At 69.2% G+C, this 115,343-nt stretch carries 99 protein-coding genes, 2 tRNA genes, 11 pseudogenes and 1 riboswitch (2 of these 113 only partly in view); of the genes and pseudogenes, 46 read left to right on the top strand and 66 right to left on the bottom strand.

Annotated features, from left to right (window positions below; all coding sequences use genetic code 11):
• On the top strand, positions 1-630 hold the final stretch of the coding sequence (locus tag AAFF41_RS41610) for an MMPL family transporter (RefSeq protein ID WP_319749204.1). 1,746 nt of this gene lie to the left of the window's left edge; the window shows 630 of its 2,376 coding nt (coding positions 1,747-2,376); the start codon falls outside the window, past its left edge; the stop codon is at positions 628-630.
• 69 nt (positions 631-699) lie between these two features.
• On the opposite strand, the gene AAFF41_RS41605 is transcribed toward AAFF41_RS41610, so the two are convergent.
• Positions 700-2,655 carry an ABC transporter ATP-binding protein gene (locus tag AAFF41_RS41605; protein ID WP_319749248.1) on the bottom strand — a complete coding sequence of 652 codons (1,956 nt, stop codon included), beginning with the start codon at positions 2,653-2,655 and terminating at the stop codon, positions 700-702.
• Between the two features lie 219 nt (positions 2,656-2,874).
• Here AAFF41_RS41605 and AAFF41_RS41600 point away from each other — a divergent pair, with 219 nt between their 5' ends.
• The 6 genes from AAFF41_RS41600 to AAFF41_RS41575 all read left to right on the top strand — a co-directional run bounded on the left by AAFF41_RS41600 (position 2,875) and on the right by AAFF41_RS41575 (position 11,122).
• Positions 2,875-3,858 (top strand): lysylphosphatidylglycerol synthase transmembrane domain-containing protein, encoded by a 984-nt coding sequence (locus AAFF41_RS41600; RefSeq protein ID WP_415925895.1) that lies wholly within the window; start codon positions 2,875-2,877, stop codon positions 3,856-3,858.
• Positions 3,859-3,952: 94 nt separating this feature from the next.
• Entirely contained in the window at positions 3,953-4,717 is a 765-nt protein-coding gene (locus AAFF41_RS41595; protein ID WP_343325675.1) for a crotonase/enoyl-CoA hydratase family protein, read from the top strand.
• Positions 4,718-5,035: 318 nt separating this feature from the next.
• Positions 5,036-6,121, top strand: a complete 1,086-nt coding sequence (locus AAFF41_RS41590; RefSeq protein ID WP_319749207.1) for a mechanosensitive ion channel family protein — start codon at positions 5,036-5,038, stop codon at positions 6,119-6,121.
• A gap of 434 nt (positions 6,122-6,555) precedes the next feature.
• The gene (locus AAFF41_RS41585) at positions 6,556-8,775 is read left to right on the top strand and encodes an NADP-dependent isocitrate dehydrogenase (protein WP_054232635.1); all 2,220 of its coding nucleotides are present in this window, start codon (positions 6,556-6,558) and stop codon (positions 8,773-8,775) included.
• A gap of 187 nt (positions 8,776-8,962) precedes the next feature.
• Positions 8,963-10,024 (top strand): right-handed parallel beta-helix repeat-containing protein, encoded by a 1,062-nt coding sequence (locus AAFF41_RS41580; RefSeq protein ID WP_319749208.1) that lies wholly within the window; start codon positions 8,963-8,965, stop codon positions 10,022-10,024.
• Between the two features lie 42 nt (positions 10,025-10,066).
• A complete protein-coding gene (locus AAFF41_RS41575) occupies positions 10,067-11,122 on the top strand; it encodes a methyltransferase (protein ID WP_319749209.1) in 1,056 nt (351 codons plus the stop codon).
• Positions 11,123-11,216: 94 nt separating this feature from the next.
• On the opposite strand, the gene AAFF41_RS41570 is transcribed toward AAFF41_RS41575, so the two are convergent.
• The 7 genes from AAFF41_RS41570 to AAFF41_RS41540 all read right to left on the bottom strand — a co-directional run bounded on the left by AAFF41_RS41570 (position 11,217) and on the right by AAFF41_RS41540 (position 16,533).
• Positions 11,217-11,549 carry a TcmI family type II polyketide cyclase gene (locus AAFF41_RS41570; RefSeq protein ID WP_054232638.1) on the bottom strand — a complete coding sequence of 111 codons (333 nt, stop codon included), beginning with the start codon at positions 11,547-11,549 and terminating at the stop codon, positions 11,217-11,219.
• Positions 11,550-11,575: 26 nt separating this feature from the next.
• The gene (locus tag AAFF41_RS41565) at positions 11,576-12,052 is read right to left on the bottom strand and encodes an SRPBCC family protein (RefSeq protein ID WP_054232639.1); all 477 of its coding nucleotides are present in this window, start codon (positions 12,050-12,052) and stop codon (positions 11,576-11,578) included.
• A 2-nt stretch (positions 12,053-12,054) separates the two neighbouring features.
• On the bottom strand, positions 12,055-12,315 hold the full coding sequence (locus AAFF41_RS41560) for a phosphopantetheine-binding protein (RefSeq protein ID WP_054232640.1): 261 nt from the start codon (positions 12,313-12,315) through the stop codon (positions 12,055-12,057).
• Positions 12,316-12,341: 26 nt separating this feature from the next.
• Positions 12,342-13,598 (bottom strand): ketosynthase chain-length factor, encoded by a 1,257-nt coding sequence (locus AAFF41_RS41555; protein WP_319749210.1) that lies wholly within the window; start codon positions 13,596-13,598, stop codon positions 12,342-12,344.
• Positions 13,595-14,863 (bottom strand): beta-ketoacyl-[acyl-carrier-protein] synthase family protein, encoded by a 1,269-nt coding sequence (locus AAFF41_RS41550; protein WP_319749211.1) that lies wholly within the window; start codon positions 14,861-14,863, stop codon positions 13,595-13,597. Before AAFF41_RS41550 ends, AAFF41_RS41555 begins: the two co-directional genes overlap by 4 nt.
• Entirely contained in the window at positions 14,860-15,342 is a 483-nt protein-coding gene (locus tag AAFF41_RS41545; RefSeq protein WP_075030275.1) for a cupin domain-containing protein, read from the bottom strand. The genes AAFF41_RS41550 and AAFF41_RS41545 overlap by 4 nt, the downstream gene beginning before the upstream one ends.
• Before the next feature lie 69 nt (positions 15,343-15,411).
• Positions 15,412-16,533 (bottom strand): SchA/CurD-like domain-containing protein, encoded by a 1,122-nt coding sequence (locus AAFF41_RS41540; RefSeq protein WP_319749212.1) that lies wholly within the window; start codon positions 16,531-16,533, stop codon positions 15,412-15,414.
• 254 nt (positions 16,534-16,787) lie between these two features.
• Between AAFF41_RS41540 and AAFF41_RS41535 the strand changes: the two genes are divergently transcribed.
• On the top strand, positions 16,788-18,437 hold the full coding sequence (locus tag AAFF41_RS41535; RefSeq protein ID WP_319749213.1) for an FAD-dependent oxidoreductase: 1,650 nt from the start codon (positions 16,788-16,790) through the stop codon (positions 18,435-18,437).
• Between the two features lie 78 nt (positions 18,438-18,515).
• On the opposite strand, the gene AAFF41_RS41530 is transcribed toward AAFF41_RS41535, so the two are convergent.
• Positions 18,516-19,016, bottom strand: coding sequence for an SRPBCC family protein (locus tag AAFF41_RS41530; RefSeq protein WP_343325674.1), 501 nt, complete (start codon positions 19,014-19,016; stop codon positions 18,516-18,518).
• A 340-nt stretch (positions 19,017-19,356) separates the two neighbouring features.
• Between AAFF41_RS41530 and AAFF41_RS41525 the strand changes: the two genes are divergently transcribed.
• Together AAFF41_RS41525 and AAFF41_RS41520 are read left to right on the top strand one after the other, a co-directional pair.
• On the top strand, positions 19,357-19,830 hold the full coding sequence (locus tag AAFF41_RS41525) for a carboxymuconolactone decarboxylase family protein (protein WP_343325673.1): 474 nt from the start codon (positions 19,357-19,359) through the stop codon (positions 19,828-19,830).
• Positions 19,831-20,225: 395 nt separating this feature from the next.
• Positions 20,226-20,935 (top strand): annotated as a pseudogene (locus tag AAFF41_RS41520) (PIG-L deacetylase family protein).
• 109 nt (positions 20,936-21,044) lie between these two features.
• On the opposite strand, the gene AAFF41_RS41515 reads toward AAFF41_RS41520, so the two are convergent.
• Positions 21,045-21,668 carry a DUF5134 domain-containing protein gene (locus tag AAFF41_RS41515; protein WP_425526204.1) on the bottom strand — a complete coding sequence of 208 codons (624 nt, stop codon included), beginning with the start codon at positions 21,666-21,668 and terminating at the stop codon, positions 21,045-21,047.
• 69 nt (positions 21,669-21,737) lie between these two features.
• Here AAFF41_RS41515 and AAFF41_RS41505 point away from each other — a divergent pair, with 69 nt between their 5' ends.
• The 4 genes from AAFF41_RS41505 to AAFF41_RS41490 all read left to right on the top strand — a co-directional run bounded on the left by AAFF41_RS41505 (position 21,738) and on the right by AAFF41_RS41490 (position 26,495).
• Positions 21,738-22,634 carry an RNA polymerase sigma-70 factor gene (locus AAFF41_RS41505; RefSeq protein ID WP_319749249.1) on the top strand — a complete coding sequence of 299 codons (897 nt, stop codon included), beginning with the start codon at positions 21,738-21,740 and terminating at the stop codon, positions 22,632-22,634.
• A 625-nt stretch (positions 22,635-23,259) separates the two neighbouring features.
• On the top strand, positions 23,260-24,960 hold the full coding sequence (locus AAFF41_RS41500) for an FAD-binding protein (protein WP_343326438.1): 1,701 nt from the start codon (positions 23,260-23,262) through the stop codon (positions 24,958-24,960).
• A 144-nt stretch (positions 24,961-25,104) separates the two neighbouring features.
• Positions 25,105-25,848 (top strand): SDR family oxidoreductase, encoded by a 744-nt coding sequence (locus tag AAFF41_RS41495; protein WP_319749217.1) that lies wholly within the window; start codon positions 25,105-25,107, stop codon positions 25,846-25,848.
• Positions 25,849-26,063: 215 nt separating this feature from the next.
• A complete protein-coding gene (locus tag AAFF41_RS41490; protein WP_343325672.1) occupies positions 26,064-26,495 on the top strand; it encodes a hypothetical protein in 432 nt (143 codons plus the stop codon).
• Positions 26,496-26,577: 82 nt separating this feature from the next.
• Here the strand turns inward: AAFF41_RS41490 and AAFF41_RS41485 are convergent, their stop codons facing one another.
• The 9 genes and pseudogenes from AAFF41_RS41485 to AAFF41_RS41445 form a co-directional block, all read right to left on the bottom strand.
• The gene (locus AAFF41_RS41485) at positions 26,578-26,922 is read right to left on the bottom strand and encodes a hypothetical protein (RefSeq protein ID WP_319749220.1); all 345 of its coding nucleotides are present in this window, start codon (positions 26,920-26,922) and stop codon (positions 26,578-26,580) included.
• A 179-nt stretch (positions 26,923-27,101) separates the two neighbouring features.
• Entirely contained in the window at positions 27,102-28,457 is a 1,356-nt protein-coding gene (locus AAFF41_RS41480; protein WP_319749221.1) for an NAD(P)/FAD-dependent oxidoreductase, read from the bottom strand.
• A gap of 171 nt (positions 28,458-28,628) precedes the next feature.
• Positions 28,629-28,702, bottom strand: a tRNA-Pro gene (locus AAFF41_RS41475).
• 135 nt (positions 28,703-28,837) lie between these two features.
• Positions 28,838-30,298: a hypothetical protein gene (locus AAFF41_RS41470; protein WP_343326437.1), complete on the bottom strand. Its 1,461-nt coding sequence runs from the start codon at positions 30,296-30,298 to the stop codon at positions 28,838-28,840.
• 195 nt (positions 30,299-30,493) lie between these two features.
• Complete coding sequence (locus AAFF41_RS41465; protein WP_343325671.1) at positions 30,494-31,261, bottom strand: NPP1 family protein; 768 nt, start codon at positions 31,259-31,261, stop codon at positions 30,494-30,496.
• 419 nt (positions 31,262-31,680) lie between these two features.
• Positions 31,681-31,977 carry a hypothetical protein gene (locus AAFF41_RS41460; RefSeq protein ID WP_343325670.1) on the bottom strand — a complete coding sequence of 99 codons (297 nt, stop codon included), beginning with the start codon at positions 31,975-31,977 and terminating at the stop codon, positions 31,681-31,683.
• 141 nt (positions 31,978-32,118) lie between these two features.
• Positions 32,119-32,342, bottom strand: a pseudogene (locus AAFF41_RS41455) (hypothetical protein).
• Between the two features lie 197 nt (positions 32,343-32,539).
• On the bottom strand, positions 32,540-32,872 hold the full coding sequence (locus tag AAFF41_RS41450; RefSeq protein ID WP_415925896.1) for an SCO0607 family lipoprotein: 333 nt from the start codon (positions 32,870-32,872) through the stop codon (positions 32,540-32,542).
• Between the two features lie 252 nt (positions 32,873-33,124).
• Positions 33,125-33,832, bottom strand: a complete 708-nt coding sequence (locus tag AAFF41_RS41445) for a TetR/AcrR family transcriptional regulator (RefSeq protein ID WP_343325669.1) — start codon at positions 33,830-33,832, stop codon at positions 33,125-33,127.
• An 88-nt stretch (positions 33,833-33,920) separates the two neighbouring features.
• Between AAFF41_RS41445 and AAFF41_RS41440 the strand changes: the two genes are divergently transcribed.
• Entirely contained in the window at positions 33,921-34,784 is an 864-nt protein-coding gene (locus AAFF41_RS41440) for an NAD(P)H-binding protein (RefSeq protein ID WP_343325668.1), read from the top strand.
• Positions 34,785-34,794: 10 nt separating this feature from the next.
• Here AAFF41_RS41440 and thiD read toward each other — a convergent pair whose 3' ends face one another.
• From thiD to AAFF41_RS41390, 10 genes and pseudogenes are all read right to left on the bottom strand, one after another.
• A complete protein-coding gene (gene thiD / locus AAFF41_RS41435) occupies positions 34,795-35,601 on the bottom strand; it encodes a bifunctional hydroxymethylpyrimidine kinase/phosphomethylpyrimidine kinase (RefSeq protein ID WP_319749227.1) in 807 nt (268 codons plus the stop codon).
• A gap of 40 nt (positions 35,602-35,641) precedes the next feature.
• Complete coding sequence (locus AAFF41_RS41430) at positions 35,642-37,045, bottom strand: purine-cytosine permease family protein (protein ID WP_415925897.1); 1,404 nt, start codon at positions 37,043-37,045, stop codon at positions 35,642-35,644.
• A riboswitch (TPP riboswitch) is annotated at positions 37,035-37,129 on the bottom strand. Its footprint overlaps the gene before it by 11 nt.
• 74 nt (positions 37,130-37,203) lie before the next feature.
• On the bottom strand, positions 37,204-38,295 hold the full coding sequence (locus tag AAFF41_RS41425) for a maleylacetate reductase (protein WP_343325667.1): 1,092 nt from the start codon (positions 38,293-38,295) through the stop codon (positions 37,204-37,206).
• A gap of 5 nt (positions 38,296-38,300) precedes the next feature.
• Complete coding sequence (locus tag AAFF41_RS41420) at positions 38,301-39,212, bottom strand: dioxygenase family protein (RefSeq protein ID WP_343325666.1); 912 nt, start codon at positions 39,210-39,212, stop codon at positions 38,301-38,303.
• Between the two features lie 16 nt (positions 39,213-39,228).
• Complete coding sequence (locus AAFF41_RS41415; RefSeq protein ID WP_343325665.1) at positions 39,229-40,461, bottom strand: type III PLP-dependent enzyme domain-containing protein; 1,233 nt, start codon at positions 40,459-40,461, stop codon at positions 39,229-39,231.
• Between the two features lie 394 nt (positions 40,462-40,855).
• The gene (locus AAFF41_RS41410; RefSeq protein WP_225900601.1) at positions 40,856-41,203 is read right to left on the bottom strand and encodes an SH3 domain-containing protein; all 348 of its coding nucleotides are present in this window, start codon (positions 41,201-41,203) and stop codon (positions 40,856-40,858) included.
• Positions 41,204-41,543: 340 nt separating this feature from the next.
• Positions 41,544-43,291, bottom strand: a pseudogene (locus tag AAFF41_RS41405) (glycoside hydrolase family 99 protein).
• Positions 43,292-43,356: 65 nt separating this feature from the next.
• Positions 43,357-46,917 carry a choice-of-anchor D domain-containing protein gene (locus AAFF41_RS41400; RefSeq protein WP_343325664.1) on the bottom strand — a complete coding sequence of 1,187 codons (3,561 nt, stop codon included), beginning with the start codon at positions 46,915-46,917 and terminating at the stop codon, positions 43,357-43,359.
• A gap of 284 nt (positions 46,918-47,201) precedes the next feature.
• Positions 47,202-47,534 carry a discoidin domain-containing protein gene (locus tag AAFF41_RS41395; RefSeq protein WP_319749231.1) on the bottom strand — a complete coding sequence of 111 codons (333 nt, stop codon included), beginning with the start codon at positions 47,532-47,534 and terminating at the stop codon, positions 47,202-47,204.
• An 803-nt stretch (positions 47,535-48,337) separates the two neighbouring features.
• A tRNA-Pro gene (locus AAFF41_RS41390) sits at positions 48,338-48,411 on the bottom strand.
• A 100-nt stretch (positions 48,412-48,511) separates the two neighbouring features.
• On the opposite strand from AAFF41_RS41390, the gene AAFF41_RS41385 reads away from it, so the two are divergent.
• Together AAFF41_RS41385 and cobF are read left to right on the top strand one after the other, a co-directional pair.
• The gene (locus AAFF41_RS41385) at positions 48,512-49,039 is read left to right on the top strand and encodes a DUF309 domain-containing protein (protein WP_319749232.1); all 528 of its coding nucleotides are present in this window, start codon (positions 48,512-48,514) and stop codon (positions 49,037-49,039) included.
• A 136-nt stretch (positions 49,040-49,175) separates the two neighbouring features.
• Complete coding sequence (gene cobF, locus AAFF41_RS41380) at positions 49,176-49,946, top strand: precorrin-6A synthase (deacetylating) (protein ID WP_319749233.1); 771 nt, start codon at positions 49,176-49,178, stop codon at positions 49,944-49,946.
• 9 nt (positions 49,947-49,955) lie between these two features.
• On the opposite strand, the gene AAFF41_RS41375 is transcribed toward cobF, so the two are convergent.
• Together AAFF41_RS41375 and AAFF41_RS41370 are read right to left on the bottom strand one after the other, a co-directional pair.
• On the bottom strand, positions 49,956-50,702 hold the full coding sequence (locus AAFF41_RS41375; RefSeq protein ID WP_343325663.1) for a cobalt-precorrin-6A reductase: 747 nt from the start codon (positions 50,700-50,702) through the stop codon (positions 49,956-49,958).
• Positions 50,703-50,723: 21 nt separating this feature from the next.
• Entirely contained in the window at positions 50,724-51,497 is a 774-nt protein-coding gene (locus AAFF41_RS41370) for a sulfite exporter TauE/SafE family protein (RefSeq protein WP_319749235.1), read from the bottom strand.
• Between the two features lie 173 nt (positions 51,498-51,670).
• Between AAFF41_RS41370 and AAFF41_RS41365 the strand changes: the two are divergent.
• From AAFF41_RS41365 to AAFF41_RS41350, 4 genes and pseudogenes are all read left to right on the top strand, one after another.
• Positions 51,671-52,477 (top strand): annotated as a pseudogene (locus tag AAFF41_RS41365) (SAM-dependent methyltransferase); the annotation flags it as partial.
• A 130-nt stretch (positions 52,478-52,607) separates the two neighbouring features.
• The gene (locus tag AAFF41_RS41360) at positions 52,608-53,792 is read left to right on the top strand and encodes an IS4 family transposase (RefSeq protein ID WP_343325662.1); all 1,185 of its coding nucleotides are present in this window, start codon (positions 52,608-52,610) and stop codon (positions 53,790-53,792) included.
• A gap of 389 nt (positions 53,793-54,181) precedes the next feature.
• The gene (locus AAFF41_RS41355) at positions 54,182-55,384 is read left to right on the top strand and encodes an IS110 family RNA-guided transposase (protein WP_343325661.1); all 1,203 of its coding nucleotides are present in this window, start codon (positions 54,182-54,184) and stop codon (positions 55,382-55,384) included.
• 258 nt (positions 55,385-55,642) lie between these two features.
• Entirely contained in the window at positions 55,643-56,125 is a 483-nt protein-coding gene (locus AAFF41_RS41350) for a DUF6328 family protein (RefSeq protein WP_319754585.1), read from the top strand.
• 131 nt (positions 56,126-56,256) lie between these two features.
• Here AAFF41_RS41350 and AAFF41_RS41345 read toward each other — a convergent pair whose 3' ends face one another.
• A complete protein-coding gene (locus tag AAFF41_RS41345; RefSeq protein ID WP_343325660.1) occupies positions 56,257-56,592 on the bottom strand; it encodes a hypothetical protein in 336 nt (111 codons plus the stop codon).
• Between the two features lie 567 nt (positions 56,593-57,159).
• Positions 57,160-57,363, bottom strand: a complete 204-nt coding sequence (locus tag AAFF41_RS41340) for a cold-shock protein (RefSeq protein WP_097282876.1) — start codon at positions 57,361-57,363, stop codon at positions 57,160-57,162.
• 482 nt (positions 57,364-57,845) lie between these two features.
• Here AAFF41_RS41340 and AAFF41_RS41335 point away from each other — a divergent pair, with 482 nt between their 5' ends.
• The 3 genes from AAFF41_RS41335 (at position 57,846) to AAFF41_RS41325 (ending at position 61,069) form a co-directional block, all read left to right on the top strand.
• On the top strand, positions 57,846-58,391 hold the full coding sequence (locus AAFF41_RS41335) for a hypothetical protein (protein ID WP_319754587.1): 546 nt from the start codon (positions 57,846-57,848) through the stop codon (positions 58,389-58,391).
• Positions 58,392-58,736: 345 nt separating this feature from the next.
• Positions 58,737-59,846 carry an ImmA/IrrE family metallo-endopeptidase gene (locus AAFF41_RS41330; RefSeq protein ID WP_319754588.1) on the top strand — a complete coding sequence of 370 codons (1,110 nt, stop codon included), beginning with the start codon at positions 58,737-58,739 and terminating at the stop codon, positions 59,844-59,846.
• Between the two features lie 89 nt (positions 59,847-59,935).
• Entirely contained in the window at positions 59,936-61,069 is a 1,134-nt protein-coding gene (locus AAFF41_RS41325) for a hypothetical protein (protein WP_343325659.1), read from the top strand.
• Here the strand turns inward: AAFF41_RS41325 and AAFF41_RS41320 are convergent, their stop codons facing one another.
• From AAFF41_RS41320 to AAFF41_RS41310, 3 genes are all read right to left on the bottom strand, one after another.
• Positions 61,070-61,699, bottom strand: a complete 630-nt coding sequence (locus AAFF41_RS41320; protein WP_319754590.1) for a hypothetical protein — start codon at positions 61,697-61,699, stop codon at positions 61,070-61,072.
• Positions 61,700-62,083: 384 nt separating this feature from the next.
• Entirely contained in the window at positions 62,084-62,986 is a 903-nt protein-coding gene (locus AAFF41_RS41315; RefSeq protein ID WP_319754591.1) for a hypothetical protein, read from the bottom strand.
• 400 nt (positions 62,987-63,386) lie between these two features.
• Entirely contained in the window at positions 63,387-64,688 is a 1,302-nt protein-coding gene (locus tag AAFF41_RS41310; protein ID WP_343325658.1) for a hypothetical protein, read from the bottom strand.
• On the opposite strand from AAFF41_RS41310, the gene AAFF41_RS41305 reads away from it, so the two are divergent.
• On the top strand, positions 64,675-64,953 hold the full coding sequence (locus tag AAFF41_RS41305; protein WP_343325657.1) for a hypothetical protein: 279 nt from the start codon (positions 64,675-64,677) through the stop codon (positions 64,951-64,953). The genes AAFF41_RS41310 and AAFF41_RS41305 overlap by 14 nt on opposite strands.
• A 34-nt stretch (positions 64,954-64,987) precedes the next feature.
• Positions 64,988-65,707 carry an IS6 family transposase gene (locus tag AAFF41_RS41300; protein ID WP_343325650.1) on the top strand — a complete coding sequence of 240 codons (720 nt, stop codon included), beginning with the start codon at positions 64,988-64,990 and terminating at the stop codon, positions 65,705-65,707.
• Positions 65,708-65,931: 224 nt separating this feature from the next.
• Here AAFF41_RS41300 and AAFF41_RS51860 read toward each other — a convergent pair whose 3' ends face one another.
• Together AAFF41_RS51860 and AAFF41_RS41290 are read right to left on the bottom strand one after the other, a co-directional pair.
• Positions 65,932-66,300, bottom strand: coding sequence for a CPCC family cysteine-rich protein (locus AAFF41_RS51860; protein ID WP_425526264.1), 369 nt, complete (start codon positions 66,298-66,300; stop codon positions 65,932-65,934).
• 5 nt (positions 66,301-66,305) lie between these two features.
• Positions 66,306-71,089: pseudogene (locus AAFF41_RS41290) on the bottom strand (RICIN domain-containing protein).
• 1,049 nt (positions 71,090-72,138) lie between these two features.
• On the opposite strand from AAFF41_RS41290, the gene AAFF41_RS41285 reads away from it, so the two are divergent.
• From AAFF41_RS41285 to AAFF41_RS41280, 3 genes are read left to right on the top strand one after another with little or no spacing between them, the layout of a single operon-like run.
• Positions 72,139-72,420, top strand: coding sequence for a transposase (locus tag AAFF41_RS41285; protein WP_319754663.1), 282 nt, complete (start codon positions 72,139-72,141; stop codon positions 72,418-72,420).
• Positions 72,417-72,974 carry a transposase gene (locus AAFF41_RS51855; RefSeq protein WP_351523771.1) on the top strand — a complete coding sequence of 186 codons (558 nt, stop codon included), beginning with the start codon at positions 72,417-72,419 and terminating at the stop codon, positions 72,972-72,974. The genes AAFF41_RS41285 and AAFF41_RS51855 overlap by 4 nt, the downstream gene beginning before the upstream one ends.
• Before the next feature lie 2 nt (positions 72,975-72,976).
• A complete protein-coding gene (locus AAFF41_RS41280; protein ID WP_351523769.1) occupies positions 72,977-73,504 on the top strand; it encodes a hypothetical protein in 528 nt (175 codons plus the stop codon).
• A 124-nt stretch (positions 73,505-73,628) separates the two neighbouring features.
• On the opposite strand, the gene AAFF41_RS41275 is transcribed toward AAFF41_RS41280, so the two are convergent.
• The 6 genes and pseudogenes from AAFF41_RS41275 to AAFF41_RS41250 form a co-directional block, all read right to left on the bottom strand.
• Positions 73,629-74,219 carry a protein kinase family protein gene (locus AAFF41_RS41275; RefSeq protein ID WP_343325653.1) on the bottom strand — a complete coding sequence of 197 codons (591 nt, stop codon included), beginning with the start codon at positions 74,217-74,219 and terminating at the stop codon, positions 73,629-73,631.
• A 79-nt stretch (positions 74,220-74,298) separates the two neighbouring features.
• Positions 74,299-74,439 (bottom strand): hypothetical protein, encoded by a 141-nt coding sequence (locus tag AAFF41_RS41270; protein WP_319754666.1) that lies wholly within the window; start codon positions 74,437-74,439, stop codon positions 74,299-74,301.
• Between the two features lie 253 nt (positions 74,440-74,692).
• Positions 74,693-75,586: a methyltransferase domain-containing protein gene (locus AAFF41_RS41265; protein WP_343325652.1), complete on the bottom strand. Its 894-nt coding sequence runs from the start codon at positions 75,584-75,586 to the stop codon at positions 74,693-74,695.
• Positions 75,583-75,810 (bottom strand): hypothetical protein, encoded by a 228-nt coding sequence (locus tag AAFF41_RS41260; RefSeq protein ID WP_343325651.1) that lies wholly within the window; start codon positions 75,808-75,810, stop codon positions 75,583-75,585. Before AAFF41_RS41260 ends, AAFF41_RS41265 begins: the two co-directional genes overlap by 4 nt.
• Positions 75,807-75,944: pseudogene (locus AAFF41_RS41255) on the bottom strand (ATP-grasp ribosomal peptide maturase); the annotation flags it as partial. The gene AAFF41_RS41260 and the pseudogene AAFF41_RS41255, both read right to left, overlap by 4 nt.
• 79 nt (positions 75,945-76,023) lie before the next feature.
• On the bottom strand, positions 76,024-76,743 hold the full coding sequence (locus tag AAFF41_RS41250) for an IS6 family transposase (RefSeq protein WP_343325650.1): 720 nt from the start codon (positions 76,741-76,743) through the stop codon (positions 76,024-76,026).
• A 56-nt stretch (positions 76,744-76,799) separates the two neighbouring features.
• Here AAFF41_RS41250 and istB point away from each other — a divergent pair, with 56 nt between their 5' ends.
• A complete protein-coding gene (gene istB, locus AAFF41_RS41245; protein ID WP_425526203.1) occupies positions 76,800-77,558 on the top strand; it encodes an IS21-like element helper ATPase IstB in 759 nt (252 codons plus the stop codon).
• A gap of 24 nt (positions 77,559-77,582) precedes the next feature.
• Here the strand turns inward: istB and AAFF41_RS41240 are convergent, their stop codons facing one another.
• From AAFF41_RS41240 to AAFF41_RS41220, 5 genes and pseudogenes are all read right to left on the bottom strand, one after another.
• The gene (locus AAFF41_RS41240) at positions 77,583-78,125 is read right to left on the bottom strand and encodes a hypothetical protein (RefSeq protein WP_319754817.1); all 543 of its coding nucleotides are present in this window, start codon (positions 78,123-78,125) and stop codon (positions 77,583-77,585) included.
• A 213-nt stretch (positions 78,126-78,338) separates the two neighbouring features.
• Positions 78,339-78,766 (bottom strand): annotated as a pseudogene (locus AAFF41_RS41235) (aldo/keto reductase); the annotation flags it as partial.
• 202 nt (positions 78,767-78,968) lie between these two features.
• Positions 78,969-79,733, bottom strand: coding sequence for an SDR family NAD(P)-dependent oxidoreductase (locus AAFF41_RS41230; protein WP_319754818.1), 765 nt, complete (start codon positions 79,731-79,733; stop codon positions 78,969-78,971).
• 246 nt (positions 79,734-79,979) lie between these two features.
• A complete protein-coding gene (locus AAFF41_RS41225; RefSeq protein WP_343325649.1) occupies positions 79,980-80,390 on the bottom strand; it encodes a VOC family protein in 411 nt (136 codons plus the stop codon).
• 24 nt (positions 80,391-80,414) lie between these two features.
• Positions 80,415-81,176 carry an SDR family oxidoreductase gene (locus tag AAFF41_RS41220; RefSeq protein WP_319754822.1) on the bottom strand — a complete coding sequence of 254 codons (762 nt, stop codon included), beginning with the start codon at positions 81,174-81,176 and terminating at the stop codon, positions 80,415-80,417.
• A gap of 214 nt (positions 81,177-81,390) precedes the next feature.
• Here AAFF41_RS41220 and AAFF41_RS41215 point away from each other — a divergent pair, with 214 nt between their 5' ends.
• The gene (locus AAFF41_RS41215; protein ID WP_319754820.1) at positions 81,391-82,275 is read left to right on the top strand and encodes a helix-turn-helix transcriptional regulator; all 885 of its coding nucleotides are present in this window, start codon (positions 81,391-81,393) and stop codon (positions 82,273-82,275) included.
• A 99-nt stretch (positions 82,276-82,374) separates the two neighbouring features.
• Here AAFF41_RS41215 and AAFF41_RS41210 read toward each other — a convergent pair whose 3' ends face one another.
• The gene (locus AAFF41_RS41210) at positions 82,375-83,085 is read right to left on the bottom strand and encodes an IS6 family transposase (protein WP_343325648.1); all 711 of its coding nucleotides are present in this window, start codon (positions 83,083-83,085) and stop codon (positions 82,375-82,377) included.
• Positions 83,086-83,380: 295 nt separating this feature from the next.
• Here AAFF41_RS41210 and AAFF41_RS41205 point away from each other — a divergent pair, with 295 nt between their 5' ends.
• The gene (locus AAFF41_RS41205) at positions 83,381-83,929 is read left to right on the top strand and encodes a hypothetical protein (RefSeq protein WP_343325647.1); all 549 of its coding nucleotides are present in this window, start codon (positions 83,381-83,383) and stop codon (positions 83,927-83,929) included.
• 326 nt (positions 83,930-84,255) lie between these two features.
• Here the strand turns inward: AAFF41_RS41205 and AAFF41_RS41200 are convergent, their stop codons facing one another.
• Together AAFF41_RS41200 and AAFF41_RS41195 are read right to left on the bottom strand one after the other, a co-directional pair.
• The gene (locus AAFF41_RS41200; RefSeq protein ID WP_343325646.1) at positions 84,256-84,678 is read right to left on the bottom strand and encodes a DUF6193 family natural product biosynthesis protein; all 423 of its coding nucleotides are present in this window, start codon (positions 84,676-84,678) and stop codon (positions 84,256-84,258) included.
• Between the two features lie 242 nt (positions 84,679-84,920).
• The gene (locus AAFF41_RS41195) at positions 84,921-85,454 is read right to left on the bottom strand and encodes a hypothetical protein (protein WP_343325645.1); all 534 of its coding nucleotides are present in this window, start codon (positions 85,452-85,454) and stop codon (positions 84,921-84,923) included.
• A 339-nt stretch (positions 85,455-85,793) separates the two neighbouring features.
• Between AAFF41_RS41195 and AAFF41_RS41190 the strand changes: the two genes are divergently transcribed.
• Both AAFF41_RS41190 and AAFF41_RS41185 read left to right on the top strand, forming a co-directional pair.
• Positions 85,794-86,093: a DUF6959 family protein gene (locus tag AAFF41_RS41190; protein WP_319754026.1), complete on the top strand. Its 300-nt coding sequence runs from the start codon at positions 85,794-85,796 to the stop codon at positions 86,091-86,093.
• A gap of 452 nt (positions 86,094-86,545) precedes the next feature.
• Positions 86,546-86,944, top strand: coding sequence for a DUF6234 family protein (locus AAFF41_RS41185; protein ID WP_267061833.1), 399 nt, complete (start codon positions 86,546-86,548; stop codon positions 86,942-86,944).
• Positions 86,945-87,433: 489 nt separating this feature from the next.
• On the opposite strand, the gene AAFF41_RS41180 is transcribed toward AAFF41_RS41185, so the two are convergent.
• The 10 genes from AAFF41_RS41180 to AAFF41_RS41135 form a co-directional block, all read right to left on the bottom strand.
• On the bottom strand, positions 87,434-88,090 hold the full coding sequence (locus tag AAFF41_RS41180) for a class I SAM-dependent methyltransferase (RefSeq protein WP_343325644.1): 657 nt from the start codon (positions 88,088-88,090) through the stop codon (positions 87,434-87,436).
• Positions 88,091-88,251: 161 nt separating this feature from the next.
• The gene (locus tag AAFF41_RS41175; protein WP_343325643.1) at positions 88,252-91,824 is read right to left on the bottom strand and encodes a glycoside hydrolase family 32 protein; all 3,573 of its coding nucleotides are present in this window, start codon (positions 91,822-91,824) and stop codon (positions 88,252-88,254) included.
• 84 nt (positions 91,825-91,908) lie between these two features.
• Entirely contained in the window at positions 91,909-93,441 is a 1,533-nt protein-coding gene (locus AAFF41_RS41170; protein WP_343325642.1) for a glycoside hydrolase family 32 protein, read from the bottom strand.
• The gene (locus tag AAFF41_RS41165) at positions 93,438-94,472 is read right to left on the bottom strand and encodes an ATP-binding cassette domain-containing protein (protein ID WP_343325641.1); all 1,035 of its coding nucleotides are present in this window, start codon (positions 94,470-94,472) and stop codon (positions 93,438-93,440) included. Before AAFF41_RS41165 ends, AAFF41_RS41170 begins: the two co-directional genes overlap by 4 nt.
• On the bottom strand, positions 94,469-95,422 hold the full coding sequence (locus tag AAFF41_RS41160; RefSeq protein WP_343325640.1) for an ABC transporter ATP-binding protein: 954 nt from the start codon (positions 95,420-95,422) through the stop codon (positions 94,469-94,471). Before AAFF41_RS41160 ends, AAFF41_RS41165 begins: the two co-directional genes overlap by 4 nt.
• A 3-nt stretch (positions 95,423-95,425) precedes the next feature.
• Positions 95,426-96,346: an ABC transporter permease gene (locus tag AAFF41_RS41155; protein WP_343325639.1), complete on the bottom strand. Its 921-nt coding sequence runs from the start codon at positions 96,344-96,346 to the stop codon at positions 95,426-95,428.
• Positions 96,347-96,360: 14 nt separating this feature from the next.
• Entirely contained in the window at positions 96,361-97,338 is a 978-nt protein-coding gene (locus tag AAFF41_RS41150; protein WP_093595270.1) for an ABC transporter permease, read from the bottom strand.
• Positions 97,339-97,420: 82 nt separating this feature from the next.
• Complete coding sequence (locus AAFF41_RS41145) at positions 97,421-99,100, bottom strand: ABC transporter substrate-binding protein (protein ID WP_319754033.1); 1,680 nt, start codon at positions 99,098-99,100, stop codon at positions 97,421-97,423.
• A gap of 74 nt (positions 99,101-99,174) precedes the next feature.
• Complete coding sequence (locus AAFF41_RS41140; protein WP_343325638.1) at positions 99,175-100,197, bottom strand: LacI family DNA-binding transcriptional regulator; 1,023 nt, start codon at positions 100,195-100,197, stop codon at positions 99,175-99,177.
• Positions 100,198-100,456: 259 nt separating this feature from the next.
• Entirely contained in the window at positions 100,457-101,455 is a 999-nt protein-coding gene (locus tag AAFF41_RS41135; RefSeq protein WP_327137098.1) for an aldo/keto reductase family protein, read from the bottom strand.
• 346 nt (positions 101,456-101,801) lie between these two features.
• Here AAFF41_RS41135 and AAFF41_RS41130 point away from each other — a divergent pair, with 346 nt between their 5' ends.
• The 6 genes and pseudogenes from AAFF41_RS41130 (at position 101,802) to AAFF41_RS41105 (ending at position 106,629) form a co-directional block, all read left to right on the top strand.
• Positions 101,802-102,791, top strand: a complete 990-nt coding sequence (locus AAFF41_RS41130) for a carbohydrate kinase family protein (RefSeq protein ID WP_343325637.1) — start codon at positions 101,802-101,804, stop codon at positions 102,789-102,791.
• A 291-nt stretch (positions 102,792-103,082) separates the two neighbouring features.
• Positions 103,083-103,307, top strand: coding sequence for a hypothetical protein (locus tag AAFF41_RS41125; protein WP_218137252.1), 225 nt, complete (start codon positions 103,083-103,085; stop codon positions 103,305-103,307).
• Between the two features lie 38 nt (positions 103,308-103,345).
• Positions 103,346-104,176, top strand: a pseudogene (locus AAFF41_RS41120) (carbohydrate ABC transporter permease); the annotation flags it as partial.
• A gap of 127 nt (positions 104,177-104,303) precedes the next feature.
• Positions 104,304-105,782, top strand: coding sequence for a glycoside hydrolase family 32 protein (locus AAFF41_RS41115; RefSeq protein ID WP_319754036.1), 1,479 nt, complete (start codon positions 104,304-104,306; stop codon positions 105,780-105,782).
• A 20-nt stretch (positions 105,783-105,802) separates the two neighbouring features.
• A pseudogene (locus AAFF41_RS41110) lies at positions 105,803-105,967 on the top strand (site-specific integrase); the annotation flags it as partial.
• A 212-nt stretch (positions 105,968-106,179) separates the two neighbouring features.
• A complete protein-coding gene (locus tag AAFF41_RS41105) occupies positions 106,180-106,629 on the top strand; it encodes a hypothetical protein (protein ID WP_319754037.1) in 450 nt (149 codons plus the stop codon).
• Between the two features lie 352 nt (positions 106,630-106,981).
• On the opposite strand, the pseudogene AAFF41_RS41100 reads toward AAFF41_RS41105, so the two are convergent.
• Positions 106,982-107,710 (bottom strand): annotated as a pseudogene (locus tag AAFF41_RS41100) (ISKra4 family transposase); the annotation flags it as partial.
• A 71-nt stretch (positions 107,711-107,781) separates the two neighbouring features.
• The gene (locus AAFF41_RS41095; RefSeq protein WP_319754038.1) at positions 107,782-108,321 is read right to left on the bottom strand and encodes a hypothetical protein; all 540 of its coding nucleotides are present in this window, start codon (positions 108,319-108,321) and stop codon (positions 107,782-107,784) included.
• Between the two features lie 86 nt (positions 108,322-108,407).
• On the opposite strand from AAFF41_RS41095, the gene AAFF41_RS41090 reads away from it, so the two are divergent.
• Both AAFF41_RS41090 and AAFF41_RS41085 read left to right on the top strand, forming a co-directional pair.
• Positions 108,408-109,115, top strand: a complete 708-nt coding sequence (locus AAFF41_RS41090) for an SMI1/KNR4 family protein (protein WP_343325636.1) — start codon at positions 108,408-108,410, stop codon at positions 109,113-109,115.
• Between the two features lie 97 nt (positions 109,116-109,212).
• Positions 109,213-109,503, top strand: a complete 291-nt coding sequence (locus AAFF41_RS41085; protein ID WP_319754040.1) for a hypothetical protein — start codon at positions 109,213-109,215, stop codon at positions 109,501-109,503.
• Positions 109,504-109,550: 47 nt separating this feature from the next.
• Here the strand turns inward: AAFF41_RS41085 and AAFF41_RS41080 are convergent.
• Positions 109,551-109,688, bottom strand: a pseudogene (locus AAFF41_RS41080) (MFS transporter); the annotation flags it as partial.
• A gap of 80 nt (positions 109,689-109,768) precedes the next feature.
• Between AAFF41_RS41080 and AAFF41_RS41075 the strand changes: the two are divergent.
• On the top strand, positions 109,769-110,746 hold the full coding sequence (locus AAFF41_RS41075; RefSeq protein WP_343325635.1) for an ArsR/SmtB family transcription factor: 978 nt from the start codon (positions 109,769-109,771) through the stop codon (positions 110,744-110,746).
• Positions 110,747-110,755: 9 nt separating this feature from the next.
• On the opposite strand, the gene AAFF41_RS41070 is transcribed toward AAFF41_RS41075, so the two are convergent.
• Positions 110,756-111,567, bottom strand: a protein-coding gene (locus tag AAFF41_RS41070) for an IS5 family transposase (RefSeq protein WP_343325634.1) whose coding sequence is annotated in 2 segments (ribosomal slippage) — positions 110,756-110,964 and positions 110,964-111,567 — 813 coding nt in all. Because the reading frame shifts where the segments join, the coding sequence is not laid out codon by codon here.
• A gap of 433 nt (positions 111,568-112,000) precedes the next feature.
• On the opposite strand from AAFF41_RS41070, the gene AAFF41_RS41065 reads away from it, so the two are divergent.
• From AAFF41_RS41065 to AAFF41_RS41055, 3 genes are all read left to right on the top strand, one after another.
• Entirely contained in the window at positions 112,001-113,737 is a 1,737-nt protein-coding gene (locus AAFF41_RS41065) for an immunity 49 family protein (RefSeq protein ID WP_343326435.1), read from the top strand.
• A 267-nt stretch (positions 113,738-114,004) separates the two neighbouring features.
• On the top strand, positions 114,005-114,232 hold the full coding sequence (locus AAFF41_RS41060) for a hypothetical protein (protein ID WP_319752122.1): 228 nt from the start codon (positions 114,005-114,007) through the stop codon (positions 114,230-114,232).
• Between the two features lie 105 nt (positions 114,233-114,337).
• Positions 114,338-115,343, top strand: partial view of an IS4 family transposase gene (locus AAFF41_RS41055; protein ID WP_343326434.1) — the 5' portion only. Its footprint extends 107 nt past the window's final position; only the first 1,006 of its 1,113 coding nucleotides appear in the window; it begins with the start codon at positions 114,338-114,340; its stop codon lies off the right edge, out of view.

Raw genomic sequence — 115,343 nt, 5'->3', positions numbered from 1 at the left:
TTCGCCGCCGTCGTGATCGGGCTTTCGCTGCTCCTGCTGCTCCTGGTCTTCCGCTCGCTGGTGGTGCCTCTCAAGGCTGCGGCGGGCTTTCTTCTCTCGATCGCGGCGACCCTCGGCGCCGTGGTCGGCGTCTTCCAACTGGGCCACCTCGGCAGCCTGATCGGTGTGGACACCACCGGACCGGTCAGCAGCTTCCTGCCGATCATCCTGCTGGCCGTGCTGTTCGGCCTCGCGATGGACTACGAGGTCTTCCTCGTCTCGAGGATGCGGGAGTCCTACCTCCACACCGGGAATCCGCTGGGCGCCGTGCACAGCGGCGCGCGGCACAGCGGGCGGGTCGTGACGGCCGCGGCCCTCATCATGACCTCGGTCTTCGCCGCCTTCCTCACCTCCGACAGCACGATGCTCAAACAGATCGCCTTCGCACTCGCCGCCGGTGTCCTGCTCGACGCGTTCGTCATCCGGATGACCTTCGTCCCGGCCGTCCTGGCACTGACCCGGCACGCCGCCTGGTGGCTGCCGACGTGGCTGGAGCGGCGCCTGCCCGACCTCGACATCGAGGGCGACCGGCTCAGCCCCGCCCACGTCGTACCAGAGTCCGTGGCCCTCACCCCGTCGACGGCCGACTGACGGCACCTCGCTGCCGCCCCGCTCCCCCGGATCGGGTGATCCGGCGGGGCGGGGCGTCGGCCGGCGGTCCTACGGGATCGCCTCCGCCGCGACGGCGACCTCCGCCACGCCGTCCCGGTCCGTGCCGACTTCCCGGTCCTTGCCGACTTCCCGGTCCTTGCCGACTTCCCGATCCTTCTTGAACTGGGTCCGGTACAGCTCCGCGTACCGGCCCTCCGCCGTGAGCAACTCCTCGTGCGTGCCCCGCTCCACGATCCGCCCGGCCTCCACGACGAGGATCACGTCCGCGGTCCGCACGGTGGACAGCCGGTGTGCGATCACCACGGCCGTGCGTCCTTCCAGCGCCTCGGTGAGCGCCTCCTGGACCGCCGCCTCCGAGGTGTTGTCCAGATGGGCGGTGGCCTCGTCGAGGATGACGACACGCTGGCGGGCGAGCAGCAGCCGGGCGATGGTCATGCGCTGGCGCTCGCCGCCGGAGAGACGGTAACCGCGCTCGCCGACCACGGTGTCGAGGCCGTCGGGCAGCGAGCGTACGAGGTCTTCGAGGCGGGACCTGCGCAGTACGTCCCACAGGTCGTCCTCCGTCGCGGAGGGGCGGGCCAGGAGCAGGTTGTCGCGTACCGAGTCGTGGAAGAGGTGACCGTCCTGGGTGACCATGCCGAGAGTCTCGCGCATCGACTCGGCGCTCAGGTCGCGGACGTCGACGCCGCCGATGCGGACGGAGCCCTCGTCGGTGTCGTACAGGCGCGGCAGCAGTTGCGCGATGGTGGACTTGCCGGCGCCGGAGGAGCCGACGAGGGCGACGGTCTGGCCGGGCTCGGCGCGGAAGGACACACCGTGCAGGACCTCGGCGCCACCCCGGGTGTCGAGGGCGGCGACCTCCTCGAGGGAGGCTAGGGAGACCTTGTCGGCGGAGGGGTAGGCGAAGCGGACGTCCTGGAACTCCACGGCCGCCGGACCTTCCGGGACCGTACGGGCGTCCGGTTTCTCCTCGATGAGCGGCTTAAGGTCGAGCACCTCGAAGACGCGCTCGAAGCTCACCAGGGCGCTCATGACCTCGACGCGCGCCCCGGCGAGCGAGGTGAGCGGCGCGTACAGGCGGGTCAGCAGCAACGCCAGTGAGACGACGGCGCCCGGCTCCAGGCTGCCGCGCAGGGCGAACCAGCCGCCGAGCCCGTACACGAGCGCCAGGGCCAGGGCGGAGACCAGCGTGAGGGCCGTGATGAACGCCGACTGCGCCATCGCCGTACGCACCCCGATGTCCCGCACCCGCCGGGCCCGCGCCGCGAACTCCGCGGACTCGTCCTCGGGCCGCCCGAAGAGCTTGATGAGCGTGGCGCCGGGCGCGGAGAACCGCTCGGTCATCCGGGTGCCCATCGACGCGTTCAGGTTCGCCGCCTCCCGTTGCAGGCGTGCCATCCGGCTGCCCGTCCGCCGTGCGGGCACCACGAACAGCGGCAGCAGCACCAGCGCGAGCAGGGTGATCTGCCAGGACAGGGTGAGCATGACGGCGAGGGTGAGCAGCAGCGTGACGAGATTGCTGACGACTCCGGACAGCGTGTTGCTGAAGGCGCGCTGGGCGCCGATCACGTCGTTGTTGAGTCGACTGACCAGCGCGCCCGTACGGGTACGTGTGAAGAACGCGACCGGCATGCGCTGCACATGATCGAACACAGCCGTGCGCAGATCGAGGATGAGCCCCTCACCGAGCGTCGCCGACAGCCAGCGGCCGAGGAGCCCGAGCGCCGCCTCGGCGAGCGCGATGAGTGCGATGAGCACGGCAAGGCGGATGACGGTGCTTTCCTCACCGCCGGACACGATGGCGTCCACGACGCGCCCCGCGAGCACCGGCGTCGCGACGGCCAGCAGCGCGGTCAGCACGCTGAGGACCACGAACTGACCGATGCGGCGGCGATGCGGACGGGCGAAGGCGGCGATGCGACGCAGGGTCGCGCGGGCGAAGGGACGACGCTCCTGCTGCGCGTTCATGACGCTGTACAGCTGGGTCCAGGCTGTGCTCTCCATGCTCATGGGAGTGACCGTAGGACCTCAAGCAACCTTGAGGTCAATGATTCCCGGACGAAGTCCAGTGAAGAACACAGGAAGTCCAGTGAAGAAGACAGTAAGGAATCCATGACGGCATCCACGACGGCGACGACCCCTCCCGCACCTTGCCCGGCACGTCAGCCGCCGGACGCGCGCCCGCAACCCCCCGTTGGCGCGGCGTGGAGAACCTCTCCCGATGTGACAGCGGTTCGACTTCCCCAGAAGCTTCCCCAGGGGTTCTCCCAAGGATCCCGACGCTTCCCGCTCAGGTCGGTCCTGTGCGTGATCCCGCTCGCCCTCGTCCTGGTGGTCGCGGTGCGGCATCGGTCCGTCCTCATGGAGGGCTTCGGCCATCTGCGCTCGGCCGAGTGGCCGTGGCTGCTGGCGGCCGCCGTCGCGACCTGCCTGACCTGGGTCGCCGCGGCCTCCGCCCGGCAGGGCGCGGTCATGCAGCGGCTGCCCGCGCGTCGGCTGCTCGCCACCCAGTTCGCCGCGGGCGCGGCCAACCACCTGCTGCCGACCGGTCTCGGCGCCGGCGCGGTCAATCTGCGCTTCATGACCGTGTGCGGCGTGCCGCTCGCCCGCTCCTCCGCCGCGCTCGCGCTCTACATGCTCGCGGAGTCGATCGCCCGGCTGACCCTCCTGGTGGGCCTGCTCATCGCGTTCCCGGGAGCCCTGCACATCGGGTCCCTCCTCCCCTCCGGCGCGATCGGCCCCTTGCTGCTCGCCGCGGGAGTGGTCCTCCTGGCCGCGGTGGCCACGCTTCTTCTCGTACGACGGCTGCGCGGGGCCGTGTGGTCGTTCCTGCGCACCGCGCTCGGCGAGGCCCGCTCCGTGCACACCCGTCCGGCCCGCGCGCTCGCCCTGTGGGGCGGATCGCTCGCCTTCCCGCTGCTGCAGGCCGCCGGGCTGGCCGCGGTCGGTCAGGCGATGAACCTGGCGGTGCCGCCCCTGCACATGGCTCTCGCGTATCTGGCCGCGACGGCGGCCGTCGCGATGGTGCCCACGCCAGGCGGCATCGGTTCGGTGGAGGCGGCGCTGATCGTCGCACTGGTGGCGGCGGGCGGCCCGGTGGCCGTGGCGACGGCGGTCGTGCTGGCGTACCGGATCATCACGGTGTGGGTGCCGCTGCTGCCCGGGGCGCTGACGCTGGGGGCGCTGGTCCGTCTGAAGGTGATCTGAGCGGCACGGCTCTGCGCCACCGGAAGCTCCGGAGTAACCTCCCCGTACGCCGCTCAGGAGAAGGCGTACTTGGCCGGGAGAAGGGGACAGCACGATGTCGGTCCGGATCGAACGCCAGGGGTACGTCACCACGGTCATCCTCTCCCGCCCCGCCGCCCGCAACGCCGTGGACGGGCCGACCGCCGCCGAACTCGCCGACGCCTTTCGGGAGTTCGAGGCGGACGAGACGGCCCGGGTGGCGGTGCTCTGGGGCGAGGGCGGCACGTTCTGCGCCGGCGCGGACCTCAAGGCGATCGGCACCGAGTACGGCAACAGGGTCGCGGAGGACGGTGACGGGCCGATGGGTCCCACCCGGCTGCGGCTGTCCAAGCCGGTCATCGCGGCGGTCGCCGGGCATGCCGTGGCGGGCGGCCTGGAACTGGCACTCTGGTGCGATCTGCGGGTCGCCGAGCAGGACGCCGTCTTCGGCGTCTTCTGCCGCCGTTGGGGCGTCCCGCTCATCGACGGCGGCACCGTACGGCTCCCCCGCCTCATCGGCGCAAGCCGTGCGATGGACATGATCCTCACCGGCCGCGCGGTCCCGGCCGCCGAGGCGTACGAGATGGGCCTCGCCAACCGGCTCGTCCCGACCGGCCGCGCCCGGGCCGAGGCCGAGGAACTCGCCGCGGCCATCGCCGACTTCCCCCAGTCCTGCCTGCGCAGCGACCGCGCGTCGGTCCTCGACCAGGAGGGCCTGGTCGAGGAGGCGGCCATGCGCGTCGAACTCCGTTACGGCATGGACGTGTTGGCCGAGGGCATGGAGGGCGCCGCCCGCTTCGCGTCGGGAGCCGGGCGGCACGGCTCGTTCACGGCGCGGTAGCGGGCCGGGGCCGGTGCCGTGTCGCGCTCCTCGGCCCGGTCGGGTCGGTCTCGACCGGATCGGCCCCGGCCGAGACCCTGGTGACGGACCGACAGGAGTGGTCGGCAGGGACATCGGCAGGCGTGGTCGGCAGGTGTGCCGGAAGCATGTGGGCCCGGTAACGGACGTACCCGTGAGTACGGCAGGATGAGAGGTCGCCCCGGACGGCGAACACGCGTCCGGGCGTGATCGTGCATTCCCGGATTCGAGCAGGTGGCAAGTGACGACACAGCACATCCGGCCCACGGGCCTTCCCCTCCGTCGCACGGGAGGCGGCCGGTGAAACACTCCCTCACACTGGACGACCTGTTGATGGCCGGGATACCCGTGGTGGCGGGACTGCTGGCCGCGTTCCTGCTGCGCATACTGCTGCGCTGGCTCGGCAAGCACGCCTCGCGCACCCGGTGGAGCGGTGACGACTTCATCGTCGACGCGCTGCGTACGCTCGTCCCCTGGGGAGCGATCGCCGCGGGTGTCTCGGCGGCGGGCGCGGTGCTTCCGCTGACGGCTCCGGTCGGACGCAACGTCAACAAGGTCCTGACCGTCGTCCTCATCTTCGTCGCGACCCTGACCGCGGCCCGGGTCATCACCGGTCTCGTCAGGTCGCTGGCCCAGTCCCGCTCGGGTGTCGCGGGTTCGGCCACCATCTTCGTCAACATCACCCGGGTCGTGGTGCTGGCGATGGGCTTCCTCGTCATGCTGCAGACGCTGGGCATCTCCATAGCCCCGCTGCTCACGGCCCTGGGTGTGGGCGGTCTCGCGGTGGCGCTCGCCCTGCAGGACACCCTCGCCAACCTCTTCGCGGGCGTCCACATCCTCGCCTCGAAGACGGTCCAGCCCGGCGACTACATACGGCTCAGCAGCGGCGAGGAGGGCTACGTCGTCGACATCAACTGGCGCAACACGACGGTCCGTCAGCTCTCCAACAACCTGGTCATCATCCCCAACGCCCAGCTCGCGGGCACCAACATGACCAACTTCAACCGCCCCGAGCAGCAGATGACCCTCATCGTCCAGGTCGGCGTCGGCTACGACAGCGACCTGGAGCATGTCGAACGCGTGACCACCGAGGTCGTCACCGAGACGATGACCGAGATCACCGGCGCCGTCCCGGACCACGAGCCCGCCGTCCGCTTCCACACCTTCGGCGACTCCCGCATCAGCTTCAGCGTCATCCTCGGCGTCGGGGAGTTCAGCGACCAGTACCGGATCAAGCACGAGTTCATCAAGCGCCTGCACAAGCGGTACCGGCAGGAGGGCATCCGGATTCCGGCGCCCGCGCGGACGGTGGCGCTGCAGCCGGGCGGGGCGGAGCTGCTCGAGGCGGGCATACCGCACCAGCGCGAGGCCACGTCGGGGAGGTAGAGCCCGGGAGGCCGGGCCGGTCGCGCCCCCGACGCCTCGGAGGCGATGGCGATGCGGTCCTCGGTGCTCGCGAAGGAGCCCCGGTGACACTCGGCGGAGCACTCGACACGGACGGTCACCCCGGCGTGTTCCGGCGGTGGGCGCGCCGGGGCGACCCGTGACTTTTCGCCCATGTGCGGATCGCGGTGGCGCCGACCGGCGGGGCCGTGGGGGCCGTCACTCTCGTGCGATATCTCATGGTTCGCTGGCGTTCGGAAGGACGAGCCGGTACACGTGGGCGTTCGTCCCGCAGGAGCGTGAGGGCGTCGAGGGCGGGTGCCTGCGGCGCGCCACCTCCCGTTCACGGCGATGGCGGGCGGACCCCTGTCGAGTCGGGGTCGCTCACGAGATATCTTGATGTCGAGCAATGTTGCAGACGTGGAGCGGAGCACCCGGTGACTGACTCGACCATCATTTACACGCACACTGACGAGGCCCCGGCCCTGGCGACGTATTCGTTCCTGCCGGTGGTCCAGGCGTACGCCTCGCAGGCGGGTGTCACTGTGGAGACCCGTGACATCTCGCTGGCCGGGCGCATCCTCGCGCTCTTCCCCGAGTTCCTCGAGGAGGGGCAGCGCGTTCCCGACGCCCTCGCCGAGCTCGGTGACCTGGCCAAGACGCCCGAGGCCAACATCATCAAGCTGCCGAACGTCTCGGCCTCGATCCCGCAGCTGAAGGCCGCGGTCGCCGAGCTCCAGGAGCAGGGCTACGCGCTCCCGGCCTACCCGGACGACCCGAAGTCGGACGAGGAGCGCGACATCCGCGCCCGTTACGACAAGGTCAAGGGCTCCGCCGTGAACCCGGTCCTGCGCGAGGGCAATTCCGACCGCCGCGCCCCCGCGTCGGTCAAGAACTACGCCAAGACCCACCCGCACCGCATGGGCGCCTGGACCCCCGAGTCCAAGACCAACGTCGCCACCATGGGCGCCGACGACTTCCGCTCCACCGAGAAGTCCACGGTGATCTCCGAGGCGGGCTCGCTCCGCATCGAGCTGGCGGGCGACGACGGCTCCACCACCGTGCTGCGCGAGTCGGTACCCGTCCTCGCGGGCGAGGTCGTCGACGCGTCCGTCATGCACGTCGCGCCGCTGCGCGAGTTCCTCACGGCGCAGATCGCCCGTGCCAAGGCCGAGGACGTGCTGTTCTCCGTGCACCTCAAGGCCACGATGATGAAGGTCTCCGACCCGATCGTCTTCGGCCACGTCGTACGCGCCTTCTTCCCCAAGACGTTCGCGAAGTACGGCGAGACCTTCGCCGCTGCCGGTCTGACCCCGAACGACGGTCTGGGCGGCATCTTCAAGGGCCTGGAGGCGCTGCCCGAGGGCGCCGAGATCAAGGCGTCCTTCGACGCCGAGCTCGCCGAGGGCCCGGCCCTCGCGATGGTCGACTCGGACAAGGGCATCACCAACCTGCACGTCCCCTCCGACGTGATCGTCGACGCCTCCATGCCGGCGATGATCCGCACCTCCGGCCACATGTGGGGCCCGGACGGCCAGGAGGCCGACACCCTCGCCGTCCTCCCGGACAGCAGCTACTCCGGCGTCTACCAGGTCGTCATCGACGACTGCCGCGCCCACGGCGCCTTCGACCCGTCCACCATGGGCTCGGTGCCGAACGTCGGTCTGATGGCCCAGAAGGCCGAGGAGTACGGCAGCCACGACAAGACCTTCGAGATCCCCACCACCGGCACGGTCCGCCTCGTCGACCAGGCCGGCAACGTGGTCCTGGAGCAGGCCGTCGGCGCGGGCGACATCTTCCGCGCCTGCCAGACCAAGGACGACCCGATCAAGGACTGGGTGAAGCTGGCCGTCACCCGCGCCCGCGCCACCGGCGACCCGGCGGTGTTCTGGCTGGACGAGACCCGCGCCCACGACACGCAGCTGATCGAGAAGGTCAACGCGTACCTGCCGGAGCACGACACCGAGGGCCTGGAGATCAAGATTCTGTCCCCGGTCGAGGCGACGAAGTTCTCCCTGGAGCGCATCCGCAAGGGCCTGAACACCATCTCGGTCACCGGCAACGTCCTGCGTGACTACCTGACCGACCTGTTCCCGATCCTGGAGCTGGGCACCAGCGCCAAGATGCTCTCCGTCGTTCCGCTGATGGCGGGGGGCGGCCTCTTCGAGACGGGTGCCGGCGGCTCCGCCCCGAAGCACGTCCAGCAGCTGGTCAAGGAGAACTACCTGCGCTGGGACAGCCTGGGCGAGTTCTTCGCCCTCGCGGCCAGCTTCGAGCACCTCGCGCAGAGCACGGGCAACGCGCGCGCCCAGGTGCTCGCCGACACCCTCGACCGTGCGACGGCGACCTTCCTCAACGAGGACAAGTCGCCGACCCGTCGCGTCGGCGGCATCGACAACCGCGGCAGCCACTTCTACCTGGGCCTGTACTGGGCGCAGGAGTTGGCCAAGCAGACCGACGACGCGGACCTCGCCAAGGCGTTCGCCCCGCTCGCCGAGACGCTGACCGCGCAGGAGCGGACGATCGTCGACGAGCTGCTCGCGGTCCAGGGCAAGCCCGCCGACATCGGCGGCTACTACCAGCCCGACCCGGCCAAGGCCGCGACCGTCATGCGCCCCTCGGCCACCTGGAACGCGACGCTCGCGACCCTCGCCTGACACACCGTCGGCGCCCACGCGTCACCACCGCACCGCCCCGGCCGGGTTCTCCGGCCGGGGCGGTCGCGTGTCCGCCGACGCCGCTGCCTCCGACGGCCCACCCTTACGCGCGCAGGCAGGTGACATCGGCGGTCCACCTGGGTGATCAGCGGTGGCGGGCCGGAACTCCCGCTCTTAGCTTCGGCCTATGACGAAACGACAGATGGCCTACCTCGCCTGCACCGCAGCCGTCACGGCGTCGGTGCTGGGTGCCGCCCCGTCGACCGAGCACCCGACGGTGCACTGGGTCAAACCCGGCGGGTCGATCCAGAAGGCCGTGAATTCCGCACACCCGGGGGACACCGTCGTCCTCTCCCCCGGCACCTACCACGAGAGTGTCCGCGTCACGGTGTCGAACCTGACGCTGCGCGGCTACGGTGCGCGCTCCACCGTCATCGTGCCGGGCAAGGCATCCGGCAGCTGCGCCAAGGCCGGCGACGGGATCTGTGTCACCGGAACGGACAAAAAGCGCGTCAATGGCGTCACCATCAGCTCACTGACCCTCAGAGGCTTCGCCAAGCACGGCCTGTGGGCGTCGGGCACCGACCGGCTGACGGTCCAGGGAGTGGTCGCCGAGAAGAACGGCCAGTGGGGCATCGCCCAGGAGCGCTCCGTGCGCGGGGTGTTCCGCTACAACCTCGCCCGGAACAACGGCGACGCCGGACTGTTCCTGTCCAACACGGTCAGCACCGAGGAGGGCGCCCGGGACACCCTGGGGACGGTCGTCAGTCACAACCTTCTGACCGGCAACCGGATCGGCGTCACGGTCCGGCGGCTGCGGAACCTGACCGTCGATCACAACGAGGCGACCGGCAACTGCGCCGCGGTGTTCGTCGTGGGCGACGAGAACAAGCCGCACGTCGGGGCGCTGAGCGTGGTCCGCAACTACGTCCACGCCAACAACAAGTACTGCCCCAAGACCCCCCGTCTGCCCTTCCTGCAGGGCTCCGGGATCGTCCTCACCGGCGCCGAGAGGACACTGGTGGCGGAGAACAGGGTCGAGGACAACGTGGGCACCTCCCCGCTGTCCGGCGGCATCGTGCTGTACAAGAGCTTCGTAGGCGCCATCAACGAACACAACGAGATCCGCAACAACCTGGCGCAGCGCAACGGCAAGGCCGACCTCGCCAACCGCGACCGCGCCAAGGGCAAGCGCAACACCTTCCACGACAACACCTGCGCGCACTCCGAGCCCGCCGGACTGTGCTGACCCCTCCCCCCACCAGCACGACCCCAGAAGCGAGGCACCACGATGACCACTGTTGATCCGGCTCCCCCGAGCACGGTCGACCCGGCTCCCCCACCACCGTCCATGCGGCTGCGGGAGCTCGCCTTCGGAGCGGCGTGCGCCGCCGCCGTACGGGCGGCCGCCCGCCTCGGCGTGGCGGACGCCCTGGGCGACACGCCCATGCGCGTGGAGGACCTGGCGGCGACGGTGAGGGCCCAGCCGAAGACCCTGCGGCGGCTGCTGCGCGCGCTGTCCTGCCAGGGGGTCTTCACCGAACTCCCGGACGGCACCTTCGCGCACACGGAGATGTCCCGGCTGCTGCGCGAGGACGACCCGCACAGCCTCCGCTACATCGCGCTGTGGTGCACCGAGCCGTGGACGTGGAACGTCTGGCCGAAGCTCGACGAGGCGGTGCGCTCCGGCCGGAACGTCTTCGAGGATGTGTACGAGCGGGAGTTCTTCGACTACCTCAACGAAGAGGCCCCGGAGTCGGCGTACGTGTTCAACCGGGCCATGACGACGTCCAGCGAGCAGTCGGCGCGGGACGTGGCGAACCTTCTCGATCTGCGAGGCGTGTCCTCGGTCGCGGACATCGGCGGCGGTCAGGGCCAGGTCCTGGTCAGCCTGCTGGAGAAGCACCCCGGGATGCACGGCACGCTGCTCGACCTGCCGGGAGTGGTGGAGAACGCCGATCCCCGACTGCGCGGCGGCGGTTCGCTGGCCGAGCGGGTGCGCGTCGTGGCCGGTGACTGCCGGGAGGACATCCCCGTCCAGGCGGACCTCTACATCATCAAGAACATCCTGGAGTGGGACGACGACAGCACCCGCAGGGCGCTGGCCAACATCCGCAAGGCGGCGCGGCCCGGTGCCCGCGTCGTCGTCATCGAGAACCTCGTGGACGACACCCCGTCGATGCGGTTCACCACGGCCATGGACCTGCTGCTGCTCCTCAATGTCGGTGGTGCGAAGCACACCCGGCAGAGCATGGTCGACCGGCTGACGGACGCGGGGCTCGTCATCAACGAGTTCCGTCCGGTCAACGCGTATCTGCACGCCTTCGAGTGCACGATCCCCAGCTGATCCGGCCTTCCCGACGCACCGGGAAAAACCCGAGGCCGCCGGCTCCGCGTCCATCGCGGGGTCGGCGGCCTCGGGTTGTGTCCGGGCGTTCGCCTCAGGAGACGGCGTCCCGCTCCCAGCGGTAGAAGCACTGGGCCATGGCGTCCTTGGGGCTGCGCCACGTCTGCGGGTCGTACGCGCTGACGTACGCCGACAGCTGCTCGCTGACGCTCCGGAACTCGGGGTGCCCGACCACCTTCGCGATGGCGGGCGCCGGGTCCTTGTCGGCTTCGATGAGGTGCATGTACACATCACCGAACTGGAAGAGGCTGCGCCGCTTGACGCCGATCAGGTGCGGGAGTTCACCGCGGTCGGAGGCGGCGAACACATCGGCGATCGCCGGGGCCGAGTCGGGCGCCATGCGCGCGACGATGAGGGCGTGGTGCATCGGTTGTCCTTCCTGAGCTCCGGCTGTCAGCCGGGCATCGGCGCGTTCTGACGGTCGCGGGCGACCTTCTCGATCCGGTCCCGGATGAGCTCCATCTGGACGCGGGAGTTGCGGTTGATGTTGTCCGTCATCCAGGCGTCGTCGACCGGGGCCTCGGGCTTCATCGCGAAGTCCTGCACCCAGTGCATGTGGGTGCCCTCGGGGGTCTCCTCGTACTCCCACCGGATGTTCATGTGGTCGAAGGGGCCCGTCTCGACGCGGCGGGCGCGGACCGTCCGCCTGGCGCGGTCCACGGTCCGCTCCGAGACCCAGCTCCAGACCTTGCCGTTCTCGTCCGGGTGCATGGTCAGGCGGAACTTCGTCGTGTCGCCGTCGCGGGAGAGCACTTCCAGGGACGCGTACTCGCTGAAGAGCTGCGGCCAGTTCTCGATGTCGTTGGTGATGTCCCAGACGAGGTCGAGAGGGGCGTCGATGGTGATGCTGTTCTCGGTGTGTCCTGCCACTTTCAGGCTCCAGCCTTGAGGGTGTTGTTGACGAGGTCGAGGAACTCACGGGGGGTCTTGCAGCGCTCGGCGTCGGGGGGCAGCGGCTGGCTGTACCGGTTCTCCAGCTCACCGACGATGCCGAGCAGGCCGAGGGAGTCGAGGCCGAGGGTGCCGAACGGGGAGTCGGACGACTTCTCGAGGTCCTCGGGGTCGACGGAGACACCGGCCGCCTTCTTCATCAGCGAGGCCAGTTCGATGAGGGTCACTTCGGTGGTGATCATGAGTCTGTTCTCCTTCCCGCCCGGTCCTATCGGGCGGAGTCGCCGCCACGGCGCACTACCAGCGCCGCGTTGGAGCCCATCAGTCCCCTGCTGAGGACCAGGGCCGTGTGCAGCTCGGTGGGACGAGCGCTCGACATCACCAGGTCGAGGTCGTGGCAGATGTCGAACACGTTGGGGGTGGGGGGTACCTGGCCGTTCTCCATGGCGAGCACCGCGGCCGCGGTGTCCAGCACGGGTGCCCCGCAGTAGGCCCGCCCGATGCCCGTCTTGGGCGCCGTGACGGGGACCCGGGTGCCGTGCTTACCGAGGGCGTCGGCAATGGCCAGGGCTTCGGCGCGGTCCGCCTCCGGAACGCCCAGGGCGTCGGCGAACACGACGTCGATCTCCTCCGGAGCGCAGCCGGCCTCGTCGAGGGCGCCACGGATCGCGTGGGCGAGACCCTCTCTGGACCGCTCCCAACGGGAGGCTCCGGTGAACGTGGCCCCATGGCCGGCCACGATGGCCCGGACGGCCGCCCCGCGCTCACGGGCGCGGGTCTCGTCCTCCACGACGAGCATGGCTCCCCCCTCCGCGGGAGCGAAGCCGCGCGCTCCCGCGGTGAAGGGCCGATAGGCCTGACCGGGATCCTCGGCGGTGCTGATCTCGGGGTATCCGAGCTGGCACACCATCGAGTACGGGGCGAGGGGGGCCTCCGCGGATCCGACGACCACCGCGCCGGTGCCGCGCCGTACACCCCGGGCGGCGAGCGCGATGGAGTCCAGGCCACCCGCCTCGTCGCTCGCGACCACTCCACACGGTCCCTTGAAGCCGCCCCGGATGGAGATCTGGCCGGTGCTGGCGGCGTAGAACCAGGCGATGGACTGGTACGGGCCCACGTACCGGGATCCCTGGCCCCACAGCTTCTGGAGCTCGCGCTGTCCGAACTCGCCGCCACCTGATCCGGCGGCGGTGATCACGCCGATGTCGTACGGGTCCGCGGGGTCACCCTGACCAAGGCCGGCGTCGTCGAGGGCGAGCACGGTCGCCGCCATCGCGAAGTGGCTGAAACGGTCCGTCTGGACGAGGAACCGCTCCTCGATGAGGGCCGCGGCGTCGAAGGCCCGGACCTCGCCCGCGATACGGAGCGGCAGGTGCTCGCATCCCTCGCGGGTGATCCGGTCCAGGACGACGAGGCCTTCTCTGACGGACTTCCAGTACGCGTCGGCGCGCAGTCCGTTGGGCGCGATCACACCGATGCCGGTGATGGCCGCGCGCCGGGGGCGCTGAGTGCGCAGAGTGGTCATCGGTTCCTCCCACCCGGCCCGGTCAGGAGCACCGCGGACTGGAATCCGCCGAATCCGCTGCCCACGGAGAGCACGTTGCTCAGCTTCCGCGGGCGTGCGGTGCGCGGCACGTAGTCCAGGTCGCACTCGGGGTCGGGAGTTTCGTAGTTCGCCGTGGGCGGCACCACTTGGTGCTTCAGGGCGAGGACGCAGGCGACGACCTCTATCGCGCCGATCGCGCCCAGCGAGTGCCCCACCATGGACTTGATGGAGCTCATGGGCGTCTTGTAGGCGTGCTCGCCCAGGGACCGCTTGACCGCGGCGGTCTCGTGCCGGTCGTTCTGTCGGGTGCCCGAGCCGTGCGCGTTGACGTAGTCGATCAGGGTGGGGTCGAGGCGGGCCTGGTCGAGCGTGGTGTCGATCGCCCGGGCCATCTCCAGCCCCTCGCTGGTCAGACCGGTCATGTGGTAGGCGTTGCCGTAGGTGGCGTAGCCGCTTATCTCGCAGTAGATGTGCGCGCCGCGGGCTCGGGCGTGCTCGTACTCCTCCAGGACCAGTACCGCGCCGCCCTCACCCATGACGAAGCCGTTGCGGTGGGCGTCGAAGGGCCGGGAGGCGTGCTCGGGGTCGTCGTTGTCGGGTGAGGTGGCCTTGATGGCGTCGAAGCACGCCATGGTGATCGGGGATATCGGAGAGTCCGACGCTCCGGCTATGCAGACGTCCGCCCGGCCCTCCTCGATGGTGTGGAAGGCGTAGCCGACCGCGTCGAGTCCGGAGGTGCAGCCGGTGGAGACGGTCTGCACCGGTCCCTGGGCACCGAACTCCTCGGCGACGACCGAGGCCAGCGTGCTGGGCGAGAACGCCAGGTGCAGCTGCGGGTCGGCCGCGCGGTGGTCCACGTCCCACCGCCGGCCCCGTTCGCTGACCTGGACGTAGTCGTGTTCCAGGCGGGTGGTGCCGCCGACGGCGCTGCCCAGGGAGACCGCGACCCGCCAGGGGTCCTCCTTGCCGGTGTCGAGTCCGGAGTCGCGGACGGCTTCCCCGGCCGCGACCACGGCGAACTGGATGTACCGGTCGGCGTGTTCACTCAGCTCCGGGTCGAGGCCGTGCGCGAGCGGGTCGAAGTCGCATTCGGCGGCTATGCGGGACCGCAGGCCCGCCGGGTCGAACAGCGAGATGCCGCGGGTCGCGGTGCGGCCGTTGGACAGGAGGTCCCAGAACGCCGTCGCCCCGGTGCCGCCCGGAGCGACCACACCGACACCGGTGACGGCCACCCGCCGGGTCACTTTATGGCCCCACTTCGCTCGGACGGCTGTCCGTGGTCCGGCGCGGACAGGTCCGCCCCGGCGGTGGCGAACTCGGGGCCGGGCGCGGTGTCGTCGGTCACCTCCGTGTCGACGTGGCCGAGGCTCGGACGCGGAGCGAGCGGGCCCAGGTGGAAGACCATGCGGGCTTCCGTGTCGCCGACGTTGCGGAAGCGGTGCCGCATGTTGATCGGGATCAGCAGACCCTGATCGGGCCGCAGGGCGAAGGTGTCGCCGTCCAGGTCCACTTCGAGGGCGCCGTTGACGACGTACACGAACTCCTCGGAGTACGGGTGGTAGTGCTCACCGATACGCTCGCCGGGCTGGATGAGGGCCAGGCCCATGAAGCCGCTGGTGGACCCCGCCGTGGCGGGCGTGAGCATGGCCCGGATGTCGCCTCCGCGCCTGCGGTTGGGTTCCGTCTCGCTCAGGTCCACGATGCGTGGATGCTTCTTGAACATGCTTGATACCTCCGGGTGGGGCAGTGACGTCCGGGGAGGGAGGGCCGCGGACGGAGCCGCGGCCCTCTGTCAGGAATCCGCCGAGCGGTCGGTGACGGGCATCATGTCGACGTGCGACAGGAGGCGGTTGATGTTGCGTTCCGTCTCCAGGGAGCCCTCGACGCCGATCGCGGCACCGTCGAGGAGACGCTCCAGCTCCGCGGCCTTCTTCGCGCCCTTGACACCGAGCGCGGCGACGGGGTCCGCGTCCAGCTCGCCCGTCACGTCGATGAGACGCACCACGATGTCGTCGCGCTGGAAGACCGTGCTCCGGTACACCGGGCTCTTCGGGTCCTCCGCCGCGGCTTCGTCCTGGTGGGCGAGCAACCTGGCCAGCTCCATCCCGCAGCCTGGCTTGGCCGGGTAGTAGAGCGCGTGACGGCGCACGTCCTCGGGCGCCTTGCGGCCGGCCGTCACGTGGTGCACGGACGGCAGCGCGGCCCGGGTGAAGAAGACCCGCGCCGAGTCGGGGTCCCTCAGATCCCGGTCCTGCTCCAGGTACGGGTTGATGGCCTCCTCGACCGCCCGTACCTCGGGCTGACGGGCGACGTGACGCAGTGCCGCCATGAGGTCGCCCTCCACCTCCACCGCACGCACGACACGGTTGCCGTGCATGAAGAGGGAGGTGCGCCGCAGCCGTGTGGTGTCGTCGACCTGGGCCTGGGGCGACTCGTACCCGGCGAGGATCTCCGCGACCTTCGACTCGGTACCCGGCTTGACGGTGAAGGTGAGGGCATGGCGTGCCACACCTTCGCCCACCCGGGCCTCGACCTGCATACCCGCCTTGGCCGACTTCTGGCCGTGCGGCTGGGCGGGGCTGGTCTCCCGAAGGATGCTGTAGCGCATCGAGCGGGTGTCCCGGACGCAGTTGTGCATCGGCCGGACCGTCTCGACGTGCTCCTCGCTGTTCACCCAGGCGAGGAAGGGCGGGGCGCTCTCCCATTCGCTGGTGATGAGCCACTGCGAGGGGTTCTCGATCGACTGGCAGAGCTGGTCGCTGAGATGTCCGGGAACGGACGCGACCTGATTGCGCATGTGCTCGTACGCATCGAGGAACTGCTCCTGGGCTCCTTCGTACAGGTCGAGCAGCAGGATCACCCGAAGCCTGGAGCCGTCGAACGCCGATTGCGATATACGTCCCGAAGTAGTCATCCGGCACACCTCTTCTCTTCTTCACGGAAGGTCAGGAACGACCGCCGTGTCCCAAAGACCGGGGTCGCCATGTGCCGATCGTTGACGCGGCCCCCGAGGCGCGCGAGCCCGCCGGTGCGGACGAGTGAACTGTGTGCCATCCGGGTGCCCGGAGCGCGCGATCCTCTCCGCACAGGGCATGGAAACTGATGGCCGTTCAAAGCGGCCGGCATCCCATCCCTGACTCACCTCGCGGGTGACGCTGGAGGCAATCAATGAACCGATTGGAAGAGGCCGGCGTGGTCGGTCAGCACACGCCGGTCCTCATCGTCGGCGGCTCCCTGGTGGGCCTGTCCACCTCGCTGTTCCTGGGCCGGCTTGGTGTGCCCCACCTGCTGGTCGAACGCCATTCGGGCACCTCGATCCATCCGCGCGGACGCGGCAACAACGTGCGCACGATGGAGCTGTTCCGGGTGGCCGGGGTGCAGCGGCGCATCGAGGAGGCGGCGTCGGTCCTGGCGGAGAACCACGGCATCATGCAGACGCCGACACTGGTGGGCGACGCCGGTGAGTGGCTGTTCAAGGAGATCGACCCGGGCGGCGGGCTCGCCCGCTTCAGCCCCGGCGCGTGGTGCCTGTGCAGCCAGAACGACCTGGAGCCGGTGCTGCTGAAGAGCGCCCGGGAACTGGGCGGGGACCTGCGCTTCTCCACCGAGATGCTGTCGTTCGAGCAGGACGCGCACGGGATCACCGCGCAGCTCAAGAGCCGGGAGACGGGCGAGCACAGCACCGTCCGCGCGGACTACCTGGTCGCGGCGGACGGCCCGCGCAGCCCGATCCGCGAGCGGCTCGCCATCGGGCAGAACGGACCGGGTGACCTCTTCCACAACGTGAGCGTCACATTCACCTCCCGGGGCCTCGCGGACGTCGTCGGCGACCGGCGCTTCATCGTCTGCTACCTGACCAACCCGGAGGCCGACGGGGCGCTCCTGCCGGTCGACAACGAGGAGCACTGGGTCTTCCACGCGCCCTGGCACCCCGAACACGGCGAGACCCTGGAGGAGTTCACCGACGAGCGGTGCGCGGACCACATCCGACGCGCCGTGGGCGTGCCCGATCTCGATGTGCGGATCACCGGCAGGGCCGCCTGGCACGCCGCCGAGCGGGTCGCCGAGCGCTACTCGGACGGCAGGGTGTTCCTGGCCGGCGACTCGGCCCACGAGATGTCCCCCACCGGTGCGTTCGGCTCCAACACCGGAATCCAGGACGGGCACAACCTCGCCTGGAAACTGGCCGCGGTGCTGGGCGGCTGGGCGGGCCCCGGACTGCTGAAGTCCTACGACGCCGAGCGCCGCCCGGTCGCGGAGGCGACCAGCGCCCGCGCCTCGTCGCGTTCGGTCGAGCACAGCCACCCCGGGTACATCCCCGCCCCGGGAGCCGCCGGCCCCGGCGGCAAGAAGGGCGGCATCCTCAACGTGGCGCTGGCCTACCGCTATCCGCGCGGCGCGGTCCTGGGCGCCGACCAGTCGGCGCCGATCGTCCCCGACGGCCTGCGCCTGACCGGCGAACCCGGCAGCCGGGCACCGCACATGTGGCTGGACCGCGCCGGCACCCGGGTCTCCACCCTCGACCTGTACGAGCGGTCCATGGTGCTCCTGACCTCGTCGGACAAGTGGCACAGCGCTGCGAAGGACGTCGCCCAGCGGCTGTCCGTCCCGCTCGACGCGTACCGGATCGGCAGCGGCGCCGACGCGGAGCTCTCCCCCGCGAGCGACGCGGACTGGGCGGAGGTGCACGGCGTCACCGAGGACGGAGCGGTGCTGGTCCGCCCCGACGGATTCGTCGCCTGGCGCTCCGAGGGCCCGTCGGCGAGCCCCGAGACGGCACTGCGGGAGGCCCTCACCGCGATCCTGGACCGGGGCTGACGGCTCCGTTGACACCGTGATGTCGACGTCCGCGTCGGCGTAGCGCGCCGGTACCCGTTCCGGGTGAGCCCGAGGGTCTCACCCGGAACGGGTACCCGACCGCCGCTCCTCCTCGCGTGCGCGGCGAGCCTCCTGGCCGCCGTCCAGCCATGCCTTCAGACCACGGTGTCCCCGGTACGTCAGGAGATGGTGGTTGGCGCGGAACAGCGGGCGAAACGGGACCTCGAGTCGGCGGATGAGTGCCTTGCGGGCCACCATGTCCTGCTCGAGGACCGCCCGGCTGCCGGCGCCGTACGGGCGCACGCTCCACCCCGACACACCCTCCAGGTCCCCGCCGACCACCCCGCGCAACACCCTCGACTCCGTGTCCTCGAACGCGCCGGTGATGGTGAGGTCGAGGTCGAACGGCAGCAGCGAGCGCAACAGGAACGCCCCCGACTGGTCATCGACGCGGCGCGCCCGCCGCACTCCGGGCCACCACAGGGGCCAGTCGTCGACCACGCGCAGCACCGCGAACACCTCGTCCGGCGGTCGAGCGAAGTCCCACACGCTTCTGAACCGATAACGATGCAGTTCCATGAACAGCAGTGTGCGGGCGCCCGCGGCGGTGGCGTCAGAGCGCGGAGACCCACGTCACCAGGCGCGCGGAAGCGCGACCCGTCACCCGGCGCCGCTCCCCGGAGCACCATGGGGCGCGGACATGTCCGCCAGGTTCCCACTCCGCAGCTGCCGTCCGTCGTCGGGGAGTTGGCACGACCGGAGTCACTGAGGCTGCGTCGCCCCTGCGCACCGCGCCACAACAAGGGTGTGCTGCCGCCCGCAAGAGTGGCATGTGCACCGCGGCGGCGTGGCCGCCGACACCCACCTCCCGGGCTTCACCTGGCACGAAGGGTATCCACAACACTGCAAGGAGATCACCGTGGAATCGCGTCTCAACTTCTTCGGCAACCCGCTCGCGGGGAAGGTGCTCAAGCACATCAACTCCGCCAACAAGGTGATCGCGGACTCGACGCTCCCGGCCGCGACCCAGGAGCTGGTGAAGATCCGCTCCAGCCAGATCAACGGCTGCGGTTTCTGCACCGACATGCACACCAAGGACGCCGCGCACGCCGGGGAGACCGCGCAGTGCCTCCACCTGGTCGCGGCCTGGCGGGAGGCCACGGTCTTCACCGACGCCGAGCGCGCCGCCCTGGAGCTGACCGAGCAGGGCACCCGCATCGCCGACGCGGCCGGCGGGGTCACGGACGAGGCCTGGGCGAACGCCGCCAAGCACTACGACGAGGACCAGCTCGCCGCGCTGGTCTCCCTCATCGCAGTCATCAACGCCTACAACCGCGTGAACGTCATCGTTCAGCAGCCGGCCGGCGACTACCAGCCCGGCCAGTTCGGCTGACCGACCCCCCGCCCGGCCCGCACAGTCCGCCGCCGCGCGCCCGACCCATGGCGCGGAGACGGACCGCCACCACCCACGACGGCGGGCGGGCCGTGCGGAGGACTTCGCCACCCCGCAGCCCGGGGCGCCATCGGCGGACCCGGACTTCACGAGCCGAGAGGGACCATGCCCCGCACTACCGCCGCACGCTTCGTGGACCGTGTCGCAATCGTCTCAGGGCGGGGTCGGGCATCGGCCGAGCCATCTCGTGTCTAGAGCTCGTCCGATCTCAACGCAGTCCGGCATCCCCCCGCGCCCCACTCACTGTGGGCACCTCTCATGCGCGGCGGGAACGACGGGAACGATCCCTGAAAGCAGGCGCTGTGACCGATTCGCCTCTCGCGCAACTGCGGCCGATGCCGACCGACTGGCAACGTGCACTGGCCGTGGTGGCCCATCCTGAGGATCTCGAGTACGGGTGCTCGGCCGCTGTCGCGGCCTGGATCCAGGACGGCCGTGAGATCGCCTACGTCCTCGCCACCCGCGGCGAAGCGGGCATCGACACGCTGGCACCGGCCGAGGCCGGACCGCTGAGGGAAAGGGAGCAGCGTGCCAGTGCCGCCGCCGTCGGGGTCCCCGCGGTGGAGTTCCTCGACCACCGGGACGGCACGGTCGAGTACCGCATCTCCCTGCGCCGCGACATCGCCGCTGCCATCCGCCGTCACCGGCCCGAGCTGCTGATCACTCTGAACCATCATGAGACCTGGGGTTCGGGTGTCTGGAACACCCCGGATCACGTGGCCGTCGGGCGCGCCGCCCTCGACGCGGCGGCGGACGCGGGCAACCGCTGGATCTTCTTTGAACTGGCCGAGCAGGAGCTGCGCCCCTGGAACGGCGTGCGATGGGTCGCCGTCGCCAACTCCCCGAACCCCACCCACGCGGTACGTGCGGACCGGGGCCTCGAACGGGCGGTGCAGTCGCTGCTTCAACATCGCACGTACATCGAGGTGTTGGCGACGAGGACCCCGAGACCTACACGCGCCGCTTCCTGAGGGACAGCACCGGCGAGCACAGTGCGCGGTTCGGCGGGAAGCCGGCCGTCGTCTGCGAATTGTTCAGCCGCTGAGCGTGGCGCGACGGCCGTGGTCCGGGTTCAGTGACTGACCGAGGCGACCTCGGTGATCGCGGACAGGTGTCCCTCCCTGCGGCAGAAGAGGCCGGGGGTCACTCGGCCGTCAGTGGTGCATGAGCAGCATGTTGACCGTGCCCAGGGCCATCGATCCGTGCCAGAAGTGGGTGTACGGCGCCCTGGTACCGGTGGAGCTGTCCGCGGTGCCCGGAGCTCCGCGCAGCATGGGCATGTCCCGGGTCAACGACCGCAGAGCGCACGCGAGGAGGTACAGCGCCAGCACTCCGGTGACCACGCCGCCGGCCTTCGGCCCCTTGGAGTGACCGAGGTGCGTCATCCAGGCCATCGCGGCCATGCCGGCCGCGTACGGCAACCTCCGTGCGACGTCGGTCAGTTCGAACTGCCGTTGACGGCTGACGGCGGTCAGCGGGAACCACAGTGCGGCGGCTGTGAAGAAGGTCGTCGGCGCCTCCGGCAGCATGCCGCCCCCGTTCCACGGCTTCACCGCCATGGCCAGGGCCATGACGGTGTGCAGAAGGTGGTCGCCTCGGTCGCGCTGCTCCGGTTCCTCCTCATCGACCACTTCGAGCATGGGCCTGCCCGGCGCACACATCATGGTCACGACGAACCGGGTCCGCGCGTCGGCCGGCGCGTTGCCGTCTGCTCGGGCGCCGATACGCGACAGCGGTGACCATCGCCCGAGGTCGGCAGCCTCTCCCCCATCGCTCAAGATCCTCCAGAGGAGGCGCGCCCCGCTGAGGCAGCTTGTAGCATGGTGCTGCACTTCTGGAGGACATCTATGCGCGCCAGGGATGACGCAGACTCTCTCGACCAGGCAACGAGGGAATTCATGGCGGCGCGTCCCCACCTCTTCGGCATCGCCTACCGCGTGCTGGGCAGTGTCGTGGAAGCCGAGGACATCGTCCAGGATGCGTGGCTGCGCTGGCAGAACACCAACCGTGCCGACATCGTGGAGCCGACCGCGTTTCTGGCCACGATCACGTCCCGTCTGGCGATCAACCTGGCCCAGTCGGCACCGAAGCGACGTGAGTCGTACATCGGGCCGTGGCTGCCGGAGCCGGTCGACACACGCGTGGATCCGCAGCTCGGTGCGGAACGAGCGGAGGCGCTCGACATGGCGGTTCTTCACCTCATGGAGAAATTGAACCCTGTGGAACGGGCGGCCTACGTTCTGCGGGAGGCCTTCGACTACCCGTACAAGCGGATCGCGGACATGTTGGAGACGAGCGAAGCCAATACACGCCAGTTGGTGAGCCGTGCCCGGAAACGTCTGTCGGCGGAACGCAGGGAGCCCGTGAGTCCTGCCGCCCACCGGCGGCTGCTGGAGGTGTTCCTCTCCGCGGCGCAGACCGGCAACCTGTCGGTCCTCGAGGACGTTCTCACTGCGGACGTGGTCAGCTACAGCGACGGTGGAGGGATGCGCGGAGCATCCAGGATTCCGGTCGTCGGACGTTCTCATGTCTCCAAGTACCTCGCCGCCTTCGCCCCACGTTTCTGGCCCCAGACGGAGGTTCGCTGGGTGGAGGCCAACGGCAGGCCGGCCGTCCTTGTCTCGGCCGATGGAAACAGCGTGGCCCTGTTGTCCGTCGATGTGTCGGAGCGAGGCATCGAACGCATCATGTGGGTCCTGAATCCGGCGAAACTGGCACCCTACGTGGCCTCGCTGGACAGCTGAGGCAACTCGGCGATCGGTGCTGCGCCGGAGCCACCCGCCGGCGTCACAAGAGCGGTGACTTGTCGGTCAACTCGTTGTCCGGAAGCTCGGATTCTCTGAGACGCGACGGTAGATCACAGACATGACGCCTTTCTCAGTTGCTTCTACCCGTTCGTCCGTGTCCTGGAGCACTGACGGAGTCGCGCGGTGAACGACCAGTTCCGGTTGCCCGGTCTGTCCACCGACAAGGACTTCGACGGCGATTCTTTGCGCCCATCTCCACCACGACGGTGACGGTGAGCGGTGGGACAGCGGCTCATGGCCGAGCCTCCGGGAGGGCCCGCTCGGACGACGGAGGCCCCTACCCGAGGATGGCACGGCAGGGAACGCCGACCACCATCCCGCTGGCTTCTTGATGCAGTCCCGGAGATACGACCAAGAGACCCGCGGTGTTGTGACAGCCGCCGCGCGGTCCGATGGGCGACCCTTTCGATGCGACTGGGACGTACCCCTGGACGACGTCCTGCCATGACACCCCGATGGCGCCGAGCGTGTCACAGATACTTCGGCGGCCCGGTCGTAGTGAGTGACAATCCCTCGGCGATCGGAGTAAACCGTGGCTATCACCGAACAACGCATTTCCACCATGGTGCTGGTGATCGGCACCGGAGGGGCCGGGCTGCGAGCGGCGATCGAGCTGGCCGAGGCCGGCGTCGACGTCCTGGCGGTCGGCAAGCGTCCCAAGGAGGACGCCCATACCGCGCTCGCCGCTGGGGGAATCAACGCCGCCCTGGCCACCATGGATCCCGAGGACAGCTGGCAGCAGCACGCCGCCGACACTCTCAAGGAGAGTTATCTGCTGGCCGACCCTCGCACCGTCGAGATCGTCACCCAGGGCGCCGCCCGGGGCATCGACGACCTGGACCGCTACGGCATGGCCTTCGCCCGGGAGGAGGACGGCCGGATCTCCCAGCGCTTCTTCGGCGCGCACAAGTATCGGCGGACCGCCTTCGCCGGTGACTACACCGGTCTGGAGATCCAGCGCACGCTGATCAGACGGGCGGGCCAGCTCGACATTCCGGTGCTCGACGGCGTCTACATCACCCGGCTCCTGGTACACGACGGCGCCGTCTTCGGCGCCTACGGGTTCGACCTCACGAACGGGAAGCGCTACCTGATCCACGCGGACGCGGTCATTCTTGCCGCGGGCGGCCATACGCGTATCTGGCGGCGTACCTCCTCGCGGCGCGACGAGAACACGGGCGATTCCTTCCGCCTGGCGGTGGAGGCCGGGGCCCGTCTGCGCGACGCCGAGCTGGTGCAGTTCCATCCTTCCGGGATCATCGAGCCGGAGAACGCGGCCGGAACCCTGGTCAGCGAGGCCGCCCGGGGTGAGGGCGGGATCCTGCGCAACGCCCTGGGGGAACGGTTCATGAGCCGTTACGACCCCGTCCGGATGGAGCTGTCCACCCGCGACCGCGTGGCGCTGGCCTCCTACACGGAGATCAAGGAAGGGCGCGGCACGCCCAAGGGAGGCGTGTGGCTCGACGTCTCGCACCTGCCACGGCACACGATCATGACGCGGCTGCCCCGGGTCTACCAGACACTCCTGGACCTGCAGATGCTGGACATCACCCGCGAACCGATCGAGATCGCGCCCACCGCGCACTACTCGATGGGCGGGGTGTGGGTGCGTCCCGAGGACCACAGCACCGATGTGCGTGGCCTGTACGCCATCGGTGAGGCGTCGAGCGGCCTGCACGGCGCCAATCGCCTCGGCGGGAACAGTCTCATCGAGCTGCTGGTCTTCGGCCGCATCACGGGCCGGGCGGCGGCCGCCTACTCGCAGTCGCTGACCGCGCAACCGCGGTCGGCGTCGGCCATCGCGGAGGCCCGCGCGGAGATCGACGACCTTCTCGTCGCCGACGGGCCGGAGAACGTCCGTGCCCTGCAGCGCGCCATCCGCAACACCATGACCGAGCACGCCGGAGTCGTACGCGACGAGGAGGGCCTGCGCGCCGGGCTGGCGGAACTCTCGGTGATCGAGAAGAGGATGGCGGACATCGGAGTCCACCCGGACATCGCCGGCTATCAGGACCTCGCGCACACCTTTGATCTCAAATCCGCCGCCCTGGCCGCCCGGGTCACTCTCGAGTCGGCCCTGGAACGTCGTGAGACGCGTGGCTGTCACAACCGCAGCGACTACCCCGAACCGGATCCCGCCCTGCGGGTCAATCTCGTGTGGTCCCCGACGACGGGCATCACTCGCGAAAGCATTCCGGCCGTCCCGGACGAGATTTCCGCGCTGATGGAGGAGGTCTCGACCGACGGGAAACTTGCCGAATGACCTGCCACGTCCGACCGGGCCGTCGAGGGCCGATGGGAGGAATCTTCTCGATTCCTCCGAACCGGCTGTCACAAAGAGAGCCACTGCCCTGTCTCTTCTGATGCAGACGAAATTTGTCCAGGAAAACTTCCGAAAGGATCCGTCATGAAGGTGGTAGTGATCGGTGGAACCGGGCTCATCGGCTCTCAGCTGGTCGGCAAGCTCGACGCGCACGGGCACGACGCGGTCGCTGCCGCGCCCAGCACCGGCGTCAACACCCTGACGGGCGAGGGTCTGGCCGAGGTCCTGGAGGGCGCCTCGGTCGTCGTCGACGTGTCCAACTCCCCCTCTTTCGAGGACGAGGCCGTCATGGACTTCTTCCGCGCCTCCACGGCCAACCTCCTGAAGGCGGAGGCCGACGCCGGCGTGCAGCACCACGTGGCGCTGTCCGTGGTCGGCACCGAGCGTCTCCAGGGGAGCGGTTACTTCCGTGCCAAGCAGGCCCAGGAAGAACTGATCAAGGCGTCCGGCATGCCGTACTCCATCGTCCACGCCACGCAGTTCTTCGAGTTCGCAAAGGGGCTCGCCGACGGGGTCACCGACGGCGACACCGTGCGTCTGCCCGCCGGGAAGATCCGGCCCATCGTCTCCGACGACGTGGCCGCGGCCGTCGGCCGCACCGCGGTCGGCTCCCCGGTCAACGGCGTGGTGGAGGTCGCGGGCCCGGAGACGTTCGAGCTCGAGGAGTTCATCCGCATGGGACTCGCCGCCAAGAACGACACCCGCAAGATCGTCACTGACCCGAAGGCCACGTACTGGGGTGCCGAGCTGCAGGATGCCACGCTCCTGCCGGGTCCGGACGCGCACATCGCCGAGACCAGGTTCGCCGACTGGCTCGCACAGCAGTAGGTCCCGCGGGTGGCCCCTGTCAGCAGGCGGGGGCCACCTCTTTTCTTCGGCCACAGGTCACGATCCCGGCTTGCGCGTCCGGGCTAGCGACGAACTCGACCCCCACGCTCCCGCAGAACCGCGGATACGCGGTCGCCAGATCGGCCACGCGGGCACGGCCCAGCACCGGAACACGAGCCGCGCTGCGGCGAACCCTCAGTGCCTTTGAGCCGCTGTTGCGTGCCCCGGCGGCCGCAGCGTCGACGGGATCGAGCGGATCGGCGGTTGCGGAGCACGGTCAGGTCGCGCCCCCGGCCGCCCCGCGGGCAGGCGTCTCCTCCCCCGAATCCACGGACGCCGCCACCCCCTCCGCGGCGCCCACAGCTCGCAAGGCCAGGAGCGGCAAGACCACGGAATGTCCCGTTTCCGCCGATACCGGCACGGACACGGAGGGACCGAAGCGGTACGGCAAGCTCACCGAACAGATCATGGAGTACTTCGCCGAAGTCGGCGACCGCGACGTGCGGGCCCGCGATGTCGCCGCGGCTCTCGGCCGTGACACCGACAGCGGGAGCATCAAAGCGGTCCGCGGCACGCTCGATCGCCTCGTCGGCACGCACCGCGTCCAGCGAACCGGCCGAGGCCTCTCCCGCGCTCCGCGTTCCTGAGCGGTATCCCACGAGTCGGAGCGCAGGGGGCGGTGGCTCGTCGGGTCGAGTCGCATGCCGAGCACATTGAGCACACGGTGGGTCAGCCCGACGTCCCGAAGATCACGGCGACGCACACCGTGATCATCGCCGCGGTGATCAGGATCATCGCTATCAGCGTTCCCCGCAGCCATCGGCCGAAGCGGAGGTGATGTTGCCCTTCCACCAGGCTGATGCGAGCGGCGATGTGATCAGTCACCATGCCGGCAACGTAGTTCTGCTCTTCGAGATACCACCGCTCGATATCCCTCTTCTGCCCATCGGTCAGCCCCGCCGTCCGCGCGGTGAAATCCGCCACGCGCCGATGTGCCGCTTCGAGATGCGACTCCCGGTACAGGAAGTCTTCGATGTCGTTCAGGCCGCGTGCGGCCTCCTTGCTCGCATCCATGGTGTACCTCCAGAGAGCGTTGAGAGGACCAGTCACCGCGATACCGAGTCGGACAGGTGGCCCGGATGATCTGGTCCTCTGTGGCGGCGGCCCCTCCTATGGACGGGACCACTCGTCCGTCTGTGACATCCGCCGTCGGGAGCCGACGGCGTTCGGTGAAGCCGCCGGCCTGTTGTCGCTCATGCGGCCGCGTTGTCACTCGCCCGGCTCTCGCCGGAACGCTCCGGATCCGCGCTCGTGACGAACGCGTCCCGGGGGTGCTGCACGGAGGCGAGGGAGACAAGATCACGGCCGAACACGGCAGCCGTGAGCCAGACCATGAGAACCCGGACCTTGCGCTCCCAGGAAGGCACGGCCAGGACGTGATAACCCCGGTGCATCAGCCAGGCGGGAAGTCCCTTGACGACAAGGCTCTTGTACTGGAAGACGCCCTGCCCCAGCCCCAGGGTCGCCACCACTCCGAGACTGCTGTGGCGGTAGTTCCGGATCCTTCCCCCGCGCAGGTCGGCCGCGATGTTCTTGGCGAGGAGCCTGCCCTGCCGCACGGCATGCTGCGCGTTCGGTACCGTGCGAGCCCGCGGCACGGGCGAAGCCAGATCGGGAACGGCCGCGTCGTCACCGGCCGCCCACACGTCCGGCACAGGCTCGCTGTCGGTGCCGACTCGCAGGTCGGGCCGGACCACGAGCAGGCCCCGCTCGTCGACCGGGAGATCGGTGTGGTTGTGCACGGTGGGGTTCGAGGCGTTGCCGGCAGCCCAGACGATCAGCGCCGAGTCGAACTCCTCTCCGTTGGACAGCACGACGTGCCCGTCCGTGGCGGAGAGGAGTTGTGTGTTCAGGTGGACGTGCGCGCCACGGCGTTCCAGGGAGCGCACCACCCAAGCACCGGGCTTGTCGCCCACTTCGGGGAGGATGCGGCCACGAGCCTCGACCAAGTGGAAGGACAGGTCGTCGATGCTCAGCTCCGGATATGACCTGAGCATCGCGGTCGCCAGGGACAGCAGTTCACCGAAGCCTTCGACGCCGGAGAACCCGCCGCCCACGAACGTGACGGTGAGCAGCCTCCGTCGCTCGGCGCCGGGCGGCAGTGACGCCGCTTGATCGAATGCCGTCATGAGGCGATCGCGGATGGCCACCGCCTCTTCCACGTGCTTCAGGCCGATCGCCTGCTGTGCAAGCCCGGGGATGGGGAAGGTGCGGGTCACGGCGCCGGCGGTGACCACGAGGATGTCGTAACTCAGTTCGTAGTCGGCTCCGTTCACCGGGCGGACGACGACCCTCCGGTCTGCGTCACGGATCTCGACCGCGCTCCCCGCTACCAGCCGGGTGCGGCGCAGATGCCGCCGCAAGGACACCGCGGCATGACGCGCTTCGACCGATCCGGCCGTCACCTCCGGCAGAAAGGGCTGATAGGTCATGTAGGGACGGGGATCGACAACCGTCACCCGCGCCTCACCCGCGCGCAGCCTCTTCTCCAGGCCCCATGCCGCGTAGAAGCCTGCGTAGCCGCCGCCGATGATCACAATCTCACGCATGATTCCCTCTGCCTGTTGGTCGACACCACATAGACAGGGCGGGGCGGGCTCGTGTGACAGACGACGGTGGCGAAAAGCGGTCTTCGGAGCGGCATGCTCGACCCCGAAGCCGGAACATTCCGCGCGAAAAGGGCCCCCGCAGGCTCTCGCCTGCGAAGACCCTTCGCACCGTCGGGACGACAGGATTTGAACCTGCGACCCCTTGACCCCCAGTCAAGTGCGCTACCAAGCTGCGCCACGTCCCGGTGCGTTCACCGCGGTGTTCCGCGTGATCCTGCAGGTGAACCCTACCGCACGTGAGGGGGCGGCCCCGCACACGCGGAGGTACGGCGGGTGCGGGGGCGCTGGTCACGGCGCGGCGCGAGCCGCGTCAGCCGGACCTACCTCTTGCCGTCGGCGAGCTTCCACTCCCGATGCAGTGTGCCCAGGGGGATGGCGTGCTGGATGACGGGGGTGCCGAAGACGGCCAGCTGGATCTGGAGGGTGCCGCTCAGATCGAGGCCGCCGTAGAGGGCCCAGGAACCACTCGCCGCGACGTCGGACTTGGTGCCGGAGCCGGCCGGGGTGGTCGCGGTGACCGTGCCCGCCGCCTCACCGCGGAGGTACGGGGCGAGGTCGGCGGTGACGCCCACGGCGCCGTACAGGCCGACGGTGGCCTGTGCGCCGAGGGCCGCCTTCACGCTTCCGGCGGTCGTGACGGACGTACGGATCGGAGAGCTGTCCATGTGGGACTCGTTGACCGGTGTCCAGCCGGCCGCCGTGCCGAAGGTGCCGCCCGCCTTGAAGTCGCCCTTGAGGTCCTGTGCGACGTCGACGGTGACGCGGCCGTCGCCGCTGATCTCGAAGTAGCAGGTCAGGTCGAGGTTCACGACGACGGGGATGGGGCCGACCTGGAGAACCGGGTCGGCGTGCAGCCTCGCGAACGGCAGCCGGACCGGCTTGGCGGTGGCGCCGGCGCGCCCCTTGAGCGCCCACTGCGAGGTCCAGTCGCCGGAGACGCCGAGGTAGGCCGCCCCCGGTCCGGAAGCGGTGGAACCGTCGGAGGCGGTCGCGGCGGTCGAGGCGCCGCCTCCGTAGGAGAAGTCCACCTCGGGCTTGACCTGGACGAAGCCGGACACGGATGCGTCCGCCGAGGCCGGTGCCCCCTCGGCCGTGGCGACCTTCGTCGCGACATCGACCCGCAGGCTGCCGAGCGGGACCTTCGTCCCCTCGGGACCGGAGTGGATGTCTCCCGTCTTCGCCCAGGAGACCTTCACGTCGGGCAGCAGCCGCTCGACATCGAAGGAGGCCGGGTCGACCGGGACGGTGCCCTTCGCGTCGTCGTCGCCCAGCAGCGTGTCCAGGGTCGTCGGAGCGGTCTGGACCTCGGTGCCGTCGGCCGTCTCACCGATCACCTTGGTGACCTTGGCGAGGAGTCCGCCCGGGGCGCCGGGCGCGGGGGCGCTGGCGATGACGTCGCCGACGGCGGTGCGGCCCGGCGTCGCGGTGCCTGCGGGGGTCGGGGTCCCGGTCGGGGACGGCAATGAAGTCCCCTTGGCGACAGTGGATATGACGGCTCGTCGGGTGTGGCTGTCGTACGACTTCACCTTGAGCGAGGTCTTGCGAGCCTTCCCGCCGGCCGTACCGGGGCGCGCGACGGCGGTCGAGGTGGCCGCCACCGCGGGGGCGGCGGCGACGGCGAGCGGTTGGTCGCTGTTCGCGGTCGTGGTCGCGGATGCGCCGGCGTCCGGGGTCCGTGCGGCGGCGGAGCTCTGGCCGGGTTCCGCGGAGCAGCCGGCGGCGAGGAAGAGGGCGGAGGCGGCGAGCGCGGGCACGAGGGCGCGCGAGGGCCGCTTGCGGATGCGCAAGATCAGTCCTGAGGGGGGTGGGGGTGGCATGCGATTACCAGCGAGTAACTAGATGTGAGCATGCCATGAAGACGTGAAGCCCTGCTTCACGTTTCCACCCCCTCCAGGGTGATGTACGCCACGATCACGCATCGAGAGCCGCCGATAACCTCACCAACTCACCCGCATGTCATGTCATTTGACGGTGCATCACGCATTGGGGTCGAACGGGATGCCGGCCGGCTTCGCCTTCTCCAGGTGGTAGTTGAAGTTGCCGTCCTTGAGGCCGAAGACGGCACTGCCGAAGTCGTAGGCGCTCAGCTTGTCGCGCAGACCGGCGGGGTAGCCGTTCCAGCCGACCAGGTCGGGGAACTGCCAGGCGTGGTAGTGGTTCTCCGGCGGTTCGTCGTTCGAGTTCGCGGGACGGAAGCAGTGGGTGCTCAGACCGTCCTTGTGATAGACGACCTTGGGGTGCGTCCCGTCCCAACGGATCTGGTCTCGGCCGTAGATGTTGAAGTTGCCGTGGGCGGAGGTGGAGACGTACTGGGCCTCGTTGTTCTGCACCCACACCACGACGTGTTCCCAGTCGTTGCGGTGCCCGCCGAGGCCGCTGCCGAGCACGGCCTGGTCCTTCTCGAAGTAGAGGCCGTACATGATGGCGCACCAGCCGTTGTTGCACTTCTCGCGCGAGTAGCCGTTGGTGTTGTCGAGGTCCGAGGCGTCGTGGCACTGGCCGTTGAGGGCGCCGGACGGGTTGAGGCCCGGGTTGATCGTCCCGTCGGGGCCGATGGCGGGGGTGGGGTAGCAGCCGTCCGTGTCGTAGTCGAAGGCAGGCTGGAACGTCTGCTCCAGTCCGTCCGCGTTGGCGGGCAGTGCCTGGGGCGGGGCGGCGAGGGCGCTGCCGGGGAAGGCGACGACCAGGGCGACCGCACTGCCGAGGATGAACGAGACCTTGCGGATGCGCGAGCTTCTCTTCACTGCGTCCTCCTGATCGACCGCGATGTGGGGGTGGGCCGGGCACACCCGGTCGAGTTGGCATGCCCAGATCACCATTCCCCCTCTCGTCGACAACGCAAGCGTCAGGGGGTGTCTGAGTGATGAATGATGAAGGACCAACCAACGGAAACGGAGGCAGAGTTGGGCGACGGCTCCCACCCGGCAGCCGGGACATGGGACGGGCGTGAGGAGGCGGTGTTGCGAGTGCGGCGCACAGGGCGCGTACGACGCACACGACGAGGCCACCCGACGGCAGCGCGGCAGGCGCACGGCGACTGCCGCACGGGACCTGGGCCCGGTGAGTACTCGCGGTCGAGCGCTGCTCCGACCGACCCGCACCACGTCGGCCCCACCCAGCACGTCCTCCTCGATGGCGCCGCGAGGGTACGGCTACGCCCCGGTCACTTCGGCGGAGCCGGCGAGGGCAGGCGTTTGAGCCACCGGGTGGCGAGTGGGTGGGCGAGCGTCGCGCCCGGGATTCCCGCCGGGGCGGCGACACGGTGCGCGCACTCGGGAAACAACCGGCTGACGGGCTCGGGAAACAACCGGCTGACGGGTTCGAAGACCAGGACCTGCACGACCACGAAGGCGGCGGCGACCGCGAAAAGGCCCCCGGCCGACTCCTTGGTCCACCGCCGCCGCGCCGACGTGACGGTGGTGGACCCCGCCTCCGGGGGTGGCGCGAACGGATCGGTCACGCCGCCGTTGCACCGGTCACCGATCGGCACGACAAAGCGCACGATCAGCCGCACCCCCGAGCGCCGTCGGGCGGACGCACGACGGTGGTACGAGCGGCCGTCCGCGCGGCGCGGCCACAGGGGACGGCCGCAGGGGCACCCTCATCCGCGGGTCTCGGGCCCCCAGTACTCCGGGCCCACACCGCGCCAGTCGATGAGGGGGACACCGCCGCGTTCACGGGGTCCACGTCGAGACCCGCGCGTCGCAGGAATTCGGACAGGTCCTCCAGGTTGTAGGCCAACCCGAGGTTCTCGCCGTGCACTCGGACTCGGCGGCCACCGGTGTCACTCGGCGGAGCCACGATGACAGGCAACGGTTCGGACATGGATCCAGCCTCGCCTCTCCGGTCCCGGCCTGCATCCCGGCCCTGGAAATGTGGGTACGTCATACCCGAATTCAAGCACGTGTTCGATTTCCAGCGCACGGCCGCTCGTCACTCGTGTGACGTTCAGGGACAGACGGCCGTGCTCGGCACCGGTCGTCCACCGCGACCATGGCCAGGCAGCGCTGAGCGGCCGGCGGTCACACCCCGGCGTCGGGAGCCTTGATGATCTTGCCGTTCTCGTCGACGGTGTGGGTGCTCCAGTAGGTGTCCCACTTGTCGCCGACGTGCTGCGGGACCTTCCCTTCGGGATAGCGGAGGTACCCCTTCGGCGGCTCGTCGCCGTTGGACACGCAGGCACTGCCGGTGCTGCCCACCGTCATGACCGGGTACTCGCCACCGCCGCAGCTCGCGTCCTCGGTGGAGCAGCCGGTCAGCATCGCGAGGGTCACGCAGGCCAGCGCGAGGACCAGGGCGGACCGCGCAGGGCCCCGGCTGATCACGGACGACGGTCGGTGAACTCGGCTTGTCATACGCACGATGGCTCCCTCTGGACGGCTTGTGGGACCAGCCTGCGCGAGACAAGGAAATCGATCATGAGTACGCGTACTCGGATGCGGTGGGCCGTCGTACCCGATTCCGCGTGGGCACGGGGAAGGCGGCCGACCCCACCCAGCCGAGCCACCCTCAGGCCGAACCGGCCTCAGGCCGAACCGGCCGCAGGCCGAACCGGCCGCACGGCCGCACGTCGATCCGGCTCGATCCGCTCTCAGCCCGAGCCGCCCTCAGCCGGCGTCGGCGATTCGGTTGAGCCATTCCTCCATGAGGCCGCGTTCCGGCGCCGTCAGGACGTCGGTCTGCGGGAGTACGGCCCGGAGGGTGACGGCGGCCGCGACGGGCCCGGGTGCGGGCGCGACAGGGGCCTCCGTGGCGATCGCCGCGACGACCGCCTCGCGGGCGGTGCGGGACAGCTCCGGGTCCCGGCGGTCCTCGGGGGTGGCGATGAGCGTGAGCGTCGTACCGCAGCCGGCCGCGTGGACGAGGTCCGCGGCGCGGACCTCGGGGACGCGCAGCCGGCCCGCCTCGGCGATGCGCCGGATGTGCTCGGCGAGGACCTCGAAGGCGGCGAGCGCCGCGGGCGAGGGCGCACCGGGGCGGTACCGGCCGTACATCAGCGTGTACAGCGCCGGGTTGGCCAGGCCGAGGCCTACGTGCAGATCCCAGCCGGCTCGAAGGTCCTCGACCGGGTCATCGGTGGGCTTCCGGGCGGTCTTGCTGGTCAGGTACGCGGTGAAGCCGTCGGCGACGACCGCGTCGAGCAGGCCCTCTTTGTCGCCGAAGAGCCGGTAGATGGTCGGCGGCTGCACGCCCGCCGCGGCGCTCACCGCCCGGGTCGAGACCGCGTCCGGCCCGCCTTCGGCCAGCAGGCGGGCGGCGGCCGCGACGATGCGTTCACGGTGCCCGTCCGCCGCGGTGACGTCCTCGCTCTCCATGATTCCGACGATAACAGAATGCTGTTACCGATGAGAATTTCCAGTGATACCGTCATTGCGTTATCGACGGAAACAGAAAGAGGTTGTCATGATCATCGTCACCGGAGCCAACGGCGGACTCGGCCGGCTGATCACCGAGCGGCTGCTGGAGCGCGTCCCCTCCGAGCGGATCGGCGTCAGTGTGCGCGACCCGGAGAAGGCGCGAGAGCTCGAAGACCGGGGCGTGCGCGTCCGCCAGGGCGACTTCGGGGACCCCGCGACCCTCGCGGACGCCTTCGAGGGCGCCCGGCAGGTCCTCGTCGTGTCGACGGACAGCACCGGCGCGGACGCCGTGCACCATCACCGCACCGCCGTCGAGGCCGCGGCGGCAGCCGGAGCCGAGCGCATCCTGTACACCAGCCACATGGGCTCGAACCCGTCCTCTCCCTTCGCTCCGATGCGCGACCACGCCGCGACCGAGGCGGCGCTCCGGGAGTCCGGGGTCCCCTTCACCTCACTGCGCAACGGCTTCTACGCCTCCTCAGCCGCGATGCTGCTGGGCCACGCGCTCGAGACGGGCGAACTGGCCGCGCCGGAGGACGGACCGGTCGCCTGGACGGCCCACGCCGACCTCGCCGAGGCGGCGGCGCTCGCGCTCACCGGCGAGGGCCTCGACGGGACGACACCGGCGCTCACCGGCCCCGAGGCGCTCGACCTGGCCGACATCGCGGCGATCGCCACGCGGCTCACGGGCCGCGAAATCCGCCGGGTGGTCGTCTCCGACGCCGACTACCGCGCGAGCCTGCTCGCCCGCGGTCTGCCCGCGGCCGGCGCCGACCTGCTCCTCGGCCTGTTCGCCGCGATGCGGCAGGGACAGTTCACGCCGGTCGACCCCACGCTGGGCCGCCTGCTCGGACGACCCACCACCGCTCTGGCGGAATTCCTGAAGACAACGATTACGCCGACCGGCTGACGTCGGACCTTCAGGCGCGCGTCCGCCAGCCGTGGTCGACCGGTCCGAGGCCCGCGCCCAGGGCGAATCCCGCGGCGATCGCGCCGGTGACGTACTCCTTCGCCAGCCGCACCGCCTCCGGCACCGGCCGCCCCTGCGCCAGCCCCACCGCGATGGCCGAGGCCAGGGTGCAACCGGTGCCGTGCGTATGGCGGTTGTCGTGGCGCGGGGCCCGGAACCAGTGTTGTTCGATGCCGTCGGTCAGCAGGTCGACGGCCTCGCCGGGCAGGTGGCCGCCCTTCACCAGGACCCAGCGGGGCCCGTACGACAGCAACTGTTCCGCGGCCCGGCACATGTCACGCTCACCGGTGGCCTCGATCCCGGTCAGCTCGGCGGTCTCGTCGAGATTCGGGGTGGCGACCGTCGCGAGCGGCAGCAGGGCGGTCCGTACGGCGTCCAGCGCGTCGTCCGCCAGCAGCCGGTCGCCGTGCTTGGAGACGCTCACCGGGTCCACCACCACGGGCGCGCCGACGTCCGAGAGCAGTTCGGCGACGGTCTCGACGAGCAGGGGCGAGGCGAGCATGCCGGTCTTCACGGCCTGCACACCGATGTCGTCCACGACACTGCGGTACTGCGCGCGCACCGCCTCGGCGGGAAGCTCCCAGGCTCCCTGCACGCCCAGGGAGTTCTGCGCGGTGACGGCGGTGAGCACGCTCATCCCGTGCGCGCCCAGCGCGAGCATGGTCTTCAGGTCGGCCTGGATGCCGGCGCCGCCCCCGGAGTCCGATCCGGCGATGGTCAGGACACGGGGCGGGGTGGTCGGCGTGTTCGCGGACATGGTGTGTCACTCCGTACGACGGGGGTGAGAGGGGGCGGGGTCAGCGGCGCAGACGCAGCGGGGTGTAGACCAGCAGGGCCGCGAGGAACGCCACGCCGTAGGCGGTGTCGGCGCCGTGCAGGGCGTGGGCGACCGGGCCGACGTAGAGGCTGGTGCTCATGAACGGCACCGCGGCGGCGAAGGCGGCGGCGAACGCCACGAGCGCGGGCCACCACGGACGCGGGCGGGCGCTCTCGACGGCCAGGTCGACGGGTGCGCCGCCGCGGGCCCTGGCCCGGGCGAGCCAGTCGACGGCGACGATCGCGACGAACCCGGGAATCCAGTAGCCGACGAACAGCAGGACGTTCTGGAAGCGGGCCGTGGTGTCGGCGGCGTGCATCCACAGCACGAGCGGGAAGCCGAGGACGGCGGCCAGCGCGGCGGCGGCCGGGCGCGGCAGCCGTACGCCCATGGTCTGCAGGGCGAGCGAGCCGCTGTAGTCGTTCATGGCGTTGCTGCTCAGCGCGGCGAGCGCCACGGCGAGCAGGCCGAACGCGCCGAGGGCGCCGCCGCCGAGCAGGGTGTCGACGCCGCGGGCGGTCTGGTCGGTGAAGACGGCCGCGCCCCACAGTCCGAGGGCCTGGACGGCCACGAAGGACACGCCGATGCCGGCCAGGGTGTACCAGAACATGCGCGGTCGGGACGCCGTACGCGGCAGATAGCGGCTGAAGTCGCTCGCGTACGGCGCCCAGGACAGCGCGAGGCTGAGCGCGATCGTGCAGGTCAGGACGAAGGCCCCGGCCCGGTCGGCGCCGTGCGCGGTGGCGGCGGGGGTGGTGTGGGCGCCGCTCAGGAGCTTGACGGTCAGGGCCACGAACGCGGCGGCGAGAGCGAAGGTCATCACGGTCTGGAGCCGGTGGATCACCTCGTAGCCGAGGACGCCGAGCGCCCCCTGCGCCGCCATCATGACGAGCACTCCCAGCCAGAACGGCCAGCCGCACAGCTGGGCCAGCGCGTCTCCGCCGAAGAGGCCGATCAGCGCGTCCCAGGCGATGGACGACAGCCACTGCAGGGCGCCGGGGACGACCACCGCCCGGCCGAACGCGAGGCGGGCGAGCGGTAGCTGTCCGGCGCCGGTCTGGCTCCCCCAGGTGCCGAGGTACGCGGTCGGTACCGCCCCCAGGAGGGTGCCCAGCACGACGGCGACGAGCGCGGTGGAGAAGTCCAGGCCGAGCGCGATGCCGACGGTGCCGGTGAACACGCCGGTCATGGTCAGATTGGGGGCGAACCACACGGTGAACAGGCGGCCGGGGCCGCCGTAGCGGTGGTCCTCCGGGACCGGGGCGATTCCGCGCGCCTCGACGTGCAGGTCCCCCGGGGCGGTGGGCATCCGCCCGTCGAACACGCCCTGCGGGCCTCCGACGGCCACCTCACCGCGAGTGTTATGGGCATACGGCAACGACATGAGACATCCCTCCGCCAGTCCTAACTGGTTCAGGTTCGACGGGTGTGATCTCAGCCCTCGTGCGGGGCACCCCGTGTCCGGTTCGGCGGTCAGGATAGCCCGGCGAGCGCGGTCTGCCCCAGGGGGAGGGGGTCCGCGCGGGCCGTACGGCCCCGTGGCTACGCGTCGACGCTCGGTTCCCGGCCCTCGTACGCCGCCGTCAGCAGGGCCAGTACACCGTCCACGGTGACCTCGCGCGGGTTCGGATACGGCTGCCCGGCGGCCTGCTCGGCGGCCACCGCCAGGTCGGTCTTCTTGAGGCCGAGTTCGGCGAGGCCCCGAGGGGCACCGAGGCTTCCGGCCAGGGCCCACAGGGCATGGGGAACGTCGTCGGCGCCGCCCAGGGCGCGCGAGAGCGCTCTGACAGCCCGGGGCGCGGCGGGGGCGTTGTAGGCGAGGGCGTACGGGAGGACCACCGTGTGCGTCTCGGCGTGCGGCAGGCCGAAGGTTCCGCCGAGGACGTGGCACAGCTTGTGGTGCAGGCCCATGGTGGTGGCGCCGAGACAGGCGCCGCAGAGCCAGGCGCCGTACAGGGCCCGGCCGCGCGCGTCGAGGTCGCCGGGGGCGGCGGCCACCAGCGGCAGGGCCTGCGTCATCGCCCGTACGCCCTCCTCGGCCATGAGCCAGACGAGGGGCGAGGCGTCGGGCGCGTAGAGGGCTTCGACGGCGTGGGCGAGCGCGTTGACGCCGCTGGTGACGGTGAGGGGGACGGGGAGCGAGAGGGTGAGTGCGGGGTCGTAGACGACGCTGCGGGGCTGGACGGCGGGGTCGCGTCCGGTGCGCTTGGCGCCGTGCTCGGTGAGTCCCCAGACCGGGGTCATCTCGGAGCCGGAGTAGGTGGAGGGCACGGCGATCAGGGGCAGGCCGGTGCGCAGCGCGATCGCCTTGCCCAGGCCGATCGCCGAGCCGCCGCCGACCGCGACACACCCGTCGGCGCCGGCCGCGCGCGCCGCCTCGACGGCCCGGTCGGCGACCTCGACGGGTACGTGCATCCGGGCCTCGGCGTACAGCCCCGCGCAGGCCTCGCCCAGGGCGTCCGCGACCGCGCGTGCCGTGCCCTCGCCCCTGCTGCCGCAGACCACCAGCACCCTGCGCAGCCCGAGCCTGGCGGCCTCGTCGGGGGTCGCGGAGACGGCGGCGCCGGGCCGGAAGACGATCCGCGCGGGCTGGGTCTCGTACGAGAAGTCGAGCGGGGTGTTCCTGTCGGTCATGGTGCTCATTCCGGTTCCAGTACGAGGTCGAAGCGGGCGTGGCGGAAGGGGTCCGGGACGCCGAACTCCCGTGCCAGGGACGGGTCGTCGGTCTCCTTGAACTCCTGGACCAGGCTTTTCTTGACCGCGAACACCGCGTCGGAGTCCAGGTGGTCGCTGCCCGCGACGAAGATGTGTGTGGTGACCGGGGCGTGGCCCTCGGCCGAGGCGATGAAGTGGATGTGGGCGGGGCGGTAGGGGTGCCGGGCCGTGGCGCGCAGCAGTTCGCCGACCGGGCCGTCGGTGGGGATCGGGTACGGGCTCGGTACGCAGCTGCGGAACCAGAAGCGGCCCTCGTCGTCGGCCGTGAACAGTCCCCGCCCGTTGCCGGGCGGCTGGACGTCCGGCTGCTGTACGTCGTAGTAGCCCTCGGAGTCGGCCTGCCACACGTCGAGGACCGCGCCCGGCAGCGGGGTGCCGCCCTTGCCCCGTACCCGGCCGCTGACCACGCACGGCTCGCCCCTGCCCACCAGGTCGATGTTCGCGCCGAGTGCGCGGATGGGCGATCCGGTCAGGTGGAACGGGCCGAGGACCGTCGACTCGGTGGCACCCGGGTCGCGGTGGCCGCCCAGCGTCTCCACGAGCATGGAGACGCCGAGCACGTCCGACAGCAGGATGAACTCCTGACGGGTGTCGGTGCACTGTTGCCCGGTCGCGGTCAGGAATCCGATCGCGCGTTCCCATTCCGCCATCGTCGGCTCTGTCTCGCGCACGAAGTCGTGCAGATGACGGGTGAGCGCGCCGAGCAGTTCACGCAGCCGCCGATCGGCCGTGCCCCGCAGGCTGTCGACGACGGCGTCGGTGATGCCGTGCGCGAAGTCGGTCGTGGCATCGGTCGTGGCCTCGGTCGCCGTCGAACGGTTCGGTTCGTCTGTCATGCCGCTCCTCGTGGTGTTATCGGGACTGGCCGCCGTCGGTGCCCGGGTCCACGAAGTGGAAGCCGGGCTCGGGGAACCTGGCGAACGCCCGGTGGGGCACGGACGAGGTGTAGGCACCCGCGAGGGAGAACACCACACGGTCACCGGCCCGCAGCCCGGGCGCCCGGACGTCCCGGACCAGGATGTCCCTGGAGGTGCTCAACTGGCCGGTGAGCGTGACCCGTTCGCGGCGCACCACGGGCCGCGGCCAGGAGTAGGGCCACACGTCCACCTCGAGTACGGACCAGGGCTGGTCGGGCCACGGCTGGTCGGACCTCCTGGACTCCGAGGTGCGCAGGTTCACCCCGCCACCGCGGACGACGGCGAAGTCCTCGCTCGCGCCGTGCTCGACGTCCAGCACCTCGCTCGCGTACCAGCCGCAGTACGCGGTCAGCGCCCGACCGGGCTCGATACTCAGGGTCAGTTCCGGGTGCGCGGCGACGAGTCGGGCGAGTCCCTCGCCGTACGACTGCCAGTCGAAACGGCGTTCGGGGTGCTCGTAGTCCACCGCCATGCCGCCCCCGACGTTCACCTCGGTGAGGCGCAGGCCGTGGCGTGCGGCGAGTTCCGCCGTCCAGGCGACGACGCTCTCGGCCACCGCGAGGTGTTCGGGGGCGTGCAGGCCGTTGGCCAAGTGGGCGTAGACGCCGCGCAGTTCGAGGTTCGGGTAGCTGCCGTCGGTGAGCAGGCCGACGATCGTGTCCGCCTGTGCCGGGTCGAGGCCGGAGGTCCTGCGGCCACGGCCGCCGTCGGTGAGCAGGTGGTCGGCCACCGGGAGGTCGAAGCGCGGCAGGACCGCCACCCGGCCGTCCGGAGCGTGCCGCTGGGCCAGCCCGGCCAGCATGTACAGCTCGTACTCGCTCTCCACGAGGAAGCGTGTCACGCCCCGCTCCAGCGCGTCCAGGAGCTCCGTCGGGGTCTTGTCCCGGCCGCCGAAGGCCAGAGGGTGGTCCGGCGCCGCCCGGGTGACGTGGTCCAGTTCGCTGTCGATGGAGACCTTGTAGCCGTCGACGTACGGGGCGAGCGCGGTCAGGATCTCCGGCTCCTGGTTGGCCTGGGTCGCGTAGTACAGCGCGACACGCTCGGGCAGCGCGGCCCGCACCGACGCGGCGTGTGCGCGCAGTGCCGCCAAGTCGTACACATAAGCGGGAAGTTCCGTGGGCGGCAGGGTCAGGATGCGGTCGCGCACCGCGAGTGAGGGTGTGTTCATGGGGCACTCCGGGTCGTGTGGCGCAGGATACCGTCGGCACGCGACGAAGGCGGCGGACGGGGACCGGAGTGACGGCCCGCCGGACGCAGGCGGTCGGGGACATGACACGTGCCACGGCAGCCGCCGAAATCGACGGGGCCGGGCGTCCGGTTCGGCTCTGCGGCCGGGAACCGGGAGACCGGCGGCGCCGTGCTCCCGCACGCCGACGCCTCCGCTCGCAGGGCCCGCGCCCTGTGGCATCCCACCATCATGCTGATCCGCGACTCCATACCCGAGGCCCCACACGATCTCTACCCGGTGGGAGATCCTTCGGCACCTCGAGCGGTCGGCGGTGTACCTGAACGCGGCGCGGTGCCCGACCCCGGGTCGGGGTCGGGCACCGCGTCTGGGTCGGTCAGCAGGTGGCGGAGGCCGGCAGGCCACCGTACTGGTCGCCCTTGAGGTAGACGGCGCTCACATAGCCTTCGGCCAGTCGCACCCAGACGTCGTTGACGTAGCCGTTGTCGCGGATGGTCTCGCCGTGGGTCCAGCAGGAGGCGCCGCGCGGCTGCCCGGCGGCGACGTGCCCGGTGATGTCGGTGGTGGTCGAGGGCCCGGAGCGGACGTTGACGTTCACATACGGCGTGACGGCGTACGGCAGTCCCGCCGCCGCGGCCTGCGCCCCGGCCGCGCCGGTCAGCAGCAGTCCGGTGGCCAGCGCGCCGACCCCCGCCGTGGCGAACGCCTTGGTCCTCATCCTCATGGTCATACGGTCCTTCCCCGTGGTGGAGTCCGGGCGTGTTCCCGGGCCGGGTCGTGCGGCCCACCCGGTCACGCCCGAGCCCACCCTGCCGGGTCGACGCCCGGGGGCGGAACTGCTTTCGACGACGCTCGAAACGTCCGGCCGCGACGGACTGGTACGCAATGGGGTGATGATCGACGGAACTTCGCCGACAACAGCGCCACCGCCGCCCGAGTTGGTCGAGGACGACGAGCTGACCGGCCATGCCGTGGCGGCCAACGGCACCATGAACCGCGCACGCGTCCTGACAGGCGTCAACAGCCACGCCCGCGAACTCGGCTTCTCCCCCGCCCGGGGCACATCAGACGCCGAAGACCTGGAACTCCGAGACCTGCCCGGCCGGCCAGCCGCTGTTGGCGGTGAAGGTGAGTCGCACGTGGCGCGTGGTGACGATGGAGGGGAGCGTGAGGGTCGCGGTGTTGCCGGTCGCCGGGTCGAAGGTGTAGCCCGCGGAGGCGAGCAGCTGGGTGAAGGTGCTGCCGTCGGCGCTTCCCTGGACGGAGATGGTCTGGGTACGGGTGGCCCAGGCGGTCGCCGGGGGGAGGTCGAGGACAATCCGTTTGATGCCTGTGGCGGCGCCCAGATCGACCTGGAGCCACTGGGGGAAGGCGTTGTTGGCGGACTCCCAGTAGGTGTTGGTGTCGCCGTCGGTCGCGTTGCCGGAGGCGTAGATCTGGGTGTGGCTGCTCTCCGAAGTGGGGCGGTGGAGGGCGAGGTCGGTGGTGCCGGAAGGGGATCGGTGGTGACGGTGACCTGGTTGGAGGGCTGCGACACGTTTCCCGCCGCGTCGAGGGCGACGACGTCGAAGGTGTACGCGGTGGACGCGCCGAGTCCGGCGACGGTGAAGGAGGCGGCGCTGGTGGTGCCCACCTGCGTGCTGGTCGAGCCGGACACCCGCAGGACGCGGTAACCGGTCACGCCGACGTTGTCGGTCGACGGGTTCCAGGCCAGCGAGACGGAGTCGCTGGTGTGCCCGGTGACGGTCAGGGCACCCGGCGCGGCGGGCGGTGTGGTGTCACCGCCGGTGGGGACGGTCGGCGGGGTGGGGCGAGTTGCGGTCAGCGCGATCTGGCCCTTGAGCATGCGGCCGCCGTCGCCGGTCAGGCGCAGGTAGTAGTCGGCGGAGCGGTCGATGCCATTGGCGTTGCAGTCGGCCTGGTCGCCGACGGTGTACGTGGTGTAGGCGTTGTCGGCCTCGGTCACATTCCTGATGGCACCGACCATCCACGGCGAGATCATGTTGAAGGCGTGGTAGACGCCCAGAAAGCCGGGCCGTGAGCCCCCGGTGCCCGTCCGCCATTCACGCGGGACGCCGCCGATGACGTAACAGCCCTGTCCCTTGAACCAGTTGACGACGTCGAGGCAGGCGTCGGCGGTGAAGGGGTGGTTGGGGTCGTTGAAGCCGAAGCCCCAGATGCAGACGACCGGCCTGCCGTTCTGTTTCGCGTACGCCGAGGACGCGGTGTGCGCGGACATCTTGGCCGTCCAGTCCGTCTTGATCTCGGACTGCATGTTCGTCCAGTTGGAGACGTCGTACATGAGGTAGAACTTCCGGCCGTACGACTCGGCGGCGCTGCGCACCTTGGTCGCCATGGCGTCGCGGGTGGGCCCCTCTCCGCCCGTGGGGTTGAAGCGTTGCAGGGCCGCCGTGTCGATGCTGTTCTGCTGCATCCACAGGAAGTGGGTGTTCACCGTCTGCTGGTCGTACGAGGAGAACAGCGTGGCGGGCCGGCCGTTGCCGAGGGTGGCGTACGACGTCTGGTACGTGTTGGTGTACTCACGCACATCGGGCCAGCATGTGATGTTGGTGTTGTTCGGGGACGGCGTCCGTCCCCAGTCCTGACTCCAGTGCCACCAGCCGTTGATGGGAGCGCCGTCGCCGACGCACGCGAACCAGCCCTGGTAGCCGACACTGATCCTGCCGACCACGTCGCCCGGCGAGCTCGCCGCTGAAGCGGTCGGGGCGAGTACGGTCCCGGTCGCTCCCACGGTTTCCACCGCGGTGGCCGCGATCGCGGCCCTCAAGAAGACTCTGCGTGTGACACCCATCTCGACTCCTTTCGGTGGTCGGTGCCGCCGAGCGTCCCCGCGCTCGGCGGCACCATCGGGTCAGGTCAGGTGTTCCAGACCTGGAACTCGGAGATCTGACCGGCCGGCCAGCCGTTGTTCGCCGTGATGTTCACCCGGACGTACCGCTGGGTGGTCGCGGTGAACGTGATGGTCACCGTGTTGTTGGTGGTGGGGTCGAAGGTGTACGTGGCCGACGGCTTGATCGTGGTGAAGGAGGAGCCGTCGGTGCTGCCCGACAGGGACAGCGTCTGGTTGCGGGCGCCCCAGCCCGCGGGGAGCTGGAGGACGACGCTGCTCGCACGCTGCGCGGAGCCGAGGTCCACCTGGACCCACTGGGGGAAGGCGTTGTCGGCGCTCTCCCAGTAGGTGCCCTGGTTGCCGTCGGTCACGTTGGACGACGGGTACACGTCGGTGTGGCTGGACTCGGTGGTGGCCGCGCCCGCTGCCAGGTTCCTGCTCACCGTGCCGGCTCCGGTGCCGGTCAGCGCGACCGTGGTCGTGCCGTTCGACGCGTTGCTGGCGATGCTGAGATCGCCGGTGCGGGTGCCGGACGCGGTGGGCCTGAACGTGACGTTCACCGTGCAGGAGGCGTTCGCCGCGATCGACGTCCCGCAGGTGTTGGTCTGCGAGAAGTCGCCCGTGACACTGATACCGGAGACGGTCGCGGCCGCGGTACCGGTGTTGGTGACCGTGACCGGCTCCGCGCTGCTGGTGGTGTTGAGCGCCTGGGTGGGATACGACAGCGACGTCGGGCTGGTCGACAAGGTGGCGTTCGAGGAGCCGCCGTCGCTGGGGAACACCCCGAAGTCCGACAACTGGGCCGCGTTCCAGCCGGTGTTGGCGATGATGTTCACCCGTACGTATCTCGCCGTGGCGGCGCTGAACGTGAGGGTCACCGTGTTGTTGTTGGCGTTCGGGTCGAAGGTGTACCCGGCCGATGCCTTGATCGTCGAGAAGCTCGAACCGTCCGTGGATCCCTGCACCGACAGGGTCTGCGTACGAGCCGACCACGCCGTCGCCGGCGGAAGCTTGAGCACGACCTTGCCGACGCCGTAGTTCTGGCCGAGGTCGACCTGGGCCCACTGCGGGAACGAACCGTTCGTGCCCTCCCAGTACGTCGACGCGTCCGGGTCGGTGAGGTTCGAGGCGACGTACGGGCTGCTGCTCGAACTCGCCGTCGCCGGGCGCCCGGCGGCGACATTGGTGGTGCTGTCGATGCCGCTGCCGGTCAGGGAGACGACGGTCGGGCCGTTGTTGGCGTTGCTGGTGACGGTCAGGTTGCCGGCCCGGGATCCGCCCGTGGTGGGCTTGAAGCCGACGGTCACCGTGCAGGACGCGCCGACCGCGAGGGTGGAGCAGTTGTTGGTCTGGCTGAAGTCACCGGTCGCCGCGACGCCCGAGACGGTCGCCGACGCGGTGCCCGAGTTCGTCACCGTCACCGTCTGCACGGTGGCCGACGAGCCGACCACCGTGGCGGCGAAGGACAGGCTCGCCGGGTCGGTGTTCAGCACCGGGCCGGGCGCGGTGCCGGTACCGGAGAGGCTGACCGTGTGGGTGGTCCCGCCCGCGTTGACGGTCAGGGATCCGTTACGGCCGCCGGTCGCGGTCGGCGCGAACTTCACGCTGACGGTGCACGAGCCGTTCGCCGCGATGGACGAACCGCACGTGTTGGTCTGGGAGTAGTCGCCGCTGGTGGAGATCGACGCGACGGACGCGGCGCTGTTGGTCGGGTTGGAGACCGTCACGGTCTGCGCGGCGCTCGTCGAACCGGTCGCGACCGCACCGAAGTTCAGCGCGCCGGGGGTGGCCGTCACGCCTTCGGACGGGTAGGGCGGGTAGACCGGAGCCGGCCAACCGCCGCAGTACGGCGTGCCGCTGATGCCGGAGTTGCCGCCGCCGTCGGTGACGACGAAGTTGCCGCCCGAGCAGTTGTACACCGGGGACGAGTATCCGACGCCGGTCGCCGTGACGTCGGTGAACTTGGCCGCGCCGCCGGTCTGTTCCTGCAGGGCGAAGGTTCCGGTGCCGGCGATGGTGACGTTGTTGAGGTTGACCCCGCTGATGGTTCCCTCGACCCACTGGACGGCCTCGTACGGACTCTGCTGGATCAGTGCGTTGGTCACGTTGATGGGGCCGGTGATCGCGCCCTGGCTGCCGTCGAACCACAACGCGCCCACGCCGAACTGCCAGTTGGGGTCGAGACTGCCGGCCCGGATCATGGTGTTGTCGGAGATCGTGGTGGTGCCGACCGGCGTCGACGTGAAGCGCTGCCCCACGTGGATGCCACCGCCCTGGGCGAGGCCGGTGTCCACGACGCGGTTGCCGCTGACGGTGTTGTCGTGGCCGCCGTAGATCGCGATGGCGTTGGCGAGGATCTGCAGCGACACGGTGTTGCTGGAGATCGTGTCGTTGGAGTCGGCGCCGATACCCGAGTCCGCCCAGGTGGCGATGCCGTCGTCGCCGGTGTTGCGGATGTCGCTGTTGTTCACCTTGGAGTTGGTGACGCCGCCGTGGAAGTTGATGCCGTCCGCGGTGGTGTCACGGATGCGCATGCCGGTGAACGTCAGCCCGTCCATCGGCCCGTCCATCCAGGCGCCGACCTTCATGTGGTCGATCCACAGATGGGAGACGGTCGAGTCGCTCATCGCGCCGCCGATGCCGTTGACCTGGGCGCTGTCGTCGCGTTCCTGCACATTGCCGAAGATCGCGAAGTTCTGGAGACGCACGTGGGTGCTGGCCGAGGGCGCGGAGTTGCCGTAGAAGCCGGGTGCCGTGCCGGTGACGGTGGAGTACCACATGCCGGCGCCGGCGATCGTGACGTTGTCGACGCTGACGTGGCCGGGGATGTTGTAGGTGCCCGGCGGGATCCACACGGTGCCGCCGGGGCCCGCCGCGCTGATCGCGGCGTTGAACGCGCTGGTCGCGTCGGCCACACCGGTCGAGTCTGCGCCCTTGCTGGTCACCGACACCGACCCCGAGGGTGCGGTCAGGGCGGCGCCGACCTGCTCGAAGTCGGCGAAGTCGATCGTGTACGAGGAGGCGGTGTCCTCCGCGTCGACCTGCAGCTTGAAGGTCGTACCCGCCGGATAGGTGGTGGAGAACAGGCGGTGGGCCTCGTCGTAGAAGTGGTGCGGGTTGTTGCCCGGCGAGTTGGTGAAGGGGTAGCTGCCGTAGTACCAGCTGTAGGCGTTGGTCAGGGTGAAGTTCGGCTGCTTGACGCCGTTGACGTACAGGGACAGCGGGGCGGTGTAGACCGAGCCGCTCGAGGTGTCGGGGATGCTGTACCGGAAGTTGATCGAGTTGGTCGCCACCGGTGTGGTGAACGTGACGTACTTGCCGGTGCCCTGCAGCGTCGTCGCCTTGCGGTACGACGCCTCGTCGGCCAACTGGCCCTGGGTGTAACTCGGGCCGATGGACGTGCCGTTGGTGGCGGAGTTCTCCGCCTGCACCTCGACGTACGGCAGGCTCGCGCCGCTGCCGCCAGTGGCGGTGGACGCCGCCCAGGCGGGTTGGACGGCCAGCGCGACGACGCCGACCGCAGCCAGCATCGCGGTGCTGACCGCCCAGACGAGGGCGCGTCTCAGATCTCGGATGGAATGGAACACTTGCTACTCCTTTCATCACGAAATGCCGGAACTGTGCCGCCGACGCCGCCCATGAGGGAGGGACGGGGCTCAAAGGGAGAGGGGGGAGGCAGGGGGCGGTAACGACGCGTGGGGGACCGTAATATCGTCGACATGGACACGCAAGAACCAGACAGAACATTGCAACAATAAAAATTCAGCCCGCAAGATCTAATGTGCCGTCCTGAGGCTGCGCCCAGCAGCGGGCCGCGCACACGGCGGTGCCGCCGGACGGAGTGTCCGGCGGCACCGAGGGGAGGGTGGGGTCAGGAGGTCCAGATCTGGAACTCGGACACCTGGCCCGCGGGCCAGCCGCTGTTCGCGGTGACGGTGACGCGGAAGTAGCGCTGGGTGGCGGCGGGGAAGGTGAGCGTGACGGTGTTCCTGGTGCTCGGGTCGAAGGTGTGGGCGGCCGAGGACTTCAGGGTGGTGAAGGTGGTGCCGTCGGTGCTGTCGCCGAGGGTCAGGGTCTGGGTGCGGGCGCCCCAGCCGGCGGACAGTTGCGGGACCACGCGGGAGGCACTCCGGGCCGAGCCCAGGTCGACCTGGGCCCCCTGCGGAAACGTGTTGTGGGCGCTCTCCCCGTAGGAGCCCCGCACCCACCGCCCCGCTCGCCGCCGCCTGCGCCTGCCGGGGAGCGGGGGCCGTCGCGCCGGCCCGGAGCGCATGGGACGGCGGCGCCCCTGTGTGGCGGCGGCCGGTAAGACGGACACGCACATCGCGCCGATCGCGGCGACGGCGGCCACCGCCCGTCGGCGCCCGGCGCGGCGGATGCCGCGCAGGGCCTCTGGGGATCGTCGGCATGTGATCCTCCCGCAAGGAGTGCGGGAAACCGGCGCCCCGACCGTACAGAGCCCCCATCCCCCCGCTAGATTCTGACGAAGCAAAGAATGAATCATGTAAATCACTGCAAGTTTCTTGTCAAAATCCGCAAATCCCGGATGGAGAGTGGCGCGTCCCCTCGGCACCTTGCCGCTGCAGAAATTCCCGTCCACGGTCCGCACCCGCAGAAGGTCGCGAACGGCCGGTGATCGCGGGGTGGGCGGCTCTGGCTGGTGGACCGTGCTGTTGCGATCGCCCTACCTCGCCGCGTCGAGCGCGTTCGCCTTCACACGGCTGCTACCGATGACCGCGGTGGACAGCCCAGGTCGAGGCCTTGATCGCCGATCTGAGCACCGCGGCGTGGCCGCGGCGACGGTGAACTGCTGGGCGTACCGGTCGTCTCCGCGCGAGCCGAGGTGTTCCCGGCTCGTCCGTGGACGGGCCGCATGGCGCACCTTGACGGAGTCCAGCTGCGCTTCCGGCCTGCGCAGGTGGGCCGGTTCCCAGCTGGTCCCCAAGAATGATCAAAAGGCCGTTTCAGATCTCTCTGAAACGGCCCCTGACCTGCGACTTCGAAAAGTCGGGACGACAGGATTTGAACCTGCGACCCCTTGACCCCCAGTCAAGTGCGCTACCAAGCTGCGCCACGTCCCGGTGCGTTCACCCGCAGTGTTCCGCGTGATCGCGCGAACAGAACTTTACCCCACGTCGGGGGCTGCTCCGAAGGGGGCGCGGGGCGCGCGACAATCGGGGCATGAACGCAACATCCGGAGGTCGGCGGAGCAACGGGCGGGATCGGGACACGACGGGGCGGGCGCGGAACGCCCGGCCCCGGGACGGACTGGGACGGCCGCTGCCGTACGGCGCCGACGGCGTGGAGCGGCAACCGGAGGGCGTCGTCCGCAGCCCCGAGGAGACGGTCACCGAGGCGCAGGCGCTGTTGGACGCGGGGAAGCCGTTCCACGCGCACGAGGTCTTCGAGGACGCCTGGAAGTCGGGCCCCGAGGGAGAGCGCACGCTCTGGCGTGGGCTGGCACAGCTCGCGGTGGGGCTCACCCACGCGGCCCGTGGGAACACGACGGGCGGCGCCCGGCTGCTGCGGCGCGGGGCCGGGGCGGTCGAGGAGTGGGCGGCGGGGGCGGCCGGCCGGGCCCGTCCGCATGAGCTGGACCTCGCCGAACTCGCCTCCTGGGCACGCGAGCTGGCGACGGTCGTGGAGCGTGAGGGCGCCGCGATCAGCGCGGTGACGTGGGCGCCCCGGCTGCGGGGGCGCCGGGGCTGACGGGTGCGGAGCCGCCGGGACCGGTGAGTGCGGGAGCGCTGGATCTACGGGGGCGGCAGCCGTTCGGCGCGCGGTGCGTGCGGCGTCACGCGGGTGCGGTGCGTCCGCCGTCAGTGGCGTGCGGCAGACTCGGGGTGTGCGAAAGATTCATGTCATCGGCATCGGCGCGGGCGACCCCGACCAACTCACCTTGCAGGCGGTCAAGGCGCTGAGGAGCACGGACGTGTTCTTCATCCTGGACAAGGGCGAGGTGAAGTCGGACCTCGTCCAGCTCCGCCGTGACATCCTCGACGCGCACATACCGGAGGGGTCCTACCGCCTGGTCGAGGCGCGCGACCCGGACCGCGACCGGGCCGCCGGTGGCACCGCGTACTCCCCCGCCGTCGGCGACTGGCGCAGTGCCCGCGCCGACATCTACCAGCGGCTGATCGCGCAGGAGTTGGGCGAGGACGAGAGCGGCGCGTTCCTGGTCTGGGGGGATCCCGCGCTGTACGACAGCACGCTCGGGATCCTGGAGGAGATCCTGGAGCGGGGCGCGGTGGCGTTCACGTACGAGGTCGTGCCCGGCATCAGCAGCGTCTCCGCGCTGGTCGCCCGCCATCGGACCGGACTGAACCGGGTGGCCCGTCCCGTCCAGATCACCACGGGGCGGCGGCTCGCGGAGGGCTTCCCCGAGGGTGTCGACGACGTGGTCGTGATGCTCGACGCCCATCAGACGTTCCGGCGGTACGCCGACGAGGACATCGACATCTACTGGGGCGCCTACATCGGTACGCCCGACGAGATCCTGGCCTCCGGTCCGATCGCCGAGACGGCCCCGCGCATCGAGCGGCTGCGGGCCGAGGCACGGGATCGCAAGGGCTGGATCATGGACACATATCTGCTGCGCAGGCATCCGCGCGGCTAGGCCCTGTCGTCAGCGAGGTCCGAGATCCAGCAGGGCCAGGGCCGACGGCACGTCCGGCGCGGTGGTCACGTCCGCCGGGAGCGGGGGGCGGCGTACGACGACCACGGGGAGGGCGAGGTCGCGTGCGGCGGTCAGTTTGGCGGCCGTCGCCTCTCCTCCGCTGTCCTTGGTCACCAGCACGTCGACCCGGTGTGCGCGCAGCAGGGTCCGCTCTTCGTCCGGTGTGAAGGGTCCCCGGGCGAGCAGCACTTCCATGTCCTGGGGCATCGGCGGCTCGGGGGGCTCCACCGTACGGACGAGGAAGTGGAGTTCGGAGAGGTGGGCGAAGGCCGCGAGGCCCAGGCGGCCCGTGGTGAGGAAGACACGGCGGCCCAGGGACGGGAGGAGCGCGGCGGCCTCGGGGAGGGAACCGGCCCAGTGCCAGCGGTCGTCGGGGCCGGAGGCCCAGCCGGGGCGGCGCAGCACCACGGCCGGGATTCCCGCGGCCGCGGCGGCGCGCGCCGCGTTCGCCGTGATGGCGGCGGCGAAGGGGTGGGTGGCGTCGACCACGGCGTCCACCCGGTGCTCGCGCAGCCACCGCGCCAGCCCGTCCGCCCCGCCGAAGCCCCCGACGCGGACGTCCCCGTCGAGCGCCCCCGGCCGGGAGACGCGTCCCGCCAGGGAGGTCGTCACGCGGACACCGGGGCGCGCCGCCAGTTCGGCGGCGAGTCGGCGTGCCTCGGTGGTGCCGCCGAGGACCAGGACGTGGGGGGACACGGGGTCGAGCCTACGAGGTGGTCAGCGCAGCAGGAGCTGCACCCCGCCCACCACCGTCGCCGCGATGACCAGCCGCTCGAACAGGATCTGGTTGATGCGGTGCACGGCCCATTTCCCGAGGAGCGCCCCCGGTACGACGAAGATCGCTAGCGCCGCGTCCAGGAGCAGCGAATGCCAGTCGATGAGCCCGAGGCCCACGCTGAAGGGCACCTTGGAGACGTTCACGATCAGGAAGAAGAAGGCCGAGGTGCCCAGGAAGCCGAGTTTGCGGAAGCCGGCCGACAGGAGGTACATCGACATCACCGGGCCGCCCGCGTTGGCGACCATCGTGGTGAAGCCGCCGAGGACGCCGTACGAGCGAGCCTTGACCCGGCCGGCCCGGGTCGAGACCGAGTCGGGTTCCTCGTCCTGGGCGGCGGCGCGGCGGCGCCACATCGTCACCGCCGCCATCAGCAGCAGGATCGCGCCGATCGAGGTCCGTACGATCCCGTCGTCGGCCCACACCAGGAACAGCGTGCCGAACACGACGCCCGCGGCGACCGCCGGGAACAGCCGCCACAGCGTGGGCCAGTGGGCGTGCCGCCGGTAGGTGAGCACGGCGAGCACGTCCCCGACGATGAGGAGGGGCAGGAGCACGCCGGTCGAGGCGCGGGCGGGCAGCACGGCGGCGAAAATCGCCAGGCTGACCGTGTTGGCGCCGCTCACGGCGGTCTTCGAGAAGCCGACGAGCAGGGCCGCGGCGGCGAGCGCGGCGAACTCCCCGATGGATATGTGCCAGAGCGTCATCGTGTTCATGCGGGAACCGATGCTAGGCGCACGCATGTCCCGGCGTAAGGACCGTCTCGCCAGGTGACCCCTGCGGCGGCGGGTGACCCGTGGGTCGGGGCCCCGGAGAACGCCCCCACCCGGTCCCACTCCCGTGGCAGACTGCTCGAACATCAACACGAGCGTGAGCAGAGGAGTGCCGCATGACCGCGACCGGGCCTTCCGCCCAGCGGATCGACACCAGCAGGCCGCACCCGGCGCGGATGTACGACTGGTTCCTCGGCGGCAAGGACAACTACCCGGTCGACGAGGAACTCGGGCGACGGATCATGTCCACGGACCCGAGCGCCCCCCGCTCGGCCCGTAGCAACCGCTGGTTCATGCAGCGTGCCACCCGCTGGCTGGTCCGGGAGACCGGCATCCGCCAGTTCCTCGACATCGGCACCGGCATCCCCACGGAGCCGAACCTCCACCAGATCGCCCAGGCCGCCGCCCCGGACGCGCGGGTCGTCTACGTGGACAACGACCCGATCGTCCTCGCCCACGCCGAGGCCCTGCTGCGCGGCACCCCCGAGGGTGTGACGGAGTACATCCAGGCCGACGCGCGGCAACCGGGGAAGATACTCGAACAGGCCGCCCAGGTCCTCGACTTCGACCGGCCCGTCGCGCTGTCGCTGATCGCGCTGATGCACTTCATCGCCGAGGAGGACGGCGCGTACGACCTGGTGGACACCCTGGTCGACGCGCTGGCGCCGGGCAGTTGTCTGGTCCTGTCCGCGTTGACCGGCGCATACGACCCCGTGACGGTCGCGACCGGGATCGAGGCGTACGCGGCGGGCGGCGTGACCCTCGTGGCCCGCTCGCACACCGAGGTCAGCCGCTTCTTCCGGGGACTCGACCTCGTCGACCCCGGGGTGGTGTCGGTGTCGAAGTGGCATCCCGAGCTCGCGCTGGACGAGGACGAGATCGGCGACGCGCCCGTCCCGCTGTTCGGCGCGGTCGGCTTCAAGTCCCCCGTTCCTGAGGCACTCGGCCACCCCCGTTATGTTCTTCGCGGTCCTGCAAGAGGGCCGCTGGCCTCCGGGCCCGGCATGACTGTTCCCCCTGTCGAACGGATGACAATGCCGTTGCTTTTGGGGTGTGCGTGGTGTTGAGCCATGCGTGTTGGTGTCGCGTCTGGAGCGGCTGGGGTTGGGCATCCTGACTCGGTCGTGTCCTGCTGAGCTGGTGGACCGGGTCGTTGCCGAGGCTGGGTGTGCGGAGAAACGCCGACGTGTGCTGTCGGCCCGGTTCACGGTGTACTTCGTGCTCGCACTGTGCCTGTTTCCGCAGGCCGACTACCTGGAGGTCCTGCGGCTGGTGAAGGCCGGCGAGCCGACGCTTCGGCCTTGGGCGGGGGTGAACAAGTCATCTCTGACGCGTGCGAGGCAGAGGCTGGGCTGGCCGGTCATGCGAGAGCTGTTCCGGGCCGTGGCCCGACCGTTGGGCCACAGGACGGAACTCTTCCACGGGCTACGGGTCCTGGCCCTGGACGGAATGCTGCTGGCCGTCCCCGACTCGCCCGGCAACCGGGAAACGTTCGGCAAGTCCGGCTCGCAACGCAGTCCGATGGGCTATCCGCAGGCCCGGGTGGTCGCGGTGTCGGAGTGCTCGTCGCACGCGGTACTGGACGCGGTGATCGGCGGCTGGAAGGACTCCGAGCGGATCGTGTCCGACGAACTGGAAGCCCATATCGGGGCCGGGACACTGGTCTTGGCCGACCGCGGACTTTGGGGCCTGGCCCGCTGGCACCGCTTTCGCGACCGGGGCGCCCACCTGCTGTGGAGGATCGAGCGGCGGGCCGCCCGCAGGGTCCAGGACGTCCTGCCGGACGGAAGTTACCTGGCCCGGATCCAGGCGAACAAGCACGCCAAGGCTGCCGGAACCGTCAAAGCTCCACCAGCTCTGGTGAGAGTGATTGAGTACCGCGTCGACGGCCAGGCGGACGTGATCCGGCTTGTCACCAGCCTGACGGACCATGAGGAGTATCCGGCCGCCGAACTCGCCACCCTGTATGCCCGGCGCTGGGAGATCGAGATCGTCTTCGACGACATCAAGACTCACCAGCGCGGCAGACCGGTCCTGCGATCGCAGACTCCGGACGGGGTCAGGCAGGAGATCTATGCCCACCTGATCGTCCACCACGCGACCCGCGACCTGCTCAACGAGGTGGCCCGGATCGCGCAGACTTCCGCCGATCGGACATCGTTTACCCGGGCCCTGCATGTGGTCCGCCGCTCGGTGATCGCGCCGTGCGGCTCTTCCCCCCTCAGCCCGAAATCATGACCGTCTGCTCGGCCTTGCCGAGATCCGCTGGTCTCTCCTGCCACGACGACGCTCACGCGACTGCCCCCGCAAACTGAAGTCGTCGATCACCCCGTTCAGCAGCAAGGCCCCCGACGAACCTGCTAGCCACCGCCGCCCATCAGCCGTCATCACGGTGAACCACAGATGGCAGTAACCACCAAAAGCAACGGCATTGGAACGGATGACCTGGGGGGTGGTGTCACCGGGCCCGAGGGGTGCCGTTGGAGACGCTGATGAGAGGTCTGACTACCGCCTGGCCTGGCGCAATGCCCGGCATCTTGTGGGCGGCAGGTCTGTATAACGTGGATGCGCGCGTACGGCGCCATCGCCCTGGCCAGCACCGCACGAGTCCTGTTCGGGAGGACGGGTTGTACGACATCGACGACGTGGGCGTCTTCCTCGGCCTGGATGTCGGCAAGAGCGCCCATCACGGGCACGGGCTCACCCCGGCCGGCAAGAAGGTCTTCGACAAGCCCCTGCCCAACAGCGAACCGAAGCTGCGGGCCGTGTTCGACAAGCTCGCGGCGAAGTTCGGCACTGTTCTGGTGATCGTGGACCAGCCCGCCTCCATCGGAGCCCTCCCGCTCACGGTCGCCCGGGACGCGGGCTGCAAGGTCGCCTACCTGCCCGGTCTGTCCATGCGCCGGATCGCCGATCTCTATCCGGGTGAGGCAAAGACCGACGAGAAGGACGCCGCGGTGATTGCGGACGCCGCACGGACCATGCCGCACACCCTGCGCTCGCTTCAGCTGACCGACGAGATCACCGCCGAGCTGACCGTGCTGGTGGGCTTCGACCAAGACCTCGCGGCCGAGGCGACCCGCACCTCCAACCGGATACGCGGCATGCTCACCCAGTTCCACCCCAGCCTGGAACGCGTCCTCGGACCGCGCCTGGACCACAGCGCCGTGACCTGGCTGCTGGAACGCTATGGTTCCCCGGCCGCGCTGCGAAAGGCCGGTCGCCGCAGGCTCGTTGAGGTGATCCGGCCCAAGGCCCCGCGCATGGCCACCCGGCTGATCGACGAGGTCTTCGACGCGCTCGACGAGCAGACCGTCGTGGTCCCGGGCACCGGCACCCTCGACCTCGTGATCCCGTCCCTGGCCCGCTCGCTCGCGGCCGTCCACGAACAGCGACGAGCTCTGGAAGCGCAGATCGGGCAGCTGCTGGAGGCTCACCCTCTTTCCCCGGTCCTGACCTCGATTCCGGGGGTCGCGGTCAGGACCGCCGCCACCTTGCTGGTCACCGTCGGCGACGGCACCAGCTTCCCCACCGCCGCCCATCTCGCCTCCTACGCCGGCCTCGCCCCCACGACGAAGTCGTCCGGGACCTCGATCCACAGCGAACACGCCCCCAGAGGCGGCAACCGGCAGCTCAAGCGAGCGATGTTCCTGTCCGCGTTCGCCGCCCTGCACGATCCCGCCTCCCGCACCTACTACGACCGATGCCGAGCCCGCGGGAAGACCCACACCCAGGCCCTCCTCCGCCTGGCCCGCCACCGAATCAGCGTCCTGTTCGCCATGCTCCGCGACGGCACCTTCTACGAACCCCGAACCCCACGCATCGCTTGACCAAAGACATAGAGGCTCCCCCCACAGACGTCTCGTCGGAACCCCTGCCGCTTGCGACGGACGGACTGTCCGTCACAAACCCAGGGTGATCGTCTGTCGTTTATGAGGGGGCCGTGACCCTGGCAACCATGTCGATATGAGCACGGTTGGGGTCGGCGGACGCACGGTCGGTCAGCTCGTCGTCATTCGCAGGGCGACACGTGCCCCGCTGCTGGTGGCATTCACCTGAAGCCGAGAGGACAGTGACGATCGTGTCGAATGAGCCAGGACAGCAGCCGCGGGCGCATCGTGAGGAAACCCGAGACGCGAGCCGACCGTAACCTTGCCGAGCTCCTTCAAGAGCTGCGCGTCGTCCAGACCGGCGTGCAGATCCTCTTTGCCTTCCTCCTGGGGCTGGCGTTCACCAGCCGTTTTCCGCAGCTCGACGATTTCCAGAGCGATACCTACGTCGTCACGCTGCTGCTGACCGTTGTCACCGCCGCAGTTCTCGCTACCCCTGTCGCCCTGCACCGCGGCCTTTTCCACCGCGGCCTGAAGCCGCGCATCGTTGCCATGTCTGCCCGGTTCGCGCAAATCGGCCTGGTCCTGCTGATGCTGTCGCTGAACTGCGCCGTCTTCCTGCTGATGGACGTCGTACTCGGCCGCGTGGAAGCCTTCGTCATCACGGCTGTGACCACAGCGATCTACGCTGGCCTGTGGTTCCTGCTGCCCTGGGTGGCCCGGCGCATGTACTACCCGTGACCGCGTCGTCTCGGCTTCGCGTAGCTGAGGTCAAGGCCCGGCCACGGCGGTGCCGGGGCCTATCGGAGGCCCCAGCAAGTCCCGAGCGCCCTCAACGGCGCGACAGCGTCAAGGTACCCGGACCCGGCGACCTACTTGCCCGCAGCGACCTTGTCCGCGTCCGCCTCTGCGGTTTGGAAGTCGTGGGGGAACTTCCTCACGTCCTCCTGGACCTTCTGCCGGGCCGTCGCGTCGTCGGGGCCCCTGACGTCGAGGCCGTCACTGGCAAGCTGGGCGATGTCAGCGGAGAGGGTGCCGTTGTCGCCCTGCCAGTCGCTGATCGAGGCCGGTTCGTCGTCCGCGGTGAAGTACGCGTCGCCCTTCTTGAACGCGTCCATGCCCGGCTTCACGTCGGTTGCGGCCTTCTCGTACCAGGAGTGGAAGGCGGGATAGCTGTCGGCGTTGCCGCGGTTGAGGACGACGGGCACCCCGTGTTGAACTCATCTTGGTAGTAGGCATCGTTGGCTCGGAGGATCGCCGCGGCCTTCTTCCGGGCCTCGGCCGGCGGCAGCGCGGTCACGATGGTGGCCCGGGCGTTCGGGGCCGTCGACGGCTTGGGGGCTTGGCGTTCGCTGGGCGACGGCTTCGGCGACGAGGACGCTGGCGCCTTCGCGTCGTGCTTGTTCGTGCCGCTCTTCCCTGCGCTGGTGATCCCTGCGACGACGGAAGAGAGTACGAACAGGCCGACGATCGCGGCAGCGAAGATCCCGCAGCCTTTTGCCAGGCTCCGCTTCTTCGGCGGCGCGGCGGGAGGTGGTGGCGGAACGGTCACAGGTGCCCCCTGGTGGAGATGATGTGCGGCCACAGTGGCAGCCGATCACGGAGCGCGGGCAGTTGTTGCCGGAACGTGACGACGGGTTCGGCACCTCGGTGACTACCGCAGCCTCGACAATGCACGACGCCCCGCCGTCCGGACCGTACAGGTCTGGAGGCGGGGCGACGGCCGACGCATACCCGGCCGGTGGATGTATTGACCGGGTCTTCTTCGTGCGTCGTTACGCGGGGGTGATGTTCTCCGCCTGCGGGCCCTTCTGGCCCTGCGTGATGTCGAACTTCACCTTCTGGCCTTCCTGGAGCTCACGGAAGCCGGAGCTGGCGATGTTGGAGTAGTGGGCGAAGACGTCGGGGCCGCCGCCGTCCTGCTCGATGAAGCCGAAGCCCTTTTCCGCGTTGAACCACTTCACGGTGCCTGTAGCCATGTGCCTGTCTCCTTCGAGGGGACTCGTATCGGGCCCCGCACCGTGCGGGATCCGGAGGTGATCGCCCTGGTCCGGAGAGGCGTTGAACAGCAAAAACGCCCGTGAATGCGATCACGGGCGAACGGGACTTCGGAACCACGACTGCTGATCACGACGCTACACCGGCCGGTGAGACTCGGGCCACCGGAACACGGAGTGGGCCTCGCAGGCTGCGTTCGTCACCACTCAAAATCCCGAGGTCGGCGACGGTAGGAGCATACGCGCCGCCGACCTCGGGTTGCCCGACATTCGAGGCCCCGGGACTGGAGGACCAGGGCCGGCACCAACCCGACCAGGACCATCCCCGCGCAGGCGGGGGTGAGCCGGTGGTTCCGCGGTAGGCGGTGGGGATGGCTTCGTCCTCCCCGCGCCGGCAGGGGTGAGCCAGCCCCACGAGCGTTGTCCCACTCAAGGTTGTCAGTGCTCGTTCATAGGATCACGGCATGTCTGATGCCTTCACCGTCTTGTGGACCCATGACACCTGCCGTGCCCTGCGCAAGACAGGCCGCGTGGGCGAGCGGCCGCCGGTCGCCTTCAGCGGCGTCCATTCCTCCCTGCCCGCCTGGTCGGGTGCCCGTGTCGGGGACGAGGTGTACGCGCTGCACGTCAACCGGTGCGCCGTGTTCGTGGTGAGTCGGATGCGAGTGATCGACAGGGAGCGGCGCGACTGCTGCGGCACCACCCCCGAGACGTGGCAGGACCCGGCGTTTCCCGGGCACGGTGACTGGTCGATGCTCGGCGCCGGCGGCTGCGGCGCTGCGGCAGTACACGTGGACGCGACGCCCGTACGCTTCGATACACCGATCCCCGGCGATCTTCTGGCGGGGCTTACCTGGCGTAACCGCCGAGGCCAGACCCGCAGTCTGAAATACGTGGTGGACGGCCGTCTCGAACGATCGGTCAGTCTCCAGGGGTTCTACCGTCTGACCCCCGAGTCCGCCGACGAGTTGGCGAAGGTCGTCGGCAACGCCCTGCGAACGGTCGCATGACGTGGCGGCACAGCGACTGTCAGGAAGTGGAAGTTGTTCTCCCCCACCACCACCGTCACGCCCTGCCGCAACGGAACATCCATGTCCAGCAGCGACTTGAAACCCTTGGCTCTGACCCGCCCCAGATACAACTTCCACCCCTTATCTCCCCAAGAAAGGGAGACTATCGGGCCTGTTGGGGTTTGGCAGGGCAACTACTGCAGCGTCACCGCGTGAACCAACAGCGTCACGTCACCAGCCACCACCCGACCCGCTCTCCTTGACGTTCTGTCAATGTTGTCAACTTCGATACGCGGAGGAATATTTGAAGCTAATCTTTTGAGGTCTGATCTGAGGTGGTACGACGTGAGTGACGTACGTCCGGCGCAGCCGGCAATGCTGGTGGTGGCCCGGGAGTTCCGCGGCATGACGCAAGCCGACGTGGCTGAGGCGATGGTGAAAGCCTCCGGCGGTGATGCAGTGGTGTCGCAGGGGTATGTGAGCCGCGCCGAGAGCGGCCGCCTGGCGGTCTCGGGCGAGCGGCTGGAGCTGTATGCGGCGGCGCTGGGGTATCCGGCGGATCTGCTATGTCTGAATCCGCAGGTGCACGGGATCGGCGTGGGGCTCGTCCACCACCGCAAGCGTGCGTCGTTGACCGTCTCCGCCCTGCGGCGCCAGCATGCCCATCTCGCTCTGACGCGCGTACAGTTGCAGGGCATCGCCGCGTGCCGCCCCGGTCTCGGGGTGCGGGCTGCGGCCATTCCCACTGTCGTACTCGATGCCCTGACCACGGCCAAGGACGCAGCCCGGCAGGTTCGCAAGGCCTGGGGCATGCTGCCGGGCCCGGCGACTGACATCACCGCATCGCTGGAGGCGGCCGGAACGCTGGTGGTCGCGCGTGATCTGGGCAGCGGCCGGCTCGATGCGGTCAGCCAGTGGGACGGAATGCAGCCGCCGCTCATCCTGGCCAACCAGCACGCGCCCGCAGACCGCTACCGCTTCAGCCTGGCGCACGAGCTGGGGCACCTGGTCCTGCACCAGTCCCCCGGCGACAGCGGCACTCAGGAGCGGCAGGCCGACGAATTCGCTTCCGAGTTCCTCATGCCCGCGCGTGACATCCGCTCCGCCTTCCAGCCTCGCGTGGACCTGGAACTGCTGGCCCGGCTGAAGCGGGAGTGGAAGGTGTCGATGGCCGCGCTGCTGCGCCGGGCGCAGAGCCTGAACATCGTCACGGATTGGCAGTACCGCAGCGTGATGGTGGAGATGTCCGCGCTGGGCTACCGCACGGCCGAACCGGTCGAGGTGGACCGGGAGCGGCCCCGGTACGTGCCTGGGCTGATCCACTCGGCTCTGGCCGCGGGGATGAGCGAGGAGGAGCTGGCCCGCTGTGCCCGGCTGCTGCCCGAGGATTTCCAGCTGCTGTATGCCCCGCGCGAAGGCGCGGCGGTGCATCTTGCTTCGAAGGTGAGGCCATGACTGAGCCGTTCCCCTCCCCACACCCGGGCGCCGGTTCCGATCCCGCGGAACCTCCCGACCCTCCTCTCACCCAACCGCCCGCTGTACCCATGCAGTTGCGGGGCCGGATGCTCCTGCAGGCCGGAGTGAGCCGGGTCGGTTACATCCGCGAGCACCTCGATCCAGTGCGCAGCGGGCTCGTCGTCAGCGGTCCCGGGGCGGCAGCAAAGGTCCGCAAGCTGCGCGAGGAGGGGTTCACGGGACCGCTGCTCGCGGATCCCGCCGTCTACACCGTGGCAGCGGCCAGTGAGGATGATCCTTTCCCCGACATCTCGCAAGGCCAGCTGGCCTTTGGCGACCCGCTGAGGCTCTCAATCGAGGAGCAGGTGGGCCACCGCGCGGGCGCGACGGCGGCCATGACGCCCACCGGATATCTGCACGCGGAAGACTCCGACGCGCTCAAGGCCGCCGTCCACCAGGTCCTCAAGCTGGAGGACCCCCACGTCTTCTTCAGTGTTCCCGTGGACGTGGGGTGGCTGCGCGACGACGCAGTCGGACAGCTGATCGCCTGGCTCAATCTCGTGCCGAACCCCAAAGCAATCATGCTCGGCGGACAGATGGACCCGCTGGCCGGCTTCTCCCAGGCAGTGGGCAACCTCAAGCGGCTACTGGCGGAGGTGCCCGGCACGGCACTGCTGCGTGCCGACCTCGCGGCGTTCGGGGCCCTTGCCCACGGGGCGGCATTCACCGCCTTCGGCGCCACCAGCAGCGTGCGGCACATCGTGCCGCCCGGCCAGGCGGCCAAGCGGTCCCCGGGCGGACCGAACTCGCCCTCCGTGCTGCTGCCGGAGCTGATGGACTTCTTCCTCGGCGAGACGCTGGCGAAGAGGTTCGCCGCAGGCCTGGCGCCGGTGTGCCGGTGTGCGGCCTGCGACGGGCTCGTGCTGGACACCTTCGTCAGCAATCACTGGCAGGTGCCGGCCGCCGCCCACAACGCGGCGGTGCTGATGGAGTGGCTGCGCACCATGGACGCCGTCGAACCGGACGGGCGGCCCGTCTGGTGGCAGAAGCTCTGCCGGCGCGCAGTGGACCGCTACCCGGTGCTCAACGCTGAACTCGACCATCCCGGGTTCAGCGCCTTCAAGGTGCCCCAGCAGTTGCTGCAGTGGGCGCAGGCTCCCGTGGCGCAGCAGTCGCCATCTGTGGCACGGCCGGTGGCGGGCGCAGACCGCAGCGAGCCGTGACTAGCCGACGCGGTGGTGGAACTCCTCGGTGAAGCACCACGCTGCGGGGGTATGACGGCGCGGGGTGTAAGGCCGGGGTTCCAGCAGCATGTCCACGCTCTCGCCGTCGGCCACCAGAATGCCGATGCCGTAGAAGGCGGCGTCCATCAGCATCTCCTCAGCCGCCGATGGAGCGCTGTCCAGCAGGAGTGCGCGCCGACAGAAGGGGGCGAAACGGCCGGCTTGCTCCAGCCCTCCGCGCCAGCCCACGGCGCTCGCCCGGACCACAGCGAGATCAATGGTGACCGGCCGCACCGCGCGCCGGGTGACCTCACGGCGGTCGACCTCGGCGGCGCCGGCCGGAAGCCGCCGTACCGCCGAACGTAGACGTGCTGGCAGCGACGCGAGTGCGACGGGCTCGTCGACGGGCAGCTCCAGAAGAGTCTGCAGCGCATCAAGACTGTCCAGACGGGCCGCTGAAACGCGGGCGCGGCGCGCGCATTCTTCCTCGTCAAGCCGGTAGAACAGCAGCGCCTGGCTGCCCATCAGCTGGAGCGAAACAGACAGCGCGGCAGGATCCAGCAGGGCCGCAGAGGCAGCGCGTACCGACGTGCCCACCGACGGGCTGGCCAAGGTCACCATGCCGTTCACCCTGCCTCATCCGACTTCGGCCGCACCCGGCGGCCCCGACTATCCCATCCGATGGGGCACGGCCGCCTCGTCCAAACGTTCCAAAAACCTGCCTAATCCTTGCCACGGTGCTATGTCGCCGACCGCACGGTAGAGCCGCCGTTCCCCGGACACCCAGGCCTGCGGGCCGGTTCTGTACGTCAAGAAGAGATGTCCCGTCTCGATTGATCTGGTTCGGAGTCAGGGCTGGGACCTGCGAGGACCAGATCACTTGAGACGGTGAGCTCCCTCGAATCTCATGTGATCTGGGCCGTCGCCCGCGGATGGTGCCCGTCGTCTCAATCGATGCGGTCCGCCGGTGGCGATTCGAAGTGACTGCAAGGCTGCGTGGTGAGCCAGGCCTGGCTATCCGCCCGCGAAACGTGCCGCCAGGTCCATGGCCTCCTGGGTGAGTCTGATGTGCAGGCCCGCGTTGTCCTGCGTCGCGACCTGGGCAAAGCTGCCCTCGTGCCACCAGAACACCGAAGGGCTCAGCGCGCCCGGTGACTGCTCGAAGCCCACGGCGGCGAACCGGGCCATGGCGTGCAGCGAGGGGGCCACGCTCCTGTCGCGGATGACGTGGAAGGCGAGTTGGTGCCGGTGCGGCAGCGTGACCAGGATTCCGTCCGGCGCGGGTGCGTCCTTGGTGTAGCGACGTACGACCTCGTCGAGGACCAGGGCGAGGCTCGCGATGAAGTACGAGCCTCCCATCAGCACGTCGAAGTGGGAGCCGTCCTTGTCCCTGACCACCTTGTGCCTGTCAACGCGGACGGCCCGTAGGTTCTGGAACGCGCGGTCCCGAAGGGCCGTGATGTCACCCAGATTGGAGAGGGAGTCCGCGGTCAGCATGTCGACGGTTTCCGGGAGGTCGAGCGCCAGCACCTCCAGCAGGCCCGGGACCGATTGGGGACCGTACCCGAAGGCCTTCAGGAGCGCGGGATCGCTGGGAATAAAGCGAGGGTAGAGCTGGGTCAGGAGCCGTTCGTGCGGCAGGGCCCTGAGAGCCTGCGGTCCATCCATCGAACGGATGACCCGGTCAACATGTTCGTCCACCAGCGTCCGCCAGCGCCGGGGGCCGCGGCTGTCGTGGTGGCACACGGCCGCGAGATTGGAGAGGCCGAAGCGCCAACCCGAGTCCGTGGTCACGCGTCCCGGTTCGACCGTTACCTCGATGCCGCGCTCCGCGAAGGCCTCGCGGACGAAGGTACGCAACCGGGCAGCCTCCGCCTCGGACAGGAACGCGAACTCCCCGTCGCGCGGCAGGTCCACCCCATCACGACGCTCTCCGCGCCGAAATATCCCCACCAGGTCCCCAATCGCTCGAAGATGCGGATCATAGCCGCGACCGGCCCAGGCGCCTTCTTCAGGTGTGCACGCCCCGGTAGGGGGCGTGGACGCCGACGGCCCCTCGACTCCCCCCGGGGAACGGAGCGATGACAGGAGCGGCTCGGCCCAGCGCCGGGCCGCTCCGTCCGTTCGCGGGCGACCTTGAACCACTAGGGAGCGATGTTCAGGCAGAGGGCATTCTGCCCTTTGCCCGGTGTGTCAGCCGGTGGAGCAGTCGCCGGAGGTCCGCACACACCGCCCGTGGTTCATATCCGCACACCGTCTGCACTCCCTTTTCTTTCGGGGCCGGTCGGGCCCAGTCCGCCTGCGGTTCATCGCGCTCTCACACGCGCCGGCAGAGCGGGGCCAGTAGGCCCTCGCCGGGCCAGAACTCCTGCTCGGCCACCAGGCAGGCGAGGAACACGTCTACCTCGGCCAGGACGGCGGCACGCTCCGCCGGTCCGTGGGCGATGAACTCGTCAGCCGCGGCGTCGAAGGCGCGCACGTGGCTGTGAGGTCCGGTGCAGACGAGGGCACGTGCGATCTCGGGCAGGCCGAGGCTGAGGGCGTCGCACTCCCCTTCGCTGACGAGCTGCAGCAGGTCGGTGGTGACGCTCTCCCAGTCGCCGACCGTCGGCCAGTCGGCGCCGCCATCCAGTTCGTGAGTGAGGGTGGCCAGCGGGACGATCTCTCCCGGATGGCGTCCTTGGGTGAGGCGGTCGTGGATCTGGGCCCCGTCGGGCTGCCGCACCCGGGGGTGGAGCAGAGAGGCAGCAGCCACCAGGGTGGTGTTGATCTCCTGGGCGCCAGGTCCGGGGTAGTACGGCTCGTGCGCGAAGAGCAGGTAGACGTCCGCAGCGCGGCCTGTGTGATCGGGCTGAGTCTGGGGCATGGGCTGGAATCCCTTCAGTGGTGACAAGCTGGGTGTGCGTCGAGATGCTGGCCGTGCCGTCTGTTCGAAGCCGGGCGGGTGTGGACCCAACGGCCGCTCGTGCCAGCCGGGCTGATCCGCGTCGGCTGGGCCGTCCTCGGTGTGGGTGCGCTTCAGGCTCTGGGCGGCCTGGTCGGCGAGCTGGACCATCAGCCGTTCGCGGGCGATGAGGTCGGCCGAGGCTGAGCGGGTGTCCTGGGTCTGGAGCAGGCCGGCGGCGTCCCACAGCGTGTGCTGACCGATCTCGGCCGCGCGGCGCAGCTCGTAGCGGTCGCTGCCGGCGGCGGCCTGGACGAGGGAGGTGTGCAGGGCGGCGAGGCGCTGCAGGTAGCGGCAGGCGCCGTCGCCTTCGACGCTGCGGACGTGTTCGCGGGCCCGGGCGTCCAGCTGGCCCGGCAGGTGCTCGGCGAGTATCGGAGCGAGCACCATTCCCGGCAGCGAGACGTCGACGGGAACGCCGTGGCCCATCGCGAACAGGCCGGCGAGCAGGCTGATGAGGGCAACGGCAGCGGCGGAGAGCCGCAGGGACCCGGGGATGGTGGGGGCCAGGGCGATGCGGTGGGCGGGGTTCCTGGTCAGCCAGCGCAGGGACAGGTGTTGCATACGGCTCGCGGTGGGGGTGAGAACCCCGATCTGATGGGGGTGCTCGGGCGGGGTGCCGTCACCGGGAACGGTCCAGGCGAGCCAGCCCCACCGCGAGGTGGCACTCGCCACAAGCGGCGACGGCAAGGCCGAGCAAGTCGCGCTGAGCATCGACCAGATGACGTCCCCCGACCGCGCGGACCTGCTGTCCACTCGCTCGGTGTACTCCAGCGACGGGCTGCGCGAGACCGACGAGTACGGCCCGTTGCACCAGGTGACCCTCACCTCGACGCTCGCCGCGGGCACCGGTGGTACGGACCTGGCCGCCGGCACTGAGGTTCCGGCCCGGCAGTACACCGCGAACGGCGCTGTCACGTTGACTGGGTGGGTGGGATGATCTTCTGGTTGGTCGTGGTGGAGGGGGATCGTCCGTGGAGAGCGCGTCGCCGTCGTATAGGGGGCACCGTTACCCGGTCGAGGTCATATCCCACTGCGTGTGGCTGTACCACCGATTCCCGCTCAGCTTCCGCGAGGTCGAGGAGCTGCTGCTCCAGCGCGGCGTGATCGTCTCCTACGAGACCATCCGCCGCTGGTGCGCCAAGTTCGGCCAGGCCTACGCGAACGGACTGCGCCGCCGTCGGCCACGGCCCGGCGACAAGTGGCACCTGGACGAGGTCTTCATCAAGATCAACGGGGAGCACAAGTACCTGTGGCGGGCCGTCGACCAGGACGGCAACGTGCTCGACATCCTCGTGCAGAACCGGCGGGACAAGGCCGCCGCCAGGCGCTTCTTCCGCCGCCTGATGAAGAAGACCGGCACGGTGCCGCGGGTGGTCGTCACCGACAAGCTCCGCTCCTACGGCGCCGCCCACCGCGAGGTCATGCCCTCCGTCGAGCACCGCTCACACAAGGGACTGAACAACCGGGCCGAGAACTCCCACCAGCCCACCCGGCAGCGCGAACGCGCGATGAAGGGCTTCCGCAGCATCGGTGGAGCACAGCGGTTCCTGTCCGCGTTCAGCGGCATCTCACCCCACTTCCCACCCCACCGCCACCTGATGACCGCCCCCGACCACCGAGCCGAGATGACCATCCGCTTCGCCATCTGGGACCAGATCACCGACGCTGTCGGCCGACCCACCACGGTCTGACCAAAGGCCCGGAACCCAGCAACACCACACCCTGACACGCCGCCAGATCTCCACACACCCGACAACGTGACAGTGCCGTTGACGGAGCTTGAACGAGGCGGTGGGGCGTGTCGCGCCGAACCGCCGGGTGGGTGCGGTTGATGACGCTGTAAGCGCCACACTGCCCGGCAGTGTGGGCGGGTCCGTTGCCCGGACGCCGCCCACACTGTACTTGGACTTATCTGCTAGATCTCGGTCGCGCGCCAGTACGTTGGCCGCCACCAGTACAGGGTGGTTCTGTCGGGGGGCCAGTACCCGGATTCTGTTTGCTGATCCGGACCGCCGTCGCGCGCTGCGTCGAACGGCTTCCAGCCCGCTTCCCGCCTGTCGGACGGCTGAGGAGCAGTGGCCCGGTCGCGCCGACGCGGATCACTCACGCCGATCTCTGCGAACGAGCGCTGGGCATCCATGAGTGACGGCCGATTCGGTCCGTCGGGAAGCCAGGGCGAACGAAGCTGCCCCGGATCGTCCTCCCAGCGGCAGATCCGGCAGATCTCATACTGGCCGGGCCCGTCCTCAAGGACGAGGTATCCGCAACACGGGCAGGGATACATGTTGCTCATTTCCAGGGGATGGGAGTGCCCGGCGGAACGACGGTACCCTGCACTCGGGTGGGGTCGTTGAAATAGTCTACGCCTCGGTCCGGCTTGAAGTAGGTGACGAGACCCTTCTTGCTCTTCACTGCGATCTCCCCGGTCGCATTATCGAAATAGGTTGCCGTTTGGGTCACTGAATCGAACCTGCGGAGAATAGACGGATCGGCCGGATCGCAGTCGCAGGCGAGGAAAGCTGCGCCTGCTTCGCATTCCCGTTCCGACTGCGCGCCCACTTCTGCGCCGTGGTCGATGAAGTGGTCCCTGAGGCTCCCGTGGCTTGTCCACCTGTCACCGCAGTTGTGGACCAGGACCGAGGTGGCACCGGCTTTCACGTAGAAGGTGTGAAGGCCGGAGACGGTCAGGTCGAACACCTTCCGGGGTGCGGCCACCGCGCGGATGCCCACCACGGCAACCATGGCGCCGGTCGCAGCACGGAGCCGGTCCTTCGCATGCAGGTCGGATGCCGGAACCCAGCCGCGGCCCGCCACGTACAACTGGTGTCCCGGCGTGGTGAGGACCCGTCCGCCGCCGGCGAGGGTGATCTGAACGAGCCGGTCTGCGCGGTGGGAGAACGTTGCTGTGACCTGTGCCGAGCGGGTGATATCCGCGTTCGGGTCAGTGGCGAGCAGTTCGTCGCCCTCACTGATCGAGCTGATCGGCTTGGAGGTTCCGTTCGCCAGCAGTACGGGCGTTCCCGGTGGGAAACTGTTGGTCGGGCATCCCGGATCCAGTTTGTTGAGTTCCGCTCTGCTGACACCGGCGACCGCGTCCGCCTCGAGTTCCGCGACCTTCAGCCCGCGCCAGGCGTCGAGGACTCCGATGCGGGTTTTCACGGCGGCGTCGAGAGCCTTTACCGCGTCGGCCGCCACCTTGATGATCTTGCGGTCGAAGAGGGTGGCGATGTCGAAAGCGGCCCAGTCGCAGTCGCCCAAGCTGCCCCCGTTGCCGGTCAGCTTCTCGCCGCACCCGATGAAGTCACCGAGGAGGATGTCGACGGGGTCGATTCCCTTGTTGAATTCGACCTCTGAGATGGTGCGGGTGACCGAGTCGTACTGGTTCGGGATGACCTGCGTCTTCAAGAACAGCGCTTCCGAGTGAGGGCATCCGGTGACGGGGATTTCCGCCATTGTGCACAGGTAGATGTCCAGCTTCACATTGAAGTGGATCTTCGCCGTGATGACGCAGTCCCCGAAGTGCACGATCGGATTGCAGTTCTTCTTGTCGAGTATCTCCGGTTCGCCGATAGGTTCCCTTTTTCGTCCCAGAACACGCTGCCGATGCCGGAGGCGGCGCCGTCCGAGATCCGCTTGCCGTTCTTCTCCCGTTCGGTGCGGTCGGCTGCGTCTTGGGCTTCTTTGGCGTACTTGTCGGCGTCTTTGGCTGCCTGCTCGGCCTCGGTGGCGGCGGCGTCGGCGCGGTTGGCTGCCGAGCGGGCGTCTTTGGCGTCCTGTTCGGCCTGGCTGGCGGCGGAGCGGGCTGCTGCGGCGTCGAGTTCGGCTGCGTCGGCGGAGTCGCGGGCGTCCTTGGCGTAGCCCTCGGCGTTGCCGGCCGCCTTGTCGGCGGCTGCCGCGTCGTCGGTGGCCTGCTGGTCGTAGGCGACGGTGCGGGTCAGTGATGCGGCGGCCTTGGACGCGGCGGTGGCGGCGTCGGCCGCGTAGCCGAGGGCCTCCTTGGAGTAGGTGCGGGCGTTGGCCGCGTACTGGGCGGCGTTGGCCGCGTGCTGGTACGCCTCCTTGGCATCGCCCTTTGCCTGGTCGGCGAGGTTCTTGGCGGCCTGTGCCTCGGCGGCGGCGTTCTTGGCGTGGGCGTCGGCGACGGCCTGCTGCTGGCCGGCGATCGACTTCGATGCCTGTCCGGTCAGTACGACCAGGCCGGCGGTGGAGTCGGTGTCGACGTAGGCGGAGCCGAGCTGGATGGCGTCGTTGGCCGGGTTGGCGACCTGCTGCGCTGCCTGGCCGGCGTCCACGGCCGCCTGGGCGGTGACGTGGGCGTAGCCGGCCGCTTTCGCGGAGGCGGCGAGGGCCTTGCCGGCTTCTGTGTTCGCCGCGTTTGCCTGGGTCTTGGAGTCCTTGGCGTGCTGTTGGGCCTCGTTGGCCAGCTTGACGGCTGTCTTAGCCTCGGCGGAGGCGTCCTGGGAGGCTTTGATGGCGTCCGCGACCGCGCTGGTGGCGGTCCTGACCGCCGCGTCGGCCTTCAGCTTGTCGGCCTGGGCGGCGTCCGCGTCCGAGCGGGCCCGCTTGGCGGCCGCTTCGGCGCGGGTGGCTGCGGCATCCGCGTCGGCGGCCGCCTGGGTGGCGGCGTCGGCCTCGGAGCGGGCCCTGGTCGCGGCGCCTTCGGCGGTGTCGGCCGCCTTGTCCGCGTCGTTCGCGGCGGCGCGGGCTGCGTCGGCTGCGTCCCCGGAGTCGAGGGAGTCGGCGTAGGCGTCCTTCGCGTCGGCCTTGGCGCGGGCCGCGTTGGCCTTCTGTTCGGCGTCCCAGGCGTCGTCGCGCATGGCCTTGGCGTGGCCGCTTGCCTTGACCGCGTCGTCCCGCCGGTCCCCGGCGGTCTTCTCTGCGGCCTCGGCCTTGCCCTTGGCGTCCTTCGCCTTGGTCGCCTCGGATTCGGCGTTCTTCTTGTGCTCGGCTGCCTCGGCCCGTTTGGCGGCGGCGGTCTCCTTCTCCGCCTTGGCCGTCTTCTCCTCGGCCTCCGCCGCGAGCCGCTTGGCGTGCGCGTCGGCGGCGGCCGCCTTCGCATCCGCCTCCGCCTTCACCGCTTCGGTGAGCTTGGCCTCCGCGGTCTCCTTGTCCTTCTTGGCGTTGTCCCGGTGCACCTTCGCGGCGTCGGCCGCGGCCTTGGCCTGCAACTCGGCCTTCTCCGCGGCCTTCTTGCGGAACTCCGCCTTCACCTGCGCGGCCTGGGCGAGCGCGCGCTCCGCGATGGTCTGGCTGTCTCCGCCGGAGGCGCGGGTGGCGGCCTCGGCGGTCTCGCCGGCCTTCACCATCGCCTCAAGCGCGGCCGCCGCACCCTGGGTGACCTGTGCCTTCTGCTGCCCGACCAGCAGACCGCGCCCCCGCGGCGCGCCGCTGGTGTCGGCAACGGTGTAGGAGGCCAGCTCGGCGGTGTCCGAGGCGGTGGCGGCCTTCTTCACGGCGGCGAGCTGGGTCTTGAGGACGTCGAGCTGCTTCTTCGCCGCCGTCTGGGCGGCCGTGATGCCGGCCTTGGCCTTGTCGAACTGGGCCTTGGGCGGCACGGTGCCGGTGTGCCCGGAGGGCGTGACGTCGAACTGCTGCGGCCCGCTGCCGTTGCACGTGTACAGCCACGAGTTGTAGCCGTTGGTGTACTCGTGGAGGTCAAGGCACTTGTCGGTGCCGACGTTGCGCAGGCTGCCGGTGGCGCGGAGGTTGAACTCCCACGTCTGCGCCGGGGAGCCGCTGCACGTCCAGATCTGGATCTTCGTGCCGTTGGCCGGGTTGTTGTTCGAAACGTCCAGGCACTTCAGGGAGTTGACGTTCTGCAGGTGCAGTCCCCGGTCGTCGCCGTAGACCTTCCACTCCTGTGCCGCTGAACCGTTGCACGTGTACAGCTGGACGGGGGTGCCGTTGTCCTTCTTCGCGCCCTCGACGTCGAGGCACTTGCCCTGCGCGGCGTGCACCTCGATCACCGCCGGGGCGTCGCCGACCCAGCCGGCCCCGCCCGCGGACCAGTAGTCCTGCCAGCGCGCGAGGTGGTCGGCGGTCCACGAGTACCCCAGCAGGTCACCCAGCGCTTTGGCGCCGGCCGCCAGGGACTTGGTGGCGTCCTTGCTGGCGTTCAGGATCTGGTTGCGCTGCGTTGTCTGAGAGGCGATCTCCTGCTGCCACTCCGTGGCGGCCGTGCCGGAGACGTCGCCCAGAACGTGGTCGGGATCGATCGGGTCTCGCCAAGCGCATGCGGCGAACCGGGATTTCAGGTCCTCGACCGCGATGCGGTACTCGGCCGTGCCCGGCTGCGGGGCTGTCCGGGGGAAGCCTCCGGACGCCAGGAACATTCGGGCGTTGTCCGCGCCCGCGTTCTCCCCGGGAGCCCCGTGCAGCCACTTGAACGCGTCCCGCTCGGCGAGGGCGCGGTTCCACTCGTCGGCCGGCAGCCCGGCGGGGTCGGGGTCCTTGCCGTAGAGAGGGCTGCCCAGGTCGTCGACGGCCTTGAGGGTCGCCGCGTCCGCCCTGGGCGTGGAGTCGGCATAGAAGTCGCCGTCGTTCTTCCAGAACCGGTCCGCGGTCCACTTCGTCAGACCGGTCTGGCCGTAGAAGTCCTCCTTGCCGTCCCCCGGCGACCCCGGAGGCCAGTGGAAGTCGGTCTCGGTGAAACCGGCCGGGTTCGTCAGACCCTCGAGCGGCTTCCGCCATCCGGCCCGCAGAGCATGGAGGGCATCCAGTTCCTTGCCCGCCGCGTCCCGGTCCGTCTGGTACGCGGCGGCGAGCGGAGTCTTCTCCCAACTCTTCCGGTCGGCCAGCGTATGAAGCTTGTCCGCGGGCTGGTTCAGGCCGTCCTGCGCGGTCGTGGCCATGGACGGGCCGCCCAGCCGCAGTACATCGGCCATGAGGCACTGGTCCTGCCGCAGTTGCTCGGCAGCCGTGTCCACATTCCAGTCGTAGGAGTCACTTGCCGGGTCGGCGTCCGCTCCACGGCCGAGCAGGTCGGGCTGGACGGCCAGCCCGCCGAGGACGGCCAGGGCGGCCACGGACGTGACGACGGGAGTGAAGAATCCGGATCTTCGTGATCCGGGCATACGCAACCACGGTCTGGGGCGCAACAGAGCATCTCTTTCTTCGTCCAAAGGTGGCGGGCCCGGTCAGGCCTGGTCGAAGACAAGGGGAGAACAGCGGTCCTGAGCCGGAGTCAGGGGCGCACAGCGCGGGCTGGACCAGCGTGCGCAGACAGCCGGTATGACGGCATGACGAAGCAGCCCCTCCCCGTGGGCGACGGTGTTCCCCCGGTCGCCGAATGACAGACGCGTGTGTCCGGACTGGTCAAGATCCACCGCACGCGGCGCTCACCATAGACACAGAACACGTGAACAGAACAGGGAAAGTTCAGGGCCGCAAGGCACACGCATACACCGCTCCGGGGAGACGAGAACCGTTCCGGAATACGTCGTTCACGTGCACATCCCACGCGGGACCTGTGTGATTCATGTGAAGCGGAAGGGCGGCCGAAGCCTCCGGCAACTTTCCGCACCCGCCACCAGGTGATGCACGTCACGAGACGGAAGCGGAGAGCGATACCGCCACACTCCCGGTAAACGCGAGCCGCACCGAGAAGACGGCAACAGCTATCCGAGGGGCCTTGTTGGCACGGAGGTCCCCACCGGCGCTGGCACCGCAGTACCCCGCGCCGCCGACGACGCTGACGACGGAGGCCGCGGACCTCGCCCAGGTGGGGCCGGATCCACAGGGGCATGGCGATCTGGACCGCGGTGAAGACGGCGAGAGTGGTGGCCATCGCCGGCAGGGTGCGGCGGAAGAGGACGTCGAGGGCGAAGGCGAGGGCGGCATAGCCGATGGGGACGACACCGCGCGCGCTGAACACCATCGGGTCGATCCGAGGGAAGAAGGGGTCCGAGGAGTCGGATCCGCCGCCGCCTACGGCCTGGTCGATCGGGCCGCTCCACCAGGTCACCGCGAGGCGCTGTCACGTTGTTACGGTAGTTCGTTAAGTCCGGCGGTGGTGTGGGTTGACGGCAGGTCGGGTTGGTCGTAGGCCGGTGGTAGGAGTCAACTGCGGTGCTGGGGGCTGACAATGACTGCTCGCCGTCCGTGTCCGCCTGCGCCGGGGCCGTTGGAGGAGTACGCGGCCCGGTTCGACGACCTCTTCTTCAGCCTGGCACAGCGGCGGGGGTTTCGTGAGTGTCTGACGGGGCCGCTGGCGCCGCGGGAGCGGAACAAGACGATCACCTGTCTGGCAGGGGCGGAGCCGGTGGCGGGGGCGGGGATGCCGGGGGTGCAGCGATTGCAGTTCTTCCTGTCCGAGTCTCCTTGGGAGGCCGAACAGGTCAACGACCGGCGGCTCGAGCTGCTGCGCTGTCGGCGACGGCTCCGCACGACGGCGGGGTCATCGTGATCGACGACTCCGGGGACCGCAAGGACGGCACGGCGACCGCGCACGTGGGCCGGCAGTGGCTGGGCCGGTTGGGCAAGACGGACAACGGCATCGTCACGGTGACCACGGTGTGGACCGACGGCCGCGTGTACTACCCGCTGCATGCGACTCCCTACACCCCTGCCCATCACTTCGCCCGCGGCCGGTCCGATCCGGCCTTCCGCACGAAACCGCAGCTGGCCGCTGCCCTCGCGGCCCGTGGGAAAGGGGCGGGCATCGGCTGCCGGGCAGTGGTCGCCGACTGCGCCTACTCGGTCAGTGACGACTGGTATCTCGCACTGCGCGAGGCCGGCCTGCCTACGTGGTGGCGCTCAAGCCGCGTAACGGTGTCTGGGCCCCGGTCGACCAGCCGCACACCCCCATTGAGGCCGCACACACCCTGGCCTGGCAAGATGCCGACCATTCCGGCGACTGGACGCCCGTTGAGCGTCACTTCCGCGACGGGCACACCGAGACCTGGTGGGCCGCCGATGCCCGCCTGGGCGGCTACGGCCCCAACTCGCCCTGCCGCCTGATCGTGGCCACCACCGACCCAGCCCGGCTGCTGGAGAAGGCCACCTGGTACCTGGCCACCAACCTGCCCCACCCTGACGCAGGCCACACCGCCACCAGCCCGCATCCGCCGGCCGACCTGGCCGAGGTCGTCCGTCTCTACGGCCTGCGGCCCTGGATCGAGCAGAGCTACAAGCAGATCAAGGACGAACTCGGCTGGGCCGACTTCCAAGTCCGCTCCGACCGCGCCATCCGCCGCCACCAGACCCTGGTCAACTGCGCCTTCTCTTTCTGCTGGGACCAGTGGTTCGCCCCACCCGGACCCCTGGATACCAGCGCGCCGGATCCGCGCCCCAACAACGGGCCAGAGAGGGGGCCCAGGCACACCCCACCAGCCCCAACAGCCTTGCTGGCCCAGGGTCTTACGCGCCATCCGTTCCTGGCTCACCCCCGCCGTCACCCTCAACCGGTGGTGGCGAGCCTGGACGGACAAGGACCCGCCTTCCGAGCTCCAGGCCCTGATCGACGCGGTCACCACCGGACACGGTCTTGATCTCTACTGCCGGATTTAACGAACTACCGGTAAGTGCGTGATACGGGTGCGCGGTCCCATGCCGGGTGTCGGTGTGCCAGCGCTTCGGCCTCTTCAGGGGTGTGGCCGGAGGCGATGAGCCAGATCACCCACAGGGCGGGGTCGATCCAGGCTGCACCGAGGGAGGCCCATCCCAGTCGACGAGGCGGGCTCGGCCGCCGGTGATCAGGACGTTGTCGGGCTTCCAGTCGGTGTGGAGCAGATGTGTTCCTGCGAATGCTTGAAGGTCGTCTGGCTCCTCGACGTGAGCACTCAGCCGCGACGGCATCGTCTTGAGGTCGACGGAGGCGGGGGCGGTCGCGGTTGACAGGGTCCACATGGCCTGGATGACGAGTTCCAGGTCCGGGGAGCCTGGCATGTAATCGGCATGTTTGCCGCCGAGGTCTTCGAAAGCCAGCAGGTTCCAGCCCTTGCCTGTGGCGTGCCACTTCAGTTCGGGGGCGAGACCGCGGGTGTGTGCGTTGATGTCGGCCTCGCGCCGCTGTGTCCACACCCACCGGTGGTCGGAGCGCATACCCTTGACGAAGATCCTTCGGCCGTCGCGGAGTTGTACACGAGCCGCGATCTCGCTGTTGAGTCCAGCCGATACCATCTCGGCTCTCTCGACCGGGCCGGTGGTGGCCTCGATCACGGCGAGCGCGTCCGCAGGCACGCTGGACAGGCGGTGTGTTGCCAATGTGTGCTCCAGAAAAACGGCGTAGGCCAGGTGGACGGGTGGAGCCGCGCCGTCCGCGACTCCACCCGCATGGCGCTGGCTAGTTGTACGGGTTGTCGTCGTTGCATCCCGGCAGAGTCCAGGTCATCAACGTCTCAACGAGCACAGCTCCGCCCTCCTTTGGGTCCTCGTCCTTGGCGTGGATGCGCGTCTGCGTGATCTCGACCATCACCGCGGTCATGGGGTCACCTACTTCCGTGTTGGCAGTAGTTCTTCAGTGGTGCCATCGCCTCCTGGACAACCTTGGCCATCGGCCTGCACACCTGGCAGGTGGCAGAGAGCTGACAGCCGGCGCATCCCCCGGTGCGAAGCATCAGGGAATTGGCGAAACCACCGAGTTGCGCCACTCCGGACGTCGGCGATGTCCTGAGCACCGACGCCAGTCCCCGCCCGTCCGCCACGGGGGGAGCGGACGAGCGGGGCTGGCATGGGGCCTACCAGGTGATGGTCTGGCCCTGCGGGGTGACGCTGACGGTGAACTCCTCCAGTGCCGGAGTGCCGGCCGCGTGCCAGCGGCCGAGCTGCTCCTCGACAGCATCCCAGGGGGCGTTGGGCCCGTCCTGCCGCACGATCCAGCGGCCGTCCTTCTCATAGAGGGCAGCCCACGAGCCGGACTCGACGTCGACGAGAACGTGCTCGGTATGACCGTCGCGTTCCATCGTCAGGTGCTGTGCGTGGGGAGCTGCGAGCTGCATGACGAAGCGGGATGTCCAGTCGTTCAGTGCGTCGGTTCCGATGATGGCCTCGCGCTCCTTGCCCTCGCTGAGGTCGGGGAGCAGGCCCAGCGCGGGCGGCGTGTGCGGGCGCGCGAGCATGAAGCTGACCTGACCGCTCAGTAGCAGCCCGGTTGCCGTGCCGTCGTTGTGGACGGTCAGGCGTGCGAGTTCCGACGAGCCGAGCCAGCCACCGATGGTTGTCAGGATCAGGCCACCGGGCCGGGTCTGCTCGATCCAGGCCGCAGGAACGGTGCACACGCCGCAGGTGGCGATCACCCGGTCGTACGGTGCCCCTTCGGCGTAGCCGAGGAGGCCGTCGCTGCTGACGAGCGTGGGGTACATCCCCCGTCGGCCCAGGGCTGTCCGTGCACGCGAGGCCACTTCCTCGTCGTACTCGATCGAGGTGACGTACTCCTCGCCCAGCCGCGCGCAGAGCACCGCGGTGGAGTACCCGGTGCCGGTCCCGATCTCCAGCACCTTCGACTCCGGCTCGACCTGGAGGTCCTCCAGCATGCGCACCACGAGAGACGGCAGCGTGCTGGAACTGGTCGGGTCCCGCATGATCTGGCCGCGGATGTCCGCGGGCATGATCGTGCCGGCGATCTGAGTCACCAGGGACCGTCCTCGTAGCAGGCTTCGAGCCAACTGGCGTCGCCTTCCAGGACGGGTGCCCATGCCGAGGGCACAGCGCCGTCCACGCGGTGGAAGAACCCGGTCCGCAGGAACTCGTGTCGGGCGACGGTTTCGACGGCACGCTTCCACGGCTCCGTGCGCAGACTGCCGTTCGCCGTCATGGAGTCGATGAGTTGCTGGTGGAGCTGCGCTTGGTCGGTCACGACGTCCTCTCCAAAAGGTCTGCCAGGGCTGCGCACATCGGCAGACCGGTCTCAGACTCCAGCCAGTACCACTGACCGGAGGGGTTGCACTCCAGGAACCACCATTGCCCGTCTTCGCCTACGCAGAAGTCGAAAGGGCACTGTCACGTTGTCGGGTGTGTGGAGATCTGGCGGCGTGTCAGGGTGTGGTGTTGCTGGGTTCCGGGCCTTTGGTCAGACCGTGGTGGGTCGGCCGACAGCGTCGGTGATCTGGTCCCAGATGGCGAAGCGGATGGTCATCTCGGCTCGGTGGTCGGGGGCGGTCATCAGGTGGCGGTGGGGTGGGAAGTGGGGTGAGATGCCGCTGAACGCGGACAGGAACCGCTGTGCTCCACCGATGCTGCGGAAGCCCTTCATCGCGCGTTCGCGCTGCCGGGTGGGCTGGTGGGAGTTCTCGGCCCGGTTGTTCAGTCCCTTGTGTGAGCGGTGCTCGACGGAGGGCATGACCTCGCGGTGGGCGGCGCCGTAGGAGCGGAGCTTGTCGGTGACGACCACCCGCGGCACCGTGCCGGTCTTCTTCATCAGGCGGCGGAAGAAGCGCCTGGCGGCGGCCTTGTCCCGCCGGTTCTGCACGAGGATGTCGAGCACGTTGCCGTCCTGGTCGACGGCCCGCCACAGGTACTTGTGCTCCCCGTTGATCTTGATGAAGACCTCGTCCAGGTGCCACTTGTCGCCGGGCCGTGGCCGACGGCGGCGCAGTCCGTTCGCGTAGGCCTGGCCGAACTTGGCGCACCAGCGGCGGATGGTCTCGTAGGAGACGATCACGCCGCGCTGGAGCAGCAGCTCCTCGACCTCGCGGAAGCTGAGCGGGAATCGGTGGTACAGCCACACGCAGTGGGATATGACCTCGACCGGGTAACGGTGCCCCCTATACGACGGCGACGCGCTCTCCACGGACGATCCCCCTCCACCACGACCAACCAGAAGATCATCCCACCCAGCCAGTCAACGTGACAGCGCCCTCGTGCCGGATGCTCCGGCTGCCGACCATCCGCACCCAGTACCCCGAGCTGGCCGAAGCCGCGCTTCGCGACCAGATGACCTACCGCGGATTCCTCGCCGAGCTGCTGCTGTCGGAGTGCGATGACCGGGCCCGGCGGCGTTCCGAGCGCCGGATCAAGGCGGCTGGCTTTCCGCACGACAAGTCGTTGCGGCAGTTCGATTTCGAGGCCAACCCTGCCATCGACCCGGCCACGATCAACACGCTGGCGAAGTGCGAGTGGGTCAAGAAGGGTCTGCCGCTGTGCTTGATCGGCGACAGCGGGACCGGTAAGTCGCACCTGCTCATCGCACTGGGCACCGAGGCGGCGATGTACGAGTACCGGGTCAAGTACGTGCTGGCGACCAAGCTCGTCAACGAGCTGGTGGAGGCCGCGGACGAGAAGATGCTGGCCAAGACCATCGCCCGCTACGGCCGTGTCGATCTCCTTTGTATCGATGAACTTGGACATATGGAGCTTGATCGTCGGGGAGCGGAGCTGCTGTTCCAGGTTTTGACGGAGCGTGAGGAAAAGAACTCCGTGGCGATCGCATCGAACGAATCGTTCGGAGGGTGGACGAAGACCTTCACCGACCCCCGGCTCTGCGCGGCGATCGTGGACCGGCTCACCTTCGGCGGCAACATCATCGAGACCGGCACCGACTCCTACCGCCTCCAGCTGACCCGGGCCCGCGCCGAACAGCAGGCGGAGCGCCTAGCCGCCGGCTGAAAGCGGTCATGCGTGGCATTCCGACTACTGGCAGATCGTGCAGGAGATCAGGGCGGCGAAGGCCTCGTTGGCCGCCGACGGGCCGAAAAGGCGGGTCCGTGCCACCGCTCCCGGGCTGAACAGGACGTAATGCGTCGCCAGGTAGGAGAGGTCGCCCCAGGGCTCACGGGTATGGGCCCGGCCGAGGACCTGCTGGCAACTGGTGCATGCGATCCAGGGGACCACGAGTTGCTCGGCCAGCTCCCTTTGGCTACCGATCACCGGCCCTGGCACGGAAACGGCATCAGCGGGAGCGATCACCCGCACATCGCCATCGCCGTCTGCATGACGACGGCACTGGATGATCTTCGGTTCGAGTGCCTCTCGCTGACCCCAGACCTCCGCGGTCACCGCCAACTGGGCGCGCGACCGATCGCTGATCGGCGTCTCCCGTCTCAGCAAGCTCGCGACGAGGATGTCGAGTCCAGCCTCCTGCTCGCCGATTGCCCAGCAGTCCATGACCTCTTGGGCATCCACCGGCGGCAGAAGGTCAGCCAGTTGCTGCCACCCACCTGCGTCATCCGTCACAAGATCAGGCTATCCACCCTCCGTCCGCTTTCCGCGTGGCAGGCGCAGTTGCGCTTCCGAGGGCACACCGACCTACGGCACAGCCAGAACCAACAGCTCCGCCTCGGGGCCCCACCAGGTGGAGTCAGATCTCACCTACCAAACTGACCTCCCCAGCCGCTGGGTGGAGTCAGAACAGCCCTATAGATGGAGTCGATCGACACCGACGAAGCCAGCCTCCAGAGTCTCTTCCACAGGGACCTTCGGGTCCAGACGGTGGATCTGGTAGAGGTCGATGTAGTCGGTACCGAGGCGGGTGAGGCTGGCGTCGACCTCAGCGAAGATCGTTTTCTGGGACAGTCCGCTGCCGTTCGGCCCGGGGCGCATGACGCCGTGGACCTTGGTCGCGATGACGACCTCGTCGCGGCGGGCGAAATCCTTGACGGCGCGCCCAAGGATCTCCTCGCTGGAGCCGGCCGAGTAGACGTTCGCGGTGTCGAAGAAGTTGATGCCCGCGTCGATCGCCTGCTTGAGATCGACCGGCCCTCTTCCTCGGGCATGCTCCACGAGGGGTAGCCGCGTTCCGGTTCGCCGAAGGTCATGCAGCCCAGGCAGATGGGGGAAATGTCGAGGCCAGTATTGCCGAGCTTCACATATTCCATGATTGCATCACTTTCTGTACACCATCGGCAACCGAAAGGTGCCGGCATTGGCTGTGCTGGTTCCGCGTCAGCTGCGTGGCTGCGGGACGGTCGGCGTGCCACGCGTCCCCCGTGCCGGCGCCGGATCCGCGGCGCCGGCACGGGGTCTGTGCAGTGGTGTTGCTGGAGGGAGCGCCCCTCCAGCAAGTTCGTCCGCAGTCTGCTACCAGGTCTGCTCGCCGGCGCGCACGAGGATCTCATTGACGGCCACCCGGCGGTCCCGGGTGACGATGTAGGTCACCGCGTCGGCGATGTCCTCGGGGCGCAGCAGTTCCATGCCCTCGATCTGGCGCTCGATCGCCTGCCGCACACCGTCGCGGAGGTGCGTGCTCAGCTCGGTGTCCACCGTGCCGGGCTCGACCACGCTCACCCGGACTCGCTTCTGCATGACCTCCTGTCGCAGGGCTTCGGTGAATCCGTTGACGCCGAACTTCGTCAGGTTGTAGACGGCCGTCCCTGGCCGGGCGACCCGGCCCGCGGTTGAACTGATGTTGACCAGGTCCGCCACCCGCCGCGGGGAGTCCTCCGCGGCGCGCAGGAGGTGCGGCAGCGCGGCGTGGGTGATGTACAGCAGGCCCTGGACGTTGACCTCAAGCATGCGCTCCCACTCCTCGAGAGGGGAGTCCACGGCCTGCCCGACGCCCATGAAGCCGGCGTTGTTGACGAGCGTGTCCAGGCGGCCGAGCTCGGCCACCACGCTCTCCACGGCCGCTGCGGCCTGCTGCTGGTCGGTTATGTCGGCCTCGACGACGAAGGCGGTCCCGCCATCGGCTCGGACCTTGTCCGCGAGCTCCTCGAGCCTGCCGCGTCGCCTTCCGAGGACGGCGACGGCTGCGCCCTCCGCGGAGAGGCTGCGCGCGGTCGCCTCGCCGATGCCGCTGCTGGCGCCGGTCACCAGCGCCACCGTGTTCTGCAGTCGTCCGGTCATGTTGATCCTCCATATGTGATGGTCGCGGCCTTGAGAGGCCGCGGGTTGTAGCGGGCCTGCGGTCGACAGACCGTTGAGCAGGGCCCATCGAGGGCCCCTGTTTCCTCCGCGCCGCGTGCAGCGGGAAGCGCTTCCCCCTGGGCCCGTCGGATCTCCACCCGTGCTGGGCGGCCTGGGCGCGCAGGGTGGCCCCAGGTACTGTGTCGTCGCCGTTGGGCGTGCGGGGGGTGTGGGTGTGGTGCCGATTCAGTGGGTGTGCTGCAGCAGTTCGATCAGGTTGTCTTCGGGGTCAGCGACGTAGGCGAAGCGGATCCCGGGCCGCCGGGCTGGTGCCGGCGGGGAGATGGCGCGGGCACCGCAGGCGACTGCGGTGGCGATGGTCGTGTCCAGGTCGTCCACCGTCAGGGCCCAGTGAAAGTAGCCCTGGACGCCTGCGCCCTCGAAGGGGTCTGCGAAGTGCTGCGGGGCCGAGCCGACGCGCTCGGTGAGTTCGATCGCACCGCCTGCGGGATTACTGAGGACCGCCATCCGGATGCCGGCGGCTGGGATCTCGCTGCGGTGCTGGTCGCGGAAGCCGAAGGCCTCGATGTAGAAGCGGAGCTGCCGCTCGAGGTCGTCGACCGAAAGCCCGATGTGATCGAAAAGGACCGTGGACATGGTCTGTTGTGCCTCCCTTTCCGCTCAGCGGGCCGTGTATCCGCCGTCGACCGGGAGGGCCGTGCCGGTGACGAAACTGGATTGGGCCGAGCACAGCCACACGACGGCGTCGGCGATCTCCTGGGGTTCGGCGATCCTGCCGATGGGGTGTGCGGCCACCCGGGTGGCCATCACGTGCGGTGAGCGTCCTTCGGCGATCAGCGGCGTCTTGACCAGGCCGGCGACGATGGCGTTGACGCGGATGCCGTGGGGCCCGTAGTCGAGTGCGGCCGTCCGGGTCAGTCCGATGACGCCGTGCTTGGCCGCGGTGTATCCGGCGAAGCCGGCCACGCCGACGACGCTCGCTCCCGAGCCGATATTGACGATGGAGCCGAAGCCCTGCGCCAGCATCGGGCGCAGTTCGTACTTCATCGACAGGAACGTCCCCCGCAGGTCTGTGGCGATCATGCGGTCGAAGGTCTCGGTGGAATAGTCCGCCACCCCCCGCAGATCATCGCCGCCACTGATACCGGCGCTGTTGACACCGAAGTCCAGACGCCCCCCGTCACCGACCGCCACCTGCACCGCATGGGCGACCGCCCGCTCGTCGCTGACGTCGCACTCCACGTGACGGGCGTCACCGCCGGCTTCGGTGATCATGCCAACGGTCTCTTCGAGGGTTGTGACCGTGCGCCCGGCGACCGTCACAGTGCAGCCGGCCCCGGCCAGGGCCAGAGCACAGGCACGGCCGATGCCGGTTCCACCGCCGGTGACCAACGCCGTGGTGCCTTCGAAATGCTGGTTCATGAATCGCACGCCTCGTCTCCTTTTCGGATTCGGATGGTGTCGCTCTTGGGTGGTGCCGGCGGTGGGCTGCGGGGCCCGGAATCCTTCCGGTGACTCCATGCAAACAGCCGACAATGCCCGTCACCGGGCCCGAAGGGGCCCGCTTCGACCGGGGGACCGGCAGTACCCCTTTTGCACGGTCGTCCGGCAGGCGCCCCGGCGTAGCGTGGCAGGCATGAATGTCCACGATGCCGCGGCCGACGGCCGAGCCAGTGAGTTCGGGGAGTTCCTTCGCGCCCGACGGGCGAAGATCTCCTTGGAGCAGGCCGGGCTGACGCCCGCCCCCACGGTGCGCCGGGTGCCGGGGCTGCGCCGCGAGGAGGTCGCCCAGCTCGCAGGCGTCAGCGTCGACTACTACGTACGTCTGGAACGCGGCCGTAGCGTCAACGTCTCCGATGTCGTGCTTGACGCCCTCGCCCGCGCGCTGCAACTGACCAGCGACGAACGCGGTCATCTGTTCGCCCTTGCCCGGCCGAACCGGCGCCGCCCCCGCCCGCTGCCGCCCCAACGCGTACGCCCCGGGCTGTACCGGCTGCTAGACAAGCTGACCGAGGTGCCGGCGCTGGTCATCGGCCGCCGCACCGATGTTCTGGCTAGCAATCGCCTCTTTCGGGCCCTGTACGCGGACTTCGACGCGCTGCCCTGGCGGGAACGGAACATGGCGCGCTTCATCTTCCTTGACGAAGCCGCCCGCAGCCTCTACGGCGACTGGGAAGGCATCGCCCGCTCCAGTGTGGCTGCCCTGCACCTCTACGCGGGCCAGCACCCCCACGACCCGCAGCTCGCCGAACTCGTCGGGGAGCTGTCCCTGCGAGATGCCGACTTTCGGACCTGGTGGGCCGAGCACGACATCAAGCGCCGCACCTATGGCACCAAGCACTTCCACCATCCGCTGGTCGGCGACCTCACCCTGGACTACGAAGCGCTGGCCGTCACCGGCGACCCGGATCAGATCCTCGGCGTCTACACCGCCGAACCCGGCAGCACCTCCGAACAGGCCTTGAACCTCCTCGCCAGTTGGACCAACGCATCACTGCCGCAGTCGCACCCCACCGCCTGAGAGATCGCTTTCATTCTTAATGCCGGTCTTGTCAACTTGGTGGGGTTCGAAGTGTGTTGGGCTTGACGGGGCGAATGGAGCCGTCGGCCGGTGCTGCGGTCAGGGTGCCGCAGGTACGCCTGTGATCTTGTTCCAGATCGTGAAGCGGATGGTCATCTCGGCGCGGTAGTCGGGGGCGGTCAGAAGGTGGCGGCGGGGCCGGAAGTGTGGCGAGACGGCGCTGAACACCGAGAGGAATTTCTGGGCGTTGGTGGGTGAGCGGAAGCCCTTCATGGCGCGTTCGCGCTGGCGGGTCGGCTGGTGGGAGTTCTCCGCCCGGTTGTTCAGGTACTTGGACTGCCGGTGCTCGACGGAGCGCATCAGCTCGCGGTGGGCGACGCCGTAGCTGCGGAGCTTGTCGGTGACCAGAGCCCGCGGTATCCGGCACTGCTTCTTCATCAGCTTGGCCATGAACCGCCTGGCGGCCTTGGCGTCGCGCCTGCTCTGGACAAGGACGTCCAGCACGTTGCCGTCCTGGTCGACCGCGCGCCACAGGTACCGCCGCTCGCCGTTGATCTTTACGAACACATTGTCCAGGTGCCACTTGTCACCGGCCCGGGGCTTTCGGCGGCGCAGCCCGGCCGCGTACGCGGGTCCGAACTTGGCGCACCACTGGCGGATCGTCTCGTAGGAGACGATCACGCCGCGGGCGAGCATGAGCTCCTCAACCTCGCGGAAGCTCAGCGGGAAGCGGTGATACAGCCACACGCAGTGGGCAATGATCTCCGCCGGGTACCGGAACCCCTTATACGACGGCGACCCCGCGTCCAAGACTGCCCTCCCCGCGATTCACAACCCCAAGATCATCCCAGATCTCAGCCAAGTTGACGACGCCTCTACCAGTTGTGGTGGAACTGACCCGCACTACAGCGGTGCAGGCGCGTTCCATCTGCGGAGTTGAGTATCCGCTGTTCCCGTGGCTCCCCGCACGATCTGGCACGCGTCTGGCACGGGTCAGGGTGCCTATGGGTCACGTTAGTCTCCGATCATGGCTTTGCGACCTGATGAGTTCTACGACCACGCACGTGCGGCCGCGGATGGTGAGCTTCGACTTCCGTTGGCACGGATGACCAGCTGGGACATAAGCCCGTTCGAGCCTGATGGACTTCGCGTCGCGCCGCTGCGCCCGCCCGTTCTGCCCGAGCCAAAACGGCACGGTGAGGACCCGGCGAACTGCGACGTGTGCCACGCCCGAGACGAAGGAATTTGGTTCAACGAACGATGGCGACTGGCCCGGGTCACAGGCGTCGGTGTGCCTCTGGTACTGATGCTGTACTCCCGAGACCACTACGACATGGCGGAACTGTCCGACGAAATGGCCGCCGAACTCGGGGTGCTCACCACTCACATCGTCCGCCATGTGCAGGCACTACCGCATATCTCCCGAGCCCACGTCTATCGGATCGGGGACGGAGCTGCACACTTGCACATCTGGTTCTTCGCCCGGCCCGAGGGCCAGGCCCAGCTTTATGGGTCGTGGATGCCCGTCTGGGACGACCTTCTGCCGGAGTACCCGGCGGACGTAGCCGACGCAGACGCGGGGGCCGTCGCTGACGCGTTGGTCACCTCGTACGGAGGCCGACGCTCGGCCACCGACGAACAGATGCACGTCTGAGGCTTCACGATTTCATTAGCCGGTCAATGACCGAGTCAAGGCGACGGGCGCCGGCCGACACTACGGACGGCGCCCGTTCGAGGCCAAGACTTTTTACTCTGTCCTCATCCTTATCAGGTCGATCATGCAGGATCTGCGGCTGAGGTCAACCCGCTGCGTACCTCGACCCGCTGTCCGCTGCCATCCTTGGCGGACCGCTGCCGTTCGCCACTGTTGGTGTCAGGCGTTGGTGTCAGCCCCGAGCGACGACCTTGACAACTGCGTGATCTCCGGGCTTTTGCGACCTGCTGCTGTCGGATCGGCCCAGAGACGGCCTCACGGAGCACTCATCGACTCTTGCTCCCACTCGGGTCCGCCTTCCTCTCGTAAGCCGCCAGCTCCTCGGCGGTTCCCGCAAAGGCCGGACCGCAGCCTGGTGGTAGTCGCTCGATGACCATGGCTACGGCGGCCTGCGCGCTGTCCGTTTCGGCGATCCGCGGGCTGTTGCGATGCGGTCCCTCGACGTAGTACCGGCCGTCCGTCAGAGTGCCGATGTAGGGGATGTCCCAGGTGGGACGGAACCCCGTGCACCTGCTGAAGTGCAGCTCCCACATACCCGCCCACGGGCAGAGCTGACGAAGCTGCGGCTCGGCGTAGGCCACCTGCACCATCTTGGTGAACGGCCCCAGGAGCGGCAAACCCTCCGGCCGGGTGTGCTCCCCGGCGGTTGCCAGGATCTTGGGCCAGGCAGCTTCAACGATGTCGGTCACACTGCAATTGTGCACAGGTGAAAAGGGTCGGGGGCCGTCGCGTTGAGTGTTGCCCGCTCGGCACCGTGATTCCCCGAGGTCCCCGCACGATCGGGCACGGGCACCTTCTGATCCGTAGCTCTAGAGGGAACGGTCATTCGCGGTCATACAGGTTGTCACTCGGCCGCTGACGGGCGCCTCGGGTCAGCTGCAGTCGGGGAGGTTGCTGTACTTCTCTGCTGTATCGGGCACCAGCAAGTGGTCTACCGCGGCAGGTAGTCCGTGCTTACCGTGATCACTCCTAGGAGCTGGTATCCGCACGTCTTCGCTCCCGCCAGGAGGGTGCCGGCGTAGAACCCATGCGTCGCGCCGGAGGGGTAGTCGACGGTCATCTCCAACGTGTGGGTGGTAAAGCCGGGGAGGTTCCCGAGGACAGCGTCACCGCTGACCCACTGGGCGGTGGACGACTGGGTAGCCGGGTGCCAAGTCATGATCAAGTGATGCCACGACCCACCATTGAACTTCCACCAGACGGTGGGCGCCGCGCCCTTGCGGTTACTCGGCGGCACCATCTGGTAATCGAAGAACACCCCGGAAAGCGGTGCCGATTTGGCGTTGCGCACGGTGGTGTACGTGACCAGGTTCTGTCCGGCCTTCGTGGAGGTTGGCATCTTCGACAGGTTGCCGGAACCGGTGATCTCGCCGTATGCGCAGGTCGGTTTGGAACTGACGGAAGCCGCCGCTGCTGTCTGGACTGTGCCGGGAGGCATGGTCAGCACGCTCACCCCTGCGGCCACGGCTGCGAGTCCCCACCTGAAAAGCCTCATGAATCCTCCGCTTCACGCCGTGCCATCACGAGCGTGAGCAGATCGTACGACCCTCAACTACGGCGCCAGCAAGAACCCTGCACCGATCCAACAGCCCTGCGCACACGGCTTCGAAGGCCCCTTCGCCTCATACGCAACGTGCTGGTCACGGGGCTGCGCATACCCGCTCAACGGCTACTTGTCCACGGATAGGCCACGGGGGAGGACAACCGCCTTGTAAGTTCGATCCAACAGCCGCCCTGGAGCTCTTAGGTCCTCGTTCGTCGGGCGCGTTCGGTTGCTCAAGGCTGCCTGTGTACGCCGTCGTTGATGTCAGCTAGTGATGTCAGGTTGGATGGTGCGATGGAACGTGTTGAGGCAGAGCTGTTCACGGACGGTGGGAACAACGCTGTGGTGCGCCTGCCTCCGCGCCGGTTCCCCGGCGTCTTGATCCAGGGTGACTCCCTCTCCGTCATCCGCAGCGAAGTTGCCGAAGTCCTTGAAGCCTGCGACCAGGGCGACCTCGCCGGGGCACGGGAAACCGCCGGCCTTCTGCTGGCTGACTTCGACGAGTTGCTGGCGCGGTACACCGCCGCGCTGGATGCCCACCAGATCCTGCGGCCGTACTGACCGCACGGCTCCGACCTTTGAGGGCTGGATCGCTGCTTTGTAAGGGCGGGGACAAGGGAGGACCCTGGTGCGCAGGTCACCCTAGCTCTGAAGAGCTCGCAGGTCACCGGCACATCTCAGCTGTTGCGAGCCGCTGTTGACCGTGGTTGACCGCTCTATCTGGCACTGCTGTGGCATGCGCTGTGAGACCAGGCGCTTAGAAGGCGCCCGGTACGTCGCCCCGAGCACTCCCTCTGACCTGCACCGCTCCCCCACCGCGACGCCCCGTTGGCCATACCTCGACACGCATTCGACAGGGCCCGGGGTGCGTCCTCCTCGGTCAGCATTGCCCGCCGGCCGACGTCGGGCCGGGAGCCTTCCCGGCACTGCACCTGCCTGGCCGCCTTTCCGCCCCGCAAGAGGTGAGTACGCATACTCATGCGCATCACCACCGGTCTCGGCACCATGCAGCCATGACGAAGACCGCTTTAGCGCCGGAACGCCGACGCCCCTGGTCGCGCCGAACACCCCTGGGCCCGGACCTTGCTCTCGCGATCCCGCTGTTCCTGGTGGAGACCGCGTGGCTGGTGGTGGACTCGGTGCTTGGTCTCGGCATGGAGGTATGGGCGGCGCAGGGCAACCAAGCGCAAGTCGACACGGCCAGCCTCGCGTACATGGGCAGGGTGCGGGTACTGCTAGTCACCGTACTTATTCTGGCAGTTCTCGCGGGACTCTTCCGTGCCCCCGGGACGGTGATCGCGCACCTGCTGGTGGCTCTCCTGGCCGCCGGGGTGCTCGGGCACGTGCAGCAGCAGTGGGATCACGATCATGCCCCGCCAGCCGGGTGCATCCGCTATAGCGCGAACTGCTGATACAGCCGAGCGGCGCGGGCCACGCTGTTGCCTGTTACTGACGTAATCGACGACCAATGCCCCAGTTGGCCATTTGGACCCACCGAGGTTCACGTGGGTACTACCGCCAAACGTGGGGTTGTGAGCCTGGACCGGCCACTGCCGTTAATTGGTGCAGCCAAAGGCCCCGGACCATGATCGGCCCGGGGCCTTTCCCCTTGTGCCCCGGCAGGATTCGAACCTGCGACACCCGCTTTAGGAGTGGGATCGAATCCCCGCCGGGTGGTGCTCGACACTGCCTCGTGGTGCTGCTTCGCCTGGTCAGCGCCATGCGGCTTGGCGCCCATCCAGCGTATGACGGCCCGTGCCGGACAGTCCGCTCACGCATCGCGCACGCACGCAGCCCTTGTCCAGAGGGCGTAGCTGCATGCGAGGGCATCCACAGTGTCGCGCTGATCGGCCTCACCCGCGTCCAGTTGCCCGCCCGCCCTCTGAATCGGTGCGGACCGCTCAGCGGTGATGCCATACGAGCGTGTAGCGCCAGAACAGCCGTCGTCGCAGCCGTGCGCCGGGAAGTACGTTTCTGGTTTCACGGACGATGTCGTCGAAGGTCATGTCCGCTGGGCGAGTAGGGGCCGTCATGGAGACGGGCCGGGGCGAGGGACGGCCCTTGTTCTTCAGCCAGCCCATGGCGGCGTTGGCCGGGATGGCGAGCGCGCCGAGCAGGTGGTCTACAGGGGTCTGAGCGTGGGACAGTCCGACGATCACCAAGGTTCCTCCCGGCGCCAGATGGCGGCGGAAACAGGTGAGCACCTGTGTGAACGGCAGGTGGTGGATTGTGGCGACGCACGTGATGACGTCGTACGAGTCGGCGGGGAACTCGGCCATCGCATCCGCGACGGTGAAAGTCACTGCGAGCGCAGCTGGAGTCAGCTTCTGGGCCTGAGCGGTGATCGCCGGATCGGAATCGATTCCCTTCACGGCGGCAGCACGGCCGACCAGAAGCCTTGCGAGGTCACCGCTTCCAGAGCCGATGTCCAGGGCCCGGTTGAAGCGTCTCGGCAGCTGCCGCAGGATCCAGCGGTGGTAGTGGGCGTTGTGATCCCAGGGGTAGGCGGCATTGAACTGTTCAAGAGCCCGCAGCGCGCGAGGCGACAGAATCTTCATCCACTCAGTCCATCAAGTAGGGCATTGAAGGGCGATCTCGCAGCTCGGGGAGAGGGCCCGCATGCCCGCAGCGGATTGCCCGTCCAGCTCGCGGAGGCTCCACGCCCGGTACCGGGGATGGAGCCTCCGCGGTCATTGTCGCTGGTCGCCCTGACCAGAGATCAGAGCTCCTTCGCGTACGCGTCCTGGTACGCCGCCCTCCCTCCGAACACGTTGAGGCCGATGTGTCCGTTGGTGTACGTCGTGTCCGTCACGTTGATGATCTGCTCGCCGTTGAGGAACACCTGGATGCGGTCGCCTTGGGCCAGGATGCGGACCGGATACGTGGTGCCGCGGCGGACCAGGGCCGGGACGCGCGCGAGGGCGGCGCCGTCGTCGAAGAAGCCGTTGGCCTTGGCGACCAGGCGGATCACCCGTAGGTCGGGGTCGATGTTGAGGCAGTAGGCGTTGGTGCCGTCGGAGGAGGCGCGCCAGAGGAGGGAGAGGGCGCCGCCTGTGTCCGGGGCGGGGCCGCCGAGCCGGACCAGGGTGGTGAGGTCCAGGTCCGTCGCCGTGCGCGCTGAGATCGCGTTGGAGTCCTGGTCGAAGGTTCCGGTGCGGCCTGCGCTGTCCGTCGACCAACGACCGGCGGGGGTGATCGTCAAGTTGCCGAGGTCCGAGCGGAATTCACCGCCGGTCGAGGTGGCCACCAGCGGCTTCACCTGGTCCACGAGGCGGTAGGTGCCCTCCAGCCGGTGCACCGTGAGCGACTCGATGTGCGCGGTGCCGCCCTTGGTGTAGAAGGCCATGCTGTCGGCGGCCGGGGAGGGGAAGATCAGGCTTGTCACGGCGGCCTGGCCGTCTGCGCCGAATGCCTCGACCGATGACGAATCGACGTACACGCGCAGGGTCACCCGGCCGCTGGCCGGCTTCATCGCTGCGGTCGTGCGGCCCGCGAAGTACTGGGTGAAGTCGCTCAGGCCCGCTTCCGACCGGTCCACGAAGAGTTGGTTCGCCTCGGCGTCGTATCCGACCGTCGTGTGCTGGTCGTCGTCGGCGCGGAGCTTGAAGCCGATCTCCGTGGCGGTGCCGAGGGTGATCTCGGCCTCGATTTCGTAGGCGATGCCCGTCACACCCGCGAGCGGGTTCGCGGATTCGGGGCTGACGGAGAGGTCCTTGCGGGTCGTGGTGGACGTGCGCAGAGCGGACAGCTCCGGAATCGGGCGCTGCGCCAGGCGTACGCCGTCGGCGGTGTCCGTGAGGGTCAGTTCCCGCGGGATGCTGAGCTGGCCGTTCCACGCGCCGGTCGGGGCGCTGAAGGGGTAGTCCCAGTTGCTCATCCAGCCGAGCCAGACGCGGCGGCCGTCGACCAGGCCGTAGTAGGACATGGCGGCGTAGTAGTCGCGGCCGGAGTCCGCGCGCAAGGTCGCGCCGGCGCTCTGGTCAGGGCGGAAGCTGATGCCGTTCCAGTCGCCGGTGAAGTACTGGGCGGCCGAGCCGTTCGTGGCGCGTACGGCGCCCGTGCTCAGGGTGAGGACCCACTTGACGCGGTTCTCGTCGCCGTCGACCCGGAGCGGGAAGAAGTCGGGGCACTCCCAGACGCCCGGCGTGACCCAGTCGCCGTAACCGAAGGAGCTGACCTGGGTCCAGGTGAGCAGGTCGGTTGAGGTGAAGAAGCGGACGTGGTCGCCGCCGGAGACCACCATCAGCCACTGGTCGTGGGCCTCGTCGCGGATGACCTTCGGGTCGCGGAACGTCCAGCCGGCGTCGGGGCCGCCCGGGTTCTGAATGGTCGGGGCCGATCCGCCGTGCCACTGCCAGGAGCGGCCCTTGTCCTTGCTGTAGGCGATGCGCACGCTGGCGTTTCCGCCCGGCTTGTCCGGGTGGTAGCTGGTGTAGTACGCGATCAGGCCCGAGCCGCCGTCGAAGAGGCCGGAGGTGTCGTCGGCGTCGACGATCGCCGAGCCCGACCAGCAGTTGCCGTACTCGTTCCAGGGCAGGGCGATCGGCAGGGCCTGCCAGTGGACGAGGTCGATGCTGACCGCGTGTGCCCAGCGGCCCTGGTCCTGGTGGAAGAGGTGGTATTCGCCGTCGTAGTGGACCAGGCCGTTGGGGTCGCTGGTGGAGCCGCTGAGCTGGGAGTAGTGGTACGTGGGGCGGTACGGCTCGGTGAAGTAGTCGGCGGTGCCGCGGACCTCGACGTTCTGGAAGTACGACGCCCCGTGCGCGGCCGTGGTGCCGACGGTGGCGGCCCTGGTGCGGGACACGCGGGTTTTCAGCGCCCGTACGCCGTCCACGTACACCTCGATCGTCCTGCCCGTCGCGCGGGCCTCGACGCGGTACGTGCCGCCGGACGCGATGCGCCGGACCGGGCCGGAAGCGGAGGCGAGGCGGGCGCCGGATGAGCGGTCCAGCAGGACGACGGCGTTCCGGTCGGCTTCCAGGCGGGCCTCGTAGCCGCCGGAGCCGTTCGCGGACGCGCGCAGGACGAGACCGGCCGAGGACGAGGTGCCGGCCGGGGTGATGTCGGCTCTCGCCACCAGGTCGCCGTCGGTGAAGGGAGCCGTCCGCAGGCCGTTCTCGCCGCGGATGCCGCGCAGGTCGGGGGTCCAGGTGCCGGAGCGGGCCGTCCAGCCTTGGACGCTGGTGACGAGGTCCGCGGCGGCGATGTTCTCGAAGGACACCGCGCCGGCCGACGCCCTGACGGCGAGTCGGCCCGTCGTGTGGGTCGAGTCCTGGGCGGTGATGACGGGGCTGTAGCCGTCGGGAGAGAGGAAGTTGGTCTGCCAGTGCACGCGCAGTTCGGTGCCCTCGGCTTCGACGCGCAGGCGGTAGACCGCGTCGGCCTCGATGGCGGTCGCGTACGTGCCGAGGGTGACGTTCCCGTCGATGCGGTAGAGCCTCAGCCTGCTGTGACCCGGGTCTACTTGGACGCCGTAGCCGCGGGTGGCCGCCTCGTCGGTACGCACCAGCAGTTCGGCGACCGCGGAGGTGTCGTGCAGGAGCAGGTCGGCCTGCAGCGCGGTGTCGTATGCCTGGGTCGTGGTGACGGCGCGGGTGGTGGTTCCCTGGGACGGGTCCGCGCGCCAGCCCAGCGGGGTCGCCGTCCAGGTGCCGCCGCTTGTGGTCCAGCCGGTGAGGTTGGTGGTGACGGCGGAGACGGAGGGCGGGCCGAAGGTGACGGTGCCGCCCTGGGCGAGCAGGCCCACCGAGCCGGTGTCGTGGCGGTGGTCCTCGGTGTGGAGGAGCCGCTTGCCGTCGACATGCACCGTCAGCTCGGGTCCGTCGACCGCCACTTCGAGGTCATAGGGTCTTGCGGTCCGCGCGCCCGGAAGTGGAGCGGTGGCGAGTGTGTCGCCGCCGGTCAGGTCGTAGAGCCGTATGCGGGCGCGGCCGGGGTCGAGGGCGACCGCGTATCCGGTCGAGCCGTCCAGGGCTGCCCGGAACACCAACGCGCCTACGGCGGAAGAGGATTGGGGCGTGACGCGGGCCGCGTAGGTGCCCTTGGCCGCGAGTTGCTGCTCGGACAGGGCGAGGGCGGGCCCGCGACGGCCGGCGGTCGCCTTCTGGCCGCCGTCGGAGGTGAGGGTCCAGGTGCCGGTGACGGGGATGGGGTCGGGAATCGGGGTGGCGGCGGGGGTCGCTCCGGCGGCGCTCGGGGTGGCGGCCTGTGCTGCGGGGAGGATGCCTCCGAGAGGCAGCAGGGTGGCGGCGGTTCCTCCGGCGAGCAGGAGGGTACGGCGGGACACGCTCATGGCAGCTCCTGAGGAGAGCAGGGGAGGGTGGGCCACGGCCCGGGGGGACGTCCACCCCGCGGGCCGTGGCCGTGTGTAAGACCGTCACGGCCAGAGCGGCCGGGGTCCGTTGGTGAAGCCCGACGCCATCTGCCAGGCGTCGAACCGCTCCAGCGCCACGTCGCCGTCGGCGCCGATACCGACGCCGACGGCCTCGTCCGGGCGGGTGGGGTAGATGCGGGCGGTGAGGGCACGCCCGTTGGCGAAGACCTCCAGTGCGGAGTGGTCGACGAGGACGCGCAGGTCGACCCGCCCGTTGGTGCCCAACGGCAGTTCGCCGTAACGGGGTTCGGTGTCGACCGTCGGGTCGAGGCTGCTGGTCTCGCGGCGCAGGAGGAGGGTGCCGCCCGTTCCGTCCTGCGCCCTGCTCACCTCCACGACCGTGCGTTCCGCGCCGTCCGGTGTCTCGCGGACCACGAGCCGGGCGGTCGCTCCGGGAGCGAGACGCAGGGTCGTCTCGATGTCCAGCTGGTCCCCGCGCACGGCGGGCAGCCGGGTGTACCGGTCGGCCTGCCGGCCCGGAGCCACCTCTACGCGCTCCCGCCGCAGCTCGGTCAGCTCCGGCGCCGGGGCCTGATGCAGGCCGCCGTCCGTGGCGAGCGTGACGACCCTCGGCAGGGACATCACGCCGCACCAGCCGGCCTGCGCGTTCGCCTCGTCCGTTCGTCCCTCCTGGAGCCAGCCGAACATGATGCGGCGGCCGTGCTCGTCGCGAGTGGACTGGGGGGCGTAGAAGTAGCGTCCGCCGTAGTCGAGGCGGTGGAGGGCGGTCGGGTTGAAGGTGTCGCCCTGGTAGCGGCCGGTCCAGTACAGGGGGTGGTGGGTGGTGCCCTCGTCCCAGGCGGAGAAGACCAGCACGTCGGTGCTGCCGGCCTCCTCGTCCTCGCCGAGCCGGAAGAGGTCGACGCACTCCCACATCGTGCCGGTCCAGTCGAGCTCGCCCTGATTCTGCGAGGCGTCGCCGGTCAGCAGGGGGCCGACGTAGCGCCAACTGCGCAGGTCGTCGGATTCGTACAGGAAGGCCGTTCCGCCGACGCCCCGGATGCCCGAGCCCACCAGCTGGCGCCACACCTGGCCCTCCCGCCAGACGCAGTGGTCGCGGAAAGCCGTGATGTCGACGCCCTCGGGCGGGGCGGTGATGACCGGGTTGGCCGGGTCCTTGGTCCAGTACCTCAGATCCGCCGATCCCCTGGCCACGCACGGGAGTTCATGCTCGCCGTGCCTGCCCGAGTAGACGAGCGTGGGCACTCCCGCGTCGTCCACCAGGACACCGGACCAACAGCCATCGCGGTCCGGGCCGTCCGAGCCTGGCACCAGGGCGACCGGCTCATCGGCCCAGTGCACGAGGTCGGTACTGGTGGCGTGGCCCCAGTGGATGCGGTGGTGGGCGGCGGCGAGCGGGTTGTACTGGTAGAAGAGGTGGTAGACGCCGTTCCAGTGGCTCAGCCCGTTGGGGTCGTTGAGCCAGCCGCCGGGCGAGGTGAAGTGGAAGCGGGGGCGGTGGGGGTCGCGCAGGGCGCGTTCGGCCAGCCCCTCGGCGACGGGAGTGCCGGAGGGGAGGGTGAGGTCGTGGGTCATGCGGCGGTGGTCTCCGCTTCCTCGGTGGCCTCGCCGTCCGGCCGGTCGGTGGCCTTCAGGACGCGGCGGGCGATGTCGGAGGCGGGTGCGCGCAGATGGCAGCGCACCCAGTGGGGCTGTCCGTCGTTCTCGCCGACGATGTGGCGGACGGGCTCGGTGCGACTGCACGCGCCGTCGTCGCCGTAGGGGCAGGACGTGGGGTGGAGGATCGCCTCGCGGAGCTTGGCTCGTTCGACGGGGTCGTAGCTGCCGGCCCGTTCGGGGTCGGGTACGGCGGACAGCAGTAGGCGGGTGTAGGGGTGGGCGGGGGCGTCCATGACGGCCAGTGCGTCGCCGCCCTCGACGAGTTCGCCGGCGAACATGACCATGGTGGTGTCCGCGAGGTAGCGGGCGGAGCCCAGGTCGTGGGTGATGTAGAGCATGGCGATGTTCCGCTCGTCGCGCAGGCGCCGCATCAGGTTGAGCACGCCGACACGCACGGAGACGTCCAGCATCGACGTCGGTTCGTCGGCCAGGATGAGGCGCGGTTCCACCGCCAACGCGCGCGCGATGGAGACGCGCTGACGCTGGCCGCCGGAGAGCTCGTGCGGGTAGGACTGGAGCATGTCCTCGGTCAGGCCGACCGTCGTCATCAGCTCGCGCAGCGCCTCGGGGGTGGCGTGGCGGCCGTGCAGGACGAGGGCGCGGGTGAGGAAGTGCTCGATGCGGTGCACGGGGTTGAGTGAGCCGAAGGGGTCCTGGAAGACCATCTGGACCTTGCGGCGGTACACCCGTGATGCCCGGCGCGGCTCGGTGCGCAGGATGTCCTGGCCGTCGAGCAGTACCTGTCCGGCGGAGGGCTGTTCGAGGCGGGCGAGGCAGCGGGCGATGGTGGACTTGCCGCTGCCGGACTCGCCGACCAGGGCGGTGATCCGTCCGGCCGGCAGGTCGAAGGAGACGTCGTTGACGGCTCGGACGCGGCGCCGGGAGAAGACGGTGCCGACCTGGAAGTCCTTGGTCAGACCGCGTACGGACAGCAGGGGCTGGGTCATCGCGGGGCTCCCTGGGCACTCTGGGCCACCCACCGGCCGGGGGCGATCTCGCGTAGGTCGGGGATGTTCATGGAGCAGTCCGAGCGGTCCTCGGGACAGCGGACGTGGAAGCCGCAACTGTCGGCGGTGCGCGGGGCGTCGAAGAGGCCGGTGAGCTCTTGGCGCGGGCCGGTCAGCGGCGGGAAGGCGTTCATCAGCGCCTCGGTGTAGGGGTGGAGCGGCCCCGCGAACAGGTCCTTGGCGTTGGCGAGTTCGACGATCCGTCCGCCGTACATCACGCCCATGCGGTCCGACAGCTCGATCATCAGGGACATGTCGTGGGTGATGAAGAGGATGGAGAAGCCCAGCTCCCGCTGGAGGTCGCGGATCTGCGCCATGATCTCCTGCTGCACGACCACGTCGAGCGCGGTGGTCGGCTCGTCCATGATCAGCAGCCGGGGGTGGAGTGCGACGGCCATGGCGATGACCACGCGCTGGCGCATGCCGCCGGAGAGCTGGTGCGGGTACGCCTTCAGCCTTCCCGGGTCGATGCCGACCAGCTGAAGCAGCTCGCCGGCCCGCTCCCGCGCGAGCCGCTTCTTGAGCTTCTCGTGGGTGGTGAAGATGTCGACGATCTGCTCGCCGATGGTCAGGACGGGGTTGAGGGAGTTCATCGCCGACTGGAAGACCATGGCGATCTCCCGCCACCGGAAGGCGCGCAGCTCCCGTGGGTCCAGGGCGAGGACGTCTCCGCCCTGGAAGCGGATGCTGCCGGCGGTGATCTCCGCCGGGGGCTTCAGCAGCCGCATCACGGCGTTGGCGATGGTCGACTTGCCGCAGCCGGACTCCCCGGCGAGGCCGAAGATCTCTCCGGCGCCGATGGAGAAGGAGACGTCGTCGGCGCCCACGACGGTGCGTCCGTCGCTGCGGTATTCGACGTGCAGGCCGTTCACCTCAAGTACGGGTTCCATGGCTCAGCCCCTCCTCTCACGTCGGGCACGGCGGTTGCGCAGCCTCGGGTTGGTGATCTCGTCGACCGCGTAGTTGACCAGCGCGAGCGCGAAGGCGACGAAGGCGATGCACAGTCCGGAGGGGATGAAGGCCCACCACGTGCCGGTCATCAGCGCGCCGTCGTTGCTGGCCCAGTACAGGTTGGTGCCCCAGCTGACGACGCTGCTGTCGCCGAGGCCGAGGAACTCCAGGCCGGCCTGGGCGCCGATGCCGAAGATCACGCAGCCGAGCAGCGTGGTCATCACCACGGACGCCATGTTCGGCAGGATCTCGCGGAACATGATCCGCAGCGGGCGCTCCCCGGTGACGACGGCCGCGGCCACGAAGTCCTTGCCGCGGATCGACTTGGCCTGCGCCCGCAGGACCCGGGCCGAGCCCGCCCAGCCGGTGACGACGAGCACCAGGATCACGGTGGAGGTCCCGGGCGGCAGGAACGCGGCCAGGATGATGAGCAGCGGCAGGCCAGGCAGCAGCAGGAAGATGTTGGTGACCAGGGTCAGCGCGTCGTCCACGATGCGGCCGAAGTACGCGGACGCCAGGCCGACGAGGATGGCGACCGCGGTCGCCACGAGGCCCACGGTGAACCCGACGAAGAGGGAGCTGCGCGCGCCCCACAGGGTGAGGGCGAGCACGTCCTGTCCCTTGGCGGTCGTACCGAGCCAGTGTGCGGTCGAGGGGGCCTGGCTGCCCGTGGAGTTGATGAGCGACGGGTCGCCCGGTGCGAGAACGGGAGCGAGCAGGGCCAGCAGCGCGAAGACGGCGAGCAGGATCAGCCCGGTCAGCGCCTTCTTGCTGTCGATGAGCTGGCGCACCAGTCCGCGCCGGCGGGACGTGCGTGCGGGGGCGGTCGGCGTGGTGGCCGTCGCGATCTCGATGGCGGTCATGTCGGCAGCCCCCTTCAGCGGACGCGGACGCGCGGGTCGAGGCGGACGTAGACGAGGTCGACGAGGAAGTTCGCGATCAGCACCGCCGCCGTGATCGTCAGGAAGATGCCCTGCATCAGCGGGTAGTCCAGGCCCTGGACGGCCATCAGCAGCTGGTAGCCGATGCCGGGGTAGGCGAACACGACCTCGGTGAGCAGCGCGCCGCCGACGACGAAGCCGAGCGCCATGCCGAAGTTGGTGACGGAGGGGAGCAGCGCGTTGCGGGCGGCGTAGCGGAACATGATCCGCGAGGGGCTGAGCCCCTTCGCCTCGGCCATGGTGATGTAGTCCTCGGCCGCAGTGGCGATCATGGTGTTGCGCATGCCGAGCATCCAGCCGCCGATGGAGACCAGCACGATGGTCAGCGCGGGCAGCACCAGGTGGGTGGCGACGTTGGAGAGGAATTCGCCGTTGAAGCCGGGGGTCAGTCCGACGTCGTAGGCGTGCCGCATGGGGAACCAGCCGAGGCTCACCCCGAACAGGTACAGCGCGCCCATGGCCAGCCAGAAGTAGGGGAACGAGCCGACGAAGATCAGCAGGGGCGGGAAGGCGGAGTCGAGGACGCCGCCGCGTCGCCAGGCGGCGACGATGCCGAGCAGGTTGCCGAGCACGGCCGCGATGACGAGCGCGACGCCACCGAGGAGCAGGGTCCAGCCGATCTGCGAGCCGATCACGTCGGTGACCGGGGTGGGGAAGCGGGTGATGGAGATGCCGAGGTCGCCGGTGAAGACGCTCTTGATGTAGCTGAGGTACTGCTCCCACAGGGGGCGGTGGTCGAGGCCGAAGAGTTTCCGCAACTGGGCTATCTGGTCGGGCTGCATCGTGCCCTGGGCCTGCGCGAACATCCGGGAGACCGGGTCGCCCGGCATGAAGCGCGGGAGCACGAAGTTCAGGGTGAGGGAGGCCCAGAAGGCGAGCAGATAGAACCCCAGGTTGCGCAGGATGAGACGCACGGGTCGTGCTCCTGTCGTAGGGGGTGCGGGGGTGCGGTGGGGAGCGGCCGTCCGGGGAGGAGGACGGCCGCCGATCCGTGCGTCAGCTCTTGACGGGCTTCAGCGACGTGAGCACGAGGATCGTGCTGCCGTTGCGGTTGCCGAGGGTGGCGTACGGGTTCTCTTCGGTGGGCCAGCCGGTGAAGCGGGCGTCCGTGTACGCGCCCCACTCGGGGCCGGTGAACAGCGGGACGACGGGCGCGTCCTTGTTGTACAGCTCCTGCAGGCCGTTCGTCTGCTCGCGCTGCGTCCTCTCGTCCGTGGCGGCGGCGAAGGCGTCGATGAGCTTGTCGGCCTTCTTGTCGCCGAAGCGGTGGTAGTCCTCCGTGGCCTGCTTGCCGACCGGCTGCACCATCTTGGTCGACATCACGCCGCGGTAGTACTCGTACGGGGTCGCGCCGTTGTTGCTCCACACGATGCCGGTGTCGAAGGTGCCGGTGTTGTACGAGGACGAGACCGCCGACCAGTCGGGCGTCTTCACGGTGGCGGTGATGCCGACCTTCGCGAGGTCCTGCTTGATGATGTTGGCGACCGAGATCCAGTCGGAGGAGGCGGAGCCGACGGAGATGTCGAGGGTGAAGTCCTTGCCGTTCTTCAGCTTCCGCTTGCCGCCGCTCTCCTTATAGCCGGCCGCATCCAGGGCCTTGGCTGCCGCGTCGGTGTCGTACTTCGTCCAGGTGCAGGAGGCGGCCAGCGACGTGTCACGCCACTTGTCGTAGGTGTGGGCCAGGCCCGTGCAGTCGGCGGGTTCGGCGTAGCCGTTCATCGCGACCTTGGTGATCTGGTCGCGGTCTACCGCCATGCTGAGCGCCTTGCGCGCGGCCGGGTCGTTGAACGGCGCCTTGGTGGTGTTCAACTGCCAGTTGATCATGGCGCCGGTGGCCGGGAACCAGTAGTGGTTGTGCTTCTTGTCCTTGGCGACGAAGGACTTCTCGATGTCCGGGATGAACGACTGCGTCCAGTCCACCTCGCCGTTGGTGAAGGCGACGTTGGCGCTGTCGTTGCCGGAGAAGGCGAGCATCTGGATGCCGGCGATCTGCTGCTTGTCCGGCTGCCAGTAGTCGGGGTTCTTGCGCAGCTCGTACGACTGGCTCTGGAACTTCTCGATCTTGGTGTACGGGCCGGTGCCGACCGGGTTCGGGTTGGTGAACTTCGCCGGGTCCTTCACCTTGGACCAGATGTGCTTCGGCAGGATGTAGTGGCCGCTGATCTCGTAGAAGGCGGTTGAGAACGCCTTGTTGAAAGAGAACTTCACCGTGTGGGCGTCGACCGCGGTGACCTTGTCGAGGTAGTCGAAGCCACCGAGCACCTTCTTCTGGAGCTCGAAGGTGTAGACGACGTCGTCGGCGGTGAGCGCCTGGCCGTCCGACCACTTCACGCCGTCGCGCAGCGTGAAGGTGAGGGACTTGCCGTCCTTGGCCTGCTCCCACTTGGTGGCCAGCCACGGCGTGTCCTTGGCGTCGGCCATGCTGTGTACCGCCAGCGGCTCGTAGACCGCCTGGAGGGTCATGGGGGCGGCCTGCGGGGAGAGCGGGTTGAAGTTGCGCGTGAACGTCGCCAGATCCTCGCGCGGGATGGTGAGCAGCTGGTTGCCGGAGGTGTCACCGGCGCCGGCGGCGCCCGAGCCACCCGTGCAGGCGGACAGGACCAGGGCTGCGGCGGCGGTCGCGGTGACCGCTCTCAGGGCGGGCCGAAGCCGCCGCGGGGCGATGGAGGGTGCCATAATGGAGACTCTTTTCCTCTCTTCAACACACAGGACGAAGACGGGATGGGATTCCTCGGCGGACTGATTCGCAGTCAGACCGACGAGCGTTCGAGCAGCGGGCAGTCGATCGTCACCCGGTGGGTGTCGAGCGGCTGCCCCGCTGCGAGAGCGGCGAGCATGTCGACGCCCTTGGTGCCCATGGCTTCGAAGGGCAGGGCGAGCGTCGTCAGCTTCGGCCGCAGATAGGCGGCGATGAGTTCCTGGTTGTCGAACCCCACCACGGCCACGTCGTGCGGGATGCGCAGCCCACGTTCCTTGATCGCGTCGTACGCGCCCATCGCCATCCGGTCGTTTCCGCAGAACAGCGCGGTCGGCCGGTCGGCTGCCGGGCGGTCCAGCAGTTCGCAGGCGGCGGTGTAGGCGCCGTCGGCGGTGGCCCAGCCGGGGATGACGAGGGAGGGGGCGGGGGTGATCCCGGACTCGCGCAGAGCACGCTCGTACCCTTCGCGCCTGCCGATGGCGGCCGGGATCGCCGGATCGAGGTTGATGAACCCGATGCGGGTGTGACCGGCGTCCAGGAGCCGGCGGGTCGCCTTGTATCCGCCGGACACCTCGTCGGGCAGGATGCACGGCAGCTCCCCTTCCGCGTCGTAGCAGTTGACGAGCACCGTCGGCACCTCGCGGGCGGCCTTCGGCAGGCTGACGGCCCGGTGCCAGGTCGTGGCGTACAGCAGCCCTTCCACGCGGTGCTCCAGCATCTGGTCGAGCGCGGCGGCCTCCTGCACGGGATCGCCCTCGCTCGCGGCGATCAGCAGGAACCTCCGGTCACCCCAGGCGCGGCTCTGCGCGCCCGTGATCACCTCCGCCGCGAAGGGGCCGGTCACGATCTCGGTGATCAGACCGAACCAGCCGCTGCGGTTGGCGGCCAGCGCCCGCGCCCCGGCGTTGGGCCGGTAGCCGAGCTCGTCGATCGCCTCCAGGATCCGCCGACGGGTCTCGTCAGGGATGGTTGCGCCGGGCTTGTCGTTGAGGACGAAGGAGACCGTGGTCCGCGAGACACCCGCGCGGCGAGCCACATCGCTCATGGTCACGCGCTGCGTCTTGTTGGTGGCCACTTTCAGTCCCCTTCGGTCGGTGGAGGTGCGCCGAGACCCCTCCGGTTTCGCGCTTTAATAACGCGCGTTACTACTGCATTGCTGGGAAGTTACGGCCGCCTTATGCGCCATGTCAATACATCGCCGGGTAACGAAGAAGGATGGGAATGAGACGCCTTCTCGGTGCCGTCGCTGGAGGCTGGGTGACGCCTCGGGAGGGCGGCCCGCAGGGCAACGGCATGGCTGTGGACTCGCCGCCGTGTCCCCGGCGGCTGCGGGCTCACGGCCGCTCGACGAACACGTCGATGCGCTCGGGGTCCCGCTCGACGACCGGATCGAGGATCTTGTCCACGCGCCTGACCAATTCGTCGTCCAGCGTGACGTCCGCAGCCTTGGCGTTCTCGACGACCTGCTCGGGCCGGGACGCTCCGACGATGGCCGCCGAGACATTCGTGTTGCGCAGCACCCACGCCAGGCTCAGCGTCGTCAGGGACATGCCTGCTTCAGCAGCAAGAGGAACCAGCTCCTGGACCCTGGTCAGGACCTCGTCGCGCATCCATCCGGCCACCGCGTCGCTGCCGCCGTTCGTGTCGGTGGCGCGGGAACCGGACGGCGGTTGCTGCCCCGGCTTGTACTTGCCCGTCAGCACACCCTGGGCGAGCGGGGACCACACGATCTGTCCGATGCCCAGCTCCTGGCAGAGCGGGACGATCTCCGGCTCGATCACGCGCCACAGCAGGGAGTACTGCGGCTGGTTGGACACCAGGCGGATCTTCAGTTCCCGCGCCAGCTGCGCCGCGGCCCTGATCTCCTGCGGCTTCCACTCCGAGACGCCGATGTAGTGCGCCTTGCCCGCGTGGACGACATCGGCGAGGGCCTCCATCGTCTCCTCGAGCGGAGTGGCGTAGTCGTAGCGGTGAGCCTGGTACAGGTCCACGTAGTCCGTGCCCAGGCGGCGCAGCGAGCCGTTGATCGACTCCATGATGTGCTTGCGGGACAGACCGCGGTCGTTCTTCCCCGGCCCGGTCGGGAAGTACACCTTGGTGCAGATCTCGACACCCTCACGGCGCACGCCCTTGAGGGCGGCGCCCAGTGCCTCCTCCGCCCGGGTCTCCGCGTACACGTCAGCGGTGTCGAAGGTGGTGATGCCGGCGTCGAGAGCGGCGCGTACACAGGCCGTGGCCGCGTCCTGGTCGACCTGCGAGCCGTGGGTGACCCAGTTCCCGTAGGCGATGGCGCTGACCAGCATGCCGCTGCCGCCCAGATGGCGATAGTCCATGTTCGGTGTCCCTTTCTGAGGACGAAGGAGACCGTGGTCAGCAAGGCACCCGCACCTCGCTCATGGCCACACGGCTTGTCCCTACCGTGGCCACTTCCCGTCCCCTTCGGCCGGCGGAGGCGTGACAATGCCTCCAGTTTCGCGCTTTAATAACGCGCGTTAGTGCTAGGTTGCGAGGAAGTTACGGGCGTTTCGCACCGCATGTCAATGCCTAGACATGGGCTGTATCAGGCCACCGCCCGGTGTCCTTCGCCCGTACGTACGCCCGGCCCGCCGGGCACCGGCCGAAACCCACGCGCGGATCGCGGCAGCTCCGCGCGCTTTCCCAGAGAGGCAGACCGTCACCATGGCTCGACTCGAGTCACCCAGCGGTGTCACCGTTCTCGGTGAGTGCGTCGCGGACGCCTTCACCGCCCCCGCCCTGTCCGGCCCGGGGGAACTCGCCCTGCGCGTCCTGCCGGGAGGCGGCCCCGCCAACACCGCCGTCGCCCTCGCCCGGCTCGGCACCCCCACCCGCTTCCTCGCGCGGCTCTCCCATGACGTCTTCGGCACGCTCTTCCGTAACCGCCTCAGCGACTCCGGTGTCGACCTGAGCGGCAGCGTCACCGCCCCCGAGCCCAGCACCCTCGCCGTCGCCGCCCTCGACGAGACCGGCCAGGCCACCTACACGTTCTACGCCGACAGCGCCGCCGACTGGCAGTGGACCGCCGACGAACTCGCCGACACCTCGCACGACGGCACCGTCTGCCTGCACACCGGCTCCCTGGCACTGATACGCCAACCCGGCGGCAGCCGCATCGAGGACCACCTCGCCAAGGCACGCGAACACGTCACCGTGTCCATCGACCCCAACGTCCGCCCCCTGCTCGTACCGCCCTCCGCCTACCGGGAACGGCTCCCACGCTGGTGCGCCCTCGCCGACATCCTCCGCCTCAGCGAGGACGACCTCGGCTTGCTCCTCCCCGGCGTCGGCCCCGAAGAGGCGTGCGACACCTGGCACGCCGCCGGCGCGCGCCTCGTCGTCATCACCCTCGGCTCACGCGGCGCTCTCGCCTCCCTCGACGGCCTCCGCGTCACCGTCCCGGCCCCGGCCGTCGACGTCGCCGACACTGTCGGCGCCGGGGACTCCTTCACCGCAGGTCTGCTGCACCGTCTCACCGCCCTCGGCCACCTCGGCGGCCGGCTCGAAGCGCTGAGCCTCGAAGACGTCACCCAAGCCTGCGCCTTCGCTGCCTGCGTCGCCGCCCAGACCTGCTCCGTCCCCGGCGCAAACCCGCCCTGGGCGGACGAAGCGGCGCTGAAAGCCGGCGTCGAACGGCTCCTGTTCCACGTCTGAACGCACATGCCCGTTCCCGCGCCATGACTGCCAAAGGCCCTTGTGACCCTACAAGACTGCCGACATGACACACGTGATCATGGTCAGTGACTACGACCCCCGCTGGCCCGATCGGTTCCAGGACCTGCGGCAGCGACTGGCACCTCACGTCGCGGATCTTGCTGTGTCCATCGAGCATGTCGGCAGACCATCCCCGCAGGACCTGTACGAGGCCGCCGACATCGACGGCGCCACCCGCTGGGTCCGCTTCCGCTACGTGACCTGGCCCGGCCTGCGCTCCACGCGCACTTCGTGCTCATCACCATCACCATCGCCGCGTTCAGCCTGTCCGCGCAGATCAACGTGATGACGCAAGGCGGGCCGCTGGACTCCACCACCACGGTTGTCTACCAGGCCGTTCAGACCGGATACGGGCAGCAGCAGACCGGGTACGCGTCCGCGATCTCCCTCGTCTTCTTCGTTCTGGTGCTGGCGGTCTCCCTGATCCAGCGCTTCCTCACCCGGGAGAAGGACTGACATGGCCTCCGCATCCTCCGCGCCCGGACCGCCGCCGGATGCCGTTGCTGCGCTCGCTCGTCCTGCAGGCGGCGCGCATCGTGCTCGCGCTGTTCTTGGCCTTCCCGATCGTGTTCATGCTGGTGTCGTCGCTCAAGCCGGACCAGCAGATCTTCAGCGACCTGGACAGCATCAAGGCGTTCCTGCCGGTCGGCCACCTGTCCCTGGACAACTACACCGGGGTATTCGACCGGGTTCCCGCTGCCCGGTTCCTGATTACCTCCATCGGGATCTCCGCGGTGACCGTGGTGCTGGGCATCTTCGTCAACAGCCTCGCGGCGTTCGCCCTGTCCCGGATGCGCCGGCGCGGCAAGAAGGTCGTGCTCGCCGCGATCATCGCGACGCTGATCGTGCCGTTCGAGACCTTCGCGCTGCCGTTGGTCTGGTGGGTCAACCAGCTGCCCTGGCTTCAGGTGAACGGTTTCCACCTCGCCCTGACGGAAGGCTGGCTGGACACCTACCGGGTGCAGGTCCTGCCCTTCGTGGCCAACGCCTTCTCCGTCTTCCTGTTCCACCAGTACTTCCAGAGCATCCCCAAGGAGCTCGACGAAGCAGCCATCATCGACGAGGCCGGCTGGTTCGGGATCTACCGGCGCATCGTCATGCCGCTGTCGAGTCCGGCGATCGCCACGGCGGCGATCCTGACCTTCCTGCCGGCCTGGAACTCCTACCTGTGGCCGCTGATGGTCGTCCAGAGCGAGAACCTGCGGCCCGTGATGGTCGGCATCCAGTACTTCTTCCAGCTCAACCCCTCCTGGGGCCAGATCATGGCCTACGCCTCGATGATCACCGTGCCGGTGCTCACGCTGTTCGTGGCGTTCCAGCGGGCCTTCGTCAACAGCATCGCCTCCAGCGGAGTCAAGGCTGACCGCAGGCGCGCACGCCTGCCCCGCCGGCCCTCCCACTCTCTTCTCTGCCCCCACGCTGTGCTTCAGCGCACCCTTAGAAAGGCTTCGTGTGCCTACGCCGCCCATCGATTCCCACCTGCCCGCCGTACACCTGCGACCGCCCCGCAACTGGATCAACGATCCCAACGGGCTGGTCTTCCACGACGGCCAGTACCACGTGTTCTGCCAGTACAACCCGTACGGTCCGCAGCACGCGAACATGCACTGGGGTCACTTCCGCAGCCCGGATCTGATCACCTGGGAAGAGCTTCCGATCGCGCTCGCCCCCACCTCCGGTGGTGACGACGCGGACGGCTGCTACTCCGGCAACGCCATCTCCGTCGAGGGCCGGCTGGTGGCCTTCTATTCCGCCAACCGCACGGGCCGCTGGTGGCAGCCGGTCACCACCGCCGAGTCCCACGACGGCGGGCACACCTGGGCCAAGCGGCCTCAACTCCTCATCCCGGGGCCACCCGCCGACACCACCATGTACCGGGACCCCTACGTCTGGCGGCAGGACGGCCACTGGCGGATGCTCGTCGGCGCGGCCCTCGCCGACGGCCGCGGCGCGGCACTGCTCTATGAATCGGACGACCTGGAGCACTGGGATTACCGCGCCCCCTTCCACACCAGCAGCCCAGCCACCACCGCCGACGGCCCGGCGGGCTGGGAATGCCCCCAGTACGCGACCTTCGGCGACCGCGGTGTCCTGATCGTCAGCGACTGGACGCCGGAGGGCGGCCCCAGCCACGTGACGGTGCACACCGGCCGCGAGGAGTCAGCCCGTTTCACCGCAACTGCGCCACCTGTACGGCTGGACCACGGCCCGGACTTCTACGCCCCCGCCCTGCTCAAGGCCCCCGAAGAAGACCGTTGGCTGTTGTGGGGCTGGGCGTGGGAGGCCCGCGACGACACCTGGGCGCACGAAGCGGGCTGGGCGGGAGTCCTCACCCTCCCGCGCGAACTGACTTTGGCCGACGACGGCACGGTCGGCCAGCGCCCCGCCCGCGAGCTGCTCGCCCTGCGCGGCGAACGCGTCCTGCACCGCACCGGACACGTCACCCGATCCGGGCCGGTCGACCTGGGGCAGGTCAGCCGCACCTTCGACCTCACCGCCGTACTGATCCCCGACCCCACCGGCTTGTGTGGTCTGCGCCTGGTCACCTCCGCGGACGGCACCGAATACCTCGACATCGGCCTCGACCCCACCGCCGGTCAGCTCACCGTCGACCGAAGCCACGCCTCATGGGACCCGCGCGCACGGACGGGCACCTACGCCGTCCCCTGCCCGGCGGCGAAGGTCCCCGGCTCACCCGTCGAACTCCGCGTGATCATGGACGGCTCGATCGCCGAGATCTACCTCGCCACCGGCCAGGTCCTCACGATCAGGTTCTATCCGCTCGGCGACGCGCCCTGGCGCCTGCAGGCCCGCACGATCGGCACCGGCAGCAGCGACTTCGCCGTGGAGGCATGGGACCTGAACCCCCGGCCGAATCCGTCAACAGCCTCTCACGGCAAGCCGACCACGGGACGTGTGACCGCCCGGTGACCCCGCCCACCATGCCTCCCCTCCTCACGGCGGCCGGAGTCGCGCCCCGCGTCGTGATGGAGATCCTCGGTCACTCACAGATCAGCATCACCATGAACGTGTACACGGACGTCGTGCAGGACACGCAGCGCGAGGCCATGAGCCACATGGACCGGCTGCTCAGGAGGCGTCCCGGTCGTCAGTGACCCGTCGCCGTTGATGTCAGATCTGGATGTCAGAAAGGGGTCCACCTCCGAAATTTCGGAAGTGGACCCAGGAGAGGCCCGGTCAGAAGCCGACAGGATTACAACCCAACTGGGTACGGCTCGTCCCGTTTCGAGGGATGGGCTGACCTGGGGAGACGTTGAATGGCGTCTGGACGGGCAGGTCCTCTTCTTGAGGGGAGGAGACGGTGTCGGTGGGGTCGTTGTTCGAGGCGATCGAGGCCGAAGAGGCGGAGGTCCCGGAGCGAGTGGAACAGCTTGAAGCCCGGCTGGCCGAGTTGACCGAGGGGCTGGAGGCTGAGCGCGAGAGACTCTCGCGGCCGGTGATCACCCCTGAGACGGTCGGTGAACTCCTGGCGAGGATGACGGACGACAGTGCCGTGGACGAGCCGGTGCGGCAGACGCCGTCGGTGGGTGACGGGTCGCCGTTTGAGGGGGCGGAGCGTCGGGTTGCAAGGGTGTTGTCGGTGCCGAAGTGGCAGCCGGGCATGGAGACGAGTGCGCTGCCGCAGATCTACCAGGACATTCTGGAGGTCGCGCCGAAGCCGTCCTCAAACTCCGCGCCGTCACCAGCAACGGACACACAACGCCCATTTCACCTATCACACCGCCCACGAACACGAACGGCTCTACCCCACCCCTGACCAGGCCACATGCAGACTGACCGCCTGATCCACGACCTTCACTTCAGCAGACCCTGGCTATTCAGGCCCGACGCCCACGTCGCCGAAGGGAAGGTCGCCTGAGGCGGCGGGATTTCTACTTCTCCGGGTGGGACGTAACCCTGCTGCCACAGCGTCTTCAGAGTGTGGACGACGAACAGGATCTCGGATGAAGCGCCGGTACGAAGAGGGCTGCCCGGACCGCCCGCTGCCGGGCGGCACCGAATGCGTCAGGCCGGTCGGCAGCAGCGCGGACGAACGGAACCATCCGTAAGTGGTTCTCGCAGAACGCAAGTTGAGTCCAGTTCACCGCGATCGACGACTGTGCTGGCGGCTTTTTTGCTGGTTGGCGCGTGATATCCAAGGCGGCGTTGCCGCCTGCGGCTTTCGCGGCGGCCCGGCGGGTGGCATCGCGCAGGGCTTCCGGACGCATGACCACGCCCTTGCCGTCGACCTGGACCACCAGCGGCATCTGTCTGCTGCAGGGGACCGGGATCCTGGCGCGGTAGAAGTCGTCGGCGTCGACCGCGGCCGCGACCACCAGTTCTTCGAGTCGGCGTTTGCCCAGCACCTTCCCGCAGCGACGCTCGACTGCCTGCTGGGCTTGGTCGAACGACCCGCGCACTGATTCGGTGACCGCGAGTCGGCGCAGGCCCATCGAGTGTCGGCCCGCCGGCAGCGACAGCGCCGCGTCGGTGGGGTGGATGTTGCAGACGCCGGGGCCTCGGTGGGCGACCCGGGTGACGCGGACCAGCCCGAACACGCTGGCCAGCCAGCGTGAGTGCCCCGTCTCCCGCCGGGGCCGCAGCTGTCCTTCCGGACCCATCACCACAGGTCTGCCACTGGCACGGATCTGTTCCTCTTCCCGCCGGGCACGTAGGTCAAGGTGGTCCTGCAGCAGTTGCCGTAACAGTTCCCGCCCGCCCGCGTCGAGGTGTTCTTCCAGCTCGGCGTGGGTCCACTCGCTCGCATCGCCGCCCGACAGGGTGTGCATCAGCGATTCGAAGGCGCTTATGGAGCGGGCAAAGGGGCCAGTGGTGGCATGAGTGTCGTACGGTGTCATCTCCGGGGCTCTTCCTGATCCTGCATCCGATATGGGTCGCACCTTCGAATGTAGGCGGAAGAGCCCTGCTGTCAGCGGGAGTTGGGTGGAGCAGCCGTCGGGCGGCGGGCCGGGGTGAACAACCCGGGGGCCTCTTCGTCGAGCCAGCCTCGCTCCACCAGCCGCTTCAGCTTCGACCGGGTGCCCTCGATCTTCCCGGTCTCGGCCGGCAACCCGATCCTCGGCACGATCTGCTTGGCGCGGATCGGCCCCGGTGCGTCGGCAACCACTTCCACGATGTCGCGATATACCGACGGCAGCACGTCTGACATCATGCCGGGTTGCCAGTTCGGCACCGTCAGCACCCCGATAACCTGCCGCTCGGCCCCCGCATACGCCGACGCCATCCGCTCACCCGATCGCGACGGTCCGGCATCTGCCCCCACGGGCATCTCAGTCTCCATCTCCGCGAGAACCTCGGTGACCGTTTCCCGTGTGATCCGCAGGCGCTTCAGGCTCTCACGGGCCCGCTCCAGCTTCCCGGACAGCTCAGCAAGCTCGGCTTCCAGCTCTTCCACCTGAACCCGAGCCGCTGCCTCGCGGGCTTCCAACTCCTCGAACAGCGAGCCCATCTGCCACCCCTCCTCCACCACCACGGTAGAGACGAGCGGCCGCGAACACAGCCCAGACGGAGGTCGGTTGTCGGCGGCAGGGACTAATGTCCGTGCTCGCCGTCGATAGGAGAGCCGTGAACACGCACGCGCACTGGCCGGGAGTTCGAGAACGCGTCATCGCAGTGGAGGAGACCGAGCGTCGAGCCCGTGGCCGTGGTCCGTCTCGATACCCGACGTTCGAACCTGTCCTGACTCCCGCCGAGATCGCTGAGGTCGAAGCACAGTTCGGTGTCGCGCTCCCCGACGAGTACCGCACGTTTCTGGCGGATGTCGGTGCCGGCGGCCCCGGACCGGCGTTCGAGCTCACGTCATTGCGCCGAATCGACGGGCAGTGGGGATGGGTCTGGGAGAACGACGAGGACCATCCCTGGCTGCTGGATCCGAGTGGGCCGTTCGTCGAGACGGAAGACTGGGCCGCCCAGCAGATGGCGACCCTTCGCGCCGCCCGGTACGAACCCACCACACGTGACGAAGACGACGACTACCTGGACGACTACCGCAAGCTCTTCGGCGACGCCGGCGACGATGTCTGGTTCCTGGAACGCGGGCGGGGTGCGATCCCCATCAGCGACAACGGATGCGGGATGACCGGCTGGCTCATCGTTGTCGGCCCGCACCGCGGGGAACTCCGCGACCGGAACTGCGCGGTCAACCCGCCCTTCGAGCCGTACGTCGACGCAAACGGAAACCGTCACACCTTCCGCAGCTGGTACCTCGAGTGGCTTGAGCAACGCGAGAGGGCAGCTCGATGATCAAGGGCTGGTGACCCTGGCCCGCCCCACGCACAGCGACCTACTCAACCCTTCCCTTCAAAGGAACTGCACCCAAATCCGAATGCACTCAAGGTTGTTGGCCGTATCTTCATCGGTCCAGGTCCCCGAGGACAACCCGTACCTGCCTTCGCTGCGCCACCTTCTCGCCCACCGGCTCAGCCACTCGGGAATGTTCGACCAGGCTCTCGATCAGTTCCGACGCATCGGCCCCTGGTGCGGCGCCACCCCCTGGAGCAGCAGCAACGACCCCATCGTCGCCTTCGACACCGAGCGCGCCATCGCCGCCGCCAACGCCGGCCGCCGCGCTAAAGCCACTCAGGGACTGCCGGAAAACGACTCCACGAAGTCCCCAGAGGGCGGTTCGTAGCCAGCACCGGTCGCCAGGAATCAGTAGCCAGCGCCACGGCCGCCGCCGATCCGCAGCGCGTCCGCAGTGATCGCGACGGTGCGGGTCGAGAAGAGCAGCCGGAATCGCGGCTCGGCCAGCACCTCCCGGTAGGTGGCACGGTGGTTGCCCTGCGCGGGCTCGGCGGTTGGAGTCATGACGCGCAGCCTCGCCGTGCGCCCACGCCGCTCACCAATGATTCGTCGCTGGACGAATCGGAACAGACGTCCGGCGGTAGCATGGCGCGGTGCTGCGCTTCGAAGTCTCCGTCGAGGACCTGCTGCGCAGCCGCTTCGCACTGTCGCCCGCACTGGACCTGTGCTTCCTGCTACGTTCGCTCGCCGGCCAAGGCCAGCGGCTGCCGCGAGCCTGGGCCGCCCGGCTCCTGCCGGCCTTTGAACGGCTTCGCCGCGAGAGCGAACTGAACGCCGCCCTCGCGCTGCAGGCCCCGCAATCCGGACCGAACTTCGTCGCCCCGCCCCCGCGCGGCCTCAGCCAGACCTGGGCAGACGACCTGGCCATGATCCGGGCCACACCGCTGGAAGCGGCCCGCCACGAATTCGCCACCACCGCGACCGGCCCGTCCGCCCGTGATCCCCGCGTCCGCGCAGTGCTGGACTCGGCGGACGCCGTCTCCAGGATCGCCGAGACGATGGACCAGGCCTGGCACGAGCTGCTCGCCGCGGACTGGCCGCAACTGCGCGCGATCTGTGAGCGCGATGTCGTGCACCGGGTGGGTGTGATCGGCGAACACGGATGGGCCGCGACCATCGAGAGCCTGCACCCGGGCGTCGCCTGGCGCGCCGGCGGTATCGAGATCGGCTTCTTCCGAGGCGGAACAGTCCGCCTCGCCGGTGACGGGCTCCTGCTGATTCCTTCGGTCTTCGTCGGGCATATCGCCGCCCAGGTGGAAGACCCCTGGCCCAGGACCTTGGTCTATCGTGCCCGCGGCACCGCCGCCCTGTGGGGCGAACAGGAGACCGTCCCCCGACCGGACGCCCTGACCGCTCTGGTCGGCCGGGCCCGAGCCCGGCTGCTGGTGGCGCTGGACGCCCCGGCCAGTACCAGCCACCTCGCCCGAAGCCTCGCCATGGCACCCGGCGCGGTAGGAGACCACCTCGCCATCCTGCGAGGCGCGGGACTGCTCGTCCGCGCCCGGTCCGGACGGTCGGTGCTCTACCGGCGCACCCCGCTCGGCGAGGCACTGGTCGGCGGTTCGGGCTGAGGGCTCAGATCAGCACTGTTTTCTGAGGCGCCGCCAGCAGATGATTGCGCAGCCGAGGGTGAGGAAGGCCTGGTGGATGTCGGAGCGGATCTCCCAGCGGATACGCAGCCGGCGGAACCAGCGCAGAAGCGCGAAGGCCGCTTCGACGACCCAACGGTTCTTGCCCAGGCCGCTTCCGTGCTCGGTGCCGCGCCGGGCAATGAGCGGGCGGATGCCCAGTCACGGACCTGGCGGCGGTAGATGTTGTGGTCGTAACCGCGGTCGGCGTAGAGGACGTCGGGGCGCCGACGGGGACGTCCGCGCTTGCCGCGGACGGGCGGTACGGCGTGGATCAGGGGCAGGAGTTGGGTGACGTCGTTGCGGTTGCCACCGGTCACGGTGGCGGCCAGGGGTATGCCGTGGGCGTCGACAATGACGTGGTGCTTGCTGCCCGTCTTGCCCCGGTCGACTGGCGAGGGCCCAGTGGCGTCTCCGCCCTTCAGGGGCCGCAGGTGGGAGCCGTCGACGGAGGCGCGGGACAGGCCCAAGGCGTCGCCAGCTCGGAGTTCGGCGAGCAGGAGTTCGTGCAACTGCTGCCACACGCCGGCCTCCTTCCAGTCGCGCAGCCGCCGCCAGCAGGTCATCCCGGAGCCGAAGCCCAGCTCCTGTGGCAGGAACTCCCACCGGATCCCCGTGTACAGCACGAACAGGATCCCGCACATGGCTCTGCGCTGGTCAAGCCGTTTGCGTCCGGGATGGCGGTAGCGCCGCTCCACTACCGGGAGCAGCGGTTCAATCCGCTCCCACAGCCCGTCCTCGACCTCCCACGGCTTGCGCTTCACCGCCCCAGAAGCCGTCGCACACCCCCGCACCCCGCCGATACAGATACGAGGAAAACACAAGCTGACGGACAGTCATTCCCAGTAGCTCATTGTGTTAGGAGTCCTAAATGCGGGTCAGATCCACGGTAGGACGCGGCACTGACAACAGGCAGGGAGTAGACGTACCAGCCCGAAAGGAACCAGCCACGTGACCATCCAGCGGCGCGTCCAGAGCCGCCACGACAGGTCGCCGACCTCTCCGTTCTTCCCGATCCGCCCTAGGGCCCGCGAGCCCTCGGCGCGGCGCGGCAGTCGCACCGCCACCCGCCACGAATCTCTCGGCGCGGCCCGGCTGGAGCCCCGTACCCGGCAGCAGCTGGCCTGTCAGATCCCGTGCCTAGGCTGTCCGCAGAGATTCGATCAAGGAGCAGCGGTGCGAATAGAGCGTCACCAGGTGGGCGGGTCCGTCGTGTCGACAGCACGCGAAGATTTCACGAACCGCATCGGGGGTCAGGTGCGGTCCATGTCGCGGGCCGGCCGGATGGCCACCTACGAGTGGCAGTCGATCGCCGACGAGTTCCTCGACTACCTGGGCGCCCTCTCCGTCGAGACTCCTGACCTCGACACCTCGGAGGCCAAGGCCGCCCTCAAGGACGCCTCCGAGGCCGCGGCCGGCGCCGTCGCCTACGCGGCGTACCACCCACACTGCAGCTTCCAAGTCTTCCTGGAGTACGTGAACTTCGGCATGAGCTACGACCCGGGTGAGGATGCCCCCGAGGAGAGCGTCACGCCCGGGGAGTGGATCGACGCGCTCTGCCTGTCGGTCCTCAGGGACAAAGCCAAGTGGCACGGCGAGGCCTTCCACTTCGCCCGGAAGAAGTTCGCCGCGCAGGCGCAGGGAACGCCCGCCGGCGAGCTCGCCACAGGACTGATGGCCGTGGTCCTGGACGACACCGGTGGCGACGAGGAGTACCCGCCGAGCGCGCAGGCCAAGCTCGCCGCCATTGACGCAGCCCTGGACCGCATCCGTACCCGCGCCGGGGAGACGGGCGAGCCCCTCCAAAACCGGCCGGACAGCGTAGCGCTGCACACGCTGCGCGCCCTGGCCGCCGAGGACCGGGAGGCCTTCGATGCCGCGCTGGCCGACCTCCTGGTCAGGCACACCACCCTGCACGGCCCCGCAGCCTCCCCGAGCACCCTTCTCCCACTCGTCCCCATGGCCCTCGCCGCGCTCGCGTACCGGACCCTGGGCTGGGCGCCTGCCATCCACACCGACTACCTCCCGCACGCACTGATCACCGGCTTCGAGAGCCGAGGCCCGCGGGTCGCGGGGTTCGGCCGGAACCGGCGGCCGGACGCGGTGGCCGCGCTCACCGCAGGCCCACTGGTGGTGGAGCGGCCGGCCCTCGACTGGACGGTGGGCCCGCAGATCGAGGCCATCCATGAGGAACACGCTCGGGAGGCGTTCACCCCCGTCGACGGCAAACCCCTCGCTGTCTGGCAGCTCGGCAGCGTCATGAGCGACCAGGAGCGCCTCTTCAAGTGGCGAGCGGGGAACCCCGGCGGCGTCACGGACGCCCAGCTCGCGAACCTTCGGCTGGCCTCCCAAATGGGGGCGGCCCTTTTCCGCATCGCACTGGCGGAGCCGGGCACCGAGGTTGAGGTGACCATCGACGGCCGCAAACTGCGCTACCCGGCCCAGCGGGACGAGGAAGCCGGAGCTGGCAACTGGCAGACGGCCACGACCTTCGCCCTCATCACCGGCGCACGCGAAGACCTCGCCCCCCTGGTCCTCACCGGCCCTGCCTTCGCCCGCCCGGACGGCTCCGCCTTCACCGCGTACCGCGAAGCCCTCCACGCCTACCTGAAGGGCACCGATCCCGAACCGGCCGCGCAGCGGGCCTTGCAGCAGGCAGAGAGCGCCAAGGACTGGGGCTTCGCCATGCCGCCGGCCGTACTGCTGTCGCAGCTCGTGGAAGGCGACGAGGAGAGCTTCAACCTGGCCCTGGCCGATGCGCTCGAAGCCCACCGCAACTACTACCAGGTCGCCGACCGCGCCGACGATCCGGATGCTTCCGTCAACCTCGACGTCCTCGCCCTGGCCTGCCACGCTCGCCGCCGCAGCTGGGACATCCGCGTCGAATCCCCATACCTTCCGCAGGGTCTCCTGCGCGCCGCCGAACCCTTCTAGGTCCTGTCGTCAGATTCCCGTCGACCGCCCGGAGGGCGGGCCCTGCGGCGTCAGGTGGGTGCTCTCGGCGTGCCGGGTACAGGCCCTCGTACTGGACGTACTTGGGTCTGTGCCCGGTGCGGCGAAGGGGGTCCCTTGATGACGCTCCGTCACGCTCCACGAAAATCTTGCCTGAACCTTTCAGGGCTCTGTCCGCAGTTCCGTGAATCCCATCGCCGTGGACGGCCCGGCCGTTGTGCTCTACGCCGCGTCATGAATGATCAGCCCATGGGCTCGATGCAACCGGATGTGACGTGGCCGTTCACCGACGGCACCTGTCCTCATGACGTGCTGGCCATCGTGCAGCGGACGGTGGCCGACGGTAGCCACCCAGCGCTGATGGTGGTCCATGATGATGAACAGGACTGGCTTCTCGCTGACGGGCTTCATAATCCGAACGCGGACGGAGCGTCGATCGTCTGCCATCTAGATCCAATGCCGTTGTCTTTGCTGTAGGCGTACTGTGCTTGGCAGTTCGTCCCGGGGGTGGTTCGGATGGCTGCGAGTGTGTCTGACTTATCGGGTCTCGGCCTGTTGACCTGGGTGTATCCACCAGGCTTGGTGGACCGGGTGGTGGCGGCGTGCGGCCGTGCCGAGCGACGTCAGCGGCTGCTTCCCGCGCGGCTGGTGGTGTACTTCGTGCTGGCGTTGGCCCTGTTCTCACCTGCCCCGTATCTGGAAGTGATGCGCCACCTCGTCGAGGGCTTGCGGGGCTCGGGGCTGCTGGGCAACTGGCGTGTTCCGGCGAAGTCCTCACTGTTCAGGGCCCGGCAGCGGCTGGGCTCCGAGCCGCTGCGAGTGCTGTTCGCCACGACCGCGAAGCCCATGGCGACCGAAGCGACGCCCGGCGCGTTCTGGCGGGGCTTGCGGCTGCTCGCCGTCGACGGCACCTGCTGGGACGTCGCGGACAGTGAAACCAACGAGACTGCCTTCGGACGTCCGGGCAGCGGCCGCGGGTCGGGCAGGAGCGCGTTTCCGCAAGTGCGAATGGCAGCTCTGGTGGAGATCGGCAGCCATGCGGTGCTGGACGCGGAACTGGCCGGCTGCCGCACCGGGGAAGTCACTCTGGTAGGCCGCCTGCCGCGTTCGACCAGCCCAGGTCAGCTGGTCCTGGCCGACCGTGAGTTCCTTGGCGTCCCGTTGTGGCAGGCGTTCACAGCCACCGGCGCCGACCTGCTGTGGCGGGTGCCCGCCAACCGCGTCCTGCCCGTCACCAAACAGTTCCGCGACGGGTCATGGCTCTCACACATCAGAGCGAGCAGCGGCCCGGCCCGCAAGGAGCCGGTTGTAATCCGTGTCCTGGCCTACCGGCTCAAGGACCGGGCCGGTGAGGGTGAGACCGACGGCTATCGCCTGGTCACCAGCCTGCTGGACGCCCGACGGTATCCTGCCCGACAGCTGGCCGCGCTCTACCGCGAACGCTGGGAGATCGAGTCCGTCTTCGCCGAGATCAAGACCCATCAGCGTGGCGCACGCGTCGTCCTCAGCAGCAAAACACCCGACGGTATTCACCAGCAGATCTGGGCACACCTGCTGGTCCACCACGCTCTGCGGGAACTCATGCTGA

The sequence above is a fragment of the Streptomyces mirabilis genome (genome assembly GCF_039503195.1).
GTDB classification, from domain to species: domain Bacteria; phylum Actinomycetota; class Actinomycetes; order Streptomycetales; family Streptomycetaceae; genus Streptomyces; species Streptomyces mirabilis_D.
The sequence above is the reverse complement of the archived record's forward strand: the minus strand, read 5'-3'. Positions and strand labels throughout refer to the sequence as shown.

Coding starts and splice junctions, on each gene's coding strand:
- AAFF41_RS41130 (WP_343325637.1), top strand. CDS start 101,802: ATGGCTCGACTCGAGTCACCCAGCGGTGTCACCGTTCTCGGTGAGTGC.
- AAFF41_RS41430 (WP_415925897.1), bottom strand. CDS start 37,045: ATGTCGTTGCCGTATGCCCATAACACTCGCGGTGAGGTGGCCGTCGGA.
- AAFF41_RS41450 (WP_415925896.1), bottom strand. CDS start 32,872: ATGACAAGCCGAGTTCACCGACCGTCGTCCGTGATCAGCCGGGGCCCT.
- AAFF41_RS51860 (WP_425526264.1), bottom strand. CDS start 66,300: ATGTATCCCTGCCCGTGTTGCGGATACCTCGTCCTTGAGGACGGGCCC.
- AAFF41_RS41485 (WP_319749220.1), bottom strand. CDS start 26,922: ATGGATGCGAGCAAGGAGGCCGCACGCGGCCTGAACGACATCGAAGAC.
- AAFF41_RS41605 (WP_319749248.1), bottom strand. CDS start 2,655: ATGGAGAGCACAGCCTGGACCCAGCTGTACAGCGTCATGAACGCGCAG.
- AAFF41_RS41440 (WP_343325668.1), top strand. CDS start 33,921: ATGATCATCGTCACCGGAGCCAACGGCGGACTCGGCCGGCTGATCACC.
- AAFF41_RS41555 (WP_319749210.1), bottom strand. CDS start 13,598: ATGACCACTCTGCGCACTCAGCGCCCCCGGCGCGCGGCCATCACCGGC.
- AAFF41_RS41415 (WP_343325665.1), bottom strand. CDS start 40,461: ATGAACACACCCTCACTCGCGGTGCGCGACCGCATCCTGACCCTGCCG.
- AAFF41_RS41170 (WP_343325642.1), bottom strand. CDS start 93,441: ATGACCCACGACCTCACCCTCCCCTCCGGCACTCCCGTCGCCGAGGGG.
- AAFF41_RS41495 (WP_319749217.1), top strand. CDS start 25,105: ATGAAGGTGGTAGTGATCGGTGGAACCGGGCTCATCGGCTCTCAGCTG.
- AAFF41_RS41335 (WP_319754587.1), top strand. CDS start 57,846: ATGTCTGATGCCTTCACCGTCTTGTGGACCCATGACACCTGCCGTGCC.
- AAFF41_RS41410 (WP_225900601.1), bottom strand. CDS start 41,203: ATGAGGATGAGGACCAAGGCGTTCGCCACGGCGGGGGTCGGCGCGCTG.
- AAFF41_RS41540 (WP_319749212.1), bottom strand. CDS start 16,533: ATGACTACTTCGGGACGTATATCGCAATCGGCGTTCGACGGCTCCAGG.
- AAFF41_RS41205 (WP_343325647.1), top strand. CDS start 83,381: ATGACCAGCTGGGACATAAGCCCGTTCGAGCCTGATGGACTTCGCGTC.
- AAFF41_RS41505 (WP_319749249.1), top strand. CDS start 21,738: ATGCGCGCCAGGGATGACGCAGACTCTCTCGACCAGGCAACGAGGGAA.
- AAFF41_RS41385 (WP_319749232.1), top strand. CDS start 48,512: ATGAACGCAACATCCGGAGGTCGGCGGAGCAACGGGCGGGATCGGGAC.
- AAFF41_RS41545 (WP_075030275.1), bottom strand. CDS start 15,342: ATGTTCAAGAAGCATCCACGCATCGTGGACCTGAGCGAGACGGAACCC.
- AAFF41_RS41220 (WP_319754822.1), bottom strand. CDS start 81,176: ATGAACCAGCATTTCGAAGGCACCACGGCGTTGGTCACCGGCGGTGGA.
- AAFF41_RS41480 (WP_319749221.1), bottom strand. CDS start 28,457: ATGCGTGAGATTGTGATCATCGGCGGCGGCTACGCAGGCTTCTACGCG.
- AAFF41_RS41145 (WP_319754033.1), bottom strand. CDS start 99,100: ATGGCACCCTCCATCGCCCCGCGGCGGCTTCGGCCCGCCCTGAGAGCG.
- AAFF41_RS41350 (WP_319754585.1), top strand. CDS start 55,643: ATGAGCCAGGACAGCAGCCGCGGGCGCATCGTGAGGAAACCCGAGACG.
- AAFF41_RS41270 (WP_319754666.1), bottom strand. CDS start 74,439: ATGACCGCGGTGATGGTCGAGATCACGCAGACGCGCATCCACGCCAAG.
- AAFF41_RS41185 (WP_267061833.1), top strand. CDS start 86,546: ATGACGAAGACCGCTTTAGCGCCGGAACGCCGACGCCCCTGGTCGCGC.
- AAFF41_RS41225 (WP_343325649.1), bottom strand. CDS start 80,390: ATGTCCACGGTCCTTTTCGATCACATCGGGCTTTCGGTCGACGACCTC.
- AAFF41_RS41090 (WP_343325636.1), top strand. CDS start 108,408: ATGTCCGTGCTCGCCGTCGATAGGAGAGCCGTGAACACGCACGCGCAC.
- AAFF41_RS41445 (WP_343325669.1), bottom strand. CDS start 33,832: ATGGAGAGCGAGGACGTCACCGCGGCGGACGGGCACCGTGAACGCATC.
- AAFF41_RS41570 (WP_054232638.1), bottom strand. CDS start 11,549: ATGCACCACGCCCTCATCGTCGCGCGCATGGCGCCCGACTCGGCCCCG.
- AAFF41_RS41535 (WP_319749213.1), top strand. CDS start 16,788: ATGAACCGATTGGAAGAGGCCGGCGTGGTCGGTCAGCACACGCCGGTC.
- AAFF41_RS41500 (WP_343326438.1), top strand. CDS start 23,260: ATGGTGCTGGTGATCGGCACCGGAGGGGCCGGGCTGCGAGCGGCGATC.
- AAFF41_RS41560 (WP_054232640.1), bottom strand. CDS start 12,315: ATGATCACCACCGAAGTGACCCTCATCGAACTGGCCTCGCTGATGAAG.
- AAFF41_RS41095 (WP_319754038.1), bottom strand. CDS start 108,321: ATGGGCTCGCTGTTCGAGGAGTTGGAAGCCCGCGAGGCAGCGGCTCGG.
- AAFF41_RS41155 (WP_343325639.1), bottom strand. CDS start 96,346: ATGACCGCCATCGAGATCGCGACGGCCACCACGCCGACCGCCCCCGCA.
- AAFF41_RS41580 (WP_319749208.1), top strand. CDS start 8,963: ATGACGAAACGACAGATGGCCTACCTCGCCTGCACCGCAGCCGTCACG.
- AAFF41_RS41135 (WP_327137098.1), bottom strand. CDS start 101,455: ATGGACTATCGCCATCTGGGCGGCAGCGGCATGCTGGTCAGCGCCATC.
- AAFF41_RS41160 (WP_343325640.1), bottom strand. CDS start 95,422: ATGGAACCCGTACTTGAGGTGAACGGCCTGCACGTCGAATACCGCAGC.
- AAFF41_RS41325 (WP_343325659.1), top strand. CDS start 59,936: ATGCAGTTGCGGGGCCGGATGCTCCTGCAGGCCGGAGTGAGCCGGGTC.
- AAFF41_RS41530 (WP_343325674.1), bottom strand. CDS start 19,016: ATGGAACTGCATCGTTATCGGTTCAGAAGCGTGTGGGACTTCGCTCGA.
- AAFF41_RS41575 (WP_319749209.1), top strand. CDS start 10,067: ATGACCACTGTTGATCCGGCTCCCCCGAGCACGGTCGACCCGGCTCCC.
- AAFF41_RS41165 (WP_343325641.1), bottom strand. CDS start 94,472: ATGACCCAGCCCCTGCTGTCCGTACGCGGTCTGACCAAGGACTTCCAG.
- AAFF41_RS41425 (WP_343325667.1), bottom strand. CDS start 38,295: ATGACCGACAGGAACACCCCGCTCGACTTCTCGTACGAGACCCAGCCC.
- AAFF41_RS41230 (WP_319754818.1), bottom strand. CDS start 79,733: ATGACCGGACGACTGCAGAACACGGTGGCGCTGGTGACCGGCGCCAGC.
- AAFF41_RS41595 (WP_343325675.1), top strand. CDS start 3,953: ATGTCGGTCCGGATCGAACGCCAGGGGTACGTCACCACGGTCATCCTC.
- AAFF41_RS41215 (WP_319754820.1), top strand. CDS start 81,391: ATGAATGTCCACGATGCCGCGGCCGACGGCCGAGCCAGTGAGTTCGGG.
- AAFF41_RS41370 (WP_319749235.1), bottom strand. CDS start 51,497: ATGAACACGATGACGCTCTGGCACATATCCATCGGGGAGTTCGCCGCG.
- AAFF41_RS41190 (WP_319754026.1), top strand. CDS start 85,794: ATGTCAGCTAGTGATGTCAGGTTGGATGGTGCGATGGAACGTGTTGAG.
- AAFF41_RS41420 (WP_343325666.1), bottom strand. CDS start 39,212: ATGACAGACGAACCGAACCGTTCGACGGCGACCGAGGCCACGACCGAT.
- AAFF41_RS41180 (WP_343325644.1), bottom strand. CDS start 88,090: ATGAAGATTCTGTCGCCTCGCGCGCTGCGGGCTCTTGAACAGTTCAAT.
- AAFF41_RS41175 (WP_343325643.1), bottom strand. CDS start 91,824: ATGAGCGTGTCCCGCCGTACCCTCCTGCTCGCCGGAGGAACCGCCGCC.
- AAFF41_RS41060 (WP_319752122.1), top strand. CDS start 114,005: ATGGGCTCGATGCAACCGGATGTGACGTGGCCGTTCACCGACGGCACC.
- thiD (WP_319749227.1), bottom strand. CDS start 35,601: ATGTCCGCGAACACGCCGACCACCCCGCCCCGTGTCCTGACCATCGCC.
- AAFF41_RS41340 (WP_097282876.1), bottom strand. CDS start 57,363: ATGGCTACAGGCACCGTGAAGTGGTTCAACGCGGAAAAGGGCTTCGGC.